The 94,526-nt window shown below is 68.0% G+C and carries 73 protein-coding genes (1 of these 73 cut by a window edge); 42 read left to right on the forward strand and 31 right to left on the reverse strand.

The annotated features are described in order from the left end of the window. On the forward strand, positions 1–443 hold the 3' portion of the coding sequence (locus AC1DEL_RS20645) for a sulfite exporter TauE/SafE family protein (RefSeq protein ID WP_092296145.1). The gene continues 379 nt to the left of window position 1, outside the view; 443 of the gene's 822 nt are visible here — the last part of the coding sequence; the start codon falls outside the window, past its left edge; it ends in the stop codon at positions 441–443. 11 nt (positions 444–454) lie between these two features. Here AC1DEL_RS20645 and AC1DEL_RS20650 read toward each other — a convergent pair whose 3' ends face one another. Continuing rightward, entirely contained in the window at positions 455–1,144 is a 690-nt protein-coding gene (locus tag AC1DEL_RS20650) for a nitroreductase (protein WP_369823446.1), read from the reverse strand. A 428-nt stretch (positions 1,145–1,572) separates the two neighbouring features. On the opposite strand from AC1DEL_RS20650, the gene AC1DEL_RS20655 reads away from it, so the two are divergent. Genes AC1DEL_RS20655 through AC1DEL_RS20670 form a run of 4 tightly spaced genes read left to right on the forward strand, consistent with a single transcriptional unit; the run spans position 1,573 to position 6,086 of the window. Then, the gene (locus AC1DEL_RS20655) at positions 1,573–2,691 is read left to right on the forward strand and encodes an iron-containing alcohol dehydrogenase (RefSeq protein WP_477113228.1); all 1,119 of its coding nucleotides are present in this window, start codon (positions 1,573–1,575) and stop codon (positions 2,689–2,691) included. Further along, a complete protein-coding gene (locus tag AC1DEL_RS20660) occupies positions 2,691–4,118 on the forward strand; it encodes an amidase (protein WP_477125394.1) in 1,428 nt (475 codons plus the stop codon). Before AC1DEL_RS20655 ends, AC1DEL_RS20660 begins: the two co-directional genes overlap by 1 nt. Positions 4,119–4,141: 23 nt before the next feature. Next, positions 4,142–5,026 carry a tryptophan 2,3-dioxygenase gene (locus AC1DEL_RS20665; protein WP_477125395.1) on the forward strand — a complete coding sequence of 295 codons (885 nt, stop codon included), beginning with the start codon at positions 4,142–4,144 and terminating at the stop codon, positions 5,024–5,026. A gap of 13 nt (positions 5,027–5,039) precedes the next feature. Continuing rightward, positions 5,040–6,086, forward strand: a complete 1,047-nt coding sequence (locus tag AC1DEL_RS20670) for a glutathione S-transferase family protein (RefSeq protein ID WP_092295303.1) — start codon at positions 5,040–5,042, stop codon at positions 6,084–6,086. A 105-nt stretch (positions 6,087–6,191) separates the two neighbouring features. Here AC1DEL_RS20670 and wrbA read toward each other — a convergent pair whose 3' ends face one another. Further along, a complete protein-coding gene (gene wrbA, locus AC1DEL_RS20675) occupies positions 6,192–6,818 on the reverse strand; it encodes an NAD(P)H:quinone oxidoreductase (RefSeq protein ID WP_092295301.1) in 627 nt (208 codons plus the stop codon). A 26-nt stretch (positions 6,819–6,844) separates the two neighbouring features. Beyond that, positions 6,845–7,795, reverse strand: a complete 951-nt coding sequence (locus AC1DEL_RS20680) for a ring-cleaving dioxygenase (RefSeq protein ID WP_092295298.1) — start codon at positions 7,793–7,795, stop codon at positions 6,845–6,847. A 268-nt stretch (positions 7,796–8,063) separates the two neighbouring features. Here AC1DEL_RS20680 and AC1DEL_RS20685 point away from each other — a divergent pair, with 268 nt between their 5' ends. Beyond that, positions 8,064–8,975, forward strand: a complete 912-nt coding sequence (locus AC1DEL_RS20685; protein WP_092295295.1) for a LysR substrate-binding domain-containing protein — start codon at positions 8,064–8,066, stop codon at positions 8,973–8,975. Between the two features lie 126 nt (positions 8,976–9,101). Next, positions 9,102–10,088, forward strand: coding sequence for a LysR family transcriptional regulator (locus tag AC1DEL_RS20690; RefSeq protein WP_477125396.1), 987 nt, complete (start codon positions 9,102–9,104; stop codon positions 10,086–10,088). A gap of 51 nt (positions 10,089–10,139) precedes the next feature. Here AC1DEL_RS20690 and AC1DEL_RS20695 read toward each other — a convergent pair whose 3' ends face one another. From AC1DEL_RS20695 to AC1DEL_RS20710, 4 genes are all read right to left on the reverse strand, one after another. Continuing rightward, positions 10,140–11,132: a Bug family tripartite tricarboxylate transporter substrate binding protein gene (locus AC1DEL_RS20695; RefSeq protein WP_177219932.1), complete on the reverse strand. Its 993-nt coding sequence runs from the start codon at positions 11,130–11,132 to the stop codon at positions 10,140–10,142. 105 nt (positions 11,133–11,237) lie between these two features. Further along, positions 11,238–12,863, reverse strand: coding sequence for a hydantoinase B/oxoprolinase family protein (locus AC1DEL_RS20700; RefSeq protein ID WP_092295289.1), 1,626 nt, complete (start codon positions 12,861–12,863; stop codon positions 11,238–11,240). Next, complete coding sequence (locus tag AC1DEL_RS20705; protein ID WP_477125425.1) at positions 12,860–14,956, reverse strand: hydantoinase/oxoprolinase family protein; 2,097 nt, start codon at positions 14,954–14,956, stop codon at positions 12,860–12,862. The genes AC1DEL_RS20700 and AC1DEL_RS20705 overlap by 4 nt, the downstream gene beginning before the upstream one ends. 120 nt (positions 14,957–15,076) lie before the next feature. Continuing rightward, positions 15,077–16,024: a LysR family transcriptional regulator gene (locus tag AC1DEL_RS20710; protein WP_092295284.1), complete on the reverse strand. Its 948-nt coding sequence runs from the start codon at positions 16,022–16,024 to the stop codon at positions 15,077–15,079. A gap of 159 nt (positions 16,025–16,183) precedes the next feature. Here AC1DEL_RS20710 and AC1DEL_RS20715 point away from each other — a divergent pair, with 159 nt between their 5' ends. From AC1DEL_RS20715 to AC1DEL_RS20735, 5 genes are read left to right on the forward strand one after another with little or no spacing between them, the layout of a single operon-like run. Further along, complete coding sequence (locus AC1DEL_RS20715) at positions 16,184–17,158, forward strand: Bug family tripartite tricarboxylate transporter substrate binding protein (protein WP_477125397.1); 975 nt, start codon at positions 16,184–16,186, stop codon at positions 17,156–17,158. 17 nt (positions 17,159–17,175) lie between these two features. Next, a complete protein-coding gene (locus AC1DEL_RS20720) occupies positions 17,176–18,489 on the forward strand; it encodes a 3-isopropylmalate dehydratase large subunit (RefSeq protein ID WP_477125398.1) in 1,314 nt (437 codons plus the stop codon). Continuing rightward, positions 18,486–19,088 (forward strand): LeuD/DmdB family oxidoreductase small subunit, encoded by a 603-nt coding sequence (locus tag AC1DEL_RS20725; protein ID WP_441592477.1) that lies wholly within the window; start codon positions 18,486–18,488, stop codon positions 19,086–19,088. Before AC1DEL_RS20720 ends, AC1DEL_RS20725 begins: the two co-directional genes overlap by 4 nt. Before the next feature lie 2 nt (positions 19,089–19,090). Beyond that, entirely contained in the window at positions 19,091–20,293 is a 1,203-nt protein-coding gene (locus AC1DEL_RS20730) for a pyridoxal phosphate-dependent aminotransferase (RefSeq protein WP_092295272.1), read from the forward strand. A 29-nt stretch (positions 20,294–20,322) separates the two neighbouring features. Further along, positions 20,323–21,024, forward strand: a complete 702-nt coding sequence (locus tag AC1DEL_RS20735) for an RraA family protein (protein ID WP_477125399.1) — start codon at positions 20,323–20,325, stop codon at positions 21,022–21,024. Positions 21,025–21,048: 24 nt separating this feature from the next. Here the strand turns inward: AC1DEL_RS20735 and AC1DEL_RS20740 are convergent, their stop codons facing one another. The 7 genes from AC1DEL_RS20740 to AC1DEL_RS20770 all read right to left on the reverse strand — a co-directional run bounded on the left by AC1DEL_RS20740 (position 21,049) and on the right by AC1DEL_RS20770 (position 28,657). Next, positions 21,049–21,843, reverse strand: a complete 795-nt coding sequence (locus AC1DEL_RS20740) for a heme ABC transporter ATP-binding protein (RefSeq protein WP_477125400.1) — start codon at positions 21,841–21,843, stop codon at positions 21,049–21,051. A 1-nt stretch (position 21,844) separates the two neighbouring features. After that, a complete protein-coding gene (locus AC1DEL_RS20745) occupies positions 21,845–22,834 on the reverse strand; it encodes a FecCD family ABC transporter permease (RefSeq protein ID WP_477107586.1) in 990 nt (329 codons plus the stop codon). Further along, positions 22,834–23,676 (reverse strand): heme/hemin ABC transporter substrate-binding protein, encoded by an 843-nt coding sequence (locus AC1DEL_RS20750; RefSeq protein ID WP_092295260.1) that lies wholly within the window; start codon positions 23,674–23,676, stop codon positions 22,834–22,836. The genes AC1DEL_RS20745 and AC1DEL_RS20750 overlap by 1 nt, the downstream gene beginning before the upstream one ends. A gap of 28 nt (positions 23,677–23,704) precedes the next feature. Next, the gene (locus AC1DEL_RS20755; RefSeq protein WP_477159167.1) at positions 23,705–24,751 is read right to left on the reverse strand and encodes a hemin-degrading factor; all 1,047 of its coding nucleotides are present in this window, start codon (positions 24,749–24,751) and stop codon (positions 23,705–23,707) included. 21 nt (positions 24,752–24,772) lie between these two features. Then, complete coding sequence (locus AC1DEL_RS20760) at positions 24,773–26,092, reverse strand: HmuY family protein (RefSeq protein WP_477159168.1); 1,320 nt, start codon at positions 26,090–26,092, stop codon at positions 24,773–24,775. A 31-nt stretch (positions 26,093–26,123) separates the two neighbouring features. Beyond that, positions 26,124–28,100: a TonB-dependent receptor plug domain-containing protein gene (locus AC1DEL_RS20765; protein WP_477125402.1), complete on the reverse strand. Its 1,977-nt coding sequence runs from the start codon at positions 28,098–28,100 to the stop codon at positions 26,124–26,126. 203 nt (positions 28,101–28,303) lie between these two features. Beyond that, positions 28,304–28,657, reverse strand: a complete 354-nt coding sequence (locus tag AC1DEL_RS20770) for a hypothetical protein (protein WP_143093903.1) — start codon at positions 28,655–28,657, stop codon at positions 28,304–28,306. Between the two features lie 283 nt (positions 28,658–28,940). Between AC1DEL_RS20770 and AC1DEL_RS20775 the strand changes: the two genes are divergently transcribed. The 11 genes from AC1DEL_RS20775 (at position 28,941) to AC1DEL_RS20825 (ending at position 53,170) form a co-directional block, all read left to right on the forward strand. Then, on the forward strand, positions 28,941–30,620 hold the full coding sequence (locus AC1DEL_RS20775; RefSeq protein ID WP_477125403.1) for a ShlB/FhaC/HecB family hemolysin secretion/activation protein: 1,680 nt from the start codon (positions 28,941–28,943) through the stop codon (positions 30,618–30,620). Positions 30,621–30,659: 39 nt separating this feature from the next. Next, positions 30,660–32,441: a DUF2341 domain-containing protein gene (locus AC1DEL_RS20780; protein WP_441645076.1), complete on the forward strand. Its 1,782-nt coding sequence runs from the start codon at positions 30,660–30,662 to the stop codon at positions 32,439–32,441. 15 nt (positions 32,442–32,456) lie between these two features. Then, complete coding sequence (locus AC1DEL_RS20785) at positions 32,457–32,867, forward strand: ExbD/TolR family protein (RefSeq protein WP_092295239.1); 411 nt, start codon at positions 32,457–32,459, stop codon at positions 32,865–32,867. 10 nt (positions 32,868–32,877) lie between these two features. After that, positions 32,878–33,588, forward strand: a complete 711-nt coding sequence (locus AC1DEL_RS20790) for an energy transducer TonB family protein (RefSeq protein WP_477159169.1) — start codon at positions 32,878–32,880, stop codon at positions 33,586–33,588. Between the two features lie 47 nt (positions 33,589–33,635). Next, positions 33,636–35,462 (forward strand): putative porin, encoded by a 1,827-nt coding sequence (locus AC1DEL_RS20795; RefSeq protein WP_477125404.1) that lies wholly within the window; start codon positions 33,636–33,638, stop codon positions 35,460–35,462. A gap of 10 nt (positions 35,463–35,472) precedes the next feature. Continuing rightward, entirely contained in the window at positions 35,473–36,204 is a 732-nt protein-coding gene (locus AC1DEL_RS20800; RefSeq protein WP_441645078.1) for a hypothetical protein, read from the forward strand. 37 nt (positions 36,205–36,241) lie between these two features. Beyond that, entirely contained in the window at positions 36,242–36,793 is a 552-nt protein-coding gene (locus AC1DEL_RS20805) for a YbjN domain-containing protein (protein ID WP_454757618.1), read from the forward strand. A 155-nt stretch (positions 36,794–36,948) separates the two neighbouring features. Next, positions 36,949–37,662 carry an STN domain-containing protein gene (locus AC1DEL_RS20810; RefSeq protein ID WP_477125405.1) on the forward strand — a complete coding sequence of 238 codons (714 nt, stop codon included), beginning with the start codon at positions 36,949–36,951 and terminating at the stop codon, positions 37,660–37,662. Positions 37,663–37,665: 3 nt separating this feature from the next. Beyond that, the gene (locus AC1DEL_RS20815) at positions 37,666–38,181 is read left to right on the forward strand and encodes an RNA polymerase sigma factor (RefSeq protein ID WP_092295224.1); all 516 of its coding nucleotides are present in this window, start codon (positions 37,666–37,668) and stop codon (positions 38,179–38,181) included. Positions 38,182–38,280: 99 nt separating this feature from the next. After that, positions 38,281–39,285, forward strand: a complete 1,005-nt coding sequence (locus tag AC1DEL_RS20820; protein WP_177219930.1) for a FecR family protein — start codon at positions 38,281–38,283, stop codon at positions 39,283–39,285. Positions 39,286–39,520: 235 nt separating this feature from the next. After that, positions 39,521–53,170 (forward strand): filamentous haemagglutinin family protein, encoded by a 13,650-nt coding sequence (locus tag AC1DEL_RS20825; RefSeq protein WP_477159170.1) that lies wholly within the window; start codon positions 39,521–39,523, stop codon positions 53,168–53,170. Between the two features lie 30 nt (positions 53,171–53,200). Here the strand turns inward: AC1DEL_RS20825 and AC1DEL_RS20830 are convergent, their stop codons facing one another. Continuing rightward, positions 53,201–54,235: a Bug family tripartite tricarboxylate transporter substrate binding protein gene (locus AC1DEL_RS20830; protein ID WP_092295215.1), complete on the reverse strand. Its 1,035-nt coding sequence runs from the start codon at positions 54,233–54,235 to the stop codon at positions 53,201–53,203. Positions 54,236–54,507: 272 nt separating this feature from the next. On the opposite strand from AC1DEL_RS20830, the gene AC1DEL_RS20835 reads away from it, so the two are divergent. The 3 genes from AC1DEL_RS20835 to AC1DEL_RS20845 are packed head-to-tail and all read left to right on the forward strand — an operon-like array spanning position 54,508 to position 57,740. Continuing rightward, positions 54,508–55,680, forward strand: a complete 1,173-nt coding sequence (locus AC1DEL_RS20835; protein ID WP_441592501.1) for an acyl-CoA dehydrogenase family protein — start codon at positions 54,508–54,510, stop codon at positions 55,678–55,680. Further along, entirely contained in the window at positions 55,677–56,732 is a 1,056-nt protein-coding gene (locus tag AC1DEL_RS20840; protein WP_092295210.1) for an acyl-CoA dehydrogenase family protein, read from the forward strand. The genes AC1DEL_RS20835 and AC1DEL_RS20840 overlap by 4 nt, the downstream gene beginning before the upstream one ends. Positions 56,733–56,759: 27 nt before the next feature. Beyond that, entirely contained in the window at positions 56,760–57,740 is a 981-nt protein-coding gene (locus tag AC1DEL_RS20845) for a Bug family tripartite tricarboxylate transporter substrate binding protein (RefSeq protein ID WP_477125407.1), read from the forward strand. A 38-nt stretch (positions 57,741–57,778) separates the two neighbouring features. Here the strand turns inward: AC1DEL_RS20845 and AC1DEL_RS20850 are convergent, their stop codons facing one another. Continuing rightward, a complete protein-coding gene (locus AC1DEL_RS20850; protein ID WP_477125408.1) occupies positions 57,779–58,756 on the reverse strand; it encodes a LysR family transcriptional regulator in 978 nt (325 codons plus the stop codon). A 144-nt stretch (positions 58,757–58,900) separates the two neighbouring features. On the opposite strand from AC1DEL_RS20850, the gene AC1DEL_RS20855 reads away from it, so the two are divergent. Continuing rightward, complete coding sequence (locus AC1DEL_RS20855) at positions 58,901–59,692, forward strand: enoyl-CoA hydratase/isomerase family protein (protein ID WP_092295200.1); 792 nt, start codon at positions 58,901–58,903, stop codon at positions 59,690–59,692. A gap of 2 nt (positions 59,693–59,694) precedes the next feature. Further along, positions 59,695–60,927, forward strand: coding sequence for a CaiB/BaiF CoA transferase family protein (locus AC1DEL_RS20860; protein WP_092295198.1), 1,233 nt, complete (start codon positions 59,695–59,697; stop codon positions 60,925–60,927). On the opposite strand, the gene AC1DEL_RS20865 is transcribed toward AC1DEL_RS20860, so the two are convergent. Beyond that, positions 60,924–62,516: an ATP-binding protein gene (locus tag AC1DEL_RS20865; protein ID WP_454757623.1), complete on the reverse strand. Its 1,593-nt coding sequence runs from the start codon at positions 62,514–62,516 to the stop codon at positions 60,924–60,926. The two genes, AC1DEL_RS20860 and AC1DEL_RS20865, sit on opposite strands and share 4 nt — an antisense overlap. A 305-nt stretch (positions 62,517–62,821) precedes the next feature. Here AC1DEL_RS20865 and AC1DEL_RS20870 point away from each other — a divergent pair, with 305 nt between their 5' ends. From AC1DEL_RS20870 to AC1DEL_RS20880, 3 genes are read left to right on the forward strand one after another with little or no spacing between them, the layout of a single operon-like run. Next, positions 62,822–64,309 (forward strand): efflux transporter outer membrane subunit, encoded by a 1,488-nt coding sequence (locus AC1DEL_RS20870; RefSeq protein ID WP_092295193.1) that lies wholly within the window; start codon positions 62,822–62,824, stop codon positions 64,307–64,309. Positions 64,310–64,340: 31 nt separating this feature from the next. Continuing rightward, complete coding sequence (locus AC1DEL_RS20875) at positions 64,341–65,588, forward strand: EmrA/EmrK family multidrug efflux transporter periplasmic adaptor subunit (RefSeq protein ID WP_477125409.1); 1,248 nt, start codon at positions 64,341–64,343, stop codon at positions 65,586–65,588. Between the two features lie 41 nt (positions 65,589–65,629). Then, on the forward strand, positions 65,630–67,189 hold the full coding sequence (locus AC1DEL_RS20880; protein WP_441592505.1) for a DHA2 family efflux MFS transporter permease subunit: 1,560 nt from the start codon (positions 65,630–65,632) through the stop codon (positions 67,187–67,189). A 17-nt stretch (positions 67,190–67,206) separates the two neighbouring features. On the opposite strand, the gene AC1DEL_RS20885 is transcribed toward AC1DEL_RS20880, so the two are convergent. The 4 genes from AC1DEL_RS20885 to AC1DEL_RS20900 all read right to left on the reverse strand — a co-directional run bounded on the left by AC1DEL_RS20885 (position 67,207) and on the right by AC1DEL_RS20900 (position 71,955). After that, positions 67,207–67,647 carry a MarR family winged helix-turn-helix transcriptional regulator gene (locus tag AC1DEL_RS20885; protein ID WP_092295184.1) on the reverse strand — a complete coding sequence of 147 codons (441 nt, stop codon included), beginning with the start codon at positions 67,645–67,647 and terminating at the stop codon, positions 67,207–67,209. A gap of 87 nt (positions 67,648–67,734) precedes the next feature. Beyond that, a complete protein-coding gene (locus AC1DEL_RS20890; protein WP_477159171.1) occupies positions 67,735–69,279 on the reverse strand; it encodes an MFS transporter in 1,545 nt (514 codons plus the stop codon). A 7-nt stretch (positions 69,280–69,286) separates the two neighbouring features. Further along, the gene (locus AC1DEL_RS20895) at positions 69,287–70,465 is read right to left on the reverse strand and encodes an EmrA/EmrK family multidrug efflux transporter periplasmic adaptor subunit (protein ID WP_477125410.1); all 1,179 of its coding nucleotides are present in this window, start codon (positions 70,463–70,465) and stop codon (positions 69,287–69,289) included. Next, positions 70,462–71,955 (reverse strand): efflux transporter outer membrane subunit, encoded by a 1,494-nt coding sequence (locus AC1DEL_RS20900; RefSeq protein WP_477105599.1) that lies wholly within the window; start codon positions 71,953–71,955, stop codon positions 70,462–70,464. Before AC1DEL_RS20900 ends, AC1DEL_RS20895 begins: the two co-directional genes overlap by 4 nt. A 247-nt stretch (positions 71,956–72,202) precedes the next feature. Between AC1DEL_RS20900 and AC1DEL_RS20905 the strand changes: the two genes are divergently transcribed. Both AC1DEL_RS20905 and AC1DEL_RS20910 read left to right on the forward strand, forming a co-directional pair. Then, positions 72,203–73,189, forward strand: a complete 987-nt coding sequence (locus tag AC1DEL_RS20905; RefSeq protein WP_092295178.1) for an alpha/beta fold hydrolase — start codon at positions 72,203–72,205, stop codon at positions 73,187–73,189. A 31-nt stretch (positions 73,190–73,220) separates the two neighbouring features. After that, positions 73,221–73,928, forward strand: a complete 708-nt coding sequence (locus AC1DEL_RS20910) for a cysteine hydrolase family protein (RefSeq protein ID WP_477107563.1) — start codon at positions 73,221–73,223, stop codon at positions 73,926–73,928. A gap of 6 nt (positions 73,929–73,934) precedes the next feature. Here the strand turns inward: AC1DEL_RS20910 and AC1DEL_RS20915 are convergent, their stop codons facing one another. The 6 genes from AC1DEL_RS20915 to AC1DEL_RS20940 all read right to left on the reverse strand — a co-directional run bounded on the left by AC1DEL_RS20915 (position 73,935) and on the right by AC1DEL_RS20940 (position 79,737). Further along, on the reverse strand, positions 73,935–74,843 hold the full coding sequence (locus AC1DEL_RS20915; protein WP_092295173.1) for a LysR family transcriptional regulator: 909 nt from the start codon (positions 74,841–74,843) through the stop codon (positions 73,935–73,937). A gap of 59 nt (positions 74,844–74,902) precedes the next feature. Continuing rightward, positions 74,903–75,601: a cysteine hydrolase family protein gene (locus AC1DEL_RS20920; RefSeq protein ID WP_477125411.1), complete on the reverse strand. Its 699-nt coding sequence runs from the start codon at positions 75,599–75,601 to the stop codon at positions 74,903–74,905. Positions 75,602–75,705: 104 nt separating this feature from the next. After that, complete coding sequence (locus AC1DEL_RS20925) at positions 75,706–76,764, reverse strand: VWA domain-containing protein (RefSeq protein WP_477110035.1); 1,059 nt, start codon at positions 76,762–76,764, stop codon at positions 75,706–75,708. Next, entirely contained in the window at positions 76,761–77,783 is a 1,023-nt protein-coding gene (locus tag AC1DEL_RS20930) for a DUF58 domain-containing protein (RefSeq protein WP_477125412.1), read from the reverse strand. Before AC1DEL_RS20930 ends, AC1DEL_RS20925 begins: the two co-directional genes overlap by 4 nt. Continuing rightward, positions 77,761–78,774: an AAA family ATPase gene (locus AC1DEL_RS20935; RefSeq protein WP_441645765.1), complete on the reverse strand. Its 1,014-nt coding sequence runs from the start codon at positions 78,772–78,774 to the stop codon at positions 77,761–77,763. The genes AC1DEL_RS20930 and AC1DEL_RS20935 overlap by 23 nt, the downstream gene beginning before the upstream one ends. 12 nt (positions 78,775–78,786) lie before the next feature. Continuing rightward, positions 78,787–79,737: a S1C family serine protease gene (locus AC1DEL_RS20940; RefSeq protein WP_477107558.1), complete on the reverse strand. Its 951-nt coding sequence runs from the start codon at positions 79,735–79,737 to the stop codon at positions 78,787–78,789. 76 nt (positions 79,738–79,813) lie between these two features. Here AC1DEL_RS20940 and AC1DEL_RS20945 point away from each other — a divergent pair, with 76 nt between their 5' ends. Next, the gene (locus tag AC1DEL_RS20945; RefSeq protein ID WP_477125413.1) at positions 79,814–80,878 is read left to right on the forward strand and encodes a VWA domain-containing protein; all 1,065 of its coding nucleotides are present in this window, start codon (positions 79,814–79,816) and stop codon (positions 80,876–80,878) included. 59 nt (positions 80,879–80,937) lie between these two features. On the opposite strand, the gene AC1DEL_RS20950 is transcribed toward AC1DEL_RS20945, so the two are convergent. The 4 genes from AC1DEL_RS20950 to AC1DEL_RS20965 form a co-directional block, all read right to left on the reverse strand. Further along, positions 80,938–81,321 carry a hypothetical protein gene (locus AC1DEL_RS20950; protein WP_092295157.1) on the reverse strand — a complete coding sequence of 128 codons (384 nt, stop codon included), beginning with the start codon at positions 81,319–81,321 and terminating at the stop codon, positions 80,938–80,940. A gap of 153 nt (positions 81,322–81,474) precedes the next feature. After that, on the reverse strand, positions 81,475–82,665 hold the full coding sequence (locus AC1DEL_RS20955; protein WP_441592514.1) for a CaiB/BaiF CoA transferase family protein: 1,191 nt from the start codon (positions 82,663–82,665) through the stop codon (positions 81,475–81,477). 17 nt (positions 82,666–82,682) lie between these two features. Further along, the gene (locus AC1DEL_RS20960) at positions 82,683–83,678 is read right to left on the reverse strand and encodes a tripartite tricarboxylate transporter substrate binding protein (protein WP_092295153.1); all 996 of its coding nucleotides are present in this window, start codon (positions 83,676–83,678) and stop codon (positions 82,683–82,685) included. A 30-nt stretch (positions 83,679–83,708) separates the two neighbouring features. Continuing rightward, on the reverse strand, positions 83,709–84,470 hold the full coding sequence (locus AC1DEL_RS20965; protein WP_092295151.1) for an enoyl-CoA hydratase/isomerase family protein: 762 nt from the start codon (positions 84,468–84,470) through the stop codon (positions 83,709–83,711). An 80-nt stretch (positions 84,471–84,550) separates the two neighbouring features. Between AC1DEL_RS20965 and AC1DEL_RS20970 the strand changes: the two genes are divergently transcribed. From AC1DEL_RS20970 to AC1DEL_RS21005, 8 genes are all read left to right on the forward strand, one after another. Then, on the forward strand, positions 84,551–85,228 hold the full coding sequence (locus tag AC1DEL_RS20970; RefSeq protein ID WP_092295149.1) for a GntR family transcriptional regulator: 678 nt from the start codon (positions 84,551–84,553) through the stop codon (positions 85,226–85,228). 106 nt (positions 85,229–85,334) lie between these two features. Beyond that, positions 85,335–86,078 carry a CDP-diacylglycerol diphosphatase gene (locus tag AC1DEL_RS20975; RefSeq protein WP_477125414.1) on the forward strand — a complete coding sequence of 248 codons (744 nt, stop codon included), beginning with the start codon at positions 85,335–85,337 and terminating at the stop codon, positions 86,076–86,078. A gap of 158 nt (positions 86,079–86,236) precedes the next feature. Continuing rightward, positions 86,237–88,732, forward strand: a complete 2,496-nt coding sequence (locus tag AC1DEL_RS20980; RefSeq protein WP_477125415.1) for a type VI secretion system Vgr family protein — start codon at positions 86,237–86,239, stop codon at positions 88,730–88,732. Between the two features lie 10 nt (positions 88,733–88,742). Next, positions 88,743–90,329 carry a lipase/acyltransferase domain-containing protein gene (locus AC1DEL_RS20985; protein ID WP_477125416.1) on the forward strand — a complete coding sequence of 529 codons (1,587 nt, stop codon included), beginning with the start codon at positions 88,743–88,745 and terminating at the stop codon, positions 90,327–90,329. Next, complete coding sequence (locus tag AC1DEL_RS20990) at positions 90,326–91,393, forward strand: T6SS immunity protein Tli4 family protein (protein WP_477125417.1); 1,068 nt, start codon at positions 90,326–90,328, stop codon at positions 91,391–91,393. The genes AC1DEL_RS20985 and AC1DEL_RS20990 overlap by 4 nt, the downstream gene beginning before the upstream one ends. Before the next feature lie 41 nt (positions 91,394–91,434). Continuing rightward, positions 91,435–92,982, forward strand: coding sequence for an esterase/lipase family protein (locus tag AC1DEL_RS20995; RefSeq protein ID WP_477125418.1), 1,548 nt, complete (start codon positions 91,435–91,437; stop codon positions 92,980–92,982). Further along, positions 92,979–94,046 carry a T6SS immunity protein Tli4 family protein gene (locus tag AC1DEL_RS21000; RefSeq protein ID WP_477125419.1) on the forward strand — a complete coding sequence of 356 codons (1,068 nt, stop codon included), beginning with the start codon at positions 92,979–92,981 and terminating at the stop codon, positions 94,044–94,046. The genes AC1DEL_RS20995 and AC1DEL_RS21000 overlap by 4 nt, the downstream gene beginning before the upstream one ends. Further along, positions 94,036–94,526, forward strand: a 491-nt coding sequence (locus AC1DEL_RS21005; RefSeq protein WP_477154066.1) for a hypothetical protein, incomplete at its 3' end; no start/stop codon positions are given. The genes AC1DEL_RS21000 and AC1DEL_RS21005, both read left to right, overlap by 11 nt.

The following is a 94,526-nucleotide window of genomic DNA, read 5'->3' on the forward strand; positions in this document are numbered from 1 at the left end:
GCCCCGGATTCATGCATGCCGGCCCGGGCACCGCGCGGCCGATGACCGCAGGCGCGACGGCCGCCATCGGCATCGGCATCGGGGCGATTGCCGCTTTCTTGGGCGTCGGCGGCAGCGTGATGACCGTGCCGCTGATGCGCCGGCGCGGGGCCACCATGACGCAGGCGACGGCGATGGCCAATCCGCTGTCATTGCCGATGGCGATTGCGGCCACCGTCACCTACGTCGCGCTGGCCTGGCAGCACGGCGCGACCTTCGGGCCCGGTCACGCCGGCTATGTCGACCTGCTGGCCTTTGTCGTGCTGGCGGCCGGCTCCTGGGTGGGGATCCGGCTGGCGGCACGCTGGATCGGCCGCATCCCGGACCGCGTCCACGCTGTCACGTATGTCGCGCTGCTCGCCCTGGTGCTGGTGATGATGGTAGCGGGCGGCAGCCTGGCGTGACTCGCCGGGCCTCAGTTGTCGATGAAAGAGACGAAAGCGTCGAGTTCCAGCCGCTGAATCGCCATGTTGTTCTCGGGCACGCTGTTGTCCGCATAACCCAGTGACATGCCGGCCACCACCATCTCGCAGTCGGGAATGCCGAGGCCCTTGCGGAGCACATCGGACTGCAGCGACCAGATTTGCTGCGGGCAGGTATCCAGTCCTTCCGCGCGCGCAGCCAGCATGACGTTCTGCAGGAAGCAGCCGTAGCAGAGGAAGCTGGCCCACTCCAGGCAGCGGTCCATCGTGAAGATCAGGCCGACCGGCGCGTCGAAGAAGCGGAACTGGCGTTCCACGTCGCGCCGCCGCCCGACGATATCGCTCCTGGCTACACCCTGCGCGTCACCGAGCATGCCGCGGAACATGTTGAAGCGTGACGAATACGGCGCCGGCAGATCCTTGGGGAAGAACGGATACTCGTGGGCCAGCGTGTCGGGCCCGGCGCGGTAGGCGTCGACCGCGGCATCGGTGATTCGCTCGCGTGCGCTGCCGGTCAGCACATAGCATTTCCAGGGCTGGGTGTTGCTTGAACTCGGCGCGTACTTCGCCACCGACAGGATGTCCCTGACCGCCCGCAGCGGCACCGGCCGGTCCAGGAACGCGCGCTTGCTGCGGCGCCCGCGAATCAGTGTCTCGGTGAACCGCGTGGCCGCCGTGCTCATCTCCGTGTCCATCGCCATGTTCATCGCCGTCTCCATCTCAGCCTCCAATTCCATTTCCATCGCTCTTTTCTCCGTGGTGGGGTCGTGGTGAAAAAATCATAGCCGCGTGGTGGACGGTGAAAAGATGGCGATGCTTGCATGCTTCGTCCGAGAACGATGAACGATGCACCGCACCGGCGCGTCATGCGTGAAGACGGTGCCGAAGTCCGAGGGTTTACCTGTGTGAGCGGAGGTGAAAAACGTGCCGCTTGCACCGCTGCGTGGCCGCGATGCACCGTTGGCAGGCGCGCGCCAAGGCACGCATTCCGGCGTCCATATTCATGGACGCAATGTTCCTGAAAGCCGCGCGCACGGCTGAATCCGGATCGCCTATCTTCTCACTCGGGATCGATGCATCGATTGCATGCGACACACGTTGGAGTGAGTGGATGAACCAGTTGAAATGCCTGCCGCAAGAAGAAATTGTCTGGGGACACGACATCCTGGAGGACGTTGCCGCGTCGCTGGGAGACCGCGGCATCCGCCGCCCGATCACGTTCACGGTCGGGTTCCTCGAATCCTTGCATCGTAACGTCCTGCAGCCCGGCATCCGGGATGGCGTGGGGGCCTTTATCGACCTGCCACCGCATGTGCCGGACTTCGCCGTGCGCGACGGCCTGCAAGCGTGCCTCACGCGTGACGCGCAGTCGATTGTCGCGCTGGGCGGGGGCTCGGTGCTCGACGCAGCGAAGGCGGTCTCCTACGCGCACTTCAAGCAGACCGGGCGCTACCTGCCCATCGCGGCCTTCCCGACGACCTTGTCCGGTTCCGAGTTCTCCCACTACTTCGGTGTGACGGAGACGGACGGTCCGCAGAAATTCAAGCGCAGCTACGCCGTGCGCGAAACGGCGCCCAAGATCGTTGCCATCGACCCCCGGCTGGTCATCGATACCCCGCGCGCGCTGTTGCTGAGCTCGGCCATCAAGGGCATCGACCACGCGGTGGAAGGGATGCGCAAGGTGGACGTGGATCATCCGCACGCGATCCTGGCCGCGCGGGGCGTCGAGCGTTTCCTCGCCGTGTTGGAGAAGTGGCCGCAGCAGCTTGAGACACGGGAAGCCATCGCGCGCGGGCTGGTCTCGACCGAAGACCTGCTGCAACTCCAGCTTGGCGCCTGGCAGTGCTACTTCTATCCCGCATCGGTCATCTACGGACTGAGCCATCGCATCGGGCACATCCTCGGCGGCACGTTCGGGCTGCCGCACAGCATGACCTCGTGCATCACGCTGGCGCCCGTCATTCGCGCCTGCGCCGAAGCCTATGGCGACAAGTTCGGCATCTTCGCTTCCGGCAAGGGGGACGTCACCGCTGCCACGGCACTGGCCAACCGCATTGCGGATGTCGTGGACGCGCTGCAACTGCCCAGCCGGCTCGCCGCGTTCGATTTCGACCGCGCGAAGCTGCCCGAGGTGGCGGCGCTCCTGAAGCAGAACTATCCCGCCGAGGTCGGTGACCTGGGCGACCACGCCGGCCAGAAGCTCGACGCACTGCTGGAGAGCATGTGGTGATGACCCATCTCGACGTCCATCCTGATCTCCATCCCGACCATCACCACCGTGATCTGCTGCAGTCGGCCCGCGCGGCCACGCAACCGGCCGGCCTGCGCAAGACGCTCGATGCCCTGGCGACGCGGCAGATATCCGCAACCGCGCTGGCGGAGCAGGCGCTCCACGCGGCGGAAGCGAGCCAGCGATCCATCAACGCCTTCTCGACCATCGACTGGGACCGCGCGCTCAAGGCGGCGGCAGAGAGTGACCGCCGTTACGCCGACAATCGGCAGCGTCCGCTGGAAGGGTTGCCCATCGCGATCAAGGACCTCATCGACACCAAAGGCTTGGAGACCCGCTACGGCTCGGCGGCCTACCTCGGGCACCTGCCCGCCGCCGATGCCGACATCGTGAAAGCGCTGACGGAGCGCGGCGCGATCCTCATCGGCAAGACCACGACGCATGAGTTCGCGTGGGGCGTGACCACCGCCAGTACAAAGTTTGGCGATACGCTGAACCCGCTCGACCGCACGCGCATCCCGGGCGGTTCCAGCGGCGGCGCGGCGGCGGCAATTGCCGATGGGGCCGTCATGGCCGGCGTGGGCACCGATACGGGTGGCTCGGTGCGCATTCCCGCCGCGCTGTGCGGCGTGGTCGGATACAAGCCGACGTTCGATACGTTCTCCACGCGCGGCGTGTTTCCGCTGGCACCCACGTGCGACCACGTCGGCCTGCTCGGGGCGCAGGTCGACGATGTGCTGTTGCTGGCCGATGCCCTTCATATCGAGGTACCCGAAAGCGATGCGTGGCTGTCCGCGCGCCTCGGCGTGATCCCGGAGATCGCGCCGGTGCCGACGAGCCCGGTAGTCGCCACGGCATTCAAGGGGGCGATCGGTCGACTGGGGCAGGTCTTCGCCTGCGTGGACGTCGACACGTCCGGCCTGTTCGATGCCGTATTCGATGCCTTCGCGACCATCGTGCTGATCGAAGGCGGCATCGAGCACTTCCGGCGCAACGATTGGGACCGCATCGCCACGCACTACAACCCGGAAACCGTCGACCGATTGCGGCGTGCGGAGACGATGGACCTGCGCGGCTATGCGGCGGCCCAGCAGACGCGGCGCCAGTTCACGGCCAGGCTGCACGAGGCAATGTCGACGGTCGACTACCTCGTGCTGCCGACCTGCCCGTGCGTCGCCCCCCATCTTGGCGCTGCAAACGTCGAGATCGGCGCGTGGTCGGGCACGGTCCGCGAGGCGCTGATGACTTACACCGCGCCATTCAACATCGCCGGGTTTCCCGCCATCTCGATTCCATTGCCCACCGGCGACTGCGGCCTTCCCGCGGCGTTGCAGGTCGTGGCCAAGCCGGGCGACGACGGCGCGCTGCTCCAGATCGCGCAGCAGATGGAGTTGCTGCTGCGGGCAGGCACGGCCCACGAGATTTGACCCCCCACAACCAGGAGACGACGATGGACGAAACCGTCAAGCCAGAGCGCGCCGCCCCGGCCAGCGCTTCCCCCGGGCAAACGCCCTACAGCGCGTGGATGCGCACCGACGTGCTGCACTCGCTGCAACACCCGGTCAGCGATCATCCGGGCGAGCATGCGTGGATCACGTCGGTGCAGGTGTCCGAGTTGTACTGGATGCTGATCATCAAGGAGCTGCGGATCGCCCAGGCGCAGTTGCGCGCCAATGACCTGACGCAGGCCATCAAGACCCTGCAACGCGTGGTCGCCCATCATGAGCCGCTTAACGCGACGTGGCGCTCGCTGGCGTGGATGACGCCCAACGACCTGCTGGCTATCCTGTCCCGCGCGGTAGCGACGTTCGGCAAGGACACCGCGCTCCAGGGCTGGACCTACCGGCAGATGGTCTACCTGCTCGGCATCAAGCAGGCGGAGCACCTGCAGCATTTCGAACCGCAACCCGCGCGCTGGGACCAGCTCAACACGACGCTGCACCAGCCGAGCGTCTACGACGACGTGCTCGGCTACCTGGACCGCCACGGCTTCGCGGTGCCGGCCACGGTACTCAAGCGCGACTTCAGCCAGGCCTATGCACCCAGCAAGGATGTCGAGAAAGCCTGGCGCGTTATGTATGCCAACCCGAACCAGCATGTCGAACTCCAGCGTCTTGGCGAGACCTTGGCCGATGTCGCCGAGGGCTTCTCCGCCTGGAAGCACCTGCACCTGATGGCCACGCGCCGCACGTTCGGCGCCCGCCCGGCCTACTTCGGCACGGAGGGCGTTGCCTGGCTGCTGCCGTCCATGGCGGAGATCCCGTTCCCGGAACTCTGGTCGGCGCGCGGTTTCATCGGCGACCCGCCGGCGGCATGCCCGCACATGCACAAGTAAGGAGAACACAGCCATGGACCATACGAGATTGAAGAGTCTGGCGGCCGATGCCCGTGCCGCCATGGCCGACCCCGCGCGGATCACCATCGTCGGGGACGACGCCGCGCCGCGTTTCGAGCTCTTTCATGCGGCGAGTTCGCTCTGCTCGCAGAAGGTGCGTACGGTCTTGGCCGAGAAGCGCCTGTCGTACCGCTCGAACGACATGATGATCCTCGGTTCGATGGGGCCGGCGGGTGTCGTCGCCGCCGAGCACTACCATCCGCCCTATGTCCGGCTGCGCCTGATCGCCGGGCGAGAGGTGGACAGGGCATTCGTCAGCGGCTACAGCGGGCGCACCTCGGTCGAGACCGAAGGCTTCGATCCGTGCGTGGTGCCGCTGCTGGTGGACTACGAGGCCGGCCGGGTCATCGCCGATTCGAAGCGGATCTGCTGCTACCTGGACGCGGTGTCCCATGACCCGGTGCAACTGGTGCCAGAGGACGCGGTCGCGCGCGCGGCGGTGATGCGGCAGGTCGATATCGTCGACAGGATCCCGAACGGCACGCTGCTCTATGGCTTTCATCCCGATGCGGATGCGCGGCCCGATGTGCTCAAGGCTGGCATGGAACGGGTCTACGACTACAAGATCATGGCGCTCGAGGCGATGATCGCCGCCAATGCGGACGATGCGGTGCTGGTGGCCGCCTATCGCGCCAAGATCGCCAAGGAGCGCGGTGGCAAGTCCGTCCGCCACGACGCGGCGTTCCAGCGGGCCGCGCGCCAGCACGTGGCCAGCCTGTTGAAGGATCTCGAAAACACGCTGTCCTCGTCGTCGGAAACCTATCTCAAGGGCGGCCCGTTCACGCTGGGCGATGTGCTGTGGGGCGTGAACCTGGTGCGGATGGCCTACCTCGGGCTGGCGTCGCTGTGGGAGGAACTGCCGAACGTCACGCGTTACGTGGAGCTGCTCGCCAGGCGCCCGTCGCTCTGCAAGGAGGCGATCCAGGCCACGCTCGGCGCGATGCCGCCTTCGCGGTACATGGAAACGGTGGCGTGCTGCGGCGAGGCCGTGGCGGCTTAGGTTTGGGGTAGAAGCAGTAACAGGAACCAGACGGAGGGGGCATAAAGAAGGGCGGGGACCATAAGTCCCCGCCCTTTCTCTTACCTCAAGCGACCTGGAACGACCTCAAGCGGCCACGGGTTCCTGCTCGCAATGCAGCGAACGTGCCACGGCGGTCACGCGGCGGCCCTGGAAGCGGGCCACGGCCAGGTGGTCCTCGTCGGGCTTGTCGGCGTCGAGGTGTGAGACATGGGTCGCACCGTAGGGCGTGCCGGCCTTGAACATCACGGCGTCGGCGTAGCCCAGCGGCACGATGATCAGGCCCAGGTGGGCCATCGGCGTGTAGATCGACAGCAGCGTCGATTCATTGCCGCCGTGGCGCGACGAGGTCGAGCCGAACACCGAGCCGACCTTGCCGTTGAGCTTGCCCTGGAACCACAGGCCGCCGAGGCCGTCGATATAGGCCTTGAGTTCCGTCGAGATCGAGCCGAAGCGCGTCGGCGTGCCGAAGACGATGGCATCGGCCCACTCGGCGTCGGCCTCGGTCGGCGCTTCGTAGCGGTCGTTCATGGCGGTGGCGTTCTCGAGCCAGCCCGGCGCCTGGCGCATGACGTCGGGGCCGACCACCTCGCGCGCGCGGCGCAGGCGGACTTCCGCGCCGGCCTCGATGGCGCCGGCTGCCACGGCCTTGGCCAGCAGTTCGGTCGAGCTGTTGCGGGAATAGAAGGCGATCAGTACTTTGGGTTTCTGCATGTCAGGTCCAGACAGGGTGAAGTCGGTCAAACGGAAATGGGTTCGAGTCGCCCGAGCAACTCGTCCTTGCGGTCGGCCAGCCAGGGCGGCAACTGGAATTCCTCGCCGAAGTGGCCGGGTTCTTCGTCGATGGCGAAGCCGATATCGGTCGTGGCCGCCTCGAACATCACACCGCCCGGCATCTTGAAATACATCGAGCGGAAGTAGTTGCGGTTCACCGACTCCGAGGTGTCGATGTAGCCCAGCGCCATAAACTTTTCCTTGAGGGCCATCTGCTGGTCCATGGTGTCGACGGCGAACGCCACATGGTGGATCGTGCCTTCGCCATAGACCGAGGAGCCCTGGTGACGATCCGGCTCATGCAGGAATTCGACAACCATGCCGGGGCCGCCGGTGTGCGTCTCGAAGCGATAGTACGGCCCGGTCTGGCCGACCTGGCGGAAACCGATCGCCTCGCTCATGAAGCGGATCGATTCGGCCACCTCGCGCAGCGACAGCGTGATGCTGTGCACGCCGCGGATCGCGAATGCTTCGGGAATGTCGCTGGCCACGCAGGCCGGGCGCTTGTCCAGATCCGTCTCGACCAGATCGAACTCGATGCCGCAGGGGTGATGAAAACGCTGGCGCCGCTCGTCGAAGCGCGCGGTGATGGCGCTGTCGTAGGCAATGCCCATCGCGTCGAAGCGGGCGCGCCAGAAGTCGAGCGAGCCGGTGGGCACCGAATAGTTGATGACCCGGACCTGGCCCGAGCCGGGGCGCGCCGCAACCCCTTTCTGCCGGAACGGGAACGAGGTCACCAGCGTGCCCGGGTCGCCGTTGGCATTGCCGTAGTAGAGGTGATAGATCGGGTCCTCGCCGTCGAGAAGAACGGTCTTCTTGACGAGGCTTTGCCCCAGCAGCTTGACGTAAAAATCCACATCCTCCTGCGCGTGTCTTACGCCGGCGGTCAGATGATGAAATCCCTTGATCATCGACATTGTCCTCTCCACTTGAGTATTGACGGTCACGAGACAGCGCGGAGCCGCTCATGTGCAACAGCTTAAGCGTTCAATATCGATTGGGCAGCGGTCAGATCGTGTACGCAAGGTTCGGCAAAACCGAACGATGGTCGTACGGCGGGGGCAGGAAGTACCAAGGTTTGCCCGGATGCCACTGGGCGCGCGCGGTGCAGTATGATCGGACCTCGATACCATACCGATATGACAGCCGTTGCCATCGCGACAGCGGACTGCGCGCCCCCATCCAATGCTCGATCTGAAGGACGTCTATTTCTTCGTGCAGGTCGTTGACCGCGGTGGCTTCACCTCGGCCGGCGAGGTGCTGCGCCTGCCGAAGTCGACGCTGAGCCATCGGGTCAAGGAGCTGGAAGCGTCGCTGGGCGTGCGGCTCATCAATCGCACCTCGCGGCAGTTCGCCATGACCGAGGTGGGCCAGGAGTTCTACCAGTACGCGATGAACCTGCTGCGCAGCGCGGAGGTGGCCGAGGAGGCGATGCGCCAGCGGCTGGCCGAACCCAGCGGCGTGATCCGCGTGACCACCGCCGCCGAGATCGCGCAGTTTGCGCTGCGGCACGTGCTGCCTACCTTCCTGTCAGAGAATCCCAAGGTCAAGATCGTCGAGACCGCCACGGACAGGCTGGTGGATATCGTGGGGGAGGGCTTCGACCTGGCGATCCGGGGGCATACCGGGCAGTTGCAGGACTCCAACCTGATCCAGCATCCGCTGGCCAAGGCGCCCTGGTACCTGTTCGCGGGTCCGGAATACCTTGAGCGAATGTCCGTGCCGGCGGAGCCGGAAGACCTGATGACCCATTCGCTCATCGGCATGGTCAGCAAGGGACCGCTGCAATGGCATTTGCAGGGCCCCGACAAACGCACCGTTACGGTGCCGATCGATCCGAGGTTCCAGAGCAACAGCCTGATTTCACTGAAGGAAGCCGCCTGCGCAAACATCGGCATCGCGGCGTTGCCAGGGTACATCTGCCAGACGGAGCTGAAGGCCGGCGCGTTGCGGCAGATCTTGCCGCAATGGATCGCCGCTGACGCGCGTATCACCGCCCTGATTCCCTACCGTATCGGCCTGCTGCCGGCGGTGCGCACGATGGTGGACTACCTGGCGGAGGTGCTACCCAAGGTGACCGCCTTCGACCGCGGCTAGTGACGCGGGGCTGGCGTTGGGTGAGCAGCGCACGGCTTTTCGCTACGCGCGATGAGTCGTCGTTGATCATTCACGGCTTCGAATATATGCTGCAGGCATCCCTCCCCACGCCGCACAGCGCGCGCCATGAACCGCAATATCTCCCTGCGTCACCTACGCTCGTTTGTCGAGGTGGCCAACGCCGGATCGTTCACCACGGCGGCGGCGCGCCTGTTTGTTACGCAGTCGGCGCTGACGGCGACCATCCAGCAGTTCGAGGAATCGGTCGGGCTCAAACTGTTCGACCGCAACACGCGGCGCGTGATCATGACGCAGGAGGCGGTCCGCTTCAAGGCCGAGGCCGACAGGATCCTGCGGGATTTCGACAGCGCCATCTCCGACCTGCAATCGTTCGCGGACAGCCAGAAAGGGCATATCCGCATCGCGGCGGCGGCGTCGGTGATCTATCAGTTCCTGGTCACGGCCGTGGGCAAGTTTCGCCAGCAGTATCCGGGCGTGACGTTCACGCTGCGCGATGCCGGCGCGGAGCAGGTCGAACAGATGGTGATGGATGGGGAACTCGACTTCGCCATTACCAGCCGCCACAAGGGCATCGACGAACTCTCCTACGTGCCGCTGCTGGAAGACCGCTACGGCGTGGTCTGCCGCGCGGACTATCCGCTAGCCAAGCGCGCCGGTCCGTTGCGCTGGGCGGACCTTGCGCCAGAGGATTTCGTCGCCTTCACGGCCGACACGGGCATCGGCACCTTCCTGCACGAGAACGCGGGCCACTGGCCGGTGTTCGGCGGGGAACATGACGAGATTTCGAGCACGACGTCGCTGTTCGCGGTGCTCAACGAAGGCGGGCGATTCTCGATCATCCCGGCCCTGGCGGCCAAGGCGGCGGGCTTCACCGACCTGGCCTACCGTGAGCTGGCCGCGCCGGTGCTGTCACGCGAGATCTGCCTGATCACGCGGCGGCTGCGCTCGTTGTCGCCGAGTTCGCAACGCATGCTCGACATCATCATGGACACCATCCGTGCGCGGGCGCTGCCCGATGGCGTGTCGATCATCGGCGAGGAAGCCGCCCCGCGTCGCGCCACGCGCCGCACCACGCACCGGAAAGCGGGCTGAAGCGGCCGGCCCCGCGCCCGCGCCGCCCCAGCCCTTCCGGCGTTGCAATCGTCAGTCGAGGTTGATGTGCGCCTCGTCGATGACCTGCTTCCACTTCTTCGTCTCGCTGCGAATCGTGCTGGCCAGGCGCTCCGGCGGGCCGCCGGCAACGTCGAAGCCGAGACTGGTGAGCCGCTCGCGCACCGCCTTGTCCTGCAGCGCCTCGTCGAACGCCTTGTTCAACTTGGAAACGATGGGCTGCGGCGTGGCGCGCGGCGCCAGGAAGGCATACCAGCCGACCAGCTCATAGCCCGGCACGCCGGCTTCGGCCACCGTCGGCATCTGCGGGGCGTTGGGGGTGGGCTTGGCCGTGGTCACGGCCAGCGCGCGCAGCTTGCCTTCCTTTACGAACGGCATCGCCTCGGGCAGGATCGCGAACATCAACGAGGTCTGCCCGCCGATGAGATCCGTCAGCGCCGGCGCTCCACCCTTGTAGGGCACATGATTCATCTGCACGCCCGCCATCTTCTTGTATAGCTCGCCACCGAGGTGGGCCGGCGTGCCGTTGCCGGATGACGCGTAGCTCGTGCCGGGATGCGCCTTCAGGTAGGCGCTCAGCTCCTGCATGGTCTTCACCGGCACCGATGGATTGACGACGACCAGGCTGGCGAGCGTCGTGGCCAGGATGATCGGCGCGAAATCCTTCTGCGGATCGTAAGGGAGCGTCTTGTACAGGCCGGGGTTGGCCGCTAGCGCAGTGGAGGTGCCGAGGAACAGCGTGTAGCCATCCGCCGGCGACTTGGCGACATAGCTCGCGCCGATATTGCCGCTGGCGCCGGGGCGATTCTCCACCACCACTGGCTGGCCCATTTCCTCGCCGATCTTCTGGCCGAGCACGCGCGCGAGCACGTCGGTGGAGCCACCGGCTGGATACGGCACGATGATGCGTACTGGCTTGTTGGGATACGCGGCAACCTCTGCCGGCGTGGCATCGGCCGCGTGGGCAAGGGGCGCCAGCAACCACAGCGCGACGGGCAGGGACAGCGTCTTGAAGATGCAATGCATGACTACCTCTCCACCGGTGCGGCGTGGGTCCGCCCGGATGTTGTGTGGTAAAGGCACCCTCAGGTGCCGGCTCTTGTCTCCTCCGCATGCATGATGCGTGCCGATTCAGGTGGCGTAGCCCTGTTCCCGATCGTACGCGATGCGCTCGAAGTCCCGTTCGGTGGCCGGGCCGAAGCCGCCGCCGCCCGGGGTACGCAGGATCACTTCGTCGCCGGGCTGCAGCGTCTGCGGCTGACGTGCATCCACCGCTTGCCCGTTGATCAGCACTTCCCCGCAGGCGCCGGCCTCGCCGCCGGCAAAACCCGGCGCCGGCACGATCAGCCGTTCCGTCAGGAAGACAATCGACAGGGGCGTGGGATGACGGCTGACGAAGCACACCTCCTCGCCAAGCCCGCCCCGCTGCCGGCCGGCACCGCCGGTGCCCGGGCGCAGTGCCTTGTAGCGGAAGAACAGCGGCGCGTCGCGTTCCGCCACTTCCACCGGCGTCGGCGAAATATTGCTCGGCCAGGACATGACGGATGCGCCGTCCTTCCCGGCCGTGGCGCCCAGACCGCCGTTATAGAAGAGCACCGTGGCGAAGGGGCGGCCATCCTCGCGGGTGCCGCTGAGGTTGGCGATCCACAGCGGCGAGCCGGCGCCGGCCATCACGCGCTCGGGCAGCACCTGCTGCATGGCGCCGAAGATGACGGTGGGCACGTAGTGGCCGGTGCAGGCGCGGCCCCCCACCGGCGCGGGCGAGCGCGGATTGAGCAGCGAGCCTTCCGGCGCCACGGCGCGGATCGGACGGAACAGCCCGTCGTTGTTCGGCAGGTCGGGCAGTAGCAGGCACTTGATCGCATAGGCCGTCATCGCGCTCGTATAGGCCAGCACGCAGTTGATGCCGCGCGGCTGCTGCGGAGACGTGCCCGCGAAATCGCACTCGATCTCGCCGTTGCCGATGCGCGCCGTCACGGCATAGGTGAAGCGCTCGCCAAAGCCGTCGGTTTGCATCGTGTAGCGATATTCGCCCTCCGGCAGCTGCGCAATGGCGTGGCGCATGGCGGCCTCGCTGCGGTCGAACAGCGCCTGCGCCAGATCGTCGATGCCGGGCAAGGCGTACTCGGTCAGGATGTCATGGAGCCGCGCCGCGATCAGTTCCACCGCGCCGACCTGCGACCAGATATCGCCCACGGTCTGCTCCGGCGTGCGCACATTGGTGCGAATCAGTTGCAGCAGCGTGTCGTCCACGTGCCCCTCGCGCATGAGCGGCATCATCGGGATGTGGAACCCTTCCTCGAACAGCTCGCGCGCATCCACCGAACGGATCTTGCCGCCGATGTCGGGCACGTGGCCCGCCGTCGCGGCGAAGCCCACCAGGCGATTGCCGTGGAATATCGGCTTGACCAGGCACACGTCGTTAAGGTGCCCCGTGCCGATCCACGGGTTATTGGTGATGAAGATGTCCCCCGGCCGCATATTGTCCGCACCGATCTGCGCGATGGCGGCGCGCACGGTGCGTGGCAGGGTGCCGATGAAGGAGGGAATGCTGCCGCTGTTCTCCGCCAACGCGCGACCCGCCGAATCGGTGACGACCACCGCGAAGTCGTTGGCCTCGGTGGAGAGGGTGGAGAAGGACGTGCGCACGATAAGCTTGGCGGCCTCGTTCACCACGGCGCGCACGCGCGTCCAGAACACTTCCAGGAAGATGGGGTCGGCGGCGGAAGCCGCGCCGGGCATGGGTTGGCGGGTCATGCTGCGTGCTCCTCCAGTTCGATGACGAGATTGCCGCTTGCCCCTTGCGAGACGCGGCCCTTCGGTCCCACGACCAGCGTGGAACCGGCATCCTCGATCAGCAGCGGCCCCTGCGCGCGGAATCCCGCTGGCAGCGCGGCGCGGTCGAAGACCGGGGTGTCCAGGTAGCCATCGGCCTCCCTGAAATAGACCTTGCGTCGGCTGCCGGGCGCGACGGCCACGCCTTCAGGCAGCGTTTCGGCCACGAAGGCCTGTCGCGGCGGCGCCTCGCCCGTCACGCGCAACGTCACCAGTTCGACGGGCACATCGGGCGGGGTACGGCCAAATTTCTCGCGATAGCCGGATTCGAACGCGGCGATCAAGGCGGCGCGCACGATCTCCGCCGGCTGTTTGCCGGTGTAGGGGCCATCGGGCAGGCGCACCGACAGGTTGAAGCCCTGTCCGGCGAAGCGCCCGTCGGCATGGCGCGTCAGCCGTATCGGGCCGAAGCTCTCGTCCAGCGGCGCCAGCGCTTCGCGCGATTGCGATTCCAGTTCGGCAAAGGCGGTTTCCAGCCGCTCCAGCGAATCCGTGGCGGGCCGCACGCTCACCGTGCGCGAGCGGTCGGCGCGTGCCGGTGACACCAGCAGGCCGTATGCAGACGCCACGCCTGCGGCGGGCGGACACAAAATCGTCCGCACACCAATCTTCTGGGCAACGTAATACGCATGCAATGGCCCCCCGCCACCGGTGCACAGCAGCACGAAGCCGCGCGGATCGCGCCCACGCTCGGCCACGTGCACGCGTGCGGCGCCCGCCATGTTCTCGGCGACGATGTCATGGATGCCCCAGGCCACGCCGGTCACGTCACGCGCCAGCCGCTCGCCCGCGCGGCCAAGCGCCTCGGCGGCGCGCGCCACGCTGATGGCCATCGTGCCGCCGGCGAAGTAATCGGGATTGAGGTAGCCGAGCACGAGATTCGCATCCGTCACGGTCGGATCAGTGCCGCCCAGCCCATAGCAGGCTGGACCCGGCTCGGAGCCGGCGCTCTGCGGCCCCACCTTGAGGAGGCCCAGGGCGTCCTGATGGGCGATGCTGCCGCCGCCGGCGCCGATCTCGATCAGGTCGATGGTGGTAATGCGGATCGGTAGGCCGCTGCCTTCGGCAAAACGCTTGCGCCGTGCCGCCTCGAAGCCGAACGTGATGGCCGGCTTGCCATCCTCCACCAAACACAGCTTGGCCGTGGTGCCGCCCATGTCGAAGGCCAGCAGGTCTGGCTGCGCATCGCGCTGGCTGTAGTGGGCCGCCGAGATCGCGCCGGCCGCGGGGCCGGACTCGAGCAGCTCGATCGGATTGCGCTTGGCCTCGCCGATATGGGCCAGACCGCCGTTGGACAGCATCATCAGCACGCCGGCGTGCAGGCCGAGCGCTTGCAGGCGACCTTCGAGTGCGTCCAGGTAGCGCGTCGCCAGCGGCTTGATATAGGCATTGGCGACGGTGGTGGAATTGCGCTCGAATTCGCGGATGACGGGCGCGACATCCGATGACAGCGTGACGTGCAGGGTGGGGAAATCGCGCTCGATCCAGTCGCGCACCAGCCGCTCGTGCGCCGGCGCGCCGTAGGCGTGCAGCAGGCACACGGCGAGCGAATCGACGCCTTGCTCCACCAACTGCCCCACCACCGCGCGCACTTCCTGGGCGTCCGGCGCCTCGATCTCATGGCCTTGCGCATCCATGCGCCCGCCAATCTCGGCGCGCAGCCGGCGCGGCACCAGCGCCGGCGCTGGCTCGATCGTCAGGTCATACAGGTCGTACTTGCGCTCGTGGCCAATCTCCAGCACGTCCCGGAAGCCCCGGGTCGTCAGCAGGCCGGTGGTGCTGCCGCGGCGTTCAATCAGCGCGTTGGTGAACAGCGTGGTGGCATGGACCACGCGCGTGACCCGCTGCGGGTCGATGTGGTGGGTGTGCATCAGCCGGCTGACGCCATCGGCCACGCCCTGCGCCGGGTCGCCGTGGGTGGTGAGGACCTTCAGGCTGACGAGCCTGCCCGCCCCGTAGTCCAGTGCGACGACATCCGTAAAGGTGCCGCCAATATCAATCCCAATTGCCCACATCGTCACAAGGCACTCCCGTCGTCATGAAGTCGTCAGACGATGATAGGAATACCGATTGATGATGACCAATGAAAAATAAAGATCGATTGATCAGTGCTGGCGATATATCGTCGTCGGGCGCTATGCCGGCTGCCGTCTGGCCAGCAGCGTCACGCCCGGCGGCATGGGCATCTCGGTCAGCGTATCGGTCAGCAGGGCCAGCAGCCGTTGCGCGCTGGGCGCCAGCGAGCGCAGCGGCCGGGTCATCACGCAAAGCTCGCGCGACAGGCGCGGGCCGTGCAGCTCCCGGAACACGAGTTCCGGAAACTCGTTGCGCTGATACGCCAGCGCCGGCAGCACCGAGTAGTAGTTGCCGCGCGCCAGCATGGCGAAGAGGTAGGTGGTGCTTTCTACCTCATCGTGTTCGCCTTGCAGCATGGACCAGTGGGCCGCGTGCGTGCGCAGGAAGTGGCCGATGCCGGTGTCTGCGCTGAAGCCGACATAGCCGCCCGTGGGCAGGTCGGTCCAATCGATCGGCCGATCGAGGGTGGCGAGCGGCGAGTCCCGGTGGCAGACCGCGCCATAGCAGTCGCTCACCAGCGGCGTGTAGTCGAGTTCTTCCGCGCCCCGAAATTTGCTGTCGATGGCGAAGTCGACCTCCCCCTCAAGCACCAGCCGCTCGGTCTGCTGCGCGGCGGGGTTGCGCAGCGAGACCGTGATGCCCGGATACGCGTCGCGAAAGCGCGGCAGCGCCGGCACCAGGAACTGGCTGATGACCGACGATGCAGCGCCGATGCGGATATGCCCGCGCTCGCCCTGGGCCAGCGCCACGAGGTCCGAGACGGCGCCGTCGATACCGTTGACCAGCCGTTCCGCCTCGGGCCGGAAGCGCTCCGCATGCCCGGTCAGCGTCACCCGGCGGGTGGTGCGGTCGAACAGCCGGAGACCGAGCACCTCCTCGAGTTGCTGGATGGTCGCGGTCAGCGCGGACTGGGTGATGTGGAGCCGCAACGCCGCGGCGGTGAACGAACCGGTCTCGGCCACGGCCAGGAAACAGCGGAACTGCTTGAGGGTGACGTTGTGACGCATCAGGCGGGTGCGAAGGGGCGATTTATCAGAATTTGGTAATAGTGGGCGCAAAAAAGTCGATTGTCCACGGTAATGGCCGTCTCTAGACTGTGTTCGCAACCACGGGGCTGCATACGTGGCCAAGCGAAAAAAATCACACCCTCTGCCCAGGATCCCCCCATGAAGAACCTGTTTGGTCGCGCCGCAGTCCTGCTTGCCTGTTTGCCCACCTTCGCCTTTGCCGGCCCGGAAGATACCTATCCCGACAAGGCGGTCCGCATCGTCGTGCCGTTCGCCGCTGGTGGCTCCACCGACGTGGTGGCGCGCATTCTCGCCGAGAAGCTGCAGGAGCAGTTCAAGCAGCCGTTCGTGGTGGACAACCGCGCCGGCGCCAGCGGCAATATTGGCGCCGAACTGGTGGCCAAGTCTCCCGCTGACGGCTACACGCTGCTGATGGGGGCCACCGGCATCCTGTCGATCAACGACCACCTGTACGGCAAGCTCAACTACAACGTGGCCAAGGACTTCGTGCCTGTGAGCTATGCCACGCAGAATGCCAACATCCTCGTGGTGTCGCCGGGCATGCCGGCTACCAACGTGGCGGACCTCGTGCAACTGGCCAAGACGCGCCCCGGCGCGCTGAGCTTCGCGTCGTCCGGCCCCGGCAGTTCCACGCACCTGTCGGGCGAACTGTTCAAGTCGATGACCGGCGTGAACATGCTGCACGTGCCCTACAAGGGTAGCTCGCAGGCGCTGACCGACCTGCTGGGCGGCAATGTCACGATGCTGTTCGACAACGCGCCGTCGTCCATCGGCTTCGTGCAGCAAGGCAAGCTCAAGGCGCTGGCCGTGACCAGCCGCAAGCGCCTTCCCGGCCTGCCCAATGTGCCGACGCTCGACGAAGCCGGCGTCAAGGGCTACGAATCGCTGTCGTGGAGTGGGGTCGTGGCGCCAGCCGCCACGCCGCGCGCCATCGTGTTGAAGCTCAACCGTGCGATCGATGCGATCCTGAAGTCCGATGACGTCAAGGCGAAGCTCCTGAATCTGGGCGTGGAACCGGTCGGCGGCTCGCCCGAGGACTTCGCGCGCCTGATCCAGGCCGAGCACGACAAGTGGGGCAAGGTCATCAAGACCGCCCAGATCAAGCTCAACTGAGTCACGCCCTGATCGTTATGACGTCTCTCCAGCCGGCCGCCACGCGTGGCCAGACCCTTGCCGAGAAGTTGTTGTCGCGCGCCGCAGGCGAAGCGGTCTATGCCGACGACCTGGCGATCTGCGTGCCGCATGGCGCGATGGGCACCGACGGGTCGATCCCGATGGCGCTCGACTACTTCCGCGACATGCAGCCCGAGGGCGACTTGCCGCCGCCAGCCTTTCCGGAGCGGCTGGTGTTCGCGCTGGACCACTATGGCGCCCCGTCGGGCGAGCAGGCGCTGCGGCTGCAGGACCGGGCGCGCAGTTATGCCCAGACCCACGGCCTGTGCGTGTTCGAGGTAGGCGAGGGCATCGGCCATCAATTGATGCTGGAACGTGGCCGCGTGCTGCCGGGCCAGCTCGTGGTCGGTGCCGATTCACATGCGGTCAGCTATGGCGCGCTCAACGCGTTTGGCTCCGGTGTCGGCTCGTCCGATCTCGCCGGCATCTTCCAGTGCGGACAGCTCTGGCTGAAGGTCCCCGGCACGCTGCGCATCTGGCTGACGGGCACGCTGCCGGCCTACGCCTCGGCGAAAGATGTCGCCCTGACCATGGCCCGGCGGCTCGGCGTGGGCGGGGCCAACTATCTGGCACTCGAATTCGCCGGCCCCGGTGTGGCGGCGCTCGATATGGACGACCGGATCGTGCTCGCCAACATGTCGGTGGAAATGGGCGCCAAGGCCGGGCTGTTTCCGTTCGATGCATGCACGGCGGACTGGCTGTCGGCCAACGCGTCCGTCGACCCGGGCCGCTACACGCCGGTCTCGGCCGACGCCGATGCCAGCTATGTCGATACGATGACCTTCGACCTCTCGGCGGTCGCGCCGCAGGTGGCGTTGCCGCACCGCGTGGACAACGTGGTCGATCTGGCCGACGCGGGCGATACCAAGGTCGACATCGTCTACCTCGGCACCTGTACCGGTGGCCGCGTGAAGGACTACCGCGAGGCGCTGTCCGTGCTGCACGCACGCGGCGGCGTCGCGCCGGGCGTGCGGCTGATCGTCACGCCGGCTTCCGAGCCGGTGCGGGCCGAGATGGAGCGCAACGGCATGCTCGCCGAATTCGTCGCCCTGGGCGCCGAGTTGCAGCCGCCCGGATGCGGCAGCTGCTGCGGCACCTGCGGCAGCATTCCAGCGGACGGCCAACGCGTGATCTCGACCGCCAACCGCAATTTCAAGGGGCGCATGGGCAATCGCCATGCGCAGATCTTCCTCGCCTCGCCGCTTGCCTGCGCCACCGCCGCAGCGAGTGGCCATCTGGCGGACCCCCGAGACCTCGTCGTCACGCCATGAATTCGCCGTTGCCCGCCGTCGCCAGTCCCCGTTCCCTTGTCATCGAAGGCCGCGCCCGTCGTCTGGGGGACGATATCAACACCGACTACATCATTGCCTCCAGCCGCAAGAAGCACAGTGTCGATCCGCACGTGTTGCGGCAGTTCCTGCTGGAAGACCTCGACCCCGACTTCGCGGGAAGCGTCCGCGATGGCGACATCCTCGTGGCAGGGCACAACTTCGGCTGTGGCTCCGCCATGGAGGTGGCCGTCACGGTGGTGCTGGCCGCCGGCATCCGCGTGGTCGTGGCGAAGAGTTTTGCCCGCACGTACTGGCGCAATGCCGTGAATAACGGCCTGCTGCTGATTACCGCCGATACCGCCGATACCGAGGCCGTGCCGGAAGGCGCGCCGCTCTCGCTGCGGCTTGCCGGCGCGCAGGCCACGTTGCACGTCGGCGCCGAGGGCGCGCATGTGATTGCGTGCGAGCCTGTGCCCGATGTCGTCCTGACCATCCGCGAAGCTGGCGGCCTGGTGCCGTACCTGCGGCAGCACCGCCAGTTCCTCAAGCCATCCCGGCCGGGTTCCGTACCCGGTCCCATCAACCCACAACCGCTCTGATCATGCCCCTCATTGCTGAACGCCTGAACCGTATCAAGCCGTCGCCCAGTTCCATGGCGGGCCAGCGCGCCCGGGAGTTGCGCGCCGCTGGCCGCGACATCATCGGACTGACCTCCGGCGAGCCTGACTTCGACACCCCGCAGAACATCTGCGAGGCCGCCACGCGCGCCATGTCGGCGTCGCAGACCAAGTACACCGACGTCGGCGGCACGCCGGAGCTGCGCGCGGCCGTTGCCGACAAGTTCCGCCGCGACAATAGGCTCGACTACGCGCCCAACGAGCTGATCGTCGGCACGGGTGGCAAGCAGATCATCTTCAACGCCTTCATGTGCACCCTGCAGGCCGGTGACGAAGTCATCGTGCCGGCGCCGTACTGGGTCTCGTATCCGGACATCGTGCTGCTGGCCGAAGGCAAGCCGGTCTTCGTCAACTGCCTGCCCCAGAACGCGTTCAAGCTCACGCCCGCCCAGCTCGAGGCGGCCATCACGCCGCGCACGCGCTGGTTGGTGCTGAATGCGCCGAACAACCCGAGCGGCGCCACTTATTCGTATGCGGAACTGAAGGGCCTGGCCGAGGTGCTGCTGCGGCATCCGCACGTCTGGGTGATGACGGATGACATCTACGAGCACATCCTCTACGACGGCCGCGAGTTCGCGACCATCGCCCAGGTGGAGCCGGCGCTCAAGGAACGCACGCTGACCATCAACGGCGTCTCGAAGGCCTACGCCATGACCGGCTGGCGCATTGGCTACGGCGGTGCCCCGGCGGAACTGGTCAAGGCGATGGTCAAGCTGCAGTCGCAAAGCACGTCGAATCCGTCATCGATCAGCCAGGCCGCCGCGCTGGAGGCGCTGAATGGGCCGCAGGACTTCATCGCCGAACGCACCCGCGTGTTCCAGTCGCGCCGGGATGCGGTGGTGAGCGCGCTGAACACCATGCCCGGCATCACCTGCCATGCGCCCGAAGGCGCGTTCTACGTGTTTCCCTCGTGCGCGGCCTTGCTGGGCAAGACCACGCCCGATGGCAAGCGGATCGAGACGGACGAGGATTTCGTGATGTACCTGCTCGATGCGCAGAACCTGGCGGTGCTGCAGGGCGGCGCCTATGGCGTGTCGCCGTTCTTCCGCATCTCGTTCGCCACGTCGATGCAACGGCTCGAGGCCGGCCTGGCGCGTCTGCGCACGGCCTGCGAACAACTGCGCTGAATCACCGCTGACAAGGGAGCGTCCTGAATATGACCGATACCAACCAACCGGCGCAGTGGCCGGCCGGCTATCGCATCAACCCGCGCGCCGAGGGGCCCGCGAAAGCCATCGTCGACGCGTTCCGCGAGATGCCTGTGGCCGCCATCGGCGATGCCATGAGCCGCAACGTCGGCACCTACGGCCTGCGGCAGTATCACGCGCGGCTCGAAACGGTGCTCTGCGGGCCGGCCGTGACCGTGCGCGTGCGGCCCGGTGACAACCTCATGATCCACAAGGCGCTGATGATGGTGCAGCCCGGCGACGTGCTCGTGATCGACGGCGGTGCCGACGTCACGCAGGCCCTCGTTGGCGGCCTGATGCGCACCACCTGCGTGGCCAAGCGCCTCGGCGGGCTGGTGATCGACGGGGCGATCCGCGACCTGCTGGAGTGGGCCGAGGACGGCATGCCGATTTTTGCGAGGGGCCATACCCATCGCGGCCCGAGCAAGGATGGTCCCGGCGAGATCAACGTGCCGGTGTCGTGCGCAGGCATGGCCGTCATGCCGGGCGACCTGATCGTCGGGGATGCCGATGGCGTCATCGCGGTACCGGCGGCCGATGCCGCCGATGTCTTGCGCCGCACGCGGCTGCACCTGGAGCGTGAGGCCAAGATCCGCGAAACGAACCGGCTCGGCACGGCGGACCCGGAACGGTTCGACGCAGTGCTGCGCGAGAAGGGCCTGCCGATCTGAGCGGCCCCCGGCTGGGCGTAGCGCTCAGCCGAACACCACCATCGGCGTACCCGGATGCACCGGGGAGTCGATGACGGCGGCGTCCATGCGGTAGACCGTAGCCAGATGGGCCGGGGACAGCACGTTCGCTGGCGTGCCGAGCGCGACGGTGCGCCCGTCGGCCAGCAACAGCAGGCGGTCACACCAGCGGGCGGCGAGGTTGACGTCGTGGAGCACGACCAGCACCGCGAGGCCATCGGTGCGGCTCAGCGTCCGCACGGCCTGGAGCAGCAGCAACTGGTGGCGCGGGTCCAGGCTGGAAGTGGGTTCGTCGAGAAACAGCACGCGGTACTCCTCTGCCGCCCGGCAGGCCAGCACCTGCACCAGCGTGCGGGCGAACTGTACGCGCTGCTGCTCGCCGCCGGACAGGCTCTGGTAGGCGCGCGGCGCCAGGGCGCTCACGTCGGCAATCTCCAAGGCGCGGTCGATCAGCGTCGCGAGCGCACGCGGCGTCAGTTCGGGAAACGGGTAGGCACCCATCGCCACCACCTCGTGCGCGGGCAGGTCGAAGCCGAGCCCCGGCGATTGCGGCAGCACGGCGCGGCAGCGCGCCAGCGACGCCACCGACCACGCCGCCATCTCGCGCCCGTTGAGCAACAGGCCCGGCTCCGGGCTCAGTTCCGGCTTCAGTTCGCCGGCCAGCGTGCCGAGCAGCGTGCTCTTGCCGGCGCCGTTGGCGCCCAGCACGCCAAGCACTTCGCCGGCGGGCAGGTCGATATCGATGGCGTCCAGCACGCGGCGGCGGCCACGGCTGCATTGCAGGTTGCGTGCAGTCAGCATGTCAGGCGCTCCGGCGCGTCAGCATCCACAACAGGAAAGGGCCGCCCACGAGGCTCGTGACGATGCCGATCGGCAGCTCGGCGGGAATCACCACCGTGCGCGCCAGCCAGTCGGCCAGCGTCAAGGCAATCGCGCCACCAGCCAGCGTATTCGGCAGCAGCCAGCGGTGATCGGCCCCCAGCGGCAGGCGGATCAGATGCGGTACCACCAGCCCGACAAAGGTGATGGTGCCGGTCACGGCGACGAGTGGTCCCACCAGCAAAGCCGTCAGCACGATCAGGCGCCGGCGCAGGCGCGCGAGGTCGAAGCCGAGGTGCTGCGCTTCCCGCTCGCCCAGCAGCAGCGCGTTCATGGCGCGCCAGTCGCGCAGCATCAGCGCGCAAATCACCACCACGAGCGGTACCAGCCAGGCCAGCATGCTCCAGGTGGCCCCGGCCAGACTGCCCATGTTCCAGAAAGTGAGGTTGCGCAGCTGCACATCGCTGGCCTGATAGGTAAAGAAGCCGACGATGCTGGCGCAGATGGCGTTGATGGCCACGCCGGCCAGCAACAGGTTGGCCACGCCGGGCCGCTGCGAGCCGAGGCGATAGGCCAGTGCGGTGGCGATCAGGCTGCCGCCGAACGCTGCCGGCGCGATGCCGAACAGCCCCTCGGCGCCCAGCACGATGGCCGCCACCGCACCGGCGGCACCGCCCAGCGAGATGCCGATCAGGCCCGGCTCCGCCAGCGGGTTGCGGAACAGCGCCTGCATCACCGCGCCGGAGAGCGCCAGCGCGGCGCCCACGGTCACCGCCAGCACAATGCGCGGCAGGCGCACTTCGATCAGGACATTGCGCCAGATCACATCGTCACCGTCGGTGGCGCCGGACCACAGCAGCGGCAGCAGCTTGTTGTGCGGGATCGACAGCGCGCCGCTGGCGGACGCCCATAGCGCGGAGACCACCAGCACGGCGCACAGGGCCGTGAATACGGCAAGCGGCGGACGCGGCATCAGCGTGCGGCGGCCACCGGGCGGGCCGCAAAGCCGGCCTGCAGCTGGCGCAGCGCGTCCGGCAGGCGCGGGCCGAAGCCGAGCAGCAGCAGGTCATCCATGACAACCACGCGTTTCTGTCGCGCGGCCGGCGTGGCGTTCAGGCCGGGCTGCGCCAGGAACTTGTCCACGCTGCCGCTGGCACTGACGGACATCGTCGTGGTGACGATGACATCGGGTTTGAGCGCGGCGGCGGCCTCGGCCGAGAACGGCTTGTAGCCGGTCTGGCCGGCCAGCACGTTGGTCGCGCCGGCCAGCGCCAGCATCGCGTCGGCGGCGGTGTCCTCGCCGGCGGCCTGCATCTTGCCGGTATGGCTGCTCACCAGTAGCACGCGCGGACGCTGCGCCGGCGGCTTGATCTCGCGCAGTTCGGCATGGAGGCGTTCCACCATGGCGGTGCCCCGGGCCTGCATATCCAGCGCGGCGGCCACGCCGAGGATGCGCTGGTCCAGCGCCGCCAGCGTGGGCGCGGAGGGCAGCACCACCACCTTGCTGCCCAGGCGCTGCAGTTGCTCGAAGGCCTGCGGCGGGCCGCTCTGGTCGGACGCCAGCACGAGGTTCGGCTTCAGGCTGGCAACGCCCTCCACAGAGAACGTGCGGTAGTAGCCCACCTTGGGCAGCTTGAGCGCCTCGGGCGGGTAGATGCTCGACGAATCGGCGCCGACCAGCGTGCCGCCGGCGTCGAGCGCATAGACAATCTCGGTGATGGCGCCGCCCAGTCCGACCACGCGGGCCGGCGGCGCCGCGTGGGTCATGCCGGCTGCGCACAGCAGCGAAAGCAGCGCCAGGCGCAGCAAAGTCATGATGAAAACTCCTTCCTGAAAAGACGGCTTACGCCGCCAGCGCCGTCGGGCACAAGGACTCCAGCAGGGCGCGCCACGCCGGCAACTCCGGCTTGCCGGGCTTGCGCTCGCCGAAGAACTGGACGATCAGCTCGCCCTCCGCGCTGTACAGCTCGAGCGACGTGACCCAGCCATCGACCGTGGGCTTGTTGACCACCCAGCTCGACGTCACCGCCGTGGTGTTCAGGTGCAGGTTGAAGGCCGGATCCAGCACGTTGAACCACGGGCCGGTCCGGACCAGCTTCTGCACCGGGCCGGTGTGGATCTGCACGATGCCGCGATTGGCGACAAAGCACATGATCGACAGCCCCGTCTCCGCCGCCTGCTGCAGCATCGTTTCCACCGCGCCGTCGGCCACCTGCTGCGCGAGGTCCTGGCCGGCCGTGCGCAGCGCGCCGATGCGCGACACCTTGTGCTGGCGCAGCATGCTGAAGAAGTCGTGCGTGTCCTTCAGGCCGCGCCAGTCGGCACGCAGCGCTTCGGGGTCGGCGGGCTGGGCGGCCTCGGTGGACGCCGCGAACGGCGCCACCACCACCGGCGTCACCGGCGTCCCCGCCGGCAGGGCGTGCCGGTCGATGTACGCCTGCCAGGCTGCCGCGTCGGTGTGGTCGGTGCGGTAGATCTTGTGCACCGCCTCGCCGGCTTTGTCGAAGAACTGGATGCTGTCCCGGCCGTTCTCGGTCACCGCGTAGAAGTACTGCCACGCGCTGAAGRACATGCGCAGGTCGATGTCCGGCCCGAGCACGATGCCGACCGGGCCATCATCGGCCTGGATGTTGTCGTAGTGGCCGTGCCGCTCGTGCACGGCGGCGTCGTTGCGGGACAGCGCCATGACCGACCCGAGCGAGCCGAGGTCGCGGAACAGCGCCTGCGCGGTGCCGCCCAGCTGGCGCGAGGACACGCCGCAGCCGGCGGCCACCAGTTCGGCTTCGGTGGCGCCGAGGCGGCTGGCGCGCTCGCGGATGCGCAGGTCGGGTGTGGCGGCCACCAGCGCGGCGTGGCGCTGGCGCAGGGCTTCAAAACTATCTTGTGCCATAGGGTTCTTGGGTGTCGGGTATCAGGGCTGCACGTCGAAGTTGATGGTCCACGTCTGCGCGCTGCTGTTGACGTTCGGATCCGCGTACTGGATCTTGGTCAGGTGGAAGCGGGCGTAGGTGGAACCTTCGCCACCGCGCAGCATGACGGCGCCTTGCGGATTGGCGGCGATCAGGTGCGCCACGGCAGGCAGGCCGTTCGCGGCGGATGCGGCAGCGGTCGGGAAGTAGGAGAGCCAGCCGTAGTTCAGCGCGTTCGGGTAGGCGCCGGTGTACTTCGGGTTCAGCGCGGACGCGTTGGCGTCCTTGATCCACTGGTTGGCGGCCGTGGGCAGCGTCAGGTCCGGCGCGGTGAGGTCGGCCAGCGTGGCAGTGAGGTTCGAGGCATCGGTGAACTTCGACGCCACCGGCGCACCAGTGCCGTCATAGAAGCCCGCCGGCGTCTTGCCCAGGAAGCCCGCCACGGTGCCGCTGCCGGACTGGCCGCCGTTCAGCTTCACGTTGTAGCGGTTGAACGCGATATGCCACGTGCCGCTGGCCGTGCTGACGGCACCCGCCACCAGGTCGTAGTAGACCCAGTCCGCCGAGGCATTGACCTGGGCCGTGCGCACCACGCCCGGCGCAGTGCGGTCGATCCAGCGGAACGACGGATAGCCGGACGTGGTACCGCCCGAGCCGCCGTAGTAGCCAGTGACCTGCAGCGCGAAGACCGGCGCCCCCACGGTGCCCGTGGTGTCCGCGCTGGCGCTGTTGCTGGTGACGATGAAGGTGCGATAGGTGGGGTAGAGCAGGTGGTCGGTGGCGCTGGCCACGCCGTACTCGAAGGCTGCCGAGCTGATCGAGTTGCTGTTCGCGAACACGCCGGCAGCGGAGTCCTTCAGGAACACGGCGGCAGGCAGCGTGCCATTGACCGGATCGATGGTGGCGTTCTTCCAGGTGGACAGGTCAGCCCAGGTGTTCGCGAGGGGGCTGCCGAACACGCCGCCGCCGCCGGTACCGCTCGTGCCGCTATTGCTCCAGAGCGTGCCGGTGAGCCCGCTGCTGGTGACCTTCAGGTCCCAGCCGGTGCCCGTGCAGCCGGCCACTTCGGCCTTGGTGTTGAAGTCGTAGCACAGCGACGTGCCGGYGGCCGGCAGCGTGAACGTCCATTCGGCCGTCTGCGTGAAGCTCGACGTGGGCGTGACGGTCGGCGGCGCGACCACGCCGCCACCGCCGCTGGTGGGCGGCGTGGTGGCGGTACCGCCGTCGTCGCCGCCGCCGCCGCAGGCGGCAAGGGTCGCGGCGAGCGCGATGATACTGAGCGCGCCCAGCGCGCGGCGAGTGGTGGGTTGGGTATTGTTCATGGTAGTTCGCTCCCCTGGTTGCTTGTTGGAATCAGCGGACGACGTCGACATTGAATCGCGCGCCCAGATAGACAAAGCGCCCCGCCACGGGCCCGAAATCACTGGCATTCGAAAAATCGCGCTGGCGGCCGAACAGGTTGTTCACGCCCGCGAAGACGGCGGCATTGCGGCCGATGCGCTGGTTGACGACCAGATCGAGCGTGCCCCAGCCCGGCGAGCGCGCGCCGGTGGTGGAATCCGCCACTTCGCTGCTCTGGAAGCGCGCCCGTGCGGTGATCTCGGTGGATGGCAGCACGCGCCAGTCCGCGCCGAGCCGGCCCATATGGCGCGGACGGCGGGTCAGCTGCGCGCCGGTGTCGAGGTCGTCTGCGTCGGTGTAGGTGTAGGCGGCGGTCAGGCCCAGCGCCCCGGTGGCGCGCCAGCGCAGCGAGGTTTCCGCGCCCTGGGTGCGTGCCCGTGCCACGTTGCGGTAGGTGTAGGTGGCAATGCCGTTGACCAGCGTGAAGTTGGCCATGTCGGTCTGGATCAGGTCCGAGACGCGGTTGTAGAACAGGTTGGCATCCACCGTCACGCGGTCGCGCCAGCTCAACTGGCCGCCGAGCTGGAAGCTGTGCGACGACTCGGGCTTGAGGTCCGGGTTGCCCAGCACCATGTAGCCCAGCGAGCTGTGGTCGAACAGGTAGTGCCGCTCCTTGAGGTTCGGCACGCGATAGCCCTGGCCGTAGTTGGCGCGCAGCACGCCCTTCCAGTCCTCGGTGGCGAGCAGGTTGCCGCGCACGCCGATCTTGGGCGCGAAGTGGCTGCCGAAGTCCGAATCCTGCTGGCCGCGCAGGCCGACGATCATCTCCCAGGTCTCGCTGAACAGGATGTCGTTCTGGAAGTAGAGCTCGCCGGCGCGGCGCTCGGCATTCCCGGCCAGCTCGGAGGCGCCGTTGACGGTCTGGTCCAGCCGCTCGCGGTGGAAATCGGCGCCGAACTGCCAGAGTTGCGAGTACCAAGCCGGCAGGTCGAACTGGGTCGACACATGGTCGGTGCGCTGCGAACTGTTGCGCGTGGCGGTCTGGAAGCTGTTGGAGAACTCGCGCGTGGTGGTGTCGTAGGTCTCGGCCACGCCCGCCAGCCGGGCCCGCACGCCGTTGTCGAAGCGCCATTGCCCGCCGTAGGTATAGCGGTTGCGGTCGATATCCTCGGTCTTGCGCTGCGGCACGTAGTTGGGCGGGGCGTAGTACTGGTAGCGCTGCTCGTCGGTCTCCCGATAGGCGCTGGCGTCGAACCAGAAGCTGCCGGCCTGCGTGGGCAGCCACTCCAGCCGGCCCGCGTACTGCTGGCGGCGCACGGCGTCGCCGTGGCGGGTCCAGCCATCGGGGTCCACCGCGAAGCCCTTGTTGTCCAGGCCATCGGCGGAAAGCCGGCCGCGGAACTGCTCGGTGCCGCCTTCCACGCGCACGTTGCCGTGCAGCAGGCCGGGCGAGCCATCGGCGTTCTGGCCGCCGTAGCTGCCGCCATCGGCCGAAACCGCGCCTGAAAAGCCCTTGCGGATGGGGCGCGTGATGACGTTGATCACGCCGCCCATGGCCGAACTGCCGTATTGCGCCGAACTGGCCCCCTTCACCACCTCCACCCGGTCCACGTCGGTCAGCAGGTACTGGGAGACATCCACCGTGGAGCCGGTGCTGGCCGTAATCGGCAGGCCGTCGATCAGCACCAGCACCTGGTCGCTGGTCATGCCCTGCAGCGTCACCTCGTAGCCCGACTTGCCGTGGATTTCCCGCAGTTGCAGGCCGGGCACGTTCTCCAGTGCGTCTTTCAGCGTGCGGGCGTGGGTGCGCTCGATTTCCTGGCGATCCACCACCTCGGTACGGATGGGCGTCTCGTCGATCGGCTTCTCCGAGCGGGTGCCGGTGACCACCACGGCCGGCAATTCCTGGCCGTCGGCAGCGAGGGCATGGGCCGCCGGCCACGTCGAAAGCAGGGAGCCGGTAACGAGCGCGATACGTGTGAGACGCATGAATTGAGAGGTCAATACGAAAGGAAGTACGAATGATAATGATTCGTATTGATTTGTACAACATGATACGTTTGGAAACATTTAGATACATTTGGGCAGGTCGAAGGCGCCGATTGCGGGCAGCGAGAGGAGAGGGGACGCGGGTAGAAGGCGGTGACATGGGCCGGCGCAGGGGGTGCGCCGCCCGAGAAAAACGGCAGCCGTCAGGGCTGCCCGCGCGGCACCACCGGCGCAGCCGGCGGCGGGGTGGCCGGCCGCTGGGGATAGACCGACGTACCGAAGGTGTTCCCCATGCGATGGCTGGTGGCGGCGTTGTTATAGAGCCCCAGCTGGTTCGATGGCCGTTGCACGATCGACTCGGACGACATCGTCGTCTCTCCCTTGCCGGCCGGGCGGCCGCCCGTGGGCTTCAGCTTTTCGGTCAGGCAGTCGTACGAAGGCGCGCGTTCGCCGTTCACCTCCACTTCCACGCACGGCGCCGCCCAGGCCGACGCCATGGGCGCCGCGCTACCCGCCGCGATGGCGGCTATCGCCACCAGCCAGTTCTGCATTCCCATGTCGATGCCTCCGTTCGTGTCGTTCCTGTCGTTCGTGTGGGCGCTCTGCCTCGCCCGAGTATAGCCAGCCGTGCCGCGCGGCCGCGCACCATTTTTTCTCAATGAAGCTTTTGTGACAAACGACAGTCGGCGCCCGTGCCGGCCGTCTAGGCAACCGAGCGCAACGCTGACATGAAGGCTTTCCATCATGTCTCCCGCTGCCGAATGCATCCGCATCACGGGCCTTGGTCGAGGCCGCGGGCGCGCCACGGCACCGAATCGAACAAGAGCAATTGAGTCAACAATGCATGACGTGAAGAAGAACGGCCCGCCTTCGAACTGGAGTGCGGTGTGGCTGGCGGTCATTGGACTGGGAACCTCGGGTTTGGCAGGGGCGCAGCAGGCGGCAACGGCAGAGGCGCCGGCCGCCAGCGCCACGGCCGCTACCGCAGCTGAGGCCACTGCGCCCGCGCCGGGCAAGGCCGAGACGGCGCGGCGTGTCAACGTCAACGAGTACATCGTGCGCGGCAATACCGTGCTCGACGTCCGCTCGATCGAGCGGGCGGTCCGCCCGTTCCTGGGCCCGGACCGCACCATGCAGGACATCGAGGGCGCGCGGGACGCGCTCACGGCGGCCTACCAGGCCAAGGGATACCAGTCGGTCTATGTCGAACTGCCCGAGCAGCAGGTCAGCGGCGGCATCGTGTTCCTGCAGGTCAGCGAGACGCGCGTGGGCCGCGTGCGCGTGGTGGGCACCGAGTACAACTCGCCGCGCGAGGTGCGCGAGCAGGTACCGGCGCTGAAGGAAGGCGCCGTGCCCGACTTCACGCAGGTGCAGGCGGAGCTGACCGCCGTGAATCGCGGCGCCAAGCGCCAGGTGGCGCCGCTGGTCCGGCAGGGCAGCCTGCCCGGCACGATGGATGTCGACCTGAAGGTGGACGACAGCAGCCCGTGGCGCGCCAGCGTCGGCCTGAACAACGACTACAGCCCCGATACCGAGGCCCTGCGCGCCACCGCCTCGCTGGGGCACGACAACCTCTGGCAGCTCGGCCACAGCGCCTCGCTGAGCTTCTTCGGCGCACCGCAGGACATGAACCAGACCAAGGTGTTCTCGGGCTCCTACGTGGCGCCGTTCCGGGGCACGAACTGGAGCGTGGAAGCCTCGGGCTACAAGTCGGACAGCAATGTCGCCACCGTGGGCGGCACCAGCGTGCTCGGCAAGGGCCATTCGGTCGGGATCAAGGGCACCTACACCGTGCCGGACACCGGCGCGTGGTGGCATGCCCTGAGCCTGGGCGTGGACTTCAAGGACAACCAGGAAACCACCCGGTTCGGCGCCTCCAGCGACAACGTGCCGCTCAAGTACGCGCCCATCACGCTGTCCTATGCGGGCTTCACCCAGAGCGAGCGCGGCCAGTACGGCCTGAATATCGCGCTGGTATCCGGCACGCGCAGCTTCCTCGGCTACGGCAGCAACTGGGAACAGTTCGACTACAAGCGCTACAAGGCGTCGCCGAGCTTCACCGTGCTCAAGGCCGATACCACCGGCAGCTACAGCTTCCCCGGCAACACCCAGCTCGCATGGCGGCTGGCCGGGCAGATCACCGATTCCCCGCTGGTGTCGAGCGAACAGATCGCGGCCGGCGGCATGAACTCGGTGCGCGGCTACCTCTCGGCTGAAGCCACCGGCGACTACGGCGTGGTCGGCTCGGTCGAACTGCGCGCGCCGCCGCTGCCGTTCTTCCCCACCGTGGTCGAGGACTGGCGCGTGTACGCCTTCGTCGATGGCGGCCAGCTGCGGCTGCGCGAACCGCTGCCCGAGCAGGAAAGCACGTTCTCGCTGGCCTCGGTGGGCCTGGGCACCAGCTTCCGCCTCGGCCAGCAGGTCACGGGCCGCCTGGACCTGGGCTTCCCGCTCAAGGCCGGCCCCCGCACGGAACGCTTCGACCCACGCCTGAATTTCAGCGTCACCGCGAGTTACTGAGCGCGGGCGCCCCTCATATATCTACGGAGAACCCTTGTCATGCGACGCATCGTTTTGCTTCTGCTCGCGCTAGCGAGCACCCTGCTGCCGGGCCTGGCGCACGCCTGGTGGCAGCCCGACTGGGCCTATCGCAAGCCGGTCACGATCGATGCCGGCCCGCAGGGCGGCGCCATCGGCGGCGATGCCGGCCGCACGCCGGTGCTGCTGCGCCTGCATACCGGCAATTTCACCTTCGAGGGCGTCAGCGAGAGCGGCGCCGACCTGCGCTTTGTCGCCGGTGACGACAAGACCGTGCTGAACCACCAGATCGAACAGTTCGACCCGCTGCTGGGCATCGCACTGGTCTGGGTGGATGTACCGGCCGTCTCGGCGGGCAGCCCGCAGCAGATCTGGATGTACTACGGCAACCCCAAGGCACCCGCCTCAGGCAACGGCCAGCGCAGCTTCGACCCCGACTACACGCTGGTCTATCACTTCGCCGAAGCCAACGTGCCGGCGCGGGACTCCACCGCCTACGGCAACAACAGCCAGACCGCCGTGGTGAGCAAGGACGGCACCATCATCGGGCGTGGCGCCCAGCTCGGCACCGCACCGCTGATGCTGCCCGCCTCGCCGTCGCTGGCGCTCCAGGCCGGCGCACCGTTCACGTTCTCCGCATGGGTGCGCCCGGACCAGCTCGGCGCGCAGCAGGTGATCTATGCCCGCCGCGATGGCGCCAGCGAGCTGGTGATCGGCATCGACCAGGGCGTGCCGTTCGTGCAGGTCAACGGCCAGCGCAGCCGCCCGGGCCAGCCGGTGCAGGCCGGGCAGTGGTCGCACCTGGCGGTCAATGCGGATGGAAAGGCGGTCACGCTCTTCGTGGGTGGCCGCTCGGCCGCAACGCTGCCGCTGGCGCTGCCGGCGCTGAACACGCCTGCCGCCATCGGCGCGCCGGTGGCCGGGGGTACCGCCGAAACCAGCGGCACGCCGTTCGCCGGTGCCATCGACGAACTGCGCCTGTCGAAGATCGCGCGCCCGGCGCCGCTGCTGCTGGCGGACGCCGTGTCGCAAGGCGCTGAATCGCGCCTGACGGCGTTCGGCCCCGATGAACAGCAGGCCGGCAAGAGCCACTTCGGCTTCATCCTCGCGGCCATGCCGCTGGACGCCTGGATCGTGGTGGCGCTGCTGGGCCTGATGATGGCCACGTCGTGGGCCATCATGATCACCAAGGGCCGCAGCTATGGCGCCAACGCGCGCGCCAACGCCGCCTTCATGACGCATTTCCGCGATACGTCCGCGGCTTCGCTGGACCATCTCGCCAAGACCGGCCGCGTGCCAGCGGAGGTGAAGGCGAACTCGTCGCTGTGGCGCCTGTACGAGGTGGCCACCGAGGAGCTGCACCGCCGCCACCAGATGGGCTACGACCTCAACGCGGTGTCCGACGCCACCATCAGCGCGATCCGCGCGGCGATGGACGGCGTGATGGTGCGCGAGAACGAGCGCATGGCACAACGCATGAACTGGCTCTCCACCACCATCGAAGGCGCCCCGTACGTGGGCCTGTTCGGCACCGTCATCGGCATCATGCTGGTGTTCGTAGTGGCGGCCATGGCCGGCGCCGTGGACATCAACTCGGTGGCGCCGGGCATGGCCGCGGCGCTGCTGTGTACCGCCGCCGGCCTCGGCGTCGCCATTCCGGCGCTGTTCGGCTACAACTGGCTGGCCTCGCGCTCGGACGCCATCGGCGCCGACATGGCGGTGTTCGTGGATGAGTTCGCCACGCGCCTGGCCGAAGAGCAGGGCGAGGGCCGCCGCGTGCCCGCCGCGCTGCACAGCGCCTGACGGGGTACCGAAACCATGGCACACGCAGCCAAGTTCGGCACGAAGAAGCGCACCGGCGGCATCAACATCACGCCATTCGTGGACGTGCTGCTGGTGGTGCTGGTGATCTTCATCCTCACCAGCAACGCCAGCATCCCCGGCATCAAGGTGGATCTGCCGAAGGCCAGCGCCTCGGTGGCGCTGGAGAAGCCCAAGACCAAGGCGATCACCATCGACAACGCCGGCCAGGTGTTCCTGGACGCCTACCCGGTGTCACTGCCGGAGCTGGAGGAGCGCCTGCGCACCGAGAAGGCGCTGACGCCGGATTTCCCGGTGATCGTGCGCGGCGATGCCGCCGTGCAATACGCGAAGGTGGTGGAGGTGCTCGACCTGCTGCGGCGGATCGAGCTGAACCAGATCGGCCTCGTCACCGGCAAGCCGGCGTAAGGGAGACAGCGTGAACCGTCGCGATCCCCCGCCTGATTTCCGCGCACGCGTTGCGGTGCTCTGGCGCCGCTGGGGCGGGCACCTGATTGGCGCGCTGGCGTTCGTGGTGCTCGCGGCCGTGGTCTGGTACCTGCTGTCCGGCACGGCCAGCACCAAGCGCGAAGTTGCCGCCACGCCCACGCTGGTGCTGCCACCGCCGCCGCCTCCGCCGCCCGAGCCCGAGAAGCTGCCCGAGCCGGAGCCGGAGAAGGTCAAGCCGGAAATCAAGGAGCCCGAGCCCAAGCCGATGGAGCCGCTCGATCCGCCCAAGGACGACAGCCCGCCCAGCCCCTCGAAGGACCTGGGCGACCCGGTCACCATCGACGGCGCCGCCCAGGCCGGCACCGATGCGTTCGGCATCGGCGCGGGCAGCGGCGGCGGCATGACCGGCGGCGGGGGCGGGCTCGGCAGCCGCTCCTACGCGTCGTGGCTGTYCAGCGCGCTGCAGCAGGCGTTCGCGCGTGACGCGCGCACCCGCCAGCTGGCGTTCGACGATATCCGCATCGACGTCTGGCTCGATGCGGACGGCACCGTCACGCGCGTGCAGCTCTCGCAAGGCACCGGCAACGCGAAGACCGACGAAGCGGTGCTCGCCATGGTGCGCGAATTCCGTGCCGACGAACGCCCGCCGGCCACGCTGCGCTCGCCGTTGCGCATGTCGATCAAGGGGCGCCGGCCATGACGATGCCGCGCGCTCCCCATTCCCAACACATCATGCAGAACACACCGATGAATCCCTCCGCCATCCACCCGCGCGCCACGCCCATCACGCGCGCTCCACGCACCCGGCGCCGCGCGCAGGCGCTTGCCCTGGCCGTCGCGCTGCTGGCCGCGGGTGGCGGCGCCAACGCGCAGACCGCCGCCCAGGGCGACAGCACCATGGTCAAGCTGATCCGTGGCCTGATCGAGAGCGGCGCGCTGCGCAAGGACGCCGGCGAGGCCCTGCTGGCGCAGGCCCAGACCGAGGCGATGGCCGCGCAGCAGACCCAGCGCCAACTGGCGACCATGCAGGCGTCCAGCGGCACGGGTGCCGGGGCCGGTGTCGCCACGGGTGCCGCTGCCGGTGCCGTGACCGCCGCCGCGCTGCAGCCTGGCGACGTACGCGTGCCGTACATCCCGGAAACCGTGCGGGACGAGATCCGCGACGAGGTGAAGGTGCAGGTAATGGCCCAGGCCAAGGCCGAAGGCTGGGCCGCGCCGAACGAAACGCCGGAGTGGACCCAGCGCATCCATGTCGAGGGCGATGTACGCCTGCGCAACGAATCGCGCTTCTACTCGGGCAACAACAGCAATATCGAGATCGACTGGGCCGCCATCAACTCGGGCGGCGGCTTCGACGTCAACCCGAACACCAACCTGGCGCTCCCGCCGCTGCTCAACACGCGCCAGAACCGCACGCTCCAGTGGAAGGCCCGCGCGCGGATTGGCGTGCTCGCCGATGTGTCCGAGAGCGTGAAGGCCGGCGTGCGCCTGGCCACCGGCAACGACAACAGCCCGGTCTCCACCAACCAGACGCTCGGCGGCGGGCTGGCCAAGAAGGACGTCTGGCTCGACCAGGGCTGGCTGTCGTACCAGCCGTTCGAATGGGTCAAGGTCACCGGCGGCCGCTTCGGCAACCCGTTTGTGTCGTCGGACACGCTGTTCTCGAATGACCTGAATTTCGACGGCATCGCCGCGCAGTTCGACAAGGCGCTGCCCAACCGCGACATCTCGCTGTTCGGCTCGCTGGGCCTGATCCCGCTCGAATATTCGTCGGACGGCTTCCCGGGCAACAGCCAGGACAAGATGAGCAGCGAGAACAAGTGGCTGCTGGGCGCGCAGATCGGCGCGAGCTGGAAGGTGAACGACGACAACCGCCTGCGCGGCGCGCTGGCCTACTACGACTTCCACAACGTCAGCGGCCGGGTGTCCGACCCCTGCGCGCTGTACGCGGGCGCCACCAGCTGCAGCACCGACTGGAGCCGTCCGGCCTTCATGCAGAAGGGCAACACGCTGATGCTGCTGCGCAATATCGCGCTCAACCCGCTCGACCCGGCTAACACGCCGCAGCCGCAGTACGTGGGCCTGGCCTCGCAATTCCAGCTGCTCGACGTCAACCTGCGCTGGGACACCAAGGTGGCCGGCAAGTACATGCTGCGGCTGGACGGCAACTACATCCGCAACCTCGCCTACGACCCGGACGAGATGTTCGCGCGCGCCAACGGCGGCATCGTGAACAACTTCGGCGCCAGCGGCGGCACCAGCCGCGCGGACTTCAAGAGTGGCGGCAACGCCTATATGTTCCAGGCCACCTTCGGCAAGCCCACGCCTTCGGCACGCGGCGACTGGAACGTGCTGGCCGGCTACAAGCGCATCGAGCCGGACGCCATGCCGGACGGCTACAACGATTCGACCTTCCACATGGGCGGCACCAATGCGCGCGGCTACTACCTCGGCGGCTCCTATGCGTTCGACAAGAACGCCTGGGTGACCGGCCGCTGGATCTCGACCAAGGAAGTGTTCGGGCCGCCGCTGTCGATCGACACGCTGCAGCTTGAAGTCAACGCCCGTTTCTAAGGAGGACACCGTGTCCCATCCGTTCCTCCCCGGCATTGCCCTGGCCGCCGCGCTGTTGGTGGCCGGCGGCGCCGCCCATGCCCAGCAGGCCCCGGCCGGCCAGAGCATGGAAGAGCGCCTGCGCAACCAGCTCCGCAACACCACCGCGCAGCTCCAGCAGGCGCAGAACGAACTGGCCGTGCTCAAGGCAGGCGGCGGCAGCCAGCCCGCCGCCAAGGCTGGCGCGGCGCCGGCCGATGTCGATGCCCTGAAGAAGGAGCTGGAGGCTGCCCGCGCGCAGCTGGCCAGCGAGCGCCAGTCGCGCGACGCGCTGCGCCAGAGCCAGCAGCAGGGCCAGGCGCAGGTGGAAAAGGCTGGCGCGCAGATCGCCCAGTATCGCGGCGCGTACGACGAACTGCTCAGGATGGCACGCGGACTGGACGCCGAGCGCCAGCGCTTGGCCGCCGAGACCACCGCGCAGAAGACCGCGCTGACCCAGTGCGAAGCCAAGAACGCGCAGTTGTACGCGGTGGGCCAGGAGGTGCTGCAGGCCTACGAGACCGTCGATCTCGGCACGGTGCTGAGCGCACGCCAGCCCTTTGCCGCGCAGAGCCGCGTGCGCTACGAGCAGATCGCGCAGCAGTTTGGCGACAAGCTTTACGAAGGGCAGTTCTCCGCCGCTGCGGCGGCGCAGGCTGCCCCGCCGGCCCCGCCCGCCCAGTCGGCGAGCCAGCCGGACGCCGCGCCGCAAAAGACGCACTAACCCCTCTTCTACCGATTTCAGATTTCAGGACCAGTTCATGACCACCATCGCCACCCCGTTCGACGCCGTCGCACAAACCATCGAACAACCGACCCCGACCCTCCTGCAGACCGTCACGCCGGAGCAGGTCGCGGACGCCATCAAGGCGGCCGGCTGCGCCGTCACCGTTATCGAGCAGGAGGGCGTGCCGCGCCTGCATAGCGCCAGCCATGGCGTCGGCTTCCAGGTGCTGTGGGGCAATGCCGCCGCGCCCGGCGAGTATGTGGATTTCACGCTGAGCTGCCCGCTGCGCGTGCAGGGCGGCACGCTGCCCGAGGGCGTGGTGGCCGAGTGGCACCGCAGCCGGCGCTTCGCGCGTGTGGCGCAGCACGGCGAGTTTGTGGTGCTGGAGATGGATGTGATGGTCTCCGGCGGCGTCGCGCCCACCTATCTCGGCGTGGCGATGCAGCTCTGGGTGCAGATGATGGGGCAGTTCTTCCTGCATCTGCGCAACTTCCAGGCGGCCGGGACGGAAGCGGCGACGGAAGCGGCGACCGATGCAGCCGTCACCGATGACGTCACCGCCGCCACCGACGCCGTTGCCGGCTGAAGCTTGCCACGCCCCCCTCCCGGAGGGGGGAGGGCAGTACGCCGCCTTGCAGTCACGGTTACGTCACACAGGAGTCCTACGATGCGGACCGGCTCAAGGCGCCCGCAAGCGGCGCCGTCGGGCATTCCTCAACGGACGACTCATCTTGGATCGTGATGGCAAGGCTGGTCGCATCGCCCAGTGCGCGCGCGCTGGTGGGTTACCTGACGCTGCTCGTGCTCTGCATGGCCTGCCAGAAACTCCGCGCCCAGCAGGCCACGCCGGACGGCATGGCCGAGATCGCCTTCGACCTGCCGGCCCAGCCGTTGAAACAGGCGTTGGCGCAGTACGACAGGCTGACCAGCCTGTCCGTCTTCTTCCCTTCCGAACTCGCGGAGGGCCGCACTTCGAATCCGGTGCATGGCAGCTATCGCCCCGAGGACGCGCTGCGCAGGCTGGTGGACGGCACCGGGCTGACCGTGCAGGCCGCGGCGTCCGACGCCTTCGTGCTGATCCCCACACCCCGCCCGCCGGATGCGCCCGCGCCAGAGGCCACCGCCAGCCGGCAGCGCCAGGTCGACGGCGCGGTGCAGGCGCGCATCTACCGGGCGCTGTGCGCGCGGCCGTCGCTGGCGTTCGGGGAATACCGGCTGGCGCTGCGCGTGCATGTCGATGCCTCCGGCCATGTGCGGCAGGTGCGGCTGCTGGACACCACCGGCGACAAGGCACGCGATGCAGCCATCGTTGAGACCCTCGAACAGGTCGATGTGGGCCTGTCGCCCACCGATCCGTCGCGGCCCTTCGTGCTGCTGGCCCACCCCGTGCACTGCGACGCACGGGCGGCGCAGGCCGGCGCGTGCCGCCAGGCGTGCGAACGGCAGGCGGGCTGAGCCATGAGCGATTCCACCCGCGCCACCCTGCGCGACCTCCTCGCGCTGCGCTACGAAGACCTCAAGCGCCGCCTGACGTGGCGGCTCGGCTCGTCCGAGCTGGCCAGCGACGCGCTGCACGACACCTGGGTCCATCTGGAAGACCGCAGCGAGGAAAGCGGCCCGGTCAGCAGCCCGGCCGCCTACCTGATGCGGATGGCGACCAACCTCGCGCTGGACCGGCTCCAGCGCGACCGCCGCTATATGAGTGCGGACGAGGTGGACACGCTGATGCTCGAAATCGCCGATCCCGCCCCGGGGCCGGCGCAGACCGTGGCCGCCCGCGACGAGCTGGAGGCGCTGGCGCGGCTGATCGACAGCATGCCGCCCCGGCGGCGGGCGATCTTCCTCGCGGTGCGCGTGGAGGAGCGCTCCAACCAGGAGGTGGCGGTGCGCTTCGGCGTATCCACGCGACTGGTCGGTCTGGAACTGAAACGCGCCCATGAGTACTGCATGGCGCACATGCCGAAGCATGAGTGAAGAAATCGTGCCGATCCGCGTCCGCCCAACCGTCTTGTCTGTAAGCCTGCTGGCCGGGCGCTACCCGAGGATGGCTCGTCTGACGCCATGATCCCAACCATGAATGCTCCGTTCCCCCCGCCGCGCGAACTGGATCCCGTCGAGCGGCAGGCGCTCGCCTGGGTGCGCCGTGTCGCGGCGGGCGAGATCACGCATGCCGACGGCGCGGCGCTGCGGCAGTGGTGTCAGGCGAACCCTGCCCACGCCGCCGCCTTTGCCGCCGCGCGCGCCCGCTGGGCCCAGCTCGGCGAGGCCGCCGCGATGGTCAAGGCGCGCAACCCCGCCGCCATACACGCCACCCTGCCGGCGGCACGGCGTCCGTCCAGCTGGCAGCGGCGTGCGTTCCTCGGTGGCGCGCTGGGCGCCACCGCAGCGACGGCGGTAGCAGCCGTCGTCCACCCGCCGCTGGGCCTGTGGCCCGCCGCCAATGAATGGCGTGCCGACTACCGCACCGCCACCGGCGAACAGCGGCGGCTGGCGCTGGGCGGCGCCGTCGATGTCGAACTCAATACGCGCACCAGCATCGCGGTGTGGCCCGGCGCGGGCGGCACGCGCGGCATCGACCTGATCGCCGGGGAAGCCGCCATCGACCTGAGCCGTGCCGAAACGCCCTTCGTGGTGGCGGCCGGCGCCGGCCATACGCAGGCGCTTCAGCGCCAGGCGGCGCGCTTCGAGGTCCGGCACCTGGACGGCGCGGTGTGCGTGACCTGCATCGACGGCCAGGTACAGGTGGCCCATGCCAGCGGCACCGTGCAACTGTCGGGCGGCCAGCGCCTGCGCTACGACGACCACACGCTGGGCCGCGCCGAACAGCTCGATGCCGCGCGCATGCCAGGCTGGCGCCAGGGCTACCTGCGCTTCACCGATGCGCCGCTGGGCGAGGTGCTCGACGAGATCAATCGTTACCGTACCGGCAAGGTCGTGCTGCTGGACCGCCAACTCGCGGCGAAGCCGGTCACCGGCCGTTTTCAGATTCACGCGCTCGACAAGGCCATCGTCCAGATGCAGCGTTCGTTCGGGCTGCACGCGCGCACGCTGCCGGGCGGCATGGTGCTGCTGAGCTAGGTTTTTCGCAGGCACGGTGGTCCGGGTTTTCCCGGATCGCTGTCACGAAATCTTCAAGGAAAAGCTTGCCGATTCCCTTCGGCCCAATGGTCTAGGTCCCAGGAGCATCGACGGCGCTTGCCGTCGGTGGACATGACGACAGGGCCGCCACGCCACGCAGATTGCGAGAGGCGGCCCGCCAACGTTGCTTGACGGGATTGAGATCACCATGCAGATGCGCGCTCACAGCGGGAACATGCCTTCGCCACAACACGGCGGCGGCTTCCGGCTTCCGAATCCACGCCGCCGGCCGCTGGCCCATGCGATAGCGCTGCTGGTGGCAGCGGGCGGCATGCTCGATAGCGCGCACGCCCAGCAGGCCTTCAGCCGCGACTGGATGGCCCAGAAGAACATGATGCAGGGCACGGCGGCCGCCACCGGCCGGCTGCCCAACGGCATGCCGGCCTCCGCGCTGACCAACCCGTCCGCGCAGCAACAGCAGGCCAACCAGCAGCTTCAGCGTTCGATCCAGAACCTCGCCACCACCGCGCAGGCCATCGCCGCCATGCAGGCCGCGCAGGCTGCGGCGCGCAACGCCGCCGCGCAGGACCCGTCCGTCCCCGACGGGCTGGCCGAGGGCGGTCTCAAGGTCGATACCAACAGCCTGACGGCGGGCTGGCAGAACGCCCGGCCGCTGGACAAGGCCACCGGGCAGAAGGTTGTCGATGGCCGGACCGTGGTCTCCATCGAGCAGACCGGCGACCGCGCCATCCTGAACTGGGAAACCTTCAACGTGGGCCGCAACACCACGGTGGAGTTCCACCAGCAGGCCGACTGGGCGGTGCTCAACCGCGTGAACGATCCGCAGGCGCGGCCCAGCCAGATCCAGGGCCAGATCAAGGCCGATGGCACGGTGATGATCGTCAACCGCAACGGCATCGTCTTCAAGGGCACCAGCCAGGTCGACACGCGCAACCTCGTGGCCGCCGCCGCCGGCATGACCGATGCGCAGTTCCAGAAGGGGCTGTTCAGCGAGGCCAAGGGCAGCGGCTACGTGCCCACCTTCGCCAATGACCTGGTCTCGACGGCGACCGCTACCTCTTTCGGCAACGCCACCGGCGACGTGGTGGTGGAAGCGGGCGCCCGCATCGCCACGCGCACCCCACAGAGCGTGACCGAGGGCGGCGGCTATGTGCTGCTGGCCGGCCGCGAGGCGCACAACCGGGGCACCATCGTCACGCCGAACGGCCAGACCACGCTGGCCGCCGGCGACAGCTTCGTGATCCGCCGGGGCATGGGCACCGACGCGAACAAGACCTCCACCACGCGCGGCAATGAGGTGGACGTGCTGCGCAACCCGGGCACCACGGCCGGGCTGGTCACCAACGCCGGCCTGATCCAGGCCGCCACGGGCGACATCACGCTCAAGGGCCATACGGTCGAGCAGCGCGGCGTGCTGCTCTCCAGCAGCTCGGTCACCACGCGCGGCACGGTGCACCTGCGTGCCGAGGGCGATGACAAGAGCCGCGTGACGATGGCGCCGGGCAGCGTCAGCGCCATCCTGCTGGCCGACAGCAACGAGACCGCGCTCGACGTGCAGCGCGACGCGCTGATCAAGGATTCCGCCACCGCCAGCGAGGGCGGCTACAACCGGCGCGACCAGTCGCTGGTGCAGATCGCCTCGGGCGGGGACGTGCTGTTCGACGCCGATTCGCTGGCGCTGGCCACCGGCGGACAGATCCAGGTCAATGCCGCGCGACGCACGCTGCTGGCCGACCGCGCCGTGCTGGACGTGGCGGGCGCCGTGGGCGTGCGCGTGGCGATGGAGTCCAACAACGTCGAGATCAACGTCCAGGGCAACGAGCAGCGCGACGCCCCGAATAACCGCGATTCCGGCAAGCTGAACAACACCACCATGTGGGTGGACCGGCGCTACCTCGTGCGCGTGCCGGCCGGCACCAACGGCGCCACCACGGACCGCTGGTACACCGGCGGCGGCCTGCTGGAAGTCAGCGGCTACCTGAACACGAGCGGCCACGGCATCGGCGAATGGGCCGCGCTGGGCGGCACCGTGCTGTTCGAAGGCGGCGAGCTGGTCTCGCGGGCGGGCTCGACCATCAATGTGGCGGGCGGCTCGCTGGACGTGCAGACCGGCAAGATCAAGCAGACCTGGCTGCGCGGCAGCGACGGCCAGCTCTACAACCTCGCCACCGCGCCCGGCGACATGACCTACGAGGGCGTGTATCGCGGCTTCGAGGCCGCGCACAAGCGCTGGGGCGCGAAGGCCACCGAGCAGTTCTACAACCCGCTGATCGCGCCGCGCGAGCGGCTGGAGAACGGCTACACCGTGGGCCGCGATGCCGGCCGCGTGGTGGTGTCCACCGCCTCGGCTGTGATGGAGGGCGATATCGACGCCACCGTCTATCAGGGCCCGCGCCAGGGCCAGGCGCGCGACGCCGGGCTGGACGGGTACCAGCAGTCCCAGATCGCCGCGCCGCGGCGCGGACAGCTGGTGATCGGCAAGTTGACGCCGCTGTTCGACCCCGCCACCAACACGATCCGGGAAATCCCGACGGCGGTGGCCGGGCAGGTCGACATTGGCGCGGTGCAGGGCATCGCGCAGGGTATCGCGCTCGAAGACGCGCTGCCGGCGGACCAGAGCGGCGGCCATATCCGTCTCGACGCGGGCTGGCTCAACGGGCTGGAACTCGGCGGTTTCACGGTCTTCGCCAAGGATGGCATTGCCGTGGATGCGCCGCTGGCCGTGGCGACGGGCGGCGCGCTGGGGCTGCATGCCACCACGGTGGACATCGGCGCGGACCTTACCGCGCGTGGCGGCACCATCGCGCTTGGGGACATCGTCAGCCGGGGCACCCCGGGCAACTGGATCGACCGGCCCGTCACCGACGCGCCCACCGGCACGGCAACCGTGACCGTGGCGCCCGGCGTCACCCTCGATGCGCGCGGCCTGTGGACCAATCTCAAGCAGGACCCGGGCAACATCGACGGCCTGCCCTATGTGAACGGCGGCTCGGTCACGGTCAGCAGCTCGGGCGACGTCACGCTCGGCGCGGGCAGCCTGATCGACGTGTCGTCCGGTGCGGCGCTGATGGCGGACGGCTCGCTGCGCGGCGGGCGTGGCGGCAATATCACGCTCCGCTCGAACCAGTATGACGTGGCCGGCACCGGCTCGGGCACGCTGCGCATGGATGGCGATCTGCGCGGCTACGGGGTGAACGGCGGCGGCACGCTGACCATCGACTCGGGGCTGGGCGTCGCCATCGGCGGCGGCCTGCTCGCCGAATCCGGCGTGCTGCACGCCGGGGAATCGGTGCCGGTGCACCTGACGCTGGACCAGCCGTTCACGATCAAGGCGGGCACGGTGCTGCCGGTGGACTACACGTTCACGTCCGACACTGCCGCGCCGGGCCAGGTGTCGCCGGGCACCATCGCCATCGCGCCGAGCCGGCCGCTCACGCTCACCCAGGGGTGGGTGGTGCCGCCGGGCGTCGGCTTCAACCAGTTCGTTGTGTACGACACGAACGGCGCCTGGTACGCGAGCGGCACCACGGTGCCTGCCGGGACCGTGCTGGTGCGCACGCAGGGCGAAATGGGCGCCGGCTATGTGGTGCCGGCCAACGTGTTCCCGAACGGCATGCCGGTGGCGATGTACAGCACCACGGTCAAGGCGGGCACGGCGTTCCAGACCGACCATGCGATGGCCGCCGGAGACCGCCTGCCGGCTGGCGTGGTGCTTTCCACCGACGTAGCGGTCAAGCCGCTGCTGGTGCTGGATACCGACCTGTTCCAGACCGGCTTTTCGAAGTACGACGTATCGGGCCAGCAGGGCTCGCAGATCGCCAACGGCGCCACCGTCGACGTCATCATGCCGGTGCTGCGCCACGACACCACGGCGGCGCACAGGGTGCCCACCGGCGCGGACCCCTCGCAGGCGCTGGAGCGCTGGCTGCCGCCGCTGTGGGAGGAAGATCCGGTCCATGGCGTGCTGACGCAGCGGCGCGGCGCCGACCTCGTGCTGGGTGGCGGCAACGTCTACGGCCAGGCGCCGGTGACGGTGGGGCAGGGCGCCACGGTCACGGTCGATCCGGGCCACGCGCTGACGCTGCAGGGCAACGGCCAGATCACCATCGACGGTACGCTGAACGCCTGGGGCGGCAGCGTCGCCGTGTTGCAGACCGCGCTGGGCGTGGGCAATGCGGCGTCGCCGAGCGGCACGCCCGATGGCCGCTCGATCTGGATCGGCGGCGATGCCGTGATCGACGTGGCAGGCCGTGCGGTCACCGCGCGTGACGTGCAGGGCCGGGCCTATGGCGAGGTCGCCAACGGCGGCACCATCGAGATCGGCGCGCGCCACGTGGACGGCGCACGGGAGGTCGATGCGGCCGATGCCTTCGTGGTGGTGCGGCCCGGTGCGCGGCTGGACGCCTCCGGGGCGTCGGCAGTGGTGGACGTAGCCGGCGTCGGCCCGATCAACGTGGCCAGCAACGGCGGGGTGATCGCGCTCAGCTCGATGCGCGGCCTGTTCGTGGATGGCGACCTGCGCGCGGCAGCCGGTGGCGCGGGCGCGGCCGGTGGCACGCTGGCGATCAACCTGGAGACGCCGTCCTACCTCGGCGTGGACCGCAACACCCTGAAGGGCGCGGCCGTGGACGACGCGGTGCGTGTGCCGCGTGAACTGGTGGTGGCGCAGGTGCAGGGCGATAGCGGCCTCTCCGACGCGCTGCGCCCCGGCATGCGCGATGCCGCGCTGCGCTACGGCACCGCCCGTATCGGCGTGGACCGTGTGGCGGCCGGTGGCTTCGACAACCTGGCGCTGCTCGCCAACGGCCTGATCAGCTTCGATGGCGACGTGAACCTGGCCATGGGCCAGAGCCTGAGCCTGACCGCCAGCGCCATCGGCCTGGCCGAACAGGCTGCGGCCGGCACGCGTGTCAGCCTGGCGGCGCCCTATATGCGCCTCGCCGGCACCACGCGCAGCCAGGGCGAAAACGGCATCATGCCGAACCCGGTGCGCGGCTCCRAAAATTCCGGCGCGGCGGGCGGCACGCTCGGTGTGCCGCTGGTGGCGGACGGCACCAGCTTCCTGGCCGATGCGCAGTTCCTCGATATCGTGGGCGAGCTGAGCGTTGGCGCGCGCGGCGAGATCATCCAGAACGCCGTTGATCCGCTCAAGGTGGAGCGCGATGCCTTCGACCAGATGACGCTGCGCAGCGCCTCGGACATCCGCATGTCCGGCGCCGCGCTGCTGTATCAGCCGGGCGACCTGACGCTGGCCGCCTCGCAGATCTACCCGGCCATGCAGGACAGCGGCAGGGTCCTGGTCGGGCAGATCGACGGTGTCAACCAGTGGGGCAGCCCCATCCGCACCTTCGATCCGACCCGCGTGCTGAACATCGAGCGGGTGGGCGACGCACTCCCCGCCACGCCGTATTCGGTCTTCGGCACCCTGAGTCTCTCCGGCCCCACGGTCAACCAGGGCGGCGTCGTGCGGGCCCCGCTCGGCTCGGTCTCGATCGGGACCAGCGGCAACGGCACGGAAACCGGCGTGGTCAACGTGCTGCCCGGCAGCGTGACGTCGGTCAGCGCGAACGGGCTGGTGATGCCCTACGGCGGCACGCTGGACGGCCTGAGCTATATGCACGACGGCACGGACGTGGTGTTCCCCGGCGTGGGCGCGGGGCCGACCATCAACCTGACCGGCCACGCCATCGACGTGCAGCCGGGCGCGCTGCTGGACATGACCGGCGGCGGCGAGCTGACCGGCGCGGCCTTCCTGGCCGGGCGCGGCGGCTCCACTGACGCGCGGATGAATCCGCTGGTGCAGGTGTCGCCGAAGGGCGGCTTCACGCTGCCGGGCCTGGGCACCAATCCCATCTACGCCATCGTGCCGGGCGCGCAGGCCGGCTATGCGCCGATCGTGGCCGAGCACGGCGCCAGCGACCCGGCCATCGGCCGCCAGATCACCATCGGCGCGGGCGTGCCGGGGCTGCCTGCCGGCACCTACACGCTGCTGCCCTCGACCTTCGCGCTGCTACCGGGCGCGTTCCGCGTGGAACTCAACGGCGCCAGCCAGGCTGGGCTGGGGCAGGGACCGGCGCTGGCCATGCGCAATGGCTCGTATGCCACCTCGGCGCAGCTCGGCACGGCCAACACGACCCTCCGCGATGCGCTGCCGACGCAGGTTTTCCTGACCTCGGCCGACAGGCTGCGCCGGCTGTCGCAGTACAACGAAACGAGCTACGCCGAATTCGGCCTGGCGAACGCGGCCCTCAACGGCGTGCCGCGGCCTATGCTCGAGCGCGACGCCAAGGGCCTCCGGCTCGAATTCATCGCCGACATCCAGGCCGGCAAGATCGGTGATGCGCCCGCCCTGCGCTTTGCCAGCGGCACCACCGCCTACGGCACGCCGACGGGCGGCTATGGCGGCAGCGCGCTGGTCGTCAGCAACTCCGGCGACTACGAGATCCTGGCGGCCGGCGCGACGCCGCGGGCGCTGCCCGGCGGGGATCTGTTGAACCAGATCTCGCTGCACGCGGACGACCTCAATGCCATCGGCGCCAACCGCCTCGGCATCGGCGGCCTGCCCGCCGTGGTGCGCGCCACCACCAACTCGCAGCGCGACAACATCGCCACCTTCACCGGCAACGCGCGGAACATCGTGCTGCGCGAAGGCGCGGTGCTCAAGGCCGGCGAGGTGTTCCTCGTCACCGGCCTCAAGTCTGGCGGCATCGTCATCGAGCAGGGCGCGGGCATCAACACGCTCGGCCAGGGCAAGGCCGCGTGGGATTCCATGGACGGCTACGTCTACGATCCGGCCCGGCTGTCCGTGCTGGCGGTGTCCAACGGCTGGCTGGACCTGCTGCCGCCTGCCATCGGCAATGACCCGGCGCAGGGCCCGGGCCGCATCGACATTGGCGCCTGCGTGGCGGGCGCCGTCTGCAACGGCACCACGCAGCTCTATTCGGAAGGCACCATCGCGGCGGCCACCGACCAGACTTTCGAGCTGCGCGACACGGCGCGCTACGGCACGCGCAACCTGACGCTGGCTGTCGGCGGCATCAACGTGGGGAGCGAGGCGTCGCTGGCGGCCGTGGCCGCGCGCAATGTCCTGACCCCGGGGCTGACCCTCAACCAGGGCGTGCTGGACCGCCTGCTGCGCGGCGACACCAGCGCGGGCGCGCCGGCACTGGAGAATCTGGTGCTGACGGCGCGCGACGCGGTCAATTTCTACGATTCGATCGAACTGTCGACCATCGACCCCGCCACCGGCAAGTCCTCGCTGGAACGGCTGGTGCTGACCACCCCGGCCATCTACGGTCTGGGAGACGCCGACGCCCAGGCGCGCATCCGCACCGATACGCTGGTCTGGAACGGCACCAACACCGCGCCGGGGCAGGTGGCGGCCGGTGGCGCAGGCAACGGCAGCGGACGGTTCATCGTCGATGCCCGCCAGATCGAATTCGGCTACGGCCCGGGCACCCGTCCGGACACCATCCACGATATGGACCGGCTGGTGCTGGGCTTCGGCGGCGTGGAGTTGAACGCCAGCGAACGCGTCACGGCCAACCAGACCGGCTCGCTCGCGGTCTACCAGACGCGCGGCGCCTGGGATGCAGCCACTAAGGCCTACGCCTACAGCGGCGGCGACCTGACCATCCACACGCCGCTGCTGACCGGCGCGGCAGGCTCGGTCAACAAGATCCGCGCGGGCGGCGCGGTGAACGTGGCCGCGCCTGCCGGGGCTACCGCGCCCGCGCTGACGAATGCGGAGCTGATTGCCGCGCTGGGCGCGGAAGTCTCGCTCGCCGGACGCAGCGTGGCACTCGACACCACCGTGGCGCTGCCCAGCGGCAAGCTCACGGTGTCCGCCGAGGGCGATGTCGTGCTCGGCGATGGCGCCCGGCTGGACCTCGCCGGCCGCAAGGTCGATTTCTTCGACGTCAGCAAGTACAGCTGGGGCGGCGACGTGGTGCTGGAAAGCCAGTCCGGCAACATCCTGCAGACGGCTGGTTCGCGCATCGACCTCTCCGCGCTGGAGAACCGCGCCGGCAAGCTCACCGCCGTGGCGGTGGGGGCTGGCGCGGGCACGGTGGACCTGCGCGGTGCCATCGCCGGCGGCAGCACCGGCTACTACGATGCGGGCGGCACGTGGGTGCCGTACGCGGCCGGCGGCGCCGACATTCGCGGCCAGCACGTGGCCGACTTCATCGGCCTCAACCAGCGCCTGACGGCGGGCGGGGTCACCGGCAGCCGCAACTTCCAGATCAAGCAGGGCGACCTGACGGTGGGCGACGAACTGAAGGCGCGCGAGATCAGCGTCTCGGTGGATGGCGGCCGCCTCGTAGTGAACGGCACCGTGGACGCCAGCGGCGAGCAGGTCGGCAGCATCCGCCTGGCCGCGCGCGATGGCGTGACGATTGGCGGCGGCGCGCTGCTGGACGCCCATGGCCGCGTGCTGCGCGTGGACAGCTACGGGCAGGTGATCGAGGCGCCGAACCGCGCCGTGATCGACATCAACGCGGGGCAAGGCCGGCTGACGCTGGTGGACGGCGCGCGCATGGACGTGCGCGCCGGCACCGACGGCACGCCGCTGTCGCTCGGCACGGTGGAGCTGAGCGCCCGCCGGCTGGGCGGCGCCACCGGCAACGACGTCGACATCGACGCATCAGGCAGCGTGCGCATCGACGGCGCGCGCGCGATCACCGTCAACGCCTTCCAGACCTACAACGACGCGCCGCTGGTCTCCGGCGGCACGGCCGATGGGCGCGACTACCAGTCCATCACCCAGGGCTACCTGGACCAGAAGCACGCGGAGAGCCTGACCTTCATGGGCAACGCGCTGGCCAACGGCGACCTGATGACCCGCAGGCTGGCCGGGCTGCGTACTTACGCGGACGCGTTCCACCTGCGCCCGGGCGTGGAGATCGTCTCGATCACGCCCGATGGCGACCTGCATATCGACGGGGATATCGACCTGTCCGGCTACCGCTACGCGAGCGTCAACCCGCATACGCAGCAGACCGGCGTGCGCGGCTCCGGCGAGGCGGGCGCGCTGGTGATGCGTGCCGGCGGGGACTTCAAGATCTTTGGCAGCGTGTCCGATGGCTTCGACGGCGCCGCGCTGCCCGTCACGCCGGACGACAACGGCTGGATGCTGGTCAAGGGCCGCGTGCCCTGGGGCGGCGACGTGGTGGTGCCGACCGACGGCAAGGTCACGCTGGCCGACGGCACCTTCTTCCAGCCGGGCCGCGCGCTCAACTACGCCTTGCCGATCCAGGCCATGAGCCTGCGCGCCGGCACCGAGCTGCCCACGCGCGCCACGCTGACAGCGGACCTCGTGCTGCCGGCCGGCACCGTGCTGGGCGGCGCCATCCGCGACGGCGCGGGCAATGTGGTGCATCCGGCCGGCACGGTACTGTCTGCCGCGCTCACGCTGACCACTGGCATGCAGCTCGACGCGGGCAACCGCCTGCCGGGCGCCGCGCATGTGGCGGCCATGACGTGGCCGGCCGGCGTGCCGCTGCCGTTCCCCGATGGCGCCGTGGTGGACATGCCCACCTACGGCCCGGTCAACGGCGTGGTGCTGGCGGGTGACCTGATGCTGCGCAAGGGCGCCATGATCCCGGCCGAAACCGTGGTGAAGCTGCCCGGCGACGCCACCACCGTGCTGATGCGCGACGCGGATGCCAGCGGCAACCAGGGCCGCACCTGGGCGCTGGCGCCGATGCTGGAGCAGGGCTCGCAGGCGTGGTCGATGCGGCTGGTGGGCGGCGCCGACCTCACGGCGGCCGACACCCGCGCGCTGCAGCCGCGCAGCACGCGCGGGCAGCTCCTGCTGGCCGATACCCACTACGGGCTGGCCCAGCAGACCGTGCTCAAGCCGGGCACGGGCATCCCGGGCAAGTACATCTGGGGGCCGGAGGCCTGGATGTTCGGCGAAGTGCCGGGCACGCCGATCAACCTCGAGGCGTATGGCGGTGAGGAAGCAGTGGCGGGGCTCAACGACCTGGGCCTCGGCATCCTCGTCGAGAAGATCGCCGATGGCACGCCGCCGGTCTATGAGGACAAGATGATGCCGGGGCGCCAGCAGATGTTCAGCGTGCTGCGCACCGGCACCGGCGACCTCGACCTGCTGGCCGCGGCCGACTTCACCATGACCTCGCCGTTCGGCGTCTATACCGCCGGCACGCAGGCGGCCGGCGTGGATGCCGCCTATAACCAGGCGCGCGCCAGGGGCGCGGACGGCACGCTGCTGGGCGCTAACGGCGCCTACCTCGAACCGTTTATCAACGGCGGCGCGCAGAGCACGTACCAGGCGTGGTATCCCGAGCACGGCGGCAACGTGCTGGTGCGCGCGCAGGGCGATGTGCGCGGCGACATCATCGGCACCAAGCCGGGCACTATCCGCAACGACGACGCGCTCGGCCAGATGCGCATCCACTTCGACACCTCGGCCGTGGGCGGCTGGCTGTGGCGCCAGGGCACCGGCAGCGCGGCAGCGCCCGGCGAGGGCGTGCCCACGGCGTGGTGGGTCAACTTCGGCAGCTATGTGGCGGCCAAGGACGACCAGTACGCGGTGCAGGGCACCCTGCCGTTCCTGGTGGGCTTCACCGGTATCGGCACGCTCGGCGGCGGCAATCTGGTGATGGAAGCCGGCGGCAACGCCGGCATGCTGGAATCGCGCATGAGCAATGGCGCGCCGGTGCTCTCGCGGAGCCAGGGTCTGGTGCTGGCCGTGGGCAGCACGGGCCGCGTCTCGGCCGATGGCAGCACGCTGACGCAGACCGGCGGGGGCGACCTCGACATCCGCATCGGCGGCGGCCTGAACCCGGTGGCGGAAGTCCGCAACCAGCCCGAGAGCAATGGCGAGATCACGCCGCTGACCCGCTTCTCGAATCCGCGCCTGGACCTGAACAGCACGTTCGTCAACCTGCGCGGCGCGCTGCGGCTGGAAGCCGGCGCCGTGGGCGGCATCGAGCTGCGCTACGACCGTGCCGATCCGATGGAGACGCGCGCCTACCAGCCCTATGTGGCCACCTCGTCCATCGCGGGCGGCGGGCCGGTGCTGGTGGTGGGCGATGCCGGCGTGCGCATCGAGTCGCGCGGCGACCTCGTCATCGGCGGCGTGGCGGATCCGGGCCGCGTGGCCCAGTTCCACAACGGCACGCCGTTCACGCTCGACGGCACCGCGCAGGATGGCGAGGGCTGGAGCTGGTTCTCGCTGTGGACGCCGTCCACCGCCATCGACCTGTTCAGCGCCGGCGGCAACCTGACGCCGTCCACGTCGTGGACGGACGACCGGGACCGCAGCAACCATAGCGCCACCGACGGCCGCTTCGTGATGCCGTCGATCCTGCGCGCGGCGGCGCCCAACGGCAGCCTGTACTACGGCAACGCGAGTTCCGGCCGGGTCAGCAACAACAGTCCGGAGCAGTCGCCGGTCGGCCTGATCCTGGCACCTTCGCCGGTGAGCCCGCATTTCGCGGTGACGGGCACCGGCGCGCTGGAGCTGCTGGCTGGCGATTCGATCTACGCCGCCGGCTACTCGGTGACCCAGTCCGGCGCCAATCCCACGCTGCTGCCGAGCCCGTTCAACCCCGGCTTCCTCGGCGTGGTCGGTACCGCGTGGTACGGCCAGCACGTGGTCGGCAATATCGACCCGCAGGGTCTGGCGCCCAGCGTGCTGTTCTCGAAGGGGGTGGAGAGCGAGCAGGCGTATCCGCTGTTCAGCCTCACGTCGCCCACCGCATCCGGCTATACCCGCGAGGGGCAGCCGCCCGCGCGCTTCTATGCGAACGAGGGCGATATCGTCGGCCTGCGCACCGGCGCCATCATCTACGTGGGCAGCCTGACGGGCACGGTAGGCACCCAGAGCCCCTTGTACGAGGGGGGCGGGCCGGTGGCGATCCGCGCGGGGCGCGATATCGTCAACGCCGGCACGCCGCTGGGCACCTTCGCGATGGCACCGGAAGACGCGCTGGGCTGGTTCGGCCAGTACTACAGCTCCGAGCCCGACGCGCCGCTGCGGCCCACCCGGAACACGATCGCCACCACGCGCGGGAACCTGATCGTGCATGGCAACGACGATGACATCTCGGTGATCTCGGCGGGCCGCGACATCCGGGGCGGCAGCTTCTATGTGGCGGGCCCCGGCCTGCTGGAAGTGACCGCCGGGCGTGATCTCTACCTGGCGGACAAGGGCGAGCTGCGCAGCATCGGCGCGGTGGCCGGTTCGGCGCAGCACGACCGCTCGAACGGCGCGGCGATTGCCGTGGCCGCCGGTGTGGGCGCCAAGGGGCTCGACGGGCTGGGCTTCGACGCCTTCGCCGCGCGCTACCTGGATGCGGCCAATCAGGCCGACAGCGGGCGCCCGCTGGCCGATCAGCCGGGCAAGGCCGTGACCACCTACGGCGGCAAGCTGACGCTGGGTGACTGGCTGCGCGCCGAGTTCGGCTACACCGGCGACGAGGCCGGCGCCCCGGCCTTCCTGGCCGCCCGGCAGGCCGAGCTGGACCAGTCGCGCAAGGCGGCGCTGGCCGCCGGCACCGCGGCGCCCAGCCGCGACCTGCAGCGCGAATACGGACTGGCCGGCCAGCTACACCTGGTCAACTGGCTGACGGACCGCTTCGGCGGCAGCAACGGGCTGGGCGTGCATTTCGATGCCGCCACCATGGACGCGCGGCAGTTCCTCGCCGCGCTGCCGCCGGAACAGCAGCGCGCCTACCTGCGCAACGTGTATTACGCGGAACTCAAGGCCTCGGGCCGCGAGTTCAACGACGCCACCGGTCCGCGCGCGGGCAGCTACCTGCGTGGCCGCGAGGCCATCGCCACGCTGTTCCCGGGGCAGGCGGCGGACGCTCAGGGTGACTATCAGGGCGACCTGACGATGTTCAGCAGCGCGCGGTTCTACCAGAGCGGGCAGGACAACCTGGACGGGCGCTTCACCACGCGTCCCAAACCGGGCACGAAGTACCTGAGCAAGGCCGAGTGGCTGGCTGCGGGCAGCCCCGGCAGCGTGCCGTTCTACGACGTGCTCGATGCCGGCATCCACACCGACTTCGGCGGCGACATCAGCGTGTTCACGCCGGGTGGCCGTACGTTGGTCGGCGTGGACGGCGGCTTCGTGCCGGGCGAGGGTTCCGGCGTGCTGACGCAGGGCGCGGGCGAGATCCAGATGTATGCCCGCGACAGCATCCTGCTGGGCCAGAGCCGCATCTTCACGACCTTCGGCGGCAATATCCTCGGCTGGTCGGCGCAGGGCGATATCAACGCCGGGCGCGGTTCCAAGTCCACCGTGGTCTACACGCCGCAGCGGCGTACCTATGACGATATCGGTCTGGTGGCGCTGTCACCGACCACGCCGAATACGGGCGCGGGTATCGCCACGCTGAACCCGATCCCGGAAGTACCGCCGGGCGATATCGACCTGATTGCGCCGCTCGGCACCATCGACGCGGGCGAGGCCGGTATCCGGGTCTCGGGCAACGTCAATCTGGCGGCGCTGCGGGTGGTCAATGCGGAGAACATCCAGGTGCAGGGCAAGGCGGCGGGCATGCCGGTGGTGGCGGCGATCAATGTGGGGGCGTTGAGCAACGCCAGCGCGGCGGCGTCGCAGGCGGCCAGCGCGGCGCAGGATGCCGTGCAGCGCGACCGCGCGGCGGCGCGCCAGGGCTTGCCGTCGGTGTTCACGGTGCGGGTGCTCGGCAACGGCAATGAGGGCGACGGCAGCGCCGGCGCCTACGCGCCGCGAGGACGCGAAGGCGCCAGCGCCACGCCGCCGAAGTACGATCCGCAAGGCGTGGTGCAGGTGCTGGGGCAGATGGATCTGGGCGAATCGCAGCTGCGCATGCTCACCGCCACGGAGCGCAAGAACCTGGAGCGCTAAAGGACCGTACAGCGGCCCTGACTGCGACCCTTACTGCAGGGGGATGCCAGCGCGGGAAGCCAGTTGCTTCCAGCGCTGGATTTCCTCCTGCTGGTACTGGCGCATCTCGGCCGGGCTGGACATGATGACCGTCGTGGACTGTCGCTTGTAGTAGTCCTTGAGTTCCGGTGTCTCTGCCGCCTGGTGGAACAGCGTGGCCCAGCGGCGCACCAGCTCCGGCGGCGTCTTGGCCGAGACCGCCGCAGCCACCCAGTTGTAGGCCAGGAACTGCGGAATGCCGGCCTCCTGCGCGTTCGGCACATCGGGCAGCAGGTGGGTGCGCTGCGGGGCTGTGTACGCCAGCGCGCGCAGCTTCCCACTCTTCACCAGCTCGATGGCGCCACTGGCGTCCACCACCGCGAAGTCCACGGTGCCGGAGAGCGTCACGTTGATCGCATCGCCCGCCCCCTTGTAGTTGATGCCGGTGGAGCGCATGCCGGTCATGTCATTGAGCCATTCCGAATACAGCGTGTACGACATCGACCCGCTCGCGTAGTTGAGCGCGCCGGGGCGCTTCTTGCCGTCCGCGACCAGCTCCTCGACGTTCTTGTACGGCGAGTTTGGCGGCACGATGATCAGGCACGGGCCGCGCGTCAGCAGGCTGATCGGCGCGAAGTCGGTCAGCGGGTCATAGGGCAGCTTGCGGAACGTGGCGGCGTTGGTGGAGAGTGTGGAGTTGCTGCCGATGAAGACCGTGTAGCCATCGGCCGGCGCATTGAGCGCGGTCTGCACACCGATAAAGCCGTTGCCGCCCGGCTTGTTTTCCACGGTGACCGGCTGGCCGGTGAGGTCGCCGATCTTCTTGGCGAAGATGCGCGCGCCAGTGTCCGTGCCGCTGCCCGGCGGAAACGGCACGATGAACTTCACGGGCCGGTTGGGGAAGCTGGCGGCATCGCCCTGCGCCAGGGCGGGGAGGGCAGCCAGCGGCGCTAGCCCGATGGCCGCCGCCAGGGTGGCCAGCGTGTGCAGCGTACGACGCCGGGTTTGGTGAGGGATGGCGCGAACCTTGTCCTGTCGGTGTCTCATGGTGGTCTCCTCCGCAACGGTGATCCGTCGTCGTTTGATGGAGGAAGAGCCTACTGGCTCGCGCCGCACCGAGGCAAGGCTCGGCGGGGCATATCCGTTATGCGCGGGCCGGTATGCGCCGCGCAGGCATAGGTCCGGCTACGGGAAAACCATGCCTCGGGCGCGCCGCACCTATCGCACGCATTTCGGATATGCCGTCCGTGCGATAGGTGCGGCGTCTGCGGCTTGCTAATCTCGTCGTCACTTTCGCGGGGCCCCCGGCAACGCGACACATGATAACGACAGGAGACAGCGTGGACACAGCCGCCAGGATAGTGATCCGCCCAGCCGAGCCCGATGGGCCGCTGGCACCATTGCGGGCCGAGGTGCGGGCATTTCTCGCCCGGGTCATGCCGGACCGGCCGCGCCCGTTGCGCGCCAAGAGCTGGAGCGGCTTCGATGCCGAGTTCAGCCTGGCGCTCGGCGCGCAGGGCTGGATCGGCATGACCTGGCCGCGCGAGTTCGGCGGCCAGGGGCGTTCAATGCTCGAACGCTACGTGGTCCTTGAGGAATTGCTCGCCGCCGGCGCGCCGGTCGGCGGCCACTGGGTGGCCGAGCGCCAGAGCGGACCGCTGCTGATGCGCTACGCCGATCCGGCCGTCGCCGCCGAGATCGTGCCGCGCATCACCCGTGGCGAGGTCTACTTCTGCATCGGCATGAGCGAGCCCGACTCGGGCTCCGACCTCGCCTCGATCCGCACCCGCGCCGACCGCGTGGAAGGCGGCTGGGTCATCAATGGCACCAAGCTCTGGACCTCCAACGCGCACCGCTCGCACTACATGATTGCGCTGGTGCGCACCGATCGCGGCGCCGACGAGAAGCACAAGGGCATGTCGCAGTTCCTCGTCGACATGAACTCGCCGGGCCTGCAGGTGCGGCCGATCCGCAGCCTCTCCGGCGAGGAGGGCTTCAACGAGGTGGTGTTTACCGATGTCTTCGTGCCGGACCGCATGCTGATCGGCAAGGAAGGCGACGGCTGGGCGCAGGTGACGGCCGAGCTGACGTTCGAGCGCAGCGGCCCCGAGCGCTACCTGAGCAGCTACGCGCTGCTGCCCCAGATGCTCGATCACGCCGACGCCGCGGACAGCCGCCAGGCCACGGAGCTGGGCCTGCTGGTGGCGGAACTGACCACCCTGCGGCAGATGTCGCGCGGCATTGCGGCCATGCTGAATCGCGGGGAAAACCCGCAGGTGGCCGCCGCCAACGTCAAGGACCTTGGCGCGCTGTTCGAACAGCGAATTCCCGAGGTGGCGCACCAGCTGTTCGGGGATGCCCTGCAGGGGAGCGCGTCGCCGTTCGCGGCCACGCACCGTTATCTGACACAGGTTGTGCCGTCCTTCTCGCTGCGCGGCGGCACCCGCGAAATCCTGCGCGGCATCATTGCCAAGGGACTGGGGGTCCGATGAACGAACTCGAACGCATGCTGGCGGACAGCGCCAGCCGTCTCTTTGCCGATGCCGTGACGCCGGCCCGGATCGACGCGATGGAACACGGCCTGTGGCCGGCCGAACTGTGGGACCAGGTGGAGGCCAGCGGCCTGACCCGCCTCTTCGTGCCGGAAGCGGACGAGGGCGCGCAGGCCAGCTGGACCGAGGGCCTGCCGGTGCTGCTGGCCGGCGCCAACGCCCCGGCGCCGTTCCTGGACACCGCAGTGGCAGGCTGGGTCCTGAACCAGCTTGGCGTGGCGATGCCGGGCGGCCCCATCGGCCTTGCCGATCTCGCCGCGCCCGTCAGCGCCTGTCTGCATGACGATGGATGGGCACTCGATGGCGCGGTAGCGGTGCCGTGGGGCCGCTACGTGGGCCATGTGCTGATCCGCGCGATCGATGCCGAGACCAAGGCGCCGCTCTGGCTGCTCGCCGCGACCGGCGCCGCTGCGGTGGAGACCGGCGTGAACCTCGCCAACGAACCGCGCGACCGGCTCACCTTCCAGCGCGTGCCGGACAGCGCGGCCGTGCGCGGCGATCCGGCGGGATGGCCAGCGGCGCCACAGGCACTCGGCGCGCTGACGCGGGCGATCGGCATCGCTGGCCTGCTGGAGCGCATCCTGAACCAGACCGTGCAGTACGCGAACGAGCGGACGCAGTTCGGCCGCCCGATCGGCAAGTTCCAGGCGGTGCAGCAGCAACTGGCCATCCTCGCCAACGAGACCGTGGCCGCGCGCATGGCCGTGGCGTCCGCCTGCGCGGCGGTCGATGCCGGCGACTGGACCCAGGCGGCGATGGTCGCCAAGGTGATCTGCGGGCAGTCCGCCGGCCGCGCGGCGGCCATCGCGCATCAGGTGCATGGGGCGATCGGCTTCACGCACGAGCATTCGCTGCACCAATCCACGCGGCGCGTGTGGGCCTGGCGTGCCGAGTGCGGCACCGAGGCGTACTGGGCGGCCGAGATTGGCCGGCGTGCGATTGCGCGCGGCGGCGATGCGCTGTGGGCGGACCTGACCGCCGCGGCGGCCTAGCCTTCAGACGACACACGGGGAGACACCATGACATGGCTGAAGACGATGCTGGCCGGGGTGGCCGCCACGCTGCTCGTCTACGCGCCGACGGCGCAGGCGGGCGAGCGCGCGCAGGACTTCCCCTCGAAGCCCTTGCGGATCATCGTGCCGTTCACGCCCGGCAGTGGCTCGGACGCCTCGGCGCGCTTCTACGGCGAGGCGCTGGCGCGCGAACTCGGCCAGGCGGTCGTGGTGGAGAACCGGCCCGGGGCCAATGGCGTCATCGGCATCCAGGTGCTCAAGAGCGCGCCGGCGGACGGCTACACGATCCTGCTGGCCAGCAATTCGCCGATGTCGGTCAATCCCCTCGTCATCAAGCAGTTGCCCTATGACCCCGTCGCCGATCTGCGCCCGGTGGCGGGCCTGAGCCGCAATATGAATGTGTTCGTGGTGCCGCTGACGTCGCCGCTGAAGACCATGGGCGATCTGGCCGCCGCCGCGAAGAAGCAGGAGCGGCCGTTCAACGTCGGCACCTACTCCGCCGGCTACCAGCTCGCGGCGGTCTGGTTCGGCTCGCTCGCGGGCATCCGCTTCACCAATATCCCGTACAAGGGCCAGGCGCAGATCATGTCCGACATCCTCGGCAGCCAGCTTGACCTGGCGCTGGTCGATACCGGGGGCGCGCTGCCGCTGCTGAAGCAGGGCAAGCTGCGCGCGCTGGCGGTGTCCGGCGAGCGCCGGCATCCGGAGCTGCCGGACGTGCCCACGGTGCGCGAGAGCGGCTATCCGGACTACATCCAGTACAGCTGGGTGTCGTTCTACGTGCGCGCGCAGACGCCGGACGATATCGTCGCCCGGCTGGCCACGACGATGCAGGCCATCCTGAAGACGCCGGAGTCCGCCGCCTACGTCGCGCGTTCGGGGTCGAGCCTGATGCCCTACGACCCCGACGCGATGCGCAGCTTCCACCAGACCGAGATGGCGCGCTTCCGCCGGGTGGCGCAGGCGGCGGGCATCCGTCCGGAGTAGCCGCGATGGGGCGCAGCCGCCATGAACACCCCGGGACGTCAGTGCGCCAGCGGCGCGGCGGCCTGCGTCAGCAGCGTGCGCAGCACCGACACGAAGGGGTGCGTGTGGACGTTGTTGTGCCAGCACAGGTGCACCGGCACGGTCAGCAGCGGGTCCACCACCGGCGCGAAGCGCACGCCGGGATGGCGGCACAGCAGCGGGGCGAGGTAGCCGGGCACCATCGCGTACATGGCGGTGCCCGCCACGGCGTCCGGCACGGCCAGATAGCTCGTCAGCGTGCCGACGATGTTGCGCGTGGTGCCGTGGGCGCCGAAGTATCGGTCGATCAGTTTGGTCACGAGGCCGAACTGCGAGACATCGAGGCAGGGCAGCGGCGTCAGGTCGGCCGGCGTGGGATGGTCGCCGATCTGGCGATTGTCGGTGGCGCACAGGCAGCCGAACTGGGCGTTGAACAGCAGCTCCGCGCGCAGCGATTCGTGCTCCTCGGCCGGGTGGAAGGCCACCATGACGTCGATGGCGCCGCTGGACAGCGCGCTGACGCCGCTCGGCATCGGCACCGGCTGCATGCGCACGCGCGCACGCGGCGCGGTCTGACGCAGCGCCTCCAGGAAGCCGGGCGCGATCACGGCCTGCAGGGAGTCGTTGATGCCGATGGCGTAGGAGCCGGTTTCCAGCGCCGGATCGTAGTCGGCCGCCTGGGTGTAGATTTGCTCGATCTGGCGCAGCACGTTTTCGAGCAGCGGCTGCAGTTCCTGGGCGCGGCGCGTGGGCAGCATCTTCAGCGCGCTCTTGATCAGCAGCGGATCGCCGATTTCGTCGCGCAGTCGCTCCAGCATACGGCTGGTGGACGGCTGGGTGCTGTCGAGCCGCTTGGCGGCCTCGCTCACGCTGTTGCTCTCCAGAAGTGCGGCAAGCACCACCAGCAGGTTGAGGTCCTTCTTGCGCAGGTCCGCGAGCGGCAGGCGTCGGCCGCCCGTGGTGTCGCCCGGTCCGGCGAGGCTGTCTCCTTGCTCCATCGATGTCCCTAGATTTTGTAAGTTGAGGCCGGGCATCGCCCCTGGCGGGGTGCGTCCGGTGGACCCCCGCAGTGTATATCGATCCAGACATAACCCACTATTCGTGCGCCTGATCGGCGCCATCCAACCGAAGGAGACACCCCCATGCATACGAAACGTCCCGTGTCCGAGCTTTCCACCGACATGGTCCAGGTCGCCATGACAGGCCATGTGGCGCAGGTGACGCTGCGCCGTCCGCCGCACAATTATGTGGACGAGGCGTGCATGACGCAGTTGGCCGAAGCCTTCGCCGCGCTCGACGAGACGCCCGAATGCCGCGCCATCGTGCTGGCGGCGGAGGGCAAGGCGTTCTGCGCCGGCGCCAACTTCGGCGCGCAGGACAGCAGCGTGGCGCGCGACCCCAGCCCGTTCTACCGGCAGGCCATGCGCCTGTTCCGCACGGCCAAGCCGATCGTGGCCGCCGTGCATGGCCCGGCCGTTGGCGCCGGCGTGGGGCTGGCGCTGGTTGCGGATTTCCGCGTGACGAGCCGCGACGCGCGCTTCAGCGTGAATTTCAACCGGCTCGGCTTCCATCCGGGCTTCGGCCTCAGCGTGACGCTGCCGCGCCTGATCGGCGAGCAGCAGGCGGCACTGCTGTTCTACACGGGCCGGCGCATCGATGGCGCGCGTGCCGTCGAGATCGGGCTGGCCGATGTGCTGGCCGAGCCCGGCGATGAACTGGCGCAAGCCCACGCACTGGCGGCGGAGATCGCCATTTCCGCGCCGATGGCTGTGCGCAGCACCCGCGCCACGCTGCGGCAGGGGCTGGCGGACCGCATCGTCGAGGGCAACCGGCAGGAGCTGGCGGCGCAGCTGAAGGAGTTCGCCAGCGAGGACTTCCGCGAAGGCGTGGCGGCGATGGCCGAGCGGCGCCTGCCGCAATTCCAGGGGCGCTGAGCATGGAGCGGACTGCCAAGAGCGATCGATCGACGCCCAACGCGCCGGCCGCCATCGGCCCGCTGCATGGCGTGCGGGTGCTGGACCTGTCCTCAGTCGTGCTGGGGCCGATGGCCACGCAGCTGCTGGCCGACATGGGCGCCGACGTGATCAAAGTGGAGGCGCCCGAAGGCGACCTCATGCGCGCCAACGGCGTGGTGCACCACGTGGGCATGAGTTCGATCTTCCTCGCCCTGAACCGCAACAAGCGCTCCATCGTGCTCGACCTGAAAAGCCCGGCCGGGCGCGAGGCGCTGGAGCGGCTGATCCCGACCGCGGACGTGCTGATCCACAACATGCGCGTCGGCGCCATCGAGCGGCTTGGCCTGGGCTACGCCGCCGTGGCGGCGCTGAAGCCGGACATCGTCTACTGCGCCGCCACCGGTTTTGGCCAGGACGGGCCGCACCGCGACAAGCCGGCGTTCGACGACATCATCCAGGCTGCGTGCGGTTTCGTGGGGGCGGCGTCGGGGGATGGTGCCGCGCCGGACTACATGCCGAGCCTGATCGCGGACAAGACCACAGGGCTGGCGGTGGCCAACGCGGTGCTGGCGGCGCTGTTCCATCGCGAGCGGCATGGCGCGGGGCAGTACGTGGAGGTGCCGATGCTGGAAACCATGACCGCCTTTGTGCTGACCGAGCATATGGGCGGCATGACGTTCCCGGACAACCCGGGCAAGGCCGGCTACGCGCGGCTGCTCGGCGGCGGGCGCAAGCCGGTGCGCACCGCCGACGGCTGGATGAGTCTGCTGCCGTACACCGAGAAGCACTGGCATGCCTTCTTTGCCGAAGTGGGCCGGAACGACCTCGCCAGCCGCTACGACATCGCCAGCCGGCGCGCGCGCAATGCGCATATCCAGGCGCTGTACGGCCACCTGCGCGAACTGGCGCCCGAGCGGACCACGGCGCAATGGATGGCGATGTGCGAGCGGATGGACATCCCCGCCACGCCGATCTACGGCCTGGACGACCTGCCGGCGCATCCGCATCTGCGCGAAGTGGGTTTGTTCGAGGACTCCACGCATCCGGTGGTCGGGCCGATCCGCCAGATCCGGCCGACGGCGAAGTTCTCCGAAACGCCGACCGCGATCCACCGCCCGGCGCCGGCGCTGGGCGAGCACACGGCCGAGGTGCTGGGGGAGACGGGGATGGACGCCGCCGAGATTACGGCGATGATTGCCGGGAACGCGCGCTAGGCGTCGAGCGTGGGCACCGTGAACCGGAACACGGCGCCACGCGCCTCGTTCTCGCAGAGTTCCAGGGTGCCGCCATGGGCCTGGATGATCGATCGGCAGATCGTCAGGCCCATGCCCATGCCGCTGGACTTCGTCGTGCAGAACGGTTCGAAGAGCCGCACCGCGTGCTCGGGCGGTACACCCGGTCCGGAGTCGCGTACCGTCACCACCACGGCATGTCCCGCATCGGCGGCGGTGCGGATCGTCAGTTCCCGGGGGCCGTCGTCCACGGCGCTCATCGCTTCCACGGCATTCATGATCAGGTTCAGCATGGCCTGCTGCAGCTGGACACGATCCCCCTTGACCGGCGGCAGATCCTCCGCGAGCTGCATCTGCACCGCCACGCCATGCTGGACGACTTCGCCGCGCGTCAGGGTAATGACTTCGCGAATCGCCTCGTTGATCTGCACCCCCTCCTTTTGCAGCGGGGCGTTCTTGAACAGGTCGCGGATGTGGCTCATCATGTCGCTGGCCTGCCGGGCGTCCTTGTTGATCCGCTCGAAGGCGAGGCGCGCTTCTTCCAGATTCGGCGGTTGCGCCGCGAGCCAGCGCAGGCCCGCGCTGGCGTTCATCGCACAGGCGCCGATCGGCTGCTTCAGCTCATGGCTGATGGAGGCCGTGAGCTGCCCCATGGTCGTGACCCGGTTGACGTGCGCCAACGCGCTTTGGGTTTCCCGGTAACGGCGCTCGCTTTCGCGGGCGTCGGCTTCGGCGAGCTTGCGTTCGGTCAAATCCAGCACGAACGCGACCCCCTCCTTGCCGCCGTCCTCGAACCGGGCCACGCCCATCATCACCGGCACCCGGCTGCCATCCTTGCGGAAATATTCCTTCTCGAACGGTTGCAGGCGGCCGCTGCGCTTGAGTACCGGCAACCGGTCTCGCAGATCCACCTCAAGCCAATCCGGCGGGGTCATCGCGGTCCAACGCATGCCGCGCGACCGCAAATCCTCGCGGTCGTAGCCGACGATCCGCAGGAAGGCGTCATTGGCCTCGACGATGACCTGGGTGTCCACCTCCCAGAGGAAGATGCCGATGATGTCGGCGTCCACCAGGCGCCGGATCCTGGCCTGGCTTTCCGCAAGCTGGCCGCTCAAGGCCATCAGCATGTTCAGGTCGGCTTGCAGGATGTCCCGGCACATCGACAGCAGCCGGAGAAACTGGTTGCTGTAGGCGTTCTTCTTCCGGTCGAGCACGCAGATCGTGCCGAACACTTCGCCATCGGGCCAGCTGATAGGGAGCCCCATGTACGAGATCATGCCCAGCTTGATATCCGGGTTGGCATTCCAGTCCACGTCCGCTAGGGCATCCGGCACCAGCAGCGGCTGGCGGGTCTCCATCACGGTCTCGCAATACAGCCCAGTATCCAGCGGGGCGGTTTCGGCCGCCTCATAAGGATTGCCCTCCGAATGGCTCGATACCAGCACTTCGATATTGGGTGCCTTGGTCCGCATGATCAGCGCGGACGGCACGCACATGATCTCGGCGAGCAGATTGACAATGTCTTGCCATTTGTCGACGGTTGACAGGGGGACTTCGAGGGCGTGGGGCATGGGTAGGACGGGAAGTGCGAATCTGATGTTCTGCGGCGGGAATTCGGTTCAGATGGTAGCGCTAAACCGGAACGACTGAGATGACGGACACGTTACTGCCACATAAGTGACATATCAGGCATTTATTGCCGCCTTCGTCACCGTGCACGCACAAAGTCCAATTAAGGCTTGTTTTTTTCTGACCTGTCAATTATTGTTCAGGCAAATAACGCGCAGCACGGCCAAATTGTACGAAAAGCCCACGCTGCGCCACTTTTTTGCATGATTAACTGACAGGTCAGATAATGTTCGAGCAATCTAAGGGAATGCCGCGCGGGGTGAGTCGCCTGGCCGGGCCAGTGCTGTCGACCCTCGTGGTCGCGGTGCTGGCGGGCTGTGCGAACTATGCCGGCATCCGAAGCGACCGCCAGATGGCGCAGCCCGGCCAATACGCCACCACGCAGAGCCTTCCGGCGGAGCAGGGCCGATGGCCCGCGGCGGATTGGGCCGACCAGTTCGGGGATGCGCAACTCAAGGCGTTGATCGCGGAGGCGTTGAAAGACAGCCCGACACTCGACAAGGCCCGCGCCCGCGTGGCGGCGGCGGTGGCGTTCAGCGAAACCGCCAACGCCAATACGCTGCCGCAGGTGGGGGCCGGCTATAGCTGGACGCGCCAGCGCCTGACCGAAAGCACCTTTATCCCGCCCGCGTTCGCCGGCAGCTGGCAATCGGAAAACAAGGCCTTCCTCGGCGCCAGCTACGAGCTGGACCTGTGGGGCAAGAACCGTGAGGCGTTGCGCTCGGCCGTGTCGACGGTGCACGCCAGCGAGGCCGAAGCCGAGCAGGTGCGCCTGACGCTGACGAGCGCCATCGCCCGCAGCTACAACGAGCTGGGGCGCCTCTACGCCCTGCTCGACATTGCGCGCGACGAAGTCGGCCAGCGCACCGAAGTGCTGCGCGTGGCGCGGGGCCGGGTGAAGATGGGGCTCGATACCGAAGTCGAGCTGCGCACTGCCGAGGCCAATCTGGCCGCCGCGCAAGTCAGTGTCTCCGCGCTGGAAGGCAATATCCAGCGCACCCGCTATCAACTGGGCGCGCTGCTCGGGCAGGGGCCGGATCGCGGCCTGGCCATCGCACGTCCCACGCTTGGCGTGGGCGACGAGATCCATCTGCCGGCCAACCTGCCCGCCGACCTCGTCTCGCGCCGCCCGGACATCGTGGCCGCGCGCTGGCGCGTGGAGGCCACCACGCACGACATCAAGGTGGCCAAGGCCGAGTTCTATCCGGATATCAACCTGAGTGCGGCCATCGGCCTCGATGCCTTTGGCTGGGGCCGCTTCCTGCGCGCGGCGAGCCGCACGGCATCGGCCGGGCCGGCCATCCATCTGCCGATCTTCGACGGCGGCGCGCTGCGTGCGCAGCTCAAGGGGCGCTATGCCGAGTTCGACTTCGCGGTGGCGAACTACAACGACACGCTGATCCAGGCGCTGACCGATGTGGCCACGCAACTGGCCGATATCCGCGCGGTGGACGCGCAGTTGGTCAACGCCACGCGGTCCGACGAGGCCGCGCAGCGCGCGCTCCGGCTGGCGATGGCCCAGTACCAGGGCGGCCTGACCACGCAGTTGACCGTGCTCAACGCCCAGACCACGGCGCTGGCCAGCAGCCAGGTGGTGACCAACCTGCGCATGCAACGCCGCGACCGGCAGATCGCGCTGGCTACCGCGCTTGGCGGTGGGTACACCGAGACCGCCCAGACCGCCCAGACCGCCGAGACCGTCGCCCACACCCAACAGACAGCGGCGGCCCGCTGATCGCCCCCTTCCTTCGATAACAGACCCTCTCATGACCTCGACTCCTTCCTCCGCTGACAAGCCGTCCGCCACCGCGCCGAAGTCTTCCCGCAAGCGCCTGCTGGCGCTGCTGGGTTTGACCACGCTCCTGGCCGCCGCAGGCTATGGCGCCTACTACTACGGGGTGGCCCGTTTCCACGAACATACCGACGATGCCTACGTCAACGGCAATCTGGTGCAGCTGACGCCCCAGGTGAGCGGTACCGTGGTGTCGGTCAATGCCGACGACACGCAGGTCGTGCGCGCCGGCGAGCCGGTCGTGACGCTGGACCCTGCCGATACCCGCATTGCGCTGGCCAACGCCGAGGCCGCGCTGGGCCAGACCGTGCGGCAGGTGAGCGCGCTCTATATCAACAACGATGTGCTGGCCGCCACCGTGCGGCAGCGGGAGGCCGATGTGGCGCGCGTGCGTGACGATCTGCGCCGCCGCACGGCGGTTTCCGAGTCCGGCGCCGTGGCGGTCGAGGACATCGCCCATGCCCGCGATGCGGTCAAGTCCGCCGAAGCCGCGCTGGAGACGGCCCGCCAGCAACTCGCCTCGAACCATGCCCTGACCGACGGGGCCGCCGTGGCGGACCACCCCAGCGTGGAGGCCGCCGCCGCACGCGTGCGCGACGCCTACCTCGCCAATGCCCGCAATACGCTGCCGGCGCCGGTCACCGGCTATGTGGCGCGCCGCTCCGTGCAGGTGGGGCAGCGGGTGGCGCCGGGCAATCCGCTGATGGCCATCGTGCCGCTGGACGGCGTCTGGGTGGATGCCAACTTCAAGGAAGTCCAGCTCAAGCACATCCGCATCGGCCAGCCGGTGGCACTGCATGCCGACCTCTACGGCAGCACGGTGACGTACCACGGCAAGGTGGTCGGCTTCTCGGCCGGTACCGGCAGCGCGTTCTCGGCCCTGCCGGCGCAGAACGCCACGGGGAACTGGATCAAGGTGGTGCAGCGCCTGCCGGTGCGGATCGCCCTCGATCCGGCCGAGCTGCGCGCCCATCCGCTGCAGATCGGGCTGTCGATGCAGGTGGATGTGGAAACCAAGGCGCGTGGCGATGCCCTGGACGCCACACGCAACCCCACGCGCAACGCCGCCCCGGTCCGCACCACGTACAGCACGGACGTGTTCCGGCAGTACGGCGCCGAAGCGGATGCCGAGATCGACCGCATCATCACGCGCAACCGGGGGCAGGGCGGCGAGCAAAGCGCGGCGCGCAAGCGTGAGACCCCCGCGCGCACCGCGTCGTAACCCAGCCATCCCCCAGCCATCACCGCAACCGGAGCCGCATCATGTCTACCGCGACCCCCTTCCAGCCGCCCCCGCCGCTCACCGGCGGCAGGCTGGTGCTGGGCAGCTTTGCCGTGGCGCTCGCCACCTTTATGAACGTGCTGGATTCGTCGATCGCCAACGTGGCGATTCCGACCATCTCCGGCAACCTCGGCGTGTCCGTCCATGAAGGCACGTGGGTCATCACGCTGTTCGCCGCCGCCAACGCCGTGGCCATTCCGCTGACCGGCTGGCTCACGCAGCGCGTGGGGCAGATCCGACTGTTCGTCGGCTCGCTGCTGCTGTTCGTGCTGGCGTCATGGCTGTGCGGCATCGCGCCGAACCTGACCGCGCTGCTGGCCGCGCGCATCCTGCAGGGCGCGGTGGCCGGGCCGCTGATTCCGCTGTCGCAGGCCATCCTGCTCGGCTCGTTTCCGAAGGAGAAGAGTTCGCAGGCGCTGGCGCTGTGGGCCATGACGGCCACCGTGGGGCCGATTGCCGGCCCGGCGCTGGGCGGATGGATGACCGACAGCTACTCCTGGGCGTGGATCTTCTACATCAACGTGCCGGTGGGGCTGTTCGCCGCCGCCGTGACCTGGGCGGTCTATCGCGACCGCGAATCACCGGTGCGCAAGCTGCCGATCGACATGGTCGGCCTGGCCTCGCTGATTACCTGGGTGGCGTCGCTGCAGATCATGCTCGACAAGGGCAAGGATCTCGACTGGTTCGCCTCGCCCGTGATCATCGGCCTTGGGGTGGTGGCGCTGCTCAGCTTCGTGTTCTTCGTGATCTGGGAGCTGACCGAGCCTGACCCGATCATCGACCTGCGCCTGTTCAAGGGCCGCAACTTCCTGGCGGGCACGGCGGCGATCTCGGTGGGCTTTGCCTTGTTCTTCGCCAACCTCGTGGTGCTGCCCCAGTGGATGCAGCAGTACCTGGCGTATCCGGCGGTCAACGCGGGTCTCGTCACGGCGCCGCTGGGCATCTTTGCCGTGCTGCTGGCGCCGGTGGTCGGCAAGCTGCTGCCGAAGGCCGAGTTGCGTGTGCTGGCGACGCTGGCGTTCCTGGGCTTTGCCGCCGTGTTCTTCATGCGCTCGCAATACACGACCGGCGTGGATACCTTCACGCTGGTGCTGCCCACGCTGCTGCAGGGCATTCCGATGGCGCTGTTCTTCGTGCCGCTGACGGCCATCATCCTCTCCGGCCTGCCGCCGGAGAAGATTCCGGCTGCGGCTGGTTTGTCGAACTTCGTGCGGGTCTTCTTCGGCGCGGCCGGCACGTCGCTGGCCACCACGGTGTGGAACGATCGCGCGGTGCTCCACCACGCCCGGCTCGCGGAACAGGCCGGCCCGGGCAATCCGCTCTATACGACCGCGCTCGAGTCGATCCAGACGGCCATGCATCTGTCGCCGGACCAGGCCGTGGCGTTCTTCGAACGGGGGATGAATGCGCAGGCGATCATGCTCGGGCTCAACGATATCTTCTGGGTCTCGGCGGTGATCTTCGTCGCCATCATCCCGTTGATCTGGCTGACCCGGCCTGCGAAGGGCAAGATGTCGAGCGCTGCTGCGGCGGCCCACTGAGGGCCACCCCTTGCTGCTCAGGCGGCTTCGGAGAATTTGTGCAGCAGGCGCAGGAACTCGCTGAACTCCTCCCGCGAGAAATGGCGCAGGCGGTGGTTCAGCACATCCGGGGCGATGTCGGGCACGCGGCTGGCCACGTCCCGGCCCTTGTCGGTCACGATCAGGTTCACCACGCGCCGGTCTGCCTCGCTCCGCTGCCGCTGCAGCATGCCCTTGCTCTCCAGCTTGTCGAGCATGCGCGTCATCAGGCCGGTGTCGATCTCCAGCAGCTTGCTGATCTCCAGCGGCGTGCTGGCCGCGCCCTGCGTGAGCGACAGCAGGATGCCCATCTGCTGGCCGGTGATGTCCAGCGGACGGAGCGCCGCGTCGATCTCCATCAGCAGCCCGTTGCGGGCCTTGTTCAGATGGAAGCCAACGCTCTGCGTCAATCGGAAGTTCTCGCGGTTGTAGTGTTTCACGGCGCCTCGGAAAAGCCAGGAGCCGTCAATGTATCTGATGCGTCAGTCAATGGGAAGGGCGTGCGCCGAGGCCAGCAAGCGGGGCGCTCAGCGGATCACCTTCTGGGTCAGGCTCACGACGATGGCCAGCACGGCCACCACGGCAAGCGCGCGGAAGTGGTCAAGATTGGCCAGCAGGGCGGATTGCTGCGCCAGCACCTGGGCGATCTGCGCCGTGGCGAGTTCGGCGGCGCGCACCGGATCGGACGACGCGGCAATCGCCGCCGTGAAGCGCGCGTGGGCGTCCTGGAACTGCGGGCTGTTGAGGTGGATGGTGTCATGCAGCGTGCTGTAGTGCCGCGTGGTCAGCCATTGCTGGCCCACCGTGGCGATGGTCACGCCCAGCGCCTGGCCGAGCTGGCCGAGCATGTTCTTGGTCTGCTGCGCGTTGGAGAACACGGACTCGTTGTGCGCCACGCCGCTGAAAGTCTGCATGGCCGTCACCGGCATCAGGATCATGATGAAGACCCCGTAGAACGCGAGCGCCGGCAGCACGTGGCCCCACAGGTCGGGCGCGGGTGGCATCCGGCTCATCATCCAGGCCGAGATGGCCAGCGACAGAAAGCCGGCGACGAAGTACTTGCGCGGACTGGGCCAGCGCGGCAGCAGGCGCGAGACGGTCAGCCAGGTGAGCACGCCCGCCGACAACCCCATCGCATAGAACTGCCCGGCGGTGGACCAGGCATGCCCGAGCGAGCGCTGCAGGACAATGGGCAGCAGGTAGCCATTCGCGCCCAGCGTGACGTAGCAGAACGTGAACAGCGCCAGCCCGCACAGGTAACGCGGCTCGACCAGATGGCGCAGCCGCAGCAGCGGACGTTCGCTGCGGGACTCCGTCCAGATGAAGCCGAGCAGGGCGGTGCCGCCCGCGATGGCGCCGATCACCAGCCAGAGCCGGTCCGCGTAGAAATCGTAGTAGGAACGCTGCAGCACATACAGGACCAGGAAGCTGCCCACGGCCAGCGCGGCCAGCCGAATCGGATGGGCGTCCGAGCGTTGCGCGGGCGGCGCCGTGGCCTCCGGCAGGACGCTGGTGGCCGGTAGCAGCGCCAGCGTACACCCGGCCACCAGCCAGAAGATCAGCGGCCAGCGGTCCGCGCTGACGATGGCGGAGGCCAGCCAGGGTGCCAGCGCCATGCCGCAGCACACGCCGGACGCCAGCGCCTTGATGCCGAAGAATCGCGCCGGGCTGGGCGGGATCAGGTTCACGGTCAGCCGCGACGACGTCACCATGCCGGCACAGCCGAGCGCCATGACCATGCGGGCGACCAGGAAGGTCTCGTAGCTGTCGGCATGGGCGCACAGGAGCGCCCCCAGCGCCGCCGCCATCAGCGACCCCTGGACGTAGCGCCGCCATCCCACGCGCTCCACGATCCAGCGCTGCAGCGCGATCACCACCACCGCCACGCTGGCGTAGGCCGCCGCGACGGTGCTGTACTGGTCCGGGCTCGYGCCGATCTCGCCCATGATCGGCGCGGCGGAGAAGGCCACCATGCCGTTCTGGAGGAAGTCGATCGTGGTCAGCGCGCCTATCGTCAGCAGGAGACGTCGGGGAGGCGCGGAGGGCATGGCGGAAGGCATGGCGGAGGTCATGGCGCGCCTAGGAGTTGTCGTCGATGATGCGGCGCACGTGCGCTTCGGCGCGCGCCAGTTCGTCCGCGAACACCGTGGTGCGGTAGTTCTGGCTGGAGGCGTCGATGGCCACCAGCCGCTTGCCGTCCCGGGCGCGCGTATCGACGGCGACCTTCATCGACAAGCCGATCTGTAGCGGGTGGGCCGTCACTTCCGCCGGGTCCAGCGCGATGCGCACCGGCACACGCTGCACCACCTTGATCCAGTTGCCGGTGGCGTTCTGCGCCGGCAGCAGCGCAAACGCGCTGCCGGTGCCGGCGTCCTGCCCGATGACCCGGCCGTGGTACACCACCCGCCGGCCGTACAGGTCGGTGGTCAGCGTCACCGGCTGGCCGAGGCGGATATCGCGCAACTGCGACTCCTTCAGGTTGGCCGTGACCCACAGGTGATCCAGCGGCACCACGGACATCATCGACACGCCCGGGCTGACGCGCTGCCCCACCTGCACCGAGCGCTTGGTCACCACGCCCCCCACCGGCGCCAGGATGCGCGTGCGCGAGAGGGCGATGCTGGCATTGCGCACCTGCGCGGCGGCGGCGAGCACATCGGGGTGAGACCCCACCGACGTCCGCTCGACCAGCGCCTGGTTGCGCTTGAGCTGCTCGCTGGCCATGGTCAGGGCGGCCTGTGCGGCGCGTACAGCATGGCGCGCATGGATCAGTTCTTCGCCCGAGATCGCCCCGCTGGCGACCAGCGCCGAGCGCCGCGTCATGTTCTCCTGCTCCCGCGCCAAGTCGACCGTGCGCAGTTCCACATTGGCGCGATCCTGGCCGACTGCGGCAAACTGCCCGCGCACCTGCCGCACCGTGCGGGCGAGCTGGGCCTGCGCGGCCGCCAGCGCCAGCTGGGCATCCACGCCATTGAGTTCGACCAGCGTCACGCCCGAGGCGACCAGATCCGTGTTGTCGGCGAGGATCGCGGTGACCACGCCGCTGACCTGCGGCGTGACCTGCACCACGTTGCCTTCGACATAGGCATCTTCGGTGGAAACCTGTTCCCGGCCGTATTGCAGCCAATAGCCGGCGGCGCCGGCAAGCAGGAGGACGAGCAGGACGCCGCCGGCGATGCGCCGGCGCCGTGCCGGACGGAGGTCGACGGGCGGCGCGGCGGTGGCTTGCGCGGGCGTGGGCTGGCTGGCGGGATTCATGATGCGCTCCGGGTGGCCGCACCGGCGCCTTGGGCCGGCGCTGTCGCGGTGTCATACCCGCCGCCCAGCGCGCGGATCAGTTCGAGGTGCAACGTACGCTCCTGGGTTTCAAGGTCGATCAGCAATTGCTTCTGTTGCAGGACCTGGCCCTCGGCCGACAGCACCTGCAGATAGTTGCCCACGCCGCTGCGATAGCGCGACACGGCCATGTCATAGGCTTCCTGCGTCAGTCGCAGCGCCTGTTGCTGCTCGTCGGCGCGCTCGGCATGCCAGCGCAGGGACACCAGCTGGTTGACCACATCGTGCAGCGCGGTAATCAGCGTGGCGTTGTACTGCTCCGTTGCGGCGTCGTACTCGGCCTGCCTGACGCCGAGGTTGGCGCGCAGCCGGCCCCCGTCGAAAATCGGCAACGATAGCGCCGGGCCGATGCCAAGGGTGCGGCTGCCCGCGGTAAAGAAGTCGGACAGGCTCAGGCTGGACAGCCCGGCAAAGGCGTTCAGGCTGATGTTCGGATAGAACTCGGCCTTGGCGGCGCGGATGTCGTGGCCCGCCGCTTCCACGCGCCAACGCTGCGCCACCACATCCGGCCGGCGGCCGATCAGTTCGGCCGGCAGGGTGGCCGGCACCGCCGCCGCGTAGCGGTCGCGCAGTTGCGGGGGGCGGATGTCGGCGCCGGCATCCGGCCCCTTGCCCGCCAGTGCCGCGAGCTGGTTCTGGGTCAGCGCGATGATCTCGTTGATGGCGGCAAGGCGCTCGCGCGTGGCGGGGAGGGCGGCTTCGGCCTGCTTCATGTCGAAGGCCGAGTCGAGTTGCGCATCCACGCGCCGGCGTGTCAGGTCGAACGTGTTCTGGCGCTGGCGGTAGGTCTGCTCGGTCAGCGCGCGCTGGGCGTAGGCGGCATCGAGCCGCAGGTAGGTGCGCACGACGGAGGTGGTCAGCATCAGTTCCGCTGCGTGGTAGTCGACCTCGGCGGCGCGCACGCGGTCCAGCGCGGCGTCGAACGCGGCGCGGTTCTTGCCCCAGAAGTCGAGTTCGTAGCCGAGACCGAGCTGCACGTCACTGGCCCATTTCCAGCTGCCGCCGAGCGGGGGTGGCACAAGGCCGTTCTCGCTGAAGCGCTGGCGCGTGGTCCGCGCGTCCAGGTTGACCTGCGGATACAAGGCGGCTTCGGAGCGGCCGGCGAGCGCATCGGCCTGACGCACCCGCGCGGCGGCGATGCGCAGCGTGGGTTGCCCGGCCAGTGCCGTTTCCACGAGCGCGGTGAGCTGCGGATCACCGAAGCCTTCCCACCATGCGCGGTCCGGCCAGGCGGCCGGCGACAGGGGCGTGTCGGCGAGTGATGCGGTGGCGGCCAGGCGGTTGGGGTCATCGACCGTAGCTTGGGTCTTGAGCCCCTTCATGCCGGCGCAGCCCGGCAGGAATACCGCTGCGCCCAACACGCCAAGGCATACCCAGGCCGGCACGGTACGCGTCTTTGGCTTCGCCATCATTGCTTCTCCGCAACCTTCGCCCGGACGACATGGCCGGGGCTGAACATCGGCCCCGACGACAGGCCGGTTGCCTGATACCAAAGGTAGCGGTCGGCCCCGCACGCCGGTAGTGCCCCGCCGGCGCGCACGGTGTTGCCGGAGAGGCACCAATCCTGCGGGTGTTTTCGTTGTTCAATGGGAACCAGCAACAAGCGCACTGTCGTTCACCCCCGATTCTCAACCTCGCAGCAAAACAAGGATCTTCGCCATGTCTTCCGATCAGAGTCTCCCGAATCGCGTGTCACGTCGTAACCTGCTGCTCGGCAGCGCCGCCGCAGCCTCCGCGCTGGTGGCCACCAGCATTCCCGGCGGCGCCGAAGCCGCACAGGCCGCCAAGGGGGCCAGCGCCTCGGCAGCGGGCAAGCCGCACGGCAGCTACATCACCGCCCGCGACGGCACGCAGCTCTACTACAAGGACTGGGGATCGGGTCGGCCCGTGGTGTTCAGTCATGGCTGGCCGCTGCATTCCGATAGCTGGGAGTCGCAGATGCTGCTGGTGGCCAGCTCGGGCTTCCGCGCCGTGGCGCATGACCGTCGTGGCCATGGCCGGTCGAGCCAGCCGTGGGAGGGCAATGACATGGACCACTATGCCGACGACCTCGCCACGGTGATCGAAACCCTCGACCTGCGCGACGCCATCCTGGTGGGCTTCTCCACCGGCGGCGGCGAAGTGGCGCGCTACCTCGGCCGCCACGGCACGCGTCGCGTGTCCAAGGTCGTCCTGGTCTCGGCCGTGCCCCCGGTGATGGTCAAGACGCCGGCCAACCCGAACGGCCTGCCGGTGGAGGTCTTCGACGGCCTGCGCGCGGCCCAGCTCGCCAACCGCTCGCAGTTCTATCGCGACGTGCCGTCCGGCCCGTTCTACGGCTACAACCGTCCGGGCGCCAAGCCGTCCCAGGGGCTGATCGATGCCTGGTGGGCGCAAGGGATGCAGGGCGGACACAAGAACACCCTGGACTCGATCAAGGCCTTCTCAGAAACCGATTTCACCGAAGACCTCAAGAAGATCGACAAGCCGACGCTGATCATCCACGGTGACGACGACCAGATCGTGCCGATCGACGCCGCCGGCCGCGCCTCGGCGAAGCTGATCAAGGGCTCCAAGCTGATCGTCTACCCGGGCGCGCCGCACGGCCTGACCGACACCCACAAGGAGAAATTCAACGCCGATTTGCTGGCGTTTATCCGCAGCTGACCTGCGCAACTTCACCTGAAAGGCCCCCACCATGTGCAATGCCAACCCTGCCTACAAGGACCCGGCCGAGCCGGGCCTGCCCAGCGCCGACCTGACGCTGGACCTCGCGCGTACCGCGCTGGTCGTGATCGACCCGCAGGTCGATTTCATGAGTCCCGAAGGGCGGAGTTGGGGCGTGGTGGGGGAGAGCGTGACCGAGCAGAACCTGGTGCCCAACCTCGTCCGCCTGTTCGCGGCGGCGAAGCAGGCCGGGATCTGCGTCGCCATCTCTCCGCACTACTATTTTCCGCACGACCACAAGTGGAAGGTGGCGGGTCCGGCGGAGATGTTCCAGCATGCCGTCGGCATGTTCGACCGCCCCGGCGCGCTGACGCTGGAGGGCTTCCGTGACTCGGGCGCCGACTTCATGCCCGAGCTGAAGCCTTATATCGAGGATGGCGAGACCATCATCTGCTCGACCCACAAGCTCTATGGGCCGCAGGCCAACGATCTGGTCCTGCAGTTGCGCAAGCAGCGGGTGGATCAGGTCATCCTCGCCGGCATGGCGGCCAACCTGTGCGTGGAGTCCCATCTGCGCGACCTGCTCGAGCACGGCTTCGAGGTGGCGGTGGTGCGCGATGCCGTGGCCGGCCCCAAGCTGCCCGAGGGTGATGGCTACCATGCGGCGCTGGTCAACTTCCGCTACATCGCCAACGCGCTCTGGGACACCGACGAGACGCTCAGGCGGCTGGCGCGGTAAGCCGATTCAATTTGCCCGGTCGTCCATCCGATAGTGCGCCGCCATGAATTCGACGAAGGCACGCGCACGCGGCGTGAGATGTCGGGTGTGGGGGTACAGCGCGTAGTAGTGGCTGGTACCCAGCCGGTATTGCGGCAGCACGCGAACCAGCCCGCCCCGGGCCAGTTCGGTACGCACGGTGCGTTCGGTGAATGCCGCGATGCCCGTGCCGGCCAACGCCGCCGCGTACAGCGCGGTGATCGTATCGGTCGACATGCCACCCCGTACACCCACGTGTTCGACAGCCCCGTCCGGGGCTGTCAGCGTCCATTCGCCGGTGCGGTTTGCGCCCGTGAAGCTCAGCACAGCATGCTGCGCAAGGTCCGCCGCCGATACCGGCAGGCCGTGCCGTGCCAGATAGGCCGGTGACGCCACCAGCACCGTGTCCGATGCCGTCAGCGATTTCGCCATCAGGCTGCTGTCGGCCAGCGGTGTACTGCTGATGCGCAGTGCCACGTCGAAACGCTCGGCTACCAGATCCACGAAGTGGTCGCTGCACGACAGATCCAGGGCGATATCGGGAAAGCTTGCCTGGAAGGCCGGCAGCCAGTCCGGCAGCTCCAGCGTGCCGATGGCCAGCGGCACTGTCACCCGCAGCGGCCCGGCGAGATGCTCGCGTTCGCCGGTCATCGCCGCTGTCATGGCGTCCAGGCGCGCGAGGATGTCGAGGCTGTACTGGTGATAGCGCTCGCCCGCCGCGGTCAGCGCGAAGCGGCGCGTGGTGCGGTTCAGCAGCTGCACGCCCATGGCGGCTTCGAGCTGCTTTAACTGCCGCGAGACGGTGGAGTGCGACATGTCGAGCCGCTCCGCCGCCGCCGAGAACCCCTTGGTCTCGACGATGCAGCAGAAGATGCGCATGGCAAGCAACTGATCCATGAAGTATCGATGTGTCCGGCCAAATGAGAAACGCCCCGCAGGGCGTTCCCTGAACCCGCTCAGCGCAGCGGCAGGCGGGTAATGTCGGCGGTGGTCATCACATCGCCGAAGGTGTCTTCGATCTCCGCGAGCGCGGCGCGATGCAGCGCGTCCTTGTCGACCTTCTGGCCGTCGGCCCGCACGATATCGCGCGTGGCGGAGGCGTCCGATGCTATCACAACGTGATAGCCGAGCGGCACCGCGTCCCGCGCCGCGCCGGCCACGCAGGCATGCGTCATCAGGCCCGCCACGATCACGGTTTTCACGCCCAGCGTCTTGAGGCGCCGGTCGAGATCGGTACTCGCAAACACGCTCACGGTCTGCTTGCGCAGCACGGTGTCCTGCGGGCGCGGCAGCATGCCCGGCTCGAACGACACCGTGTCCCCATCGGCCGCAAACAAGGCGGAGCCGGCCGGCGCCACATGCTGCACCTGGAACACCGGCATCCGCGCCTGATCCGCGAACGCCACCAGCCGCTGCGCCTGCGCCAGCGCACGCCGGCCGTCCGGGATGGGCAGCCGGCCGGAGAAGTATTCCTTCTGGAAGTCGATGATGACCAGCGCGGTGGTGCTGGCCTCGAGATGGTCGATGGGCTGGGCGCCGAGAATCGCGCGGATACTGGGGTGCGGGTTCGGCCCGGCAGCGGCTACCCCGACCGAAACAGCCAGCGAAACCCCGACGGTGGCGAAGCGCAAATAGCGCGGCAGATGGAAGTTCATGCAACAGGCTCCTCAGGAAAGAGGCGCCAGTCTAGGTACCGCCACGCTGCACTACAACGCCATGCGCCGCACAGGATTTGTGCGGGGGCTGCACAGGCGGCGCCCTACAACACCCTCCCAAACCACCACAGCGACAGCAACCCGGCGCAGCCGGCCAGCAGGGCGCCCAGCGCGGCGAAGAAGGCGGTGATTTCCACCTGGTTGCGTTTGTCGAACGCCAGCTTGGCGCTGAGGGCGCGGTAGACCTTTTTGAGCTGGCTGGCATCTTCCAGGCGGAAGTATTCGGCGCCGGTCACGTCGGCCACCTGTTTCAGGACCTTTTCGTCGAGCTTGACCCGGGCCGACCAGCCGTCCACCGAGAGCACCACGCCGTCCGTCGTGCCCACGCCTACCGTGTAGATGCGGACGCCGTGGGCGGCGGCGAGTTGGGCGGCCTGGACCACCGCCGGGCCGGCGTTGCTTTCGCCGTCGGAGAACAGGACGATGGCGCCCGAGGCGTAGGAGCCGGGTCGCTTGTCGTCGTCGCTACCCAGCGCATCGGCAGTCTTCTGCGGGGGGATATCGTCGTCCATGAGGAGCGCGGCGTCGGGGGTGGCCTGCGGGAGCAGCGTGGTGAGCGCGATCAGCAGGCCGTTGCCGAGAGCCGTGCCGCCCTGCGGTTTCAGGCGGTCGATGGCGCTGGCCACGTCTTCCCGGTTGCGGCTGGGCGCGTGCGCCACGGCGGCCGTGGCGGCCATCGCCACCACGCCCACCTTGACCCCCGAGGGCTGGGCGTCCAGCAGCACCTTGGCGGCCTGCTGGGCGGCGCGAATGCGGCTCGGCTTCACGTCCTGCGCGCGCATGCTGCCGGACAGGTCCATCACCAGCATGACGGTATCGATGCGGGACGGCAGCATCAGCACGGCCTGCGGGCGGGCGATGGCGAAGATCAACGCGCTCAGGGCCAGCAGCGCCAGCACGGGCGACACGTGCCGGCGCCAGCCGGCGCCGCCCGTGGTGGTCAGGCCGACGCTGCGCAGCGCGGGATAGTGCACCGCTGCGCGGCGCCGGCGCGCATCGAGCCAGACATAGCCGGCCCCCAGCACCAGCACGAAGCCGAGCAGCCACAGCATTTCTGGCCACAGGAAACTGAAGAGGGGCAGGCGGCTCATCGCATCGATCATGCTGCCCCCGTGCCGCTCGCGGCCCCTTGCCGATGGCGTCGCTGCCGGGCGAAGTGCAGCAGCGCCAGATCGAGCCGGGCGTAGGTCGACAGGGTCAGGCACTCCACGCCGGCCCGCGCGAAGCCCTGCCGCAACTCCGCCTCGCGCGCCTCCGCGGCGGCCGCAAAGCGCTTGCGGAAGGCCGGGTCATGGGTGTCGACGAACATCTGCTCGCCGGTTTCGGCATCCTGCAGCACCACCAGCCCAAGATCAGGCAGGGCCACTTCCAGCGGATCGACCAGCCGCACGGCGACGATTTCGTGGCGCCGGGCCAGCATGGCGAGCGAGGCCTGCCAGCCCGGCGCGCTGATGAAGTCGGAGACCACGAACATCACGGAGCGGCGTTTCGCCACGGACCGCGCGCGTTCGAGCAGGTCGCGCAGCCGGGTGTCGCCCGGCGAAGCGGCCGGCGTGGCCTGCATGCGGTCGAGCAGGTGCAGCAACTGGCGGCGCCCCGCGCGCGCCGGGATCACCGAGGTGGCGATCTCGCCCGCGCCGCCGTAGAACACCGCGCCTACCCGGTTGCCATAGCGCGTCAGCAGCAGCGCCAGCACGGTGGTGAAATCGTTCAGCAGGTCGCGCTTGCGCACGCTGCCCGAGCCGAAGTCGATCGAGCCGCTCAGGTCCAGCAGGAACCAGACTGCCACCTCGCGGTCTTCCTGGAACTCGCGCACATGCGGCGTCTGCAGCCGCGCGGTCACGTTCCAGTCGATGTGGCGCACATCGTCGCCGGGCCGGTATTCGCGCAGATCGGCAAGATCCAGCCCGAAGCCGCGGAACAGGGTGCGGTAGTCGCCCTGGAGCATGCCGTCCAGCCGGCGCACCACGGTCCATTCCAGGCGGCGGACCAGCGCCTCGGTCTGGCTGACGCGCGGGCCGCCCAGCGGCGCCTCCGCAGGCGGGGGGGCCGGCGGGAGCGGGGCGGCGGCGGCAATGCCGTCCGCGCCGGCCCGGCGCCTACCGAACAGCCGCCCGAGCATGGGTTTCCAGTGGCCGTTCCGGCACCGGCAGGGCCTTGAGGATGCGTGCGATCAACTGGTCCGCCGTCACGCCATCGGACATGGCTTCATAGGAGAGCGCCAGCCGGTGGCGCAGGACATCGGGCACCAGATCCACCACGTCCTCGGGCACGGCATAGTGCCGGCCGCGCAGGAAGGCCAGCGCGCGGGCGCCTTCGATCAGGCCGATGGTGGCGCGGGGGCTGGCGCCGAAGGACACGTAGCGATCCATGTCGGCGAGATCGTAGTTGCCGGGCTTGCGGGTGGCCGCCACCACGCGCACCGCGTACTGGATCAGTTCCGGGTCGACATAGACCTTGCGGCAGGCTTCCTGCAATTCGACCAGATGCTCCGGCGTGGCAATCGCCCCGACATGGATGCGCGGGCCGGTCACGCGATTGACGATGACGACCTCCTCCTCCTCGCTCGGGTAGCCCACCAGCACCTTCATCATGAAGCGGTCCACCTGCGCCTCGGGCAGCGGGTAGGTGCCCTCGGTCTCGATCGGGTTCTGGGTGGCCATGACGAGGAAGGGCGCCGGCACGCGATGCGTCTCCCCGGCGATGGTGACCTGCTTCTCCTGCATCACTTCCAGCAGCGCGCTCTGCACCTTGGCCGGGGCGCGATTGATTTCATCGGCCAGCAGCAGGTTGGCGAACACCGGCCCGCGCACGGTGGAGAACTCGCCGGTGCCCTGGTTGTACATGCGCGTGCCGACCAGGTCCGCCGGCAGCAGGTCCGGCGTGAACTGGATACGCTTGAACGTGCCGCTCATGGTGCGGGCGAGCGTGTTGACGGTCAGCGTCTTGGCCAGGCCCGGCACGCCTTCCACCAGCAGGTGCCCGCCAGCCAGCACGGCCACCAGTACCCGCTCCAGGAAGTGGTCCTGCCCCACCACCACGCGCTTCACCTCGTACAGCAGGCGTTCCATCAGGTTGGCGCTGTCCGCAGCGCTCCGGGCTTCGTCGTTCATAGGCCTCCGCGTCTAGAAGGGGGAAGATCCGATGGATGCGCCGGCACTTTCGATGGTGATGGCAAAGCCAATACCGAGGAAAGTGCCGTCCTTGTTGGGGTTGAGGATGGCCGTGACGATGCCCACCACCTCGCCGTTCATGTTGACCAGCGGCCCGCCCGAGTTGCCCGGGTTGGCGGCGGCGTCGAACTGGATCAGCTTGTCCAGCTTCTGCTTGTTGTCTGGCGAGATGAACTGGCGGTCCAGCCCGGACACCACGCCGGCGGAGACGGACGGGCCGATGCCGAACGGAAAGCCCACCGCCACGACTTCGGCGCCGGGCGCCAGCTCCCGGCTGGAGCCGAGCGTGGCCGCCGGCAGGTCGTCGGGGATGGATTTGGCCTGCAGGATGGCGATGTCCTTTTCCGGAATCGCCTGGAGGATGGACGCCTCGGCGACATGCCCGTCGTGGAAGCGGATTTCCACGCGGCTGGCATCGGCAATGACGTGGTGATTGGTGATGACGATGCCACTTTCGGTCACGACCACGCCGGTGCCGATCTGGCGCTCTTCGGTCTTGTGGTCGGGCATGCCTTCCGTGGCGATTTCGTCACGCGGCGGGGCGGGGGCCGGCGCGGGCGAAGGTGCGGAGGATTTTGGCGAGGATTTCGGCGACGGCTTGGTGTGTGCCTTGGCGGATGGCGCCGGCTTGCTGTTGGGCGCCGCCGGTGCCGGTTGCGCCTTGTCTTCCCCGGGCGCGTAGCTGCGGACTTCCACCACCGACTCGCGCACCGCCTCTGCGGCGCGCGCCGTGCGCGACGGCAGGCTCTTGGTTTGCAGCGTATGGAGCACGGCCGAGTCGATGTCTGCCTGCGTGGGTGCGCGCGGCGGGGCCGGCTGCATCAGCCAGGCGGAGCCCACACCCAAGGAGAAAACGAGCGCGACTGCCGCCGAGAGCCATCCGTAGATCGTCACCCGTTTCATTGCTGCTCCCGAGGTCCCGTCCCGCCGTTGGAAAATACAGTACCATCGTTCTCACTCACGCGCCAAGGAGCAGGGCATGCAGTTTCTCTGGCCGCAAATGCTCTGGTTGCTGCTGGCGCTCCCGCTGCTGGCCGCGGCCTATCTCTATCTGCTGGCACGGCGTAAGAAGACCGCGCTGCTTTATGCCAGCCTGACGCTGCCCCGCGCCGCGCTTGGCACGCGCCAACGCCTGCGGCGCCATATTCCACCCCTGCTGTACTTCGTGGCGCTGGCCCTGGCGCTACTGGCCTGCGCGCGCCCCAGCGCCACCATCACCCTGCCATCGGACACCGTCACGCTGGTGCTTGCCATGGACACCTCGCGCAGCATGGAAGCCACCGACGTGGCGCCCACACGCATCAGCGCCGCGCAGCAGGCGGCGCGGGACCTCATCATCGGCCTGCCGGCCAGCGTGCGCCTGGGCATCGTGTCCTTCGCCACGACTGCCACGGTGGTGCTGCCGCCCACCAACAACCGGCAGGACATGCTCGACGCCATCGAGCGCTTCCAGCTCCAGCGTGGCACGGCCACCGGCAGCGGGCTGATCCAGGCGCTGGCGGTGCTGTTTCCCGACGATGGCATCGATCTCGAGGACATCCTGTTCAATGGCATGTCGGCCCGCTCCGGGCGCGGCCCCCGCTCGCTGGACGAGGCCGCGTCGGCGGATGCCGCGCGCAAGCGCGATCAGGAGCGGGAGGCGGTGCAGCCGGGCTCGTACCGGCACGGCGCGGTGATCCTGCTGAGTGATGGGCGCCGCACCACCGGCCCGGACCCGGCGGAAGCCGCGCGCATGGCGGCCCAGCGCGGGGTGCGTGTCTATACCGTGGGATTTGGGTCGACGCAGGGCGGCGCGGCGGGGGAATCGAACCTGTCTTACTTCATGCAGCTCGATGAACCGGCGCTGCGCGCGGTGGCGACGATGACGGGTGGGGAGTACTTCCAGGCCGGGTCGGCGGCCGACCTGAGTCAGGTTTATCGCCAGCTCAGTGCCCGCTTTGCGATGGAGCGCAAGGAAACCGAGGTGAGCGCGCTGCTGGCGGCGGCGTCGGTGGTGTTGCTGGTGGCGGCCTGCGCCTTGTCGATGCTGTGGTTCCGGCGGTGAGCGCTGGCACGCCGGGGCACCAGCGCGGTGCCTCGGCGTGCCGGGCTGAACGGGCTGGATCAGGCCCCGTCGAGGAAACTGCTGCGCTGGCCGAGCCGCGAGCCTAGTGCGTCGGGCGGCAAGGTGGTGTTCGCTGCCGCGCTCGGGTCCATCGCCGGACTCATGGTGGGGGCGGGGGCGACGGTTGCCGCGATGGGCGCGCCAGCCGACGGCGGCACGCCGTACTGGACCGACTGGCCGGAGCCTTGCGCATAGGTGTCGGGTGCAGCAGGCGGCACGCCTTGCTGCACGCCCACCGGGGACGGCGCGGCCGACTGCATCGGCGGTTGACCCTGTTGCGCCGGTTGCATCGGCTGGGCCGGCAGCGTCTGCTGCGCCAGCAGCGGATAAGACGCGATCATCGCACCAGCCATCAACAGGGATTTCGCCAGATGTTGCTTCATTCGTGTACCTCCTAAAACGCCTACAGGCATGGGAGTGACCACTGTAGCGTCGAGGCACCTGACATTCTGTTTGATTGTGCAACTGTCATTTACGAGCCTTGCCCGTCACGGCAAGGCCGGTTAGTTACGCGCGCGAACCCTGATTAGCGGGGCCTACACCCGGAACTCGGCCAGCAGCCGGGCGCGGTCCTGGTCGAGCGCCGGCGGGTTGCGCACGCCAGAGAGTGCGTCCGCCGTGCCGATCTTGATCGGGTTGCCGGCCACGCGCAGCGCCTTGCCATCGCCGATGCCGATGTCCAGCAGCATGCCGCGCGCCGCCACGTGCGCGTTCTCGACCAGCTCCGGCACGCCGTTGAGTGGACCATGCGGCACCCCGGCGGCTTCCAGCGCAGCTTCCCACTCCGCGGTGGTGGCATCGGCCAGCCGGGCTTCGAGCGCCTCTTTCAGGATGGCGTGGTGCTCGTTGCGGGCCGGCACCGTGGCAAAGCGCGGGTCGCGCGCCCATTCCTCGCGCCCCAGCGCCGCGCAAAGTGTGGTGAACAGCGCATCGTTGCCCACGGCGATGACGATGAAGCCGTCGCGCGTGGCGAACATGTCGAACGGGGTGATCGACGGATGCCGTGTGCCCAGCGGCTTCGGCACGCCGCCCGTGGCCGAGTAGCGTGCGATCGGGTTCTCCAGCAGCGCCACCTGGCAGTCGAGCATCGAGATGTCCACGCGTTCGCCCAGCCCCGTGGCCGCGCGCTTGAGCAGCGCGGACTGGATGCCGATGGTGGCGTACAGCCCCGCGCCGATATCGCCAATCGATACGCCCACGCGCGCCGGGTTGCCGCCGGCCTCGCCAGTCACGCTCATCAGGCCGCCCATGGCCTGCACCACCATGTCGTAGGCGGGGCGGTTCCGGTAGGGGCCGGTCTGCCCGAAGCCGGAAATCGACGCGAACACCAGGCGCGGGTAGCGCGCGTGCAGCGTCGCCCAGGTGTAGCCGAGCTTCTCCATCACGCCGGCGCGGAAGTTCTCGATCAGCACGTCGGCCGACTCCAGCATCTTTTCGAGCACCTTGCGGTCGTCGGCCTGCTTTAGATCCAGCGCGATCGATTCCTTGTTCCGGTTGATGGAGGCGAAGTAGGCCGACTCGCCATCCACGAACGGGCCGACCTGGCGCGAGTCGTCGCCGCCGTTGGGGTGCTCGATCTTGATGACGCGCGCGCCGAGGTCGGCCAGCATCATCGTGCAGTAGGGGCCGGACAGCACCCGCGTGAGATCCACCACCGTGAGGCCCGCCAGCGGCAGCAGGCTCTGGCCCGCCGGAGGCGTGGGGGTGGGATTGGCCGGGTTTGTCATTGCATGCTCCATGTCATTCAATCGATCTTCGCGCCGCTGGAGACCGCCAGGTCCACGCCGATTCGGCCTTCGCGCGCCGCGTATTCCTGGAATTCGGCCACCGAGGCGGAGACCGCCACTTCGTCGCCCTGCATCAGGAACTTCTTCTTCAGTTCGGGGTTGGCCATGACCTTGGCGGTGGCCGCGTAGAGCTTGTCGATGATCTCGGGCGGCGTCTTGGCGGGCGCGAACAGGCCGTACCACGCGGACAGGTCGTAGCCCTTCACGCCGCCTTCGGCAATGGTCGGCAACTGGGGGTTGGCCGGCGAGCGCTGGGCGGACGTCACGGCAATCGGCACGATCTTGCCGGTGTCGATCATCGGCTTGACGGACGGCGCCGTGCCGAAGGTGAGCTGCACGTCGCCGGCGGCCACGGCCTGCGCGGACGGCGCGCCGCCCTTATACGGCACGTGTGTCATCTTCACGCCGGCCAGCTTGGTGAAGTAGACGCCGGCCAGATGGGTGATGACGCCGTTGCCGGAGGACGAATAGTTCAGCGAGCCCGGGTGCGCCTTGGCCTGCGCCACGAGGTCGGCCACATTGCGGATGCCGATGTCCTTGTTGACGGCCAGGATCATCGGCGCCGCCACCAGCCGGGTGATGGGGATGAAATCGGACGGCTCGTACTTGATGTTCTTGTAGAGCACCTTGTCGCCGCCCATCAGGCTGGCCGTGGCGATGTAGAGCGTGTAGCCGTCCGCCGGCGCCTTGGCGACGAACTCGGCGGCGATGGTGGTGCCCGCGCCGGGCCGGTTGTCGACGATGACGGGCTGGCCCAGTTCGCGGCTCAGCGCATCGCCATACAGCCGTGCCGTGTTGTCCGCGCCGCCGCCGGCGGGAAAGCCGATGACGAGGCGGATGGGTTTGGTCGGGTACGCCGTCTGCGGCGAAGCCTGTGCAGGCAGCGCGGTGGCGACGAGGGCCAACGTGGCCAGGGCGGCCAGTGACTGCGTGGATACGGGGGTCTTTTTCATGGTGTGTGTCTCCTCCGGGTAGCTGTATCGCTACTTGCCGCTGAATACCGGCTGGCGCTTTTCCTTCCACGCCGCCGCGCCTTCCCGGAGATCTGCCGAGATCTCCGAGCGATGGATGTCCCGCGCCAGCGCGTCGGCATCGAGCGTGCCGCGCGCCAGCGCGTTGAGGTGCTGCTTCATGCCGAGCAGGGCGATGGGCGCCATGCCGGCAAGCTGGGTGGACAACTGGTCCACCCGCGCGTGGAGCGCCTCCGGCTCGACCATCTCGGTCAGGAAGCCGATGTCCAGCATGGTGGCGGCGTCGATCCGGTCAGTGGTCAGAAACAGGCGCTTGGCGGCGTTCAGGCCGAGCCGCGAGACGTAGCGCGCCATGCCGCCGCGATAGAAATGCAGGCCCAGGCGGGCGGCCGGCATAAACATGTCGCAGCCGGGCACGCCGATGCGGAAGTCGCACGCCAGGCAAAGATCGGTGGCGCCGCCGTAGACGCCGCCGTTGATGGCGGCGATGGTGACCGGGCGGGCGGCTTCGATGACGTCCATGACTTCGCCGAAATTCAGCGCGCCTTCGTCGGCCTTGCCGGCCAGCGAGCCGATGTCGTAGCCGCTGCAGAAATACTTGCCGGCGCTGACGAAGCGGAGCACCAGCACGCGCTCCATCTCGTTGACCGCCTCGATGTGATGCCGTATGGCGCGCAGATCACCTGGATTGAGCCGGTTTGCCACCTCGGGGCGGCGTAGCGCGAGGGTGGCGATGGGGCCGTCCACAGTGAGCAGAGGCGAGTTATCATCCATTCCGAAATATCTCCCGGTCGTCTTGATATATTCACGAAGCCTACAGATATTTTCTATCCGGAACAAAAGAGGGTATACCCGTGCAATCACTCCAGGATCGCATTCGAGAAAACGTGGTGTCGGCCATTCAGACCGGCGCGCTGCCCCCGGGGGCACAGATCGACGAGAAGGCGCTGGCCGACGCGTTCGAGAGCTCGCGCACGCCGGTGCGCGAGGCGCTGCTGATGCTGGCCGCTCAGGGGCTGGTGACCATCGTGCCGCGCGCTGGCATGTTCGTGCACCAGCCGACCGCCGCCGAACTGGTGGCGATGTTCGAGACGCTGGCCGAGATGGAGGGCGTGGTGGCGCGGCTGGCAACCCAGCGCATTACGGCGGCCGGCAAGAAAGTGCTGGCCAATGCGCACGAAGCGGCAGCCGAGCACGTCGAGCGCGGGGATACCGCCGGCTATATCGAGGCCAATCGCAAATTCCACGACGTGCTGTACCAGGCGGCAGCCAATCCGTTCCTGTCCGAGCAGATCGTGCAGTTGCGCCGCCGGCTGGCGATCTACTGGCAGAAGAAGGGGCTGATCAACGACGCCCGCGTGCCCAGCTCCCACCGCGAGCACGGGCATGTGGTGGAGGCGGTGCTGGCGGGCCATGCCGACGTCGCCGCCGAGGCCATGCGGACGCATATCTCGGCAGGCGGCAAGGCCATCGCCGATCTCGTGCTGCTGGCCAGTGCGGCGGTGGACCAGGGCGGCGTGCAATCCAGATAGCCAGTCCGGCCCTATGGTAGAAATGCCACACAAGTTCTGGTAACTCTCCCGGGTCAGGCGCGCGCCCCGCGCCCCAGGCATCTCACCCATACCCAGGAGTTTTCCGATGCGAGGTTTGTTCGTCGCGATCATTGCGGCCTGCGTTTCGGCCGTGGCCAGCGCGGAGATCGTGTGGCCGCCGAATGCCGTCGGCGGTTTCACCCGCAACGGTCTCTGGCGCAACGTGCAGGCGCGCTGCCTCACGGACGGCACGCCGCGCCACGCCGACTGCGCCGTGGTCGATCGCGACCGGGGCCTCGTGCTCTACAAGGACTACGTCGGCGCCTCGCACTACCTCGTGATTCCCGATCATGCCGTCAGCGGTGTGGAAGACGCGCGCGTCTGGACGGGCACGCGCGCCAACGGCTGGGCCTTCGGGTGGGAAGAACGCCAGATCGTGGCGAAGGCGGTCGGCAAGCCCCTGCCCGATACGCTGATCGGCCTCGCCGTGAATTCCCGGGGCTCGCGCAGCCAGGACCAGCTCCATATCCATCTGGATTGCATCAGCGGCGCCGCTCAGAAGTTTCTGAACCAGAGCGGCATTTCGCCGGCATGGGGGGAGTTCACGTTCGCGGGGAAGCGCGTCCGGGCGAAGCGCGTGCCGGCGGACCAGCCGGTGCTGGCCTTCAATCCGTTCGATGAGGTGCATCGCGAAACGGCGGGTACTAGCGGCGACACGCAGGACCGCGGCATCTTTCTCGCTTACGCGGGCGGCGGCTTTGTCGTCGTGGATGAGCCGGTCGCTCTCGCGCCGGCCAACAACGGCCATGCCAGCGATTTCCTGGACCGTGGCTGCAAGCTAGGCCGATAGATCGGGCGCCTGGGAAGGCGCCGGCCTGACCTCAGGCAATTCCGAGAAAGCCTAGGAAATTCAAGTAATTAGTCACACATGACGTAGCGCAAACAGCGCGCTTTGGGCGCTTCCGGCGCCATCGAAACGGAGTACGGTTCTGCCGCAAATCCGAGTCGATGGGGAAGGAAGTGGAAGCAATAGCGCAGCGGAAGGAATACCGGGCGGACGACGGCGACGCCCGGCTGAAGAGGAGGCAGGTCTACTACCTCGACGTGCCTGGCGCCGCGAATGCCGCCGCGCTGTCGGTGGTGTCATTCACTGCCGAAGAACGGCTTGGCGAGACCTACGTCGTCACGGTGCAGTTCACGCACCCGCTCGAACTCGAGCGTGCCGACTATCTCGGCAAGGCCGCCACCTTCCGCATTGACCATGGCGACCCCATCGACGGGGCCGCGCCGCGCCAGTTCGCCGGCTGCATCACCCGGCTCAGCCGGCTCCAGCGCTCCCGCGACCTGTTCAGCTACGAGGCCGTGGTCGAACCGCTCGCCGCACGGCTGAAGCTCACGCAGGCCAGCCGCATCTACCAGCACCAGACCGCGCCGCAGATCATCGAGGCCATCCTGCGCCGGCACGACCTGCAGGGCCATCAGTTCGCCTTCCGGCTGCGCCGCAAGTATCCGCAGCACGCGTTCCGCTTCCAGTACCAGATGTCCGACTGGGCCTACATCCGGCTGCTGATGGAGCAGGAGGGGCTGTACAGCTACTTCGTGCCCGGCAAGTTCGGCGAGATGCTGGTGGTCGGGGATGACATCGACCATTACCTCTACCAGCCGGAACTGCGCGTGCCGTACCGCGAAACCGCCGGGCTGGAGGCGGGCGTGGAGGCGGTGCTGGCGCTGCAATCTCATGCGACGACCGTGGCGGCGTCATTTCGCGTGGCCGATTACCACCCGGGCAGCGCGTGGGAGCGCTTCACCGGCGAGGCCAACGTCGCGCGCAAGGAGGCGACGACCTACGGGCAGTCCTATGTCTTCGGCACCCATCATCTGGACTTCGAGGGCGGCAAGTGGGAGGCGCAGCTACGCCATGAAGCGGCGATGGCCGGCCAGTTGGTGTTCTCGGGCGAGAGCAACGTGCTGGACCTGCGCCCGGCGCGCATCCTCCGCATGGATCTGGCGCTGGCGGAGGCGCCGAACGGGCAGGTCATCACCGAGGTTATCCACACCGGCGCGCGCGATGCCGCCTATCGCAACACGTTCAAGGCTATTCCCTCTGACCGGCGCTTCCGGCTGTCGCTGGCCGAAGACCGCTGGCCGAGGATCCAGGGCACGCTGTCTGCCCGCGTGACCTCGCCGGGCCAGTACAAGTACGCCTACCTGACGCAGCAGGGGCACTACACGGTCCGCTTCGACCTCGATTTCGACACCTGGCCGAACGGCGGCGAAAGCGTGCCGCTGGCGCTGGCCAAGCCGTTCGCCGGGGCGAGGCAGACCGGCTTCCACTTTCCGCTCGTCGATGGCACCTATGTGGACGTGGCCTTCCGCGACGGCAATCCGAACAAGCCATACATCGCCCACGTGCAGCACAACAGCCAGCACGAGGACCTGATCACCAACCGGGACCGCTGGCTGTCTCGCAACGTGATCCGCACCCAGAGCAATAACAAGCTGCGCTTCGAGGACTGGGAGGGGCAGGAGGGCGTCAAGCTCTCCACCGACTTTGCGCGCAAGTCGCAGCTGAATCTTGGCTATCTCGTCGACGACAAGCGGCAGAAGCGCGGCGAGGGCTTCGAGCTGCGCACGTCCGGATGGGGCGCCATCCGGGGCGGCAAGGGCCTGTTCCTGTCGGCGGACGACCAGCCCAGCGCCAAGGGCCCACAGCTCGGCATGGACGCGGCCCGGGGTTTGCTCCAGCAGGCGCTCAGTCAGGCCGAAGCGCTGGCCTCCGCCGCGCAGGCGGCACAGGCGGTGGCGGCAGACTACGGCCGCCAGAAGGCGCTGCTCGACAACACGCTGGACACCCTCAAGCAGGCCGGCCTGCTGGCCAGCGCCCCGGCCGGCATGGCGCTGGCGTCTGGCGGCGACCTGCAACTGAGCGCGAGCCAGAACTTGATCGGCACATCGGGTGGCCACGCGGACTTCAGCGCGCTGAAGCGCTTCACCGTCGCCGCCGGCGAGCTGGTGTCGATCTTCGCGCAGAAGCTCGGCATCAAGCTGTTCGCCGCGCGGGGACCCATCGACATCCAGGCGCAGAGCGACGACATGCGTCTGCTGGCCGACCGCAACGTGACCATCAGCAGCGCCAACGGCAGGGTGGTCATCGAGGCCGAAAAGGAACTGCTGCTGAAGTGCGGCGGTTCATTCCTGCGGCTGTCGCTCACGGGCATCGAGGACGGCACGCGCGGCGACCGGATCATCCGATCGGCTTCCTATCAGCAGACGATAAAGCAGTCGCTTTCTCAGGCGATGAATACGTGGAAGCACGCGGAGTTCGATGAAGCGTTCACGGTCCGCTGGCCGTTCGACGACGAGCCCGCCAGCCATGAGTCGTATGCCGTGCTCCGCGACGACGGCAGCCGCATTCGTGGCGCGGCCGATGCGGAAGGCAAGACGTCGCTGCAGAAGAGCCTCTTCGCCGAGAGCGTCGACCTGCTTTGCCCATTGAAATCCTGAGGACCCCATCTTGGCAGCAAGAGAACGCATCATTCCACCCGAAATCCAGGCGGACGGCTCGGTCCGTTACCGCTCCGTCATGACCCCGCCGGACGACAGCGTTGCGGTCTGCTATCTGGTGTCACGCCGGATGATTCCGGTGGTGTTCGTGCCGGGGGTGATGGGGTCGAATCTGCTTGGATTGCGACCCAGACGGCGGTTCAACGGCGAGATTGAACTGACGAAGGAGCCTGTATGGCTGCTCGACAGCATGGCCGACGCGGCGACCTGGATTCCCGTAGGCGCCGAGTTCCGCAAGATCATGCTGGACCCGCTAACGACTTCCGTCTATGGCGGCGGAAAGCTCCCTACCGGGACGTGGCTGACGGAAGACGAGATGAGGCGCCGTGGTTGGGGAGAGATCGCCCACATCAGCTACGGCGGGTTTCTGGCCTGGCTGGAGAACGCCCTCAACGACACCCACGACTTCCTGACGGGCGTGCGCTCGCAACTGATGGAGCCCAACACCGTGCAACGCGTGGGCGTACAGCCGCTGACGCGTGCGGAGGTGGCGCTGTCCTACAAATACCGATACCCGGTGCATGCCGTGGGCTACAACTGGCTGCAGTCGAACCGCGCATCGGCGGAGCACCTGAAGGCGCGCGTCGAGGCATTCATGGCCTATTACCGGAAGCAGGGATTCATGTGCGACCGGGTGATTCTCGTCACGCATTCCATGGGCGGGCTGGTGTCACGCTGCTACACCGAAGTGCTGGGCGGGCGCGACCGGGTGCTGGGCGTTGTGCATGGCGTCATGCCCGCCACCGGCGCGCCGGCCGCCTACAAGCGCGTCAAGGCGGGAACGGAAAAACCGGCTGGCTGGGCACTGGGCTGCGATGCGGAGGAAATGACTGCGGTCTTCGCACAGTCACCGGGCCCGCTGCAACTGCTGCCGACGCCGGAATACGGCATGCGGTGGCTGAAGTTTCGGGATGGGGACCGTGTGGTGACGTTGCCTAATTCGGATCCATACGAAGAGATCTATATCAAGCGAGGACGATGGTGGAGCCTATGCGATGACAAGCTGATCAATCCTGCGGATAAGAAGAAGGAGACCCTCGAGCGCGACTGGAAGACATATGAATCGATGGTCAAGGATGACGTCAGGCCGTTTCATCAGGCAATCTCCGGTCGATACCATCCGAACTCGTACGCCTTCTTTGGTGATGATGCCAATCACAAGAGCTGGGGCGAGGTGACATGGCAGCGACGCCATCAGGCAGGCCTCGGGCCCGCAAGAGGCTTGCCGGTCGATGACCCGCTGGAGGGCAAGGTAGTGGCGAACAAGGGCACCGGGGAGATCGCCGTCCACACCCGGCGCGGTGAAAACACCGTTCGTGCGGTCTTCCAGATCCAACCCGCAGCAGAAAGCGGTGACGGTACGGTCCCGCTCCGCTCGGGTGCCGCGCCAAAAGGAAAGACAAAGGTCTGTCTTGCCTATCGTGGCATCGACCACGAAGGCGCCTTCAAGGCGCTACCCATCCAACTCTTTACGCTTTGGTCGATCGTGAAGATCACCGACGCCGTCAAGCTCACCTCCATGGCGTACAGCAAATGAAGTTCAGCCGTAGATGCTTTACCGCCGGCCTTTGCCTGACGCTTGCAGGCTGCGATTTCTCTCCGAAAATGACCGAGCAAGAACAACAAGCCATCCAGGCACTGACTACCCGGCTCGTCCCGCAATGCGTGGGGCGCTATCTCATCGATATGCCTGCGCAAGTCGAATTGAGCGGCATGGTGAAGATGCGAGGTGCCATCGTCGAGACCATGGCCATGTCGCTGGAAGAGTTCCGGAAAGCGATGGCGGCTCGGGAGGCCGAACTCACCAAGACGCGAAGCATTGATGCGCATCCCTTCCTGTACGTGAACGCGCCGGCGTGGGATGAACATTCACGCTACTTCCTGCATCGTGGCTCGATCGGGGACGATCCGGGAAACCGGGTGCTGGAAGGGTATCGCTGGGAGAACGGTGTCTTCATCAGTATCCAACTTCGATCCTCGGACTACACAAAGCCAGATCAGACCAAGGATCCGCTTGTACGGCAGATGGCGGTCAAGAACGACGTGCCTCGCGCCGCCACACAGGTGTTCGAAATGCTCACCAGCTTCCGCGGCCGGCCGGATGGCGCGATACCCACAGAGCCCGGCCTCTGCGTTCCCGGCGGGATTCTCCTGGGCAAGTCGAAGGATGACGAGCAGGTCGACGTCGATTTCAATTTGCCGGCCTATCCCGACGTCTACTTCAACGTATTCACCCATTCCAGCCTTCAGGAGAAGACCTCCTTGCTGTGGCGGGGCGGCCCGATTGCCGCTGCGCAACGCGTGCTCGATGACGGGAAGACGTTACGCAGGGGCACGGTGGATCTGCCCGGTGGCCGGGGCGAGGAGATGGTTATTGCGGGGCCGATGATCGTGACGAACGTCCAGGGGCAGGCGTTCCGGCTGGAGAGCAACGCCACGACCGGCAGCCCGGAGACACCGTTCGTCGCCGTCAAGCTGAGCAACGGCGGCCCCACGGGCCTGGAAGAACCGTTGAAGAAGGCCTCGCTGACGGAGGCGCAGGCGCTGGCCCTATGGGACGCCGTGTCCCGGACCCTGCGGCCCAGACCCGGTGCTCTCTGAGAAGCCGGCGATGGTCAACGTCAAACAACAACGGTGATGTCATGGAAGTCACGCAACGCATTATCCCGCCCGAGATTCAGGAAGACGGCTCCGTGCGGTATCGATCCGTCATGTCGAAGGGAAAGACCGAGGCGATTTGCTACCTGGTCTCGCGGCGGGTCATCCCGGTGGTGTTCGTGCCGGGGGTGATGGGGTCGAATTTGGAAACGACCGGCAAACGGAGGCGTTCGGTCTGGCTGCTGGATAGCAAAAGTACCGTAATGCATTGGACGATCAAGGATGCCGCCGAGCGCAAGAAGATCCTCGATCCAAGCACGACAGCCGTATACGGCGGAGGGAGGCTCCCGACAGGAACGCCTCTGTCGACGCCCGAAATGCAGAGGCGAGGCTGGGGCGAAGTTGCACATATGAGCTACGGAGAGTTCCTCGCCTGGCTTGAAGGAGCCCTCAACGATACGCCTCAATGGCAGACCGGCATACGTTCCACGCTGCTGGACGAAGGGAATGCCCGCGCGATCGGCGTGGCCGCACTTACGCGCGAAGAAGCCGCGTTGTCCTACAAGTATCGCTACCCTGTCCACGCAGTGGGATACAACTGGCTGCAATCAAACGAGGATTCGGCAAAACGCCTCGCGGCCAGAGTGAATGCGTTCATGGCTTATTACCGAAGCAAGGGATTCATGTGTGACCGCGCCATCCTCGTCACGCATTCGATGGGGGGGCTTGTCGGGCGATTCTTCACAGAATCGATGGGCGGCAAGGAAGTCATCCTCGGTGTGGTGAATGGGGTCATGCCGGCGACCGGCGCTGCGGCAGCCTACAAGCGCGTGAAAGCCGGTACGGAGGGTCTGGCCGGCATTGTCCTCGGTACCAGGTCCTTTGAAGTGACCGCGGTCTTCGCACAGGCTCCCGGCCCCCTGCAGTTGTTGCCAACACCCGAGTACGGCACTCATTGGTTGAAGATACGCGATGGGAACCGCATGGTCTCGCTTCCGCAGTCCGATCCCTACGATGAGATCTACACCGTGCGGGGAAAGTGGTGGGCGCTGTGCGGCGAGCTTCTTATCAACCCTCTCGATACGTATAAGAAGACGGTCGACAGGGACTGGCAACGGTACGTAGAAATCGTCCAGAAGACGGTGCGCCCGTTCCATCTTGCCATCGCGAACCGATATCACCCCAATACATATGCCTTCTACGGGAGCGATGCAGCGCACAAAACGTGGGGGGACGTTACGTGGCGGCGGCGGCATGCGGGGCCGGCCGTCGCGCCATACGCCATCGACGATCTCACCGAGGGAACGGTATCGGGCGACACCGGAGCAGGAAGCATGTCGGTACTCACACGCAGTGCTGGGAAACCGTTGCACATTGCCTTCGACTTGGTTGGTGCGGACGAGGATGGCGACGGCACGGTTCCGCGTCGCTCTGGCGCAGCGCCACGCGAGAAAGCTAAGGTCTGTTTGGCTTACCGTGGGGTCGAGCACGAAGCCGCCTATAAGGTCTTGCCACTCCAGCTATTCACGGTGTGGTCGATCGTCAAGATCACGGACGCCGTGAAAGGAACCTCAATGGCCTATCGTAGATGAAACGCCTTTCATCGCTATTCATCGTGTTCTACGCGCTGGCGCTGCCCGCTTGTGGGAAAGCTCCTCCATCCACGCCTCAGGAACAAAAGATTGTGCATGCCCTTACTAAAAATTTGATTCCACGTTGTGTGGGACGACATCTTATCGACTTGCCTGCCGATGCGACAGTCTCAGGATTCGCCAAGTTGCAGGGCGCAGTGGTCGAGACAGGCATCATGTCCCTCGATGCATTCAACAAGGAAATCTTCGCGCGCGAGGCGGAACTCAAGGCGGTCAGGAGCATTGACGCTCACCCATTCCTCTATCTGAATGTACCCGCGTGGGACGAGCATTCCCGCTACTTCATGCACCGGGGCTCGGAATACAGCCACATCGCAAACCGGATTCTGGAAGGCTATCGTTGGGAGAATGGGGTTCGCGTCAAGGTCACGCTGGAGGCGTCAGATTTCAGCAGCCCCGATCAGGCGGATGACCCGATCGTGCAGCGTATGGATGTCAAGAACAGTGTGCCGACAAAGGCCAATCATGTCTTTGAACTGCTCACGAATTTCCGGGGCCGCGGCGAGAACGAGATTCCATCGGAGCCGGGATTGTGCTTGCCGGACGGTCTGATTCTCGGAAAAGCGAAAGAGGACGAACGCGTGACTGCGATGTTCAACGTCGCAAGCCATGAGGACGTCGAATTCACACTTGTGACGGATTCGGATCTCGTTGAAAGGAGTTCGCTATTGCAGAGGCATCGCCAGATCGAGGACGCATTGTCGCAGATCGAGGGGGGGCGAACGGTTCGAAAAGGCAAGGTTGCTTTGGCCGGCGTTGACGCCGAGGAATGGCTGTTGGCAGGCCCGAGACCCACCACGGAAGTGCATGGGCATCTCTTCAGCCTGGAAGGCAACGCGCTTGAGAACGATGTGCTGGCGCCTTTCGTAGGGCTCGATATGGAGACAGCGGTCCCGCTCCCGGACGATCGCGGGCTAGAGCGCGCATCGCTGACGGACGCCGAGGCCCTCGCGGTCTGGGACGCCATCTCCCGAACCCTGCGGCCCCGGCCGAATGCCTTCTGAGCGCGCCGCGATGATGAAACGATATGTGGTGATCAGCGCGCTCGCGGGCGTAGCGCTTGTGCTGCCGGCTTGTGCGAAATCCCCTTCATTGACGGCTCAGGAACAACAGACAGTGAATGCCCTGACTACCAACCTAATCCCGCGTTGTGTGGGACGCCATCTTATCGATTTGCCCGCCGGCGTGACGGTCAAAGGGTCCGCCACTGTGGAAAGCGCACGGCTCGAGACGAAGATCATGCCCCTCGATGCATTCAACGAGGAGATCTCCGCGCGCGAAGCCGAACTCAAGGCGGTGAAGAGCATGGATGCRCATCCTTTTCTTTATCTCAATGTGCCCGCGTGGGATGAGCACTCCCGCTACTTCATGCACCGGGGTTCGGAACACAGTCACATCGCAATCCGGAAACTCGAAGGCTATCGTTGGGAGAATGGAGTTCGCGTCAAGGTCACGCTGGACGCGTCCGATTTCACCAGCCCCGA

The sequence above is a fragment of the Cupriavidus sp. 10L43_2 genome (assembly GCF_056395265.1).

Coding starts and splice junctions, on each gene's coding strand:
- AC1DEL_RS20905 (WP_092295178.1), top strand. CDS start 72,203: ATGTCTTCCGATCAGAGTCTCCCGAATCGCGTGTCACGTCGTAACCTG.
- AC1DEL_RS20895 (WP_477125410.1), bottom strand. CDS start 70,465: ATGAATCCCGCCAGCCAGCCCACGCCCGCGCAAGCCACCGCCGCGCCG.
- AC1DEL_RS20975 (WP_477125414.1), top strand. CDS start 85,335: ATGCGAGGTTTGTTCGTCGCGATCATTGCGGCCTGCGTTTCGGCCGTG.
- AC1DEL_RS20900 (WP_477105599.1), bottom strand. CDS start 71,955: ATGATGGCGAAGCCAAAGACGCGTACCGTGCCGGCCTGGGTATGCCTT.
- AC1DEL_RS20670 (WP_092295303.1), top strand. CDS start 5,040: ATGGACCATACGAGATTGAAGAGTCTGGCGGCCGATGCCCGTGCCGCC.
- AC1DEL_RS20785 (WP_092295239.1), top strand. CDS start 32,457: ATGGCACACGCAGCCAAGTTCGGCACGAAGAAGCGCACCGGCGGCATC.
- AC1DEL_RS20665 (WP_477125395.1), top strand. CDS start 4,142: ATGGACGAAACCGTCAAGCCAGAGCGCGCCGCCCCGGCCAGCGCTTCC.
- AC1DEL_RS20830 (WP_092295215.1), bottom strand. CDS start 54,235: ATGAGACACCGACAGGACAAGGTTCGCGCCATCCCTCACCAAACCCGG.
- AC1DEL_RS20810 (WP_477125405.1), top strand. CDS start 36,949: ATGGCAAGGCTGGTCGCATCGCCCAGTGCGCGCGCGCTGGTGGGTTAC.
- AC1DEL_RS20915 (WP_092295173.1), bottom strand. CDS start 74,843: ATGGATCAGTTGCTTGCCATGCGCATCTTCTGCTGCATCGTCGAGACC.
- AC1DEL_RS20995 (WP_477125418.1), top strand. CDS start 91,435: ATGGAAGTCACGCAACGCATTATCCCGCCCGAGATTCAGGAAGACGGC.
- AC1DEL_RS20820 (WP_177219930.1), top strand. CDS start 38,281: ATGAATGCTCCGTTCCCCCCGCCGCGCGAACTGGATCCCGTCGAGCGG.
- AC1DEL_RS20660 (WP_477125394.1), top strand. CDS start 2,691: ATGACCCATCTCGACGTCCATCCTGATCTCCATCCCGACCATCACCAC.
- AC1DEL_RS20850 (WP_477125408.1), bottom strand. CDS start 58,756: ATGGAGCAAGGAGACAGCCTCGCCGGACCGGGCGACACCACGGGCGGC.
- AC1DEL_RS20710 (WP_092295284.1), bottom strand. CDS start 16,024: ATGCGTCACAACGTCACCCTCAAGCAGTTCCGCTGTTTCCTGGCCGTG.
- AC1DEL_RS20730 (WP_092295272.1), top strand. CDS start 19,091: ATGCCCCTCATTGCTGAACGCCTGAACCGTATCAAGCCGTCGCCCAGT.
- AC1DEL_RS20740 (WP_477125400.1), bottom strand. CDS start 21,843: ATGCTGACTGCACGCAACCTGCAATGCAGCCGTGGCCGCCGCCGCGTG.
- AC1DEL_RS20965 (WP_092295151.1), bottom strand. CDS start 84,470: ATGGATGATAACTCGCCTCTGCTCACTGTGGACGGCCCCATCGCCACC.
- AC1DEL_RS20845 (WP_477125407.1), top strand. CDS start 56,760: ATGACATGGCTGAAGACGATGCTGGCCGGGGTGGCCGCCACGCTGCTC.
- AC1DEL_RS20705 (WP_477125425.1), bottom strand. CDS start 14,956: ATGTGGGCAATTGGGATTGATATTGGCGGCACCTTTACGGATGTCGTC.
- AC1DEL_RS20960 (WP_092295153.1), bottom strand. CDS start 83,678: ATGAAAAAGACCCCCGTATCCACGCAGTCACTGGCCGCCCTGGCCACG.
- AC1DEL_RS20855 (WP_092295200.1), top strand. CDS start 58,901: ATGCATACGAAACGTCCCGTGTCCGAGCTTTCCACCGACATGGTCCAG.
- AC1DEL_RS20680 (WP_092295298.1), bottom strand. CDS start 7,795: ATGTCGATGATCAAGGGATTTCATCATCTGACCGCCGGCGTAAGACAC.
- AC1DEL_RS20930 (WP_477125412.1), bottom strand. CDS start 77,783: ATGCTCGGGCGGCTGTTCGGTAGGCGCCGGGCCGGCGCGGACGGCATT.
- AC1DEL_RS20910 (WP_477107563.1), top strand. CDS start 73,221: ATGTGCAATGCCAACCCTGCCTACAAGGACCCGGCCGAGCCGGGCCTG.
- AC1DEL_RS20980 (WP_477125415.1), top strand. CDS start 86,237: ATGGGGAAGGAAGTGGAAGCAATAGCGCAGCGGAAGGAATACCGGGCG.
- AC1DEL_RS20945 (WP_477125413.1), top strand. CDS start 79,814: ATGCAGTTTCTCTGGCCGCAAATGCTCTGGTTGCTGCTGGCGCTCCCG.
- AC1DEL_RS20685 (WP_092295295.1), top strand. CDS start 8,064: ATGCTCGATCTGAAGGACGTCTATTTCTTCGTGCAGGTCGTTGACCGC.
- AC1DEL_RS20750 (WP_092295260.1), bottom strand. CDS start 23,676: ATGACTTTGCTGCGCCTGGCGCTGCTTTCGCTGCTGTGCGCAGCCGGC.
- AC1DEL_RS20650 (WP_369823446.1), bottom strand. CDS start 1,144: ATGAGCACGGCGGCCACGCGGTTCACCGAGACACTGATTCGCGGGCGC.
- AC1DEL_RS20860 (WP_092295198.1), top strand. CDS start 59,695: ATGGAGCGGACTGCCAAGAGCGATCGATCGACGCCCAACGCGCCGGCC.
- AC1DEL_RS20940 (WP_477107558.1), bottom strand. CDS start 79,737: ATGAAACGGGTGACGATCTACGGATGGCTCTCGGCGGCAGTCGCGCTC.
- AC1DEL_RS20870 (WP_092295193.1), top strand. CDS start 62,822: ATGCCGCGCGGGGTGAGTCGCCTGGCCGGGCCAGTGCTGTCGACCCTC.
- AC1DEL_RS20805 (WP_454757618.1), top strand. CDS start 36,242: ATGACCACCATCGCCACCCCGTTCGACGCCGTCGCACAAACCATCGAA.
- AC1DEL_RS20795 (WP_477125404.1), top strand. CDS start 33,636: ATGAATCCCTCCGCCATCCACCCGCGCGCCACGCCCATCACGCGCGCT.
- AC1DEL_RS20955 (WP_441592514.1), bottom strand. CDS start 82,665: ATGACAAACCCGGCCAATCCCACCCCCACGCCTCCGGCGGGCCAGAGC.
- AC1DEL_RS20990 (WP_477125417.1), top strand. CDS start 90,326: ATGAAGTTCAGCCGTAGATGCTTTACCGCCGGCCTTTGCCTGACGCTT.
- AC1DEL_RS20695 (WP_177219932.1), bottom strand. CDS start 11,132: ATGCATTGCATCTTCAAGACGCTGTCCCTGCCCGTCGCGCTGTGGTTG.
- wrbA (WP_092295301.1), bottom strand. CDS start 6,818: ATGCAGAAACCCAAAGTACTGATCGCCTTCTATTCCCGCAACAGCTCG.
- AC1DEL_RS20865 (WP_454757623.1), bottom strand. CDS start 62,516: ATGCCCCACGCCCTCGAAGTCCCCCTGTCAACCGTCGACAAATGGCAA.
- AC1DEL_RS20775 (WP_477125403.1), top strand. CDS start 28,941: ATGCATGACGTGAAGAAGAACGGCCCGCCTTCGAACTGGAGTGCGGTG.
- AC1DEL_RS21000 (WP_477125419.1), top strand. CDS start 92,979: ATGAAACGCCTTTCATCGCTATTCATCGTGTTCTACGCGCTGGCGCTG.
- AC1DEL_RS20725 (WP_441592477.1), top strand. CDS start 18,486: ATGAATTCGCCGTTGCCCGCCGTCGCCAGTCCCCGTTCCCTTGTCATC.
- AC1DEL_RS20655 (WP_477113228.1), top strand. CDS start 1,573: ATGAACCAGTTGAAATGCCTGCCGCAAGAAGAAATTGTCTGGGGACAC.
- AC1DEL_RS20840 (WP_092295210.1), top strand. CDS start 55,677: ATGAACGAACTCGAACGCATGCTGGCGGACAGCGCCAGCCGTCTCTTT.
- AC1DEL_RS20745 (WP_477107586.1), bottom strand. CDS start 22,834: ATGCCGCGTCCGCCGCTTGCCGTATTCACGGCCCTGTGCGCCGTGCTG.
- AC1DEL_RS20835 (WP_441592501.1), top strand. CDS start 54,508: ATGATAACGACAGGAGACAGCGTGGACACAGCCGCCAGGATAGTGATC.
- AC1DEL_RS20700 (WP_092295289.1), bottom strand. CDS start 12,863: ATGACCCGCCAACCCATGCCCGGCGCGGCTTCCGCCGCCGACCCCATC.
- AC1DEL_RS20815 (WP_092295224.1), top strand. CDS start 37,666: ATGAGCGATTCCACCCGCGCCACCCTGCGCGACCTCCTCGCGCTGCGC.
- AC1DEL_RS20770 (WP_143093903.1), bottom strand. CDS start 28,657: ATGGGAATGCAGAACTGGCTGGTGGCGATAGCCGCCATCGCGGCGGGT.
- AC1DEL_RS20780 (WP_441645076.1), top strand. CDS start 30,660: ATGCGACGCATCGTTTTGCTTCTGCTCGCGCTAGCGAGCACCCTGCTG.
- AC1DEL_RS20690 (WP_477125396.1), top strand. CDS start 9,102: ATGAACCGCAATATCTCCCTGCGTCACCTACGCTCGTTTGTCGAGGTG.
- AC1DEL_RS20950 (WP_092295157.1), bottom strand. CDS start 81,321: ATGAAGCAACATCTGGCGAAATCCCTGTTGATGGCTGGTGCGATGATC.
- AC1DEL_RS20765 (WP_477125402.1), bottom strand. CDS start 28,100: ATGCGTCTCACACGTATCGCGCTCGTTACCGGCTCCCTGCTTTCGACG.
- AC1DEL_RS20735 (WP_477125399.1), top strand. CDS start 20,323: ATGACCGATACCAACCAACCGGCGCAGTGGCCGGCCGGCTATCGCATC.
- AC1DEL_RS20920 (WP_477125411.1), bottom strand. CDS start 75,601: ATGAACTTCCATCTGCCGCGCTATTTGCGCTTCGCCACCGTCGGGGTT.
- AC1DEL_RS20880 (WP_441592505.1), top strand. CDS start 65,630: ATGTCTACCGCGACCCCCTTCCAGCCGCCCCCGCCGCTCACCGGCGGC.
- AC1DEL_RS20875 (WP_477125409.1), top strand. CDS start 64,341: ATGACCTCGACTCCTTCCTCCGCTGACAAGCCGTCCGCCACCGCGCCG.
- AC1DEL_RS20715 (WP_477125397.1), top strand. CDS start 16,184: ATGAAGAACCTGTTTGGTCGCGCCGCAGTCCTGCTTGCCTGTTTGCCC.
- AC1DEL_RS20925 (WP_477110035.1), bottom strand. CDS start 76,764: ATGATCGATGCGATGAGCCGCCTGCCCCTCTTCAGTTTCCTGTGGCCA.
- AC1DEL_RS20935 (WP_441645765.1), bottom strand. CDS start 78,774: ATGAACGACGAAGCCCGGAGCGCTGCGGACAGCGCCAACCTGATGGAA.
- AC1DEL_RS20720 (WP_477125398.1), top strand. CDS start 17,176: ATGACGTCTCTCCAGCCGGCCGCCACGCGTGGCCAGACCCTTGCCGAG.